At 73.3% G+C, this 115343-nt stretch carries 93 protein-coding genes, 1 other RNA gene, 1 pseudogene and 1 riboswitch (1 of these 96 cut by a window edge); of the genes and pseudogenes, 51 read left to right on the forward strand and 44 right to left on the reverse strand.

The features are described from left to right. Positions 1-257 precede the first annotated feature (257 nt). The gene (locus ACIPLC_RS03455; protein ID WP_400470669.1) at positions 258-1904 is read left to right on the forward strand and encodes a hypothetical protein; all 1647 of its coding nucleotides are present in this window, start codon (positions 258-260) and stop codon (positions 1902-1904) included. Here the strand turns inward: ACIPLC_RS03455 and ACIPLC_RS03460 are convergent. Continuing rightward, a complete protein-coding gene (locus ACIPLC_RS03460; protein WP_400470671.1) occupies positions 1844-3997 on the reverse strand; it encodes an NB-ARC domain-containing protein in 2154 nt (717 codons plus the stop codon). The genes ACIPLC_RS03455 and ACIPLC_RS03460 overlap by 61 nt on opposite strands. 350 nt (positions 3998-4347) lie before the next feature. On the opposite strand from ACIPLC_RS03460, the gene ACIPLC_RS03465 reads away from it, so the two are divergent. Next, positions 4348-5955, forward strand: a complete 1608-nt coding sequence (locus tag ACIPLC_RS03465) for a translation initiation factor 2 (RefSeq protein WP_400470673.1) — start codon at positions 4348-4350, stop codon at positions 5953-5955. A gap of 17 nt (positions 5956-5972) precedes the next feature. Here ACIPLC_RS03465 and ACIPLC_RS03470 read toward each other — a convergent pair whose 3' ends face one another. Next, a complete protein-coding gene (locus tag ACIPLC_RS03470; RefSeq protein ID WP_400470675.1) occupies positions 5973-8048 on the reverse strand; it encodes an NB-ARC domain-containing protein in 2076 nt (691 codons plus the stop codon). 153 nt (positions 8049-8201) lie between these two features. Here ACIPLC_RS03470 and ACIPLC_RS03475 point away from each other — a divergent pair, with 153 nt between their 5' ends. Then, the gene (locus ACIPLC_RS03475) at positions 8202-8627 is read left to right on the forward strand and encodes a hypothetical protein (protein WP_400470677.1); all 426 of its coding nucleotides are present in this window, start codon (positions 8202-8204) and stop codon (positions 8625-8627) included. Between the two features lie 663 nt (positions 8628-9290). After that, positions 9291-12539: an SdrD B-like domain-containing protein gene (locus ACIPLC_RS03480; RefSeq protein ID WP_400470678.1), complete on the forward strand. Its 3249-nt coding sequence runs from the start codon at positions 9291-9293 to the stop codon at positions 12537-12539. 116 nt (positions 12540-12655) lie between these two features. Here the strand turns inward: ACIPLC_RS03480 and ACIPLC_RS03485 are convergent, their stop codons facing one another. Beyond that, entirely contained in the window at positions 12656-13753 is a 1098-nt protein-coding gene (locus ACIPLC_RS03485) for a PP2C family protein-serine/threonine phosphatase (RefSeq protein WP_400470679.1), read from the reverse strand. Positions 13754-13967: 214 nt separating this feature from the next. Continuing rightward, the gene (locus tag ACIPLC_RS03490; protein ID WP_400470681.1) at positions 13968-15185 is read right to left on the reverse strand and encodes a cytochrome P450; all 1218 of its coding nucleotides are present in this window, start codon (positions 15183-15185) and stop codon (positions 13968-13970) included. Positions 15186-15377: 192 nt separating this feature from the next. Between ACIPLC_RS03490 and ACIPLC_RS03495 the strand changes: the two genes are divergently transcribed. Beyond that, positions 15378-15734, forward strand: a complete 357-nt coding sequence (locus tag ACIPLC_RS03495; protein ID WP_400470683.1) for an arsenate reductase family protein — start codon at positions 15378-15380, stop codon at positions 15732-15734. A 67-nt stretch (positions 15735-15801) separates the two neighbouring features. Here the strand turns inward: ACIPLC_RS03495 and ACIPLC_RS03500 are convergent, their stop codons facing one another. Continuing rightward, positions 15802-16272 carry a pyridoxamine 5'-phosphate oxidase family protein gene (locus ACIPLC_RS03500; RefSeq protein ID WP_400470685.1) on the reverse strand — a complete coding sequence of 157 codons (471 nt, stop codon included), beginning with the start codon at positions 16270-16272 and terminating at the stop codon, positions 15802-15804. Between the two features lie 72 nt (positions 16273-16344). Between ACIPLC_RS03500 and ACIPLC_RS03505 the strand changes: the two genes are divergently transcribed. The 3 genes from ACIPLC_RS03505 to ACIPLC_RS03515 all read left to right on the forward strand — a co-directional run bounded on the left by ACIPLC_RS03505 (position 16345) and on the right by ACIPLC_RS03515 (position 18484). Continuing rightward, positions 16345-16893 (forward strand): DUF1697 domain-containing protein, encoded by a 549-nt coding sequence (locus ACIPLC_RS03505; protein WP_400470687.1) that lies wholly within the window; start codon positions 16345-16347, stop codon positions 16891-16893. Between the two features lie 182 nt (positions 16894-17075). After that, positions 17076-17639, forward strand: coding sequence for an FHA domain-containing protein (locus ACIPLC_RS03510; RefSeq protein WP_400470689.1), 564 nt, complete (start codon positions 17076-17078; stop codon positions 17637-17639). A 251-nt stretch (positions 17640-17890) separates the two neighbouring features. Next, positions 17891-18484, forward strand: coding sequence for a DUF6891 domain-containing protein (locus ACIPLC_RS03515; protein WP_400470691.1), 594 nt, complete (start codon positions 17891-17893; stop codon positions 18482-18484). A gap of 75 nt (positions 18485-18559) precedes the next feature. Here the strand turns inward: ACIPLC_RS03515 and ACIPLC_RS03520 are convergent, their stop codons facing one another. From ACIPLC_RS03520 to ACIPLC_RS03530, 3 genes are all read right to left on the reverse strand, one after another. Next, entirely contained in the window at positions 18560-18967 is a 408-nt protein-coding gene (locus tag ACIPLC_RS03520) for a hypothetical protein (protein WP_400470693.1), read from the reverse strand. 228 nt (positions 18968-19195) lie between these two features. Continuing rightward, the gene (locus tag ACIPLC_RS03525) at positions 19196-19999 is read right to left on the reverse strand and encodes a hemerythrin domain-containing protein (RefSeq protein WP_400470694.1); all 804 of its coding nucleotides are present in this window, start codon (positions 19997-19999) and stop codon (positions 19196-19198) included. 394 nt (positions 20000-20393) lie between these two features. After that, a complete protein-coding gene (locus ACIPLC_RS03530) occupies positions 20394-21446 on the reverse strand; it encodes an alpha/beta hydrolase (protein WP_400470696.1) in 1053 nt (350 codons plus the stop codon). Positions 21447-22019: 573 nt separating this feature from the next. Between ACIPLC_RS03530 and ACIPLC_RS03535 the strand changes: the two genes are divergently transcribed. Next, a complete protein-coding gene (locus ACIPLC_RS03535) occupies positions 22020-22763 on the forward strand; it encodes an SDR family oxidoreductase (protein ID WP_400470698.1) in 744 nt (247 codons plus the stop codon). 72 nt (positions 22764-22835) lie between these two features. Here the strand turns inward: ACIPLC_RS03535 and ACIPLC_RS03540 are convergent, their stop codons facing one another. The 5 genes from ACIPLC_RS03540 to pulA form a co-directional block, all read right to left on the reverse strand. Beyond that, entirely contained in the window at positions 22836-24452 is a 1617-nt protein-coding gene (locus ACIPLC_RS03540; RefSeq protein ID WP_400470699.1) for an AMP-binding protein, read from the reverse strand. Between the two features lie 57 nt (positions 24453-24509). After that, positions 24510-24731, reverse strand: a complete 222-nt coding sequence (locus ACIPLC_RS03545; RefSeq protein WP_400470701.1) for a hypothetical protein — start codon at positions 24729-24731, stop codon at positions 24510-24512. Between the two features lie 180 nt (positions 24732-24911). After that, positions 24912-26651 carry a carbohydrate-binding module family 20 domain-containing protein gene (locus tag ACIPLC_RS03550; protein ID WP_400470703.1) on the reverse strand — a complete coding sequence of 580 codons (1740 nt, stop codon included), beginning with the start codon at positions 26649-26651 and terminating at the stop codon, positions 24912-24914. A gap of 239 nt (positions 26652-26890) precedes the next feature. After that, positions 26891-29227, reverse strand: a complete 2337-nt coding sequence (locus tag ACIPLC_RS03555; protein WP_400470705.1) for a M4 family metallopeptidase — start codon at positions 29225-29227, stop codon at positions 26891-26893. A gap of 550 nt (positions 29228-29777) precedes the next feature. Continuing rightward, positions 29778-35282 carry a pullulanase-type alpha-1,6-glucosidase gene (pulA, locus tag ACIPLC_RS03560; protein ID WP_400470707.1) on the reverse strand — a complete coding sequence of 1835 codons (5505 nt, stop codon included), beginning with the start codon at positions 35280-35282 and terminating at the stop codon, positions 29778-29780. A gap of 317 nt (positions 35283-35599) precedes the next feature. Between pulA and ACIPLC_RS03565 the strand changes: the two genes are divergently transcribed. After that, positions 35600-36565 carry a phosphatase PAP2 family protein gene (locus ACIPLC_RS03565; RefSeq protein ID WP_400470709.1) on the forward strand — a complete coding sequence of 322 codons (966 nt, stop codon included), beginning with the start codon at positions 35600-35602 and terminating at the stop codon, positions 36563-36565. A 105-nt stretch (positions 36566-36670) separates the two neighbouring features. On the opposite strand, the gene ACIPLC_RS03570 is transcribed toward ACIPLC_RS03565, so the two are convergent. Next, positions 36671-39703, reverse strand: coding sequence for a bifunctional [glutamine synthetase] adenylyltransferase/[glutamine synthetase]-adenylyl-L-tyrosine phosphorylase (locus ACIPLC_RS03570; RefSeq protein WP_400470711.1), 3033 nt, complete (start codon positions 39701-39703; stop codon positions 36671-36673). 178 nt (positions 39704-39881) lie between these two features. Between ACIPLC_RS03570 and ACIPLC_RS03575 the strand changes: the two genes are divergently transcribed. Then, positions 39882-41063 (forward strand): acyltransferase family protein, encoded by a 1182-nt coding sequence (locus tag ACIPLC_RS03575; RefSeq protein WP_400470713.1) that lies wholly within the window; start codon positions 39882-39884, stop codon positions 41061-41063. On the opposite strand, the gene ACIPLC_RS03580 is transcribed toward ACIPLC_RS03575, so the two are convergent. Both ACIPLC_RS03580 and glnA read right to left on the reverse strand, forming a co-directional pair. Next, positions 41030-42247 carry a hypothetical protein gene (locus ACIPLC_RS03580; protein WP_400470715.1) on the reverse strand — a complete coding sequence of 406 codons (1218 nt, stop codon included), beginning with the start codon at positions 42245-42247 and terminating at the stop codon, positions 41030-41032. The genes ACIPLC_RS03575 and ACIPLC_RS03580 overlap by 34 nt on opposite strands. A 166-nt stretch (positions 42248-42413) precedes the next feature. Further along, a complete protein-coding gene (gene glnA, locus ACIPLC_RS03585; RefSeq protein WP_363580876.1) occupies positions 42414-43775 on the reverse strand; it encodes a type I glutamate--ammonia ligase in 1362 nt (453 codons plus the stop codon). A 162-nt stretch (positions 43776-43937) separates the two neighbouring features. On the opposite strand from glnA, the gene ACIPLC_RS03590 reads away from it, so the two are divergent. Next, a complete protein-coding gene (locus ACIPLC_RS03590) occupies positions 43938-45692 on the forward strand; it encodes an NAD+ synthase (RefSeq protein ID WP_400470717.1) in 1755 nt (584 codons plus the stop codon). Positions 45693-45698: 6 nt separating this feature from the next. Here the strand turns inward: ACIPLC_RS03590 and ACIPLC_RS03595 are convergent, their stop codons facing one another. The 3 genes from ACIPLC_RS03595 to ACIPLC_RS03605 form a co-directional block, all read right to left on the reverse strand. Beyond that, positions 45699-46571, reverse strand: a complete 873-nt coding sequence (locus ACIPLC_RS03595; protein WP_400471229.1) for an endonuclease/exonuclease/phosphatase family protein — start codon at positions 46569-46571, stop codon at positions 45699-45701. 437 nt (positions 46572-47008) lie between these two features. After that, positions 47009-47659, reverse strand: coding sequence for a TetR/AcrR family transcriptional regulator (locus ACIPLC_RS03600; protein ID WP_400470719.1), 651 nt, complete (start codon positions 47657-47659; stop codon positions 47009-47011). A gap of 188 nt (positions 47660-47847) precedes the next feature. Further along, the gene (locus tag ACIPLC_RS03605) at positions 47848-49467 is read right to left on the reverse strand and encodes an MFS transporter (RefSeq protein WP_400470721.1); all 1620 of its coding nucleotides are present in this window, start codon (positions 49465-49467) and stop codon (positions 47848-47850) included. A 280-nt stretch (positions 49468-49747) separates the two neighbouring features. Between ACIPLC_RS03605 and panB the strand changes: the two genes are divergently transcribed. The 3 genes from panB to ACIPLC_RS03620 all read left to right on the forward strand — a co-directional run bounded on the left by panB (position 49748) and on the right by ACIPLC_RS03620 (position 52664). Then, positions 49748-50617, forward strand: coding sequence for a 3-methyl-2-oxobutanoate hydroxymethyltransferase (gene panB / locus ACIPLC_RS03610; protein ID WP_400470723.1), 870 nt, complete (start codon positions 49748-49750; stop codon positions 50615-50617). A gap of 215 nt (positions 50618-50832) precedes the next feature. Further along, positions 50833-51855: an ATP-binding cassette domain-containing protein gene (locus ACIPLC_RS03615; RefSeq protein ID WP_400470725.1), complete on the forward strand. Its 1023-nt coding sequence runs from the start codon at positions 50833-50835 to the stop codon at positions 51853-51855. Beyond that, positions 51852-52664 carry an ABC transporter permease gene (locus ACIPLC_RS03620; RefSeq protein WP_400470727.1) on the forward strand — a complete coding sequence of 271 codons (813 nt, stop codon included), beginning with the start codon at positions 51852-51854 and terminating at the stop codon, positions 52662-52664. The genes ACIPLC_RS03615 and ACIPLC_RS03620 overlap by 4 nt, the downstream gene beginning before the upstream one ends. Positions 52665-52772: 108 nt before the next feature. Here the strand turns inward: ACIPLC_RS03620 and ACIPLC_RS03625 are convergent, their stop codons facing one another. After that, complete coding sequence (locus ACIPLC_RS03625) at positions 52773-56213, reverse strand: AfsR/SARP family transcriptional regulator (protein ID WP_400470729.1); 3441 nt, start codon at positions 56211-56213, stop codon at positions 52773-52775. 181 nt (positions 56214-56394) lie between these two features. Between ACIPLC_RS03625 and ACIPLC_RS03630 the strand changes: the two genes are divergently transcribed. Continuing rightward, positions 56395-57210 carry a site-2 protease family protein gene (locus ACIPLC_RS03630; RefSeq protein ID WP_400470730.1) on the forward strand — a complete coding sequence of 272 codons (816 nt, stop codon included), beginning with the start codon at positions 56395-56397 and terminating at the stop codon, positions 57208-57210. Between the two features lie 25 nt (positions 57211-57235). Here the strand turns inward: ACIPLC_RS03630 and ACIPLC_RS03635 are convergent, their stop codons facing one another. Both ACIPLC_RS03635 and npdG read right to left on the reverse strand, forming a co-directional pair. Continuing rightward, positions 57236-57433: a hypothetical protein gene (locus ACIPLC_RS03635; RefSeq protein ID WP_063347357.1), complete on the reverse strand. Its 198-nt coding sequence runs from the start codon at positions 57431-57433 to the stop codon at positions 57236-57238. Positions 57434-57635: 202 nt separating this feature from the next. After that, on the reverse strand, positions 57636-58328 hold the full coding sequence (gene npdG / locus ACIPLC_RS03640; RefSeq protein WP_400470732.1) for an NADPH-dependent F420 reductase: 693 nt from the start codon (positions 58326-58328) through the stop codon (positions 57636-57638). A 47-nt stretch (positions 58329-58375) separates the two neighbouring features. Here npdG and ACIPLC_RS03645 point away from each other — a divergent pair, with 47 nt between their 5' ends. Together ACIPLC_RS03645 and ACIPLC_RS03650 are read left to right on the forward strand one after the other, a co-directional pair. Continuing rightward, the gene (locus ACIPLC_RS03645) at positions 58376-58981 is read left to right on the forward strand and encodes a hypothetical protein (RefSeq protein WP_400470734.1); all 606 of its coding nucleotides are present in this window, start codon (positions 58376-58378) and stop codon (positions 58979-58981) included. Positions 58982-59092: 111 nt separating this feature from the next. Continuing rightward, positions 59093-60448 (forward strand): MFS transporter, encoded by a 1356-nt coding sequence (locus ACIPLC_RS03650; protein WP_400470736.1) that lies wholly within the window; start codon positions 59093-59095, stop codon positions 60446-60448. A 78-nt stretch (positions 60449-60526) separates the two neighbouring features. Here the strand turns inward: ACIPLC_RS03650 and ACIPLC_RS03655 are convergent, their stop codons facing one another. Beyond that, on the reverse strand, positions 60527-60760 hold the full coding sequence (locus tag ACIPLC_RS03655; RefSeq protein ID WP_400470738.1) for a hypothetical protein: 234 nt from the start codon (positions 60758-60760) through the stop codon (positions 60527-60529). Between the two features lie 104 nt (positions 60761-60864). Here ACIPLC_RS03655 and map point away from each other — a divergent pair, with 104 nt between their 5' ends. Beyond that, positions 60865-61710, forward strand: coding sequence for a type I methionyl aminopeptidase (gene map, locus ACIPLC_RS03660; RefSeq protein WP_400470740.1), 846 nt, complete (start codon positions 60865-60867; stop codon positions 61708-61710). 27 nt (positions 61711-61737) lie between these two features. Here the strand turns inward: map and ACIPLC_RS03665 are convergent, their stop codons facing one another. Beyond that, positions 61738-62433: a bifunctional DNA primase/polymerase gene (locus ACIPLC_RS03665; RefSeq protein WP_400470742.1), complete on the reverse strand. Its 696-nt coding sequence runs from the start codon at positions 62431-62433 to the stop codon at positions 61738-61740. Positions 62434-62854: 421 nt separating this feature from the next. Between ACIPLC_RS03665 and ACIPLC_RS03670 the strand changes: the two genes are divergently transcribed. Beyond that, positions 62855-63085: a hypothetical protein gene (locus ACIPLC_RS03670; RefSeq protein ID WP_063347363.1), complete on the forward strand. Its 231-nt coding sequence runs from the start codon at positions 62855-62857 to the stop codon at positions 63083-63085. Positions 63086-63133: 48 nt separating this feature from the next. Further along, positions 63134-63331, forward strand: a complete 198-nt coding sequence (locus ACIPLC_RS03675) for a hypothetical protein (protein ID WP_400470744.1) — start codon at positions 63134-63136, stop codon at positions 63329-63331. 72 nt (positions 63332-63403) lie between these two features. On the opposite strand, the gene ACIPLC_RS03680 is transcribed toward ACIPLC_RS03675, so the two are convergent. After that, entirely contained in the window at positions 63404-64060 is a 657-nt protein-coding gene (locus tag ACIPLC_RS03680) for a PadR family transcriptional regulator (RefSeq protein WP_400470746.1), read from the reverse strand. A 410-nt stretch (positions 64061-64470) separates the two neighbouring features. Between ACIPLC_RS03680 and ACIPLC_RS03685 the strand changes: the two genes are divergently transcribed. Further along, entirely contained in the window at positions 64471-65106 is a 636-nt protein-coding gene (locus ACIPLC_RS03685; RefSeq protein WP_400470748.1) for a hypothetical protein, read from the forward strand. A 34-nt stretch (positions 65107-65140) separates the two neighbouring features. After that, positions 65141-65638 carry a hypothetical protein gene (locus ACIPLC_RS03690; RefSeq protein ID WP_400470750.1) on the forward strand — a complete coding sequence of 166 codons (498 nt, stop codon included), beginning with the start codon at positions 65141-65143 and terminating at the stop codon, positions 65636-65638. A gap of 1059 nt (positions 65639-66697) precedes the next feature. On the opposite strand, the gene ACIPLC_RS03695 is transcribed toward ACIPLC_RS03690, so the two are convergent. After that, entirely contained in the window at positions 66698-68773 is a 2076-nt protein-coding gene (locus tag ACIPLC_RS03695) for a Mu transposase C-terminal domain-containing protein (RefSeq protein ID WP_400470752.1), read from the reverse strand. Next, the gene (locus tag ACIPLC_RS03700; protein ID WP_400470754.1) at positions 68770-69264 is read right to left on the reverse strand and encodes a hypothetical protein; all 495 of its coding nucleotides are present in this window, start codon (positions 69262-69264) and stop codon (positions 68770-68772) included. Before ACIPLC_RS03700 ends, ACIPLC_RS03695 begins: the two co-directional genes overlap by 4 nt. A 161-nt stretch (positions 69265-69425) precedes the next feature. On the opposite strand from ACIPLC_RS03700, the gene ACIPLC_RS03705 reads away from it, so the two are divergent. Next, positions 69426-69824, forward strand: coding sequence for an ACT domain-containing protein (locus ACIPLC_RS03705; protein WP_400470756.1), 399 nt, complete (start codon positions 69426-69428; stop codon positions 69822-69824). 188 nt (positions 69825-70012) lie between these two features. On the opposite strand, the gene rnpB is transcribed toward ACIPLC_RS03705, so the two are convergent. The 5 genes from rnpB to ACIPLC_RS03730 form a co-directional block, all read right to left on the reverse strand. After that, positions 70013-70409, reverse strand: an RNA gene (gene rnpB / locus ACIPLC_RS03710) — RNase P RNA component class A. 13 nt (positions 70410-70422) lie between these two features. After that, positions 70423-71910 carry an MFS transporter gene (locus tag ACIPLC_RS03715; RefSeq protein ID WP_400470758.1) on the reverse strand — a complete coding sequence of 496 codons (1488 nt, stop codon included), beginning with the start codon at positions 71908-71910 and terminating at the stop codon, positions 70423-70425. Between the two features lie 101 nt (positions 71911-72011). Further along, on the reverse strand, positions 72012-73469 hold the full coding sequence (locus ACIPLC_RS03720; protein ID WP_400470760.1) for an RNB domain-containing ribonuclease: 1458 nt from the start codon (positions 73467-73469) through the stop codon (positions 72012-72014). A gap of 95 nt (positions 73470-73564) precedes the next feature. Then, the gene (locus tag ACIPLC_RS03725; RefSeq protein WP_400470762.1) at positions 73565-73936 is read right to left on the reverse strand and encodes a type II toxin-antitoxin system death-on-curing family toxin; all 372 of its coding nucleotides are present in this window, start codon (positions 73934-73936) and stop codon (positions 73565-73567) included. Beyond that, positions 73933-74313 carry a hypothetical protein gene (locus tag ACIPLC_RS03730; protein ID WP_363580841.1) on the reverse strand — a complete coding sequence of 127 codons (381 nt, stop codon included), beginning with the start codon at positions 74311-74313 and terminating at the stop codon, positions 73933-73935. The genes ACIPLC_RS03725 and ACIPLC_RS03730 overlap by 4 nt, the downstream gene beginning before the upstream one ends. A 153-nt stretch (positions 74314-74466) precedes the next feature. Here ACIPLC_RS03730 and ACIPLC_RS03735 point away from each other — a divergent pair, with 153 nt between their 5' ends. Both ACIPLC_RS03735 and yaaA read left to right on the forward strand, forming a co-directional pair. Continuing rightward, on the forward strand, positions 74467-74907 hold the full coding sequence (locus ACIPLC_RS03735; protein ID WP_363580839.1) for a DUF3995 domain-containing protein: 441 nt from the start codon (positions 74467-74469) through the stop codon (positions 74905-74907). Positions 74908-74992: 85 nt separating this feature from the next. Continuing rightward, positions 74993-75778 (forward strand): peroxide stress protein YaaA, encoded by a 786-nt coding sequence (yaaA, locus tag ACIPLC_RS03740; RefSeq protein WP_400470764.1) that lies wholly within the window; start codon positions 74993-74995, stop codon positions 75776-75778. A gap of 39 nt (positions 75779-75817) precedes the next feature. Here the strand turns inward: yaaA and ACIPLC_RS03745 are convergent, their stop codons facing one another. The 3 genes from ACIPLC_RS03745 to ACIPLC_RS03755 are packed head-to-tail and all read right to left on the reverse strand — an operon-like array spanning position 75818 to position 78562. Beyond that, the gene (locus ACIPLC_RS03745) at positions 75818-76954 is read right to left on the reverse strand and encodes a bifunctional RNase H/acid phosphatase (protein WP_400470766.1); all 1137 of its coding nucleotides are present in this window, start codon (positions 76952-76954) and stop codon (positions 75818-75820) included. Between the two features lie 4 nt (positions 76955-76958). Beyond that, positions 76959-77702 carry a zinc ribbon domain-containing protein gene (locus ACIPLC_RS03750; RefSeq protein ID WP_400470768.1) on the reverse strand — a complete coding sequence of 248 codons (744 nt, stop codon included), beginning with the start codon at positions 77700-77702 and terminating at the stop codon, positions 76959-76961. 23 nt (positions 77703-77725) lie between these two features. Further along, entirely contained in the window at positions 77726-78562 is an 837-nt protein-coding gene (locus tag ACIPLC_RS03755; protein ID WP_400470770.1) for a Nif3-like dinuclear metal center hexameric protein, read from the reverse strand. 619 nt (positions 78563-79181) lie between these two features. Between ACIPLC_RS03755 and ACIPLC_RS03760 the strand changes: the two genes are divergently transcribed. From ACIPLC_RS03760 to ACIPLC_RS03790, 7 genes are all read left to right on the forward strand, one after another. Further along, positions 79182-82394 (forward strand): lanthionine synthetase LanC family protein, encoded by a 3213-nt coding sequence (locus tag ACIPLC_RS03760; RefSeq protein WP_400470772.1) that lies wholly within the window; start codon positions 79182-79184, stop codon positions 82392-82394. Between the two features lie 2 nt (positions 82395-82396). Further along, positions 82397-83677: a hypothetical protein gene (locus ACIPLC_RS03765; protein ID WP_400470774.1), complete on the forward strand. Its 1281-nt coding sequence runs from the start codon at positions 82397-82399 to the stop codon at positions 83675-83677. Then, complete coding sequence (locus ACIPLC_RS03770) at positions 83560-84381, forward strand: alpha/beta hydrolase family protein (protein ID WP_400470776.1); 822 nt, start codon at positions 83560-83562, stop codon at positions 84379-84381. The genes ACIPLC_RS03765 and ACIPLC_RS03770 overlap by 118 nt, the downstream gene beginning before the upstream one ends. A 253-nt stretch (positions 84382-84634) precedes the next feature. Continuing rightward, positions 84635-84778 (forward strand): VenA family class IV lanthipeptide, encoded by a 144-nt coding sequence (locus ACIPLC_RS03775; protein WP_400470778.1) that lies wholly within the window; start codon positions 84635-84637, stop codon positions 84776-84778. Positions 84779-84923: 145 nt separating this feature from the next. After that, positions 84924-86606, forward strand: coding sequence for an ATP-binding cassette domain-containing protein (locus ACIPLC_RS03780; protein WP_400470780.1), 1683 nt, complete (start codon positions 84924-84926; stop codon positions 86604-86606). 485 nt (positions 86607-87091) lie between these two features. Next, complete coding sequence (locus tag ACIPLC_RS03785) at positions 87092-88423, forward strand: hypothetical protein (RefSeq protein ID WP_400470782.1); 1332 nt, start codon at positions 87092-87094, stop codon at positions 88421-88423. A 167-nt stretch (positions 88424-88590) separates the two neighbouring features. Beyond that, the gene (locus tag ACIPLC_RS03790; RefSeq protein WP_400470784.1) at positions 88591-88764 is read left to right on the forward strand and encodes a hypothetical protein; all 174 of its coding nucleotides are present in this window, start codon (positions 88591-88593) and stop codon (positions 88762-88764) included. Positions 88765-88869: 105 nt separating this feature from the next. On the opposite strand, the gene ACIPLC_RS03795 is transcribed toward ACIPLC_RS03790, so the two are convergent. Beyond that, a complete protein-coding gene (locus ACIPLC_RS03795; protein WP_400470786.1) occupies positions 88870-89961 on the reverse strand; it encodes an alcohol dehydrogenase catalytic domain-containing protein in 1092 nt (363 codons plus the stop codon). 258 nt (positions 89962-90219) lie between these two features. Between ACIPLC_RS03795 and ACIPLC_RS03800 the strand changes: the two genes are divergently transcribed. From ACIPLC_RS03800 to ACIPLC_RS03820, 5 genes are all read left to right on the forward strand, one after another. Then, the gene (locus ACIPLC_RS03800) at positions 90220-90342 is read left to right on the forward strand and encodes a hypothetical protein (RefSeq protein ID WP_400470788.1); all 123 of its coding nucleotides are present in this window, start codon (positions 90220-90222) and stop codon (positions 90340-90342) included. 118 nt (positions 90343-90460) lie between these two features. Beyond that, positions 90461-91117: a class I SAM-dependent methyltransferase gene (locus ACIPLC_RS03805; RefSeq protein ID WP_400470790.1), complete on the forward strand. Its 657-nt coding sequence runs from the start codon at positions 90461-90463 to the stop codon at positions 91115-91117. A gap of 199 nt (positions 91118-91316) precedes the next feature. Next, positions 91317-92540, forward strand: a complete 1224-nt coding sequence (locus tag ACIPLC_RS03810) for a hypothetical protein (RefSeq protein ID WP_400470792.1) — start codon at positions 91317-91319, stop codon at positions 92538-92540. 7 nt (positions 92541-92547) lie between these two features. Then, the gene (locus ACIPLC_RS03815) at positions 92548-93552 is read left to right on the forward strand and encodes an N-acetylmuramoyl-L-alanine amidase (RefSeq protein WP_400470794.1); all 1005 of its coding nucleotides are present in this window, start codon (positions 92548-92550) and stop codon (positions 93550-93552) included. 195 nt (positions 93553-93747) lie between these two features. Then, on the forward strand, positions 93748-94674 hold the full coding sequence (locus ACIPLC_RS03820; protein ID WP_400470796.1) for a hypothetical protein: 927 nt from the start codon (positions 93748-93750) through the stop codon (positions 94672-94674). A 159-nt stretch (positions 94675-94833) separates the two neighbouring features. Here the strand turns inward: ACIPLC_RS03820 and ACIPLC_RS03825 are convergent, their stop codons facing one another. The 3 genes from ACIPLC_RS03825 to ACIPLC_RS03835 form a co-directional block, all read right to left on the reverse strand. Beyond that, positions 94834-95895: a prenyltransferase gene (locus tag ACIPLC_RS03825; protein WP_400470798.1), complete on the reverse strand. Its 1062-nt coding sequence runs from the start codon at positions 95893-95895 to the stop codon at positions 94834-94836. Then, entirely contained in the window at positions 95892-96695 is an 804-nt protein-coding gene (locus ACIPLC_RS03830; RefSeq protein ID WP_400470800.1) for a class I SAM-dependent methyltransferase, read from the reverse strand. Before ACIPLC_RS03830 ends, ACIPLC_RS03825 begins: the two co-directional genes overlap by 4 nt. A gap of 136 nt (positions 96696-96831) precedes the next feature. Beyond that, entirely contained in the window at positions 96832-98142 is a 1311-nt protein-coding gene (locus tag ACIPLC_RS03835) for a glycosyltransferase family 4 protein (protein ID WP_400470802.1), read from the reverse strand. Positions 98143-98457: 315 nt separating this feature from the next. On the opposite strand from ACIPLC_RS03835, the gene ACIPLC_RS03840 reads away from it, so the two are divergent. From ACIPLC_RS03840 to ACIPLC_RS03865, 6 genes are all read left to right on the forward strand, one after another. After that, entirely contained in the window at positions 98458-99087 is a 630-nt protein-coding gene (locus ACIPLC_RS03840; protein WP_400471231.1) for a TetR family transcriptional regulator, read from the forward strand. Positions 99088-99179: 92 nt separating this feature from the next. Further along, positions 99180-99255, forward strand: a riboswitch (cobalamin riboswitch). A 117-nt stretch (positions 99256-99372) separates the two neighbouring features. Beyond that, positions 99373-100611, forward strand: a complete 1239-nt coding sequence (locus ACIPLC_RS03845) for a prenyltransferase/squalene oxidase repeat-containing protein (protein ID WP_400470804.1) — start codon at positions 99373-99375, stop codon at positions 100609-100611. A gap of 95 nt (positions 100612-100706) precedes the next feature. After that, positions 100707-101351 carry an SCO2322 family protein gene (locus ACIPLC_RS03850; RefSeq protein WP_400470806.1) on the forward strand — a complete coding sequence of 215 codons (645 nt, stop codon included), beginning with the start codon at positions 100707-100709 and terminating at the stop codon, positions 101349-101351. An 83-nt stretch (positions 101352-101434) separates the two neighbouring features. Further along, positions 101435-102538 carry a CbiQ family ECF transporter T component gene (locus tag ACIPLC_RS03855; protein WP_400470808.1) on the forward strand — a complete coding sequence of 368 codons (1104 nt, stop codon included), beginning with the start codon at positions 101435-101437 and terminating at the stop codon, positions 102536-102538. Continuing rightward, positions 102535-104145, forward strand: coding sequence for an ABC transporter ATP-binding protein (locus ACIPLC_RS03860; RefSeq protein WP_400470810.1), 1611 nt, complete (start codon positions 102535-102537; stop codon positions 104143-104145). Before ACIPLC_RS03855 ends, ACIPLC_RS03860 begins: the two co-directional genes overlap by 4 nt. Then, positions 104142-105020: an ECF transporter S component gene (locus ACIPLC_RS03865; RefSeq protein WP_400470812.1), complete on the forward strand. Its 879-nt coding sequence runs from the start codon at positions 104142-104144 to the stop codon at positions 105018-105020. Before ACIPLC_RS03860 ends, ACIPLC_RS03865 begins: the two co-directional genes overlap by 4 nt. A gap of 26 nt (positions 105021-105046) precedes the next feature. On the opposite strand, the gene ACIPLC_RS03870 is transcribed toward ACIPLC_RS03865, so the two are convergent. Then, the gene (locus ACIPLC_RS03870) at positions 105047-105874 is read right to left on the reverse strand and encodes a helix-turn-helix domain-containing protein (RefSeq protein ID WP_400470813.1); all 828 of its coding nucleotides are present in this window, start codon (positions 105872-105874) and stop codon (positions 105047-105049) included. A gap of 251 nt (positions 105875-106125) precedes the next feature. On the opposite strand from ACIPLC_RS03870, the gene ACIPLC_RS03875 reads away from it, so the two are divergent. Then, complete coding sequence (locus ACIPLC_RS03875) at positions 106126-106938, forward strand: alpha/beta hydrolase (RefSeq protein WP_400470815.1); 813 nt, start codon at positions 106126-106128, stop codon at positions 106936-106938. A gap of 366 nt (positions 106939-107304) precedes the next feature. On the opposite strand, the gene ACIPLC_RS03880 is transcribed toward ACIPLC_RS03875, so the two are convergent. Together ACIPLC_RS03880 and ACIPLC_RS03885 are read right to left on the reverse strand one after the other, a co-directional pair. Then, positions 107305-107589, reverse strand: a complete 285-nt coding sequence (locus ACIPLC_RS03880) for a hypothetical protein (protein ID WP_400470817.1) — start codon at positions 107587-107589, stop codon at positions 107305-107307. A gap of 101 nt (positions 107590-107690) precedes the next feature. Then, entirely contained in the window at positions 107691-108905 is a 1215-nt protein-coding gene (locus tag ACIPLC_RS03885; RefSeq protein ID WP_400470819.1) for a helix-turn-helix domain-containing protein, read from the reverse strand. Positions 108906-109193: 288 nt separating this feature from the next. On the opposite strand from ACIPLC_RS03885, the gene ACIPLC_RS03890 reads away from it, so the two are divergent. The 4 genes and pseudogenes from ACIPLC_RS03890 to ACIPLC_RS03905 form a co-directional block, all read left to right on the forward strand. Continuing rightward, complete coding sequence (locus tag ACIPLC_RS03890; protein ID WP_400470820.1) at positions 109194-109745, forward strand: flavoprotein; 552 nt, start codon at positions 109194-109196, stop codon at positions 109743-109745. 235 nt (positions 109746-109980) lie between these two features. After that, positions 109981-110451, forward strand: coding sequence for an NUDIX domain-containing protein (locus ACIPLC_RS03895; RefSeq protein ID WP_400470822.1), 471 nt, complete (start codon positions 109981-109983; stop codon positions 110449-110451). Between the two features lie 882 nt (positions 110452-111333). Beyond that, a complete protein-coding gene (locus ACIPLC_RS03900) occupies positions 111334-112509 on the forward strand; it encodes a macrolide family glycosyltransferase (RefSeq protein WP_400470824.1) in 1176 nt (391 codons plus the stop codon). Positions 112510-112607: 98 nt separating this feature from the next. Beyond that, positions 112608-113000, forward strand: a pseudogene (locus ACIPLC_RS03905) (dipeptidase); the annotation flags it as partial. Positions 113001-113144: 144 nt separating this feature from the next. Here the strand turns inward: ACIPLC_RS03905 and ACIPLC_RS03910 are convergent. Both ACIPLC_RS03910 and ACIPLC_RS03915 read right to left on the reverse strand, forming a co-directional pair. Continuing rightward, complete coding sequence (locus tag ACIPLC_RS03910) at positions 113145-113618, reverse strand: ATP-binding protein (protein WP_363628596.1); 474 nt, start codon at positions 113616-113618, stop codon at positions 113145-113147. A gap of 195 nt (positions 113619-113813) precedes the next feature. Further along, positions 113814-114035: a hypothetical protein gene (locus ACIPLC_RS03915; protein ID WP_400470826.1), complete on the reverse strand. Its 222-nt coding sequence runs from the start codon at positions 114033-114035 to the stop codon at positions 113814-113816. A gap of 63 nt (positions 114036-114098) precedes the next feature. Between ACIPLC_RS03915 and ACIPLC_RS03920 the strand changes: the two genes are divergently transcribed. Then, positions 114099-115061: a hypothetical protein gene (locus ACIPLC_RS03920; RefSeq protein WP_400470828.1), complete on the forward strand. Its 963-nt coding sequence runs from the start codon at positions 114099-114101 to the stop codon at positions 115059-115061. A gap of 17 nt (positions 115062-115078) precedes the next feature. Further along, a protein-coding gene (locus tag ACIPLC_RS03925; RefSeq protein WP_400470829.1) for a creatininase family protein crosses the window boundary here: on the forward strand, positions 115079-115343 show its 5' end (the start). Its footprint extends 449 nt past the window's final position; the window shows 265 of its 714 coding nt (coding positions 1-265); its start codon is at positions 115079-115081; its stop codon lies off the right edge, out of view.

Raw genomic sequence — 115343 nt, forward strand, 5'->3', positions numbered from 1 at the left:
GCCGCGAGCCGCGAGCCGCGAGCCGCGAGCCGCGAGCCGCGAGCCGCGAGCCGCGAGCCGCGAGCCGCGAGCCGCGAGCCGCGAGCCGCGAGCCGCGAGCCGCCTGAGCGGCTCTGTGGGATCCTGCGGTCAAGCGGAGGTACACGATGGATCCCGATGAGCGCATTCACGTCCCCGTAGGGCCGAGTGCCGACCGCTGGCGAACCTTCGATGGCGAACGGACCGTGGTCGTGGCCGCGCGGACAGTCACCTCTCTCGTGCGTGTCCTGGACGTGGTCCCCGAGATACTTCACGACGACGCCCGGATCACCGTGGTCTTCGCGTACGACCCGACGTCAGCCTTCAACGACGGCGTCCTCGACCTGCTCCGCTCACTGGGCTGCCGCACCATGCCCTGGCCGCAGCTCGCCGAATGCGCTCCCGACCTGGTGATCTCCGCTTCCGAGAACCTCACCGTCCCACCGGGCGAATACCCTGTCCTGGTCCTGCCCCATGGCATCGGCTTCCAGAAGCAAGTCCCCGACTCGGCCAGCGCAGGCACTCGGCTGTCCGGTCTGGTGCCGGACACGCTGCTGGAGGCCCGCCGGGCCTGGCTCGCGGTGTCACACCCCGCCCAGGCGGCCCAGCTGGCGTCCTTCCACCCCGGCACGGCGGGCAGAACCGTCCTGGTGGGCGACCCTTGCTACGACCGGCTGCTCGCCAGCGGCCGATGGCGCGAACGGTACCGGTCCGCCCTGGGCGTCCTGCCCGGCCAACGCTTGCTTCTGGTGACCTCGACCTGGGGCACGGAGTCACTGGCCGGACGCCACCCGGGCCTGCCCGCCGAGCTGTTGGCCCAGCTCCCGGTTGACGAGTACCGAGTCGCACTCGTCCTGCACCCCAATGTGTGGTCCGGGCACGGCGCTTGGCAAGTCGGAGTCCTCCAACGAACCGCGGTGGAGGCCGGGCTGACCACCATCGACCCGACGAACGGCTGGCAGCAAGCCCTCGTCGCCTCGGATCTGGTGATCGGGGACCACGGTTCGGTGACCATGTACGGGGCAGCGATCGGACGCCCCGTGCTGCTCGCTGCCTTCGGCTCTGAGGCCGTCCCCGGCACAGCAGGCTGGTCCCTGCGTACGGCGGCACCGCGGCTGGACACCGCGCGGCCCCTGCCCGGGCAACTTGAGGCGGCACTCGCCGATCACCACCCGGACCGCTACGAACAGGTCGCCGCTGAGGCGTTCGCCACTCCTGGTGAGGCACTCCCCCGGCTCCGTGAGACGGTCTACCACCTGCTCGGTCTGGCCCGACCCAAACAGTCCGCCCGTACCGCCCGTGCTTTTCCGCTGCCGGCGCCGGGCGCCGCACCGCCCCGCTCCCTGCTGGTCCGTACCACGGTCATCGGGCGCCGGGCCGACATGATCGAGGTGGACCTGCGTCGCTTCCCCGCCACACTGGCCAACGGGATGGCGGAGGCAGCGGACTCGTTCCGGCACCTGGCCTGCGACGTGGACGAGCCGGACACCCGGCTCACCGAGAGCGCGACCACCATCCTGGTCCGCTCGTCCGTCTTCGCCACCGTCGACGGAAGGCGGCGGATCGCAGAGCTGCTGACCGACTTTCCCGGTGCAAGGCTGGCAGCGGTGTCCGTGGAGAACGGTTGCCTGGTCGGCCTGCGCGACGGCAGGACGGTCGAGGTCAACACCACCGCCGGATCGTGCCCGGACCCGGGAACGGCCGCTGCGGCAACGTACACTTGTCTGCGCCTTGGGGTACCACCGAACGGCATCACGATGACACTGCGTTACGGAGTGCTCGGCCAGGAGTTGCGGCTCCGGACGCACTGCCCAGCAGCAGTCGATCAGCTCCCCGCGAGTCGAGACAGGACTTCCACCGCCCGGGGACTGCCGCCTTCCTCGTAGACCGCGAGCGCCCTGCGCAGGCAGTCCCGAACCTCGGCGGGGTCGTCCAGCAGGTTCGCGAGGTCCTCCAACGCCCGCGCTTCGTAATGGGATGCTTCCTCCCCGTGCAAGCGGGTGACCGCCTGTCGCAGGTCGGCCACCGCCCCGGCGCGGTCCCCGAGCCGCGCCCTCGTCCGGCCCAGGTCCGCCAGCACCCGCGCCGCCATCCGCGTGTCGCCCCGGGCGAGCAGGTCCTCCATCGCCACGGCAAGACCGGCCAGAGCGGCGGCGTGATCGCCGCCGGCGCTCTGGGCACAGCCGAGGAAGTAGCGGGCAAGGGCGGCACCGCGACCTTCCTCGGCCTGGAGGTTGAGCGCGAGCGAGGCACGGTACGCGTCGATCGCGCGAGCCGGATCGTGCCGGTCCCAGTATCGGCCCAGGAACTCCTGCACCGAGGCCTGGAGAACGAGGTGGCCCGACTCCACGGCCAGCTGGTCCGCGGCCTCCAGCTGCGTCCATGCCTCGTCGTCCCGGCCCAGGTCGAGCAGCGGCCGGGAGAGCAGGCTTCGCAGCCTGGCCTCGGCTGCCGGCTGTCCGTCGCGCGCCGCGGCGTCGGCCCCCAGTTCCAGGGACTCCCGCCAGTCGGCCAGATGTCGGTGGTGCAGGAAGAGCACGGTGAACGCCTCCGCCAGCTGCCACACCTGGCGGTCGAAGCCGAACGTCCTGGCAGCCCTGAGCACGGCGAGGATGTCACCGCGTTCGGCTTCCAGCCAGTCCAGGGCGTCTTGTCGGGGACTGCCCGACGTCCCGAACGGCCCGGCATCGTCGGCATGCGCTCCGGATCCACCGGTTCCGAACACCTCGGCGGGCTCGGTGATCCTCAACCGATCGGCCCGTACGGCGAGATCGGCCAGGAGAGTCAGGGCGCGGTAATGACCGCTGACCCGGCGGACCACCTCTCGCTCCGTGTCAGGCGGGTCGAGCCGACGGGCCATGTCCCGCGCGTGGAGACGGACCAGACCGTGCATCACGTACCGGCCGTCTTCGGTCTCCGTCAGCAGGCTCGCCGCTTCGAGGATGTCCAGTGCCTCCTGCGCAGCCTCCCGGGGGTACCCGGAGACCAGCGCCACCAGCGCGGTGTCGAAAGCCCGGTTGGGGAGGCAGCCCACAATCCGGTAGACCCCTGCCCCGGTGGCGGGGAGGTCCCGGTAGACCAGTTCGAGTGCTGCCGCCATGGTGCGCTCCTCGTGGCCGGACGACTCGGCGATCCGACTGAAGCGGCTCCGCTCGTCGGCCAGTTCACCGACCAACGAACCGATCGTCAATCGCCGGTGGGTCATCAAACGAGCGGCACACAGCCGCACCGCCATCGGCAAGCCGTCGCACAGCCCGACCAGTTCGGCCGCGGCCTCCGGCTCGGTCTCGACCCGTCGTTCCCCACAGAGCGCGGCCAGCAGTTCCAGCGAGCTGTCCTGGTCAAGCACGTCGAGCTGGAGCAGCGCCGCCCCATCGAGGGCCAGCTCCCCCAGCCGCCAGGTACTGGTGGCGAGCACCGCGCTGCCGGCTCCCTGTGGTAGCAGGGCTGTGACCTGGGCCGGGTGGCTGACATCGTCGAGCACCACCAGCATCCGCCGGTCCGCCGACAGGGTGCGGTAGAGCGCGGCACGGTCGGCGAGCTTGGCCGGCAGATAGGGGTCGTACACGCCGAGGCCGCGCAGGCACATTGCCAGCGCCTCCGAGACGTCCCCGCCGGCGCCTTCACCCAGGGCCCCGAAGTCCACGTAGAACTGGCCGCCGGGGAAGCGATCCTGATGACGGTGGGCCCACTGACAGGCAGCAGCGGTCTTCCCGATACCGGGAAGACCGTTGAACACTCCTACGGGACAGCCCGGGGCACCCTCACCGGCGGCTAACACCCCATCCAGCTCTGCGAGAGCCCACTCGCGGTTGACGAAGCGGCGCGGTGGCCGGGGCACTTGGTCAGGACGCCGGGGCTCCGCGCCAGGGGACCGCGCCGAGTGGTAGTTGAAGGTGATGCCGCCATGGACGCTGCCCACCTGGGCGAGTTGACCGTGCACGGTCCCCGGCAGGCTGTTGATCACGTGCGGCGGCACGGGGTGCTCCGCGCTCTCCCGCCCGTTCACGCAGCCCACCGCCTCTCCGGATCGCCTACGAGATCACGTTACTGGAAGGACCGCCCGGAAGACGACGGTTCGATCTATACGATCGGGACATGCCACACGAGGCCCACGAAGTTGAGTCCGCCGCACCTCGGCCCCCTTGCGTCGGGTCCATCCAGCCCGATAGTGTGGACAGTTTGCGGCAGCGGGCAGCGGGCAGCGGGCAGCGGGCAGCGGGCAGCGGGCAGCGGGCAGCGGGCAGCGGGCAGCGGGCAGCGGGCAGCGGGCAGCGGGCAGTCCTGGTCCCGGTGCGCTCGGCAGGGGCACTCCACCGGCTTCTGGAGGTGCTGCCGGTATTCCTCGGAGATCCACGCATCACCACCCGCTTCACCCTCGCCCCGGGCTCCGACTTCGACGCCGAGGCTCTCGCCGCACTCGACCGGTCCGGTGCCCGGACCGTGCCGTGGGAGGAAGCCCTCCGCGCCGACCACGACCTGGTCCTGGCCGCGAGTCCCAAGGGCGACCTACGTAAGCTCTCCGGCCCTCGGGTCCTGCTCCCGCACGGGGCGGGCTTCAACAAGGCCGTCGACGACGACGGTTCACCAGACGTGCCGTCCGGTCTGGACCCCGCCTACCTGCTCCCCGGTGGCACCCCCTGGGCCGATCTGCACGCCCTCGCCCATGACGACCAGGTCGCCCTCCTGACCCACTACTGCCCCTCCTTGGCCAGCCGGGCCAGGGTGGTCGGGGATCCCACGCTCGACCGATTCCTGGCCTCCGCCGATCACCGTACGGACTACCGCGACGCCCTGAGGACCGGACGGCGACGACTGCTCGTGCTCACCTCCACATGGGGACCGGAATCCCTCCTCTCCCGACGCCCCGAGCTGCCCGGCGAGCTCATGGCCCTGCTGCCCCAGGACGCCTATCAGGTCGCCCTGGTCCTGCACCCGAACGAGCACAGCCGGACCGGCACGTTCGACCTGTCCCGCCAACTGGCCCCGGCCCTGGACGCAGGGCTGGTGCTGTCCCGGCCGTACGAGGAGTGGGCCGCGCTCCTGGTCGCGGCGGACGCCGTGATCACCGATCACGGATCCACCGCCCTGTACGCGGCCGCGATCGGCCGCTCGATCGTGGGCGCGTACGACGGCAGCAGCGAGTTGCTCCCGGGGAGCCCGATGGCGCGGCTGCTCGCCCTGGCGCCCCGGCTCGTCCAGGCGCAGCAGGTGGAGGAGGTCCTGCGGAAGGCCGCCGCGCTGGACACCCGCCCGGTGGCCGAGGCCGCCTTCGCTCGACGAGGCGAGGCTCTGCCGCGACTGCAACGGCTGCTCTACCGGCTGCTCGGTCTACGCCCGATCGCTGCGGCTCCAGAGGCCCTGGCGTTTGCTGCCCCCGTCAACGTGGGCCGCCGGCCGGTGGCGCACGCCGTCCGGGTGGAGACGGACGGCCATCGGATCAGCGTCGCGCGCTTCCCGCCGCACACCCAGGAGGTGGTGCACCACCTCGCGGCCGAGCATCCAGGGTCCGGACCGCGAGCGGTGCAGAGCGCGGCCGTGTTGTGGCGGTGCGCCCGACCGGCCGACCCGGCGGGCACGGCTGATCCGCGGCGGGCCCCAGCCACCTGGACGGCTGTCGGATGGACGGCTCGCATGCTGGAGGAGGCACCGCTCTGCCGTACCGTCGCCGCAGTCCTGACCTCTGAGCGGTGCCTCATCAGGCACCGTGTCCACGGCCTGTTCAGCGTCCAGGTGGAGCCCCACCGGGCCGGGGGTCGGGTGTCGCGCGTCGACCCGGTGACCGTGGTCTCGGCGGTGCACGCCTGGCTCGGTGCCGCGACGACCGCCACCGCGGTAACTGCCGTCCCGGTCGTCCTTGAGTGCGAGACGGGGCCGCTCACAGTGCGTGTCCGTCTGTGCCCTCCCACCGTGGAGGACCTCGACCACGAGCTCTGACCGCCCTCGGCCCCTCCTCAGTGTCCATCCCGGACCTGCCGGGCGGCGGCCCGGTGCTGCTCGGCCTCGGTGGTGTCGCCCCGCCCCTCCGCCAGGACCGCAAGTTCCTCCAGCACCCGGACCTCGTCGGTGCCCGAGCGCCGCGCGCGGGCACCGTCCAAGGCAGCGCGGACCAGTACCTCCGCTTCCTGCGCGCGCCCCAACAGCCGCAGCGCCCGCCCGAGTTCGAAGCCTGACCGTGAGGTCATCCGGCCGCGCCCCTGGTCCCGCGCCATGCGATGGCTCTGCTCCAACAGCCGAACCGCACTCTCGACATCTCCGCTTGTAAGGGCGGTTCGACCGAGCAGGTAGGTCTGGAGGAGCACGCCGTAGTCGTTCCCGATCTCCGCATGCACCGTCCTGGACGCCTCGAAGTCGGCGGAGGCCCCGCTCAGGTCGCCGGTAGCGGACTTCAGCAGGCCGCTGAACTCCACGACCGACGCCTGCAGCTTGCGCTCCTGCGCCCGGTCGGGGAGTGTCCCACCCAACATCCGCGAGGCTTGCAGCGCCTGACCGATGTGCCGGGCCGCCTCCTCGTGAAGTCCCTGTTCCCACAGCGGGCGGGCCAGCTGGCACCGCATACGGACCATCGCCGGGAGGAACTCGCCCCGATCGGCGGCGGCGGCCCCGAGCCGAAAGGCGTCGATCACGTCCACGTAGTGCGGATGGTCGAGGAAGTGGGTCCACAGTGGCTCGCAGAGCGCCCAGGCGTCCTCGTGGTGTCCGTCCTCGGCGGCGGTCCGCACACACCCGAACAGAGCGAGCCGCGCCGACTCCAGCCACCGGTAGGCCTCCGCCTCATCCGGGAAGTCCACGTCGGCCACCTCCGGGCCGATCGGGTCCACGAGTGGTGCGAAGGTCATCCGTCGGCCGGCCGCCGCGATGTCCGCACGGGCGGCCTGCCTTCGGTACCACCTGGCGACGGACAGCCGGGCGGCCATCCTGGCCCTGCCGTCCGGGTCGGTCTGCCGGGCTCGGCGTTCGGCGTGGCCACGCAGGAGGTCGTGCATGCGGTACCCGTCCGGCCGGTACTCCAGCAGGCCGGCGGCCTCCAGTTCCTCCAGTGCGTCCGCGGCCCGGTCGGGGGCACTGTCGAGCAAGGCGGCGGCCGGCAGCGCTCCGAGGGCGGGCGCGGGGTGCTGCGGCAGCAGCCGGTAGAGCCGGGCGGCATCCGGTGCCAACCCTTCGTACGCGGCGTCCCAGACGGCCTCGACCATGGGAATCCCCTTCCCGTGCAGCTCGGCGGTCAGCTCCTCTACCAGCCGGGACAGGCTCCGTCGACGGTACTTGCGCACCCACTGCCCGGCCACCTGCAACGCGGCGGGAAGGCCCCCGCAACCTCGGGCCAGCTCTGCGGCGGCATCCGGCTCGGCCTGCAGCCGCGGGTCCTCCACGATATTCCCGAGCAGGCGCACCGCGTCGTCCAGGGACAGCGGGCCCACGGCCACCTCCACCGCGGCCGTTCCGTCGAGGTCGTGCAGCGGCGACTGGCTCGCGAGGATCACCAGACTCCTGCCCGAGGCCGGCAGGAATGCCCGGACCTCGCTGCCGAACCGCGCGTTGTCGACAAGGACGATGAGCCGCTTGTCCCGGGTCTGCGACCAGTACTGCTTCGACCGCCCGGCGGCACTGTGCTCCAGCCACTCGGGCGGAATCCCCAGGGCCGTCAGCATGCCGCCGACGGCATCCGCGACATCCACCACGCCCTCCCGGCGCAGGTCGTCGAGATCGACGTGCAGCACCCCGTCCGGGAACCGGTCGGCGAACCGGCGCGCCAACTGGTACCCGAGGGCCGTCTTGCCAATCCCACCGATCCCGGTGAGCGCCACGATCAACGGACCGGCGTCCTCGGTGTGCTCCGCCACGGCCCGAACGACGCGCTCCTGCTCAACCTTGCGGTTCTCGAACCGCACGGTGACCGGCGGCAGTTGAAATGGCGTAGCCGACCTCTCCGGGCCGCCACCGTGCTGGTGGAAGTGCACCTCCCCGATGCTCCGGGCCTGGACGACCGTCTCCGCCCGCCCGTCCATGCTGTTGCGCGTCTCCTCAGACATAGGGCCAACACTAGGACCCATAAAGGAGGATGACGGCACGCTCGAGGCCGAGTCTCACCGATCCGCAGACCCGGTCCGGAGAAACCCATGCCTCCCCGGCAGGTTCTCCCTATGGTGTGAACGACCGACATCAATGAACGAAGGAGCACTGCTGTGGATCCGATCACCGCCGCTGCCCTCACGGCACTCGCCGGCAGCGTCGCCGGCGAGGCCGGCCGCCAGGCGTGGCAGGGGCTCTCCACATTGGTAAGGCGCCCCTTCCGCCGTGGCGGAGAGCAGGAGGAGGTGCCCGGGATCAGCTCTGGCGAGGTGGAACTCGCGGCCCTGGAGTCGGTGCCCGCCGACCCCGGGCGGGCCCAGGCGTTGGCGACCGCTCTCGGCGTACGAGCCGCCCTGGACCCGGACTTCCGCATGCTTCTCGATGAATGGTGGGCCCGGACAACGACCGATTCCGCTACCTCCGTCCACAACACCATCAGCGGCGGGACGCAGAGCGGCCCGATCGTCCAGGGACGAGACTTCTCCAACCTCACCTTCAACATGCCAGGCACCCCGCGAGGCGATGACCGCAGCCACTAACTTCGGCGCCTCAAGGTGATGGTGGGAAGTCATGCACAGGGGCATGAGCGTTCAACCAACCCCACACCAGTACGGTCGGGGCCTTGACCGGCTGATGGATTCCGTCGACCGGCCCAGCGTAATCGTGCTGCTCGGACAGGCGACGAGGTTCACCTTTGCACCCGCTGTGCCGTCGAAGCCGATGGCACAGCTGGGTCTGCGAGCCCAGGCACATCGCGATCAGCCCGGCGACCGAGAGCCATCCGTCGCAAACCTCCCGGGCCCTTCACCTCCACTCAGGTCGCCTCCTTCCATGCGGCGACGGCCTGTTCGCCGCGCTCGGCGGCGGGCAGAGTGGGGCGTCCGCAGTCGCCCCTGTGGCGAACCTGGAGCACGCCGTCCTCATTGCGCCGGAGGACCTCCCAGGCGTCGCCGTTCGCTCGACAAGGCGCGCGAAGCGGGCCCCTTCCAGAGGCGCATACATGCAGGTCATGGCCGTGTTCGAGCTGTACTACGACCTCTAAATCGCGGGCGTCGGCCTGGACATGACGTTGCCGAGGGCCCCGTCGTGCTCTTCTCGAGCGCGGCAGGGCCCTCTTGGTGGGGGCGGCCGTTCGGGTGGAAGTTCGTCGTTGTGCGTTGCGTCGCGGGAAGGACGGTCAGACGGTCGGATGAACTTCCGAAATGCGCATTCACTTCCGGACCGGGCGGATCGCCTCGGTGCTGGCCCTGCTGGCCGGATCGCTGCTCAGTAGCAGTGTGCTGGCACCGCCGGCCCACGCCGCGATCTCTTTCACCAAATCCGTCGACAAGGCGACCGCCTCCCCGGGGGAGAACGTCACCTACACCCTCCGGTACACCTGCTCCATCACCGAGTGCACCAACGGGCAGATCACCGACACCCTGCCGTCGAACATGCAGTTCGTCGGCTGGACGCCCGACCCCTCCTCGGTGGACCAGGCCGCCTCCACCGTGCCCGACGCGGGGGCGATGGGCGGCACCATGGACATCAGGCTCAAGGACCTCAGTCCGGGCACCACCGCCACCATCACGGTGACGATGAAGTACCCGAACTTCACCACCCCCGACGGGGCGGCCTCCACCAACTCGGCCACCATGACGGCCACCGGCGAGCCCAGCCAGAGCGCCACCGCCGACACCAGGGCCCAGGTGCAGCCGCAGTACACGGTGACCAAGGGCATCCAGACCTCCAGCAGCGACGGGCGCACCGTCACCTACCAGTTCAGTGCCTGCGCCACCGACAACGTGCCCAACGTCGACCTGGACACCAGCCGGCTGCTGGACACCCTGCCGCCCGGCGCCGTGGTGGACACCGGCCGCTCGCCCGGCTGGAGCCAGGTCGCGCCCGGCCCCAACACCTGGGGCTACGACATCGGGGAGTTCCGCTCCGGCAACGGCCGCGGCGGTTGCCGGCTGCCGGGCGTGCTGGTCGTCAACTACCCGGAGGCCGACTTCCCGGACGGGACGACCTCCGACAACACCGTGGACCTGTACGGCGACCCGATCGGCCCGGACGCCGAGCGCCAGCTCGACACCGCCGGCACCACCACCGGTCAGTTCCGGCCCCCGGCCACCGGTGTGATGGTGACCGCCAGCAAGGTGTGGCGCGACAGCGTCACCTCCGGCGACCTCAACTCCTTCAGCCTGTCGGCCACCAACACCTCCGGCCCGGCCACCAGCCTGACCATGACCGACCCCGGCGCCGGCACCACCGGCGGCCTGTACAACTGGCTCTTCCCGCAGTCGCTCCAGTTCGAGCCGTGGAACCCGACCGGCATCGCGCTCACCCTGCAGTACCGGCTCGACGGTGACCCGACCTGGCAGACCTTCAGCCCGTCCAGCCCGCTGGACGGATCCAGCGCCCGCCGGATCACCTTCGTCCAGGGCGCCGGCAACCCCGCCAACGACGAGCTGGGCATCCCGGCCGGCCGCTGGCTCGACGGCCTCAGGTTCACCTGGAACGGCCCCATCCCGACCGGCTGGAGCCCGGGCAACTCGGTGCAGGTGGTCACCCAGGTCGTCACCCCCGGCCACGACGGGCGCCCGGCCCCCAGCCCGCTGACCAACTGTCTGGACACCACGGCCAGCGACGGCACCAGCACCTCCGCCGCCAACGCCTGCGCCTCGACCACCGTCACCGCCGCGACCAACCTGGGCGCGGCCAAGACCACCGTCGCCGGCGAGCTGTCCGCGCCCGGCGGCACGGCGACCTTCCAGGTCATCCCGTACAACCGCAGCGGCCGCGACCTGACCCGCCCGCTCGTCCTGTACGACGTGCTCCCGGCCGGCGTCGTCTACGTCGACGGCTCCGCCCGCCCGGACCCGAACTACCCGGACGCCAAGGCCCCCGCGTCGGTCACCGTCACCCCCGGCCCCGACGGCCGCCAGATCGTCAGGATGGAATGGCCGGCCGGCGCGCCCGACATGACGTACCTGCACGACGCGATGGCCTACCGGATGCTCTTCGACGTCCAGGTGGCCAGCAGCATCCGCTCCGGCGAGCTGACCAACGACATCTACGTCACCGTCGACCAGCCGACCGCGCCGGTCTCCTGCATGTTCTCCGGCTCCGACAGCGGCAGCACGCCGGACGTGCTGGACCTCAACGGCAACGGCGACACCTCCGAGCTCATGTGCCACGCCTCCTCCCGGATCCAGGTGGACGTGCCGAGCGTGCTTCGCTCGTACAAGGAGGTCATGGGCGACCTGGACGCCGACTACGTCAGCATCGGCACCGCCACCCCCGGCGGCCGGATCTCCTACCGGATGACCGTCCGCAACGACTCGCCCGACCCGGTCACCGACTTCATCGCCTACGACAAGCTGCCCACCCCGGGCGACAACTACGTCCTCACCCAGGACGCTCCGCGCGGCAGCGCCTGGACCCCGTCGCTGAGCCAGCCGATCACCAGCAGCGACCCGACCGTGGTGATCGAGTACACCACCGACCCCAACCCGTGCGTCGACGCCGCCCTGGTCAACCGGACCGGCTGCAACAGCAGCGCCACCTGGAGCAGCACCTTCCCCGGCCCGGGAACGGCCACCTGGTTCCGGGTCCGCCGCCCCGGCAGTCTGCCCTCCGGCGAGTCCTTCACCCTGACCTGGCCCATGGTCGCCTCGGTCGACGCCCCCGACGGGGAGTACGCCTGGAACAGCTTCGCCTTCACCGCCACCGACGCCAGCGGCCGCCAGCTGCTGCCCGCCGAGCCGGCCAAGGTCGGCGTCGCCGTCAAGCAGACCAAGCCGTCCGACAACGCGCTCGGCGACTTCGTCTGGCAGGACGTGGACGGCTCCGGCATCCAGAAGCCCGGTGACCCCGGCATCGCCGGCGTCACGGTGAAGCTGCTCGACGGCAACGGCCAGCCCGTCCGCGACAAGAACGGCAAGCCGGTCGCCACGGTGACCGACCAGAGCGGCCACTACCTCTTCGACCACCTGCCCGACGGCAGCTACGCGGTCCAGTTCGACCTGTCCACCCTGCCCGACGGCGCCATCGTCACCAAGCGGGGCGCGGGCACCGATCCGGCCAGGGACTCGGACGCCGACCCGACCACCGGCATCACCCAGACCGTCACGCTCAGCGGGGGCCAACGCGACCTCGACCTCGACATGGGCGTGATCCTGCACAGCCCTCCCACCGGGTCGCCGTCCCCGTCCCCGTCTCCGTCCCCGACGTCGTCTCCCTCGCCGACTACCTCGCCGACTTCCTCGCCGTCGGCGTCCGCGTCACCGACCGCGACGCAGAGCACCGGTCCGACCCACAGCGCGAGTCCGTCGGCCAGCGGGGGAACGCTGCCCAACACCGGCGGCTCGGCGCCCGACGCGCTGATCGCGGCCCTCGGCTCCCTCGCCGTCCTGGGCGGTGTGGCGCTGTGCGCGGTGGCCTACCGGCGGCCCGGACGACACAGCTGACCCGACGGTGGACAACTGAACACCCTGCCGACACCAGTGGCGCCGCCCCCCAGCGGCGCCACTGGCGCGTTGCTGGAGGCGGGCGGCGCCACGGCGGCGGGAGTACCGGGGAAGGCCTACGGGCGCTCCGGAGTGAGCGCCAGGACGGCGAGGTCGTCGGCGAGCAGGCCGGCGTACTCGTGGACGTCCTGGGCCAGGAAGGAGACCAGCCGGTCGGGCGCGGTGGTGCCGAGGGCGGCCAGGCGGGGGGCCAGCGGGTAGAAGGCGCCGGTGACGTCGCGGGCCTCGCTCACGCCGTCGGTGTAGAGCAGGACGGTGTGGCCCGGGGGCAGGGCGATGACGGTCGGCTTGCCGCGCTCGTCAGGGGGCCCGAGGTGGCCGAGGCCGAGCGGGAGTTCGTCCGCGCAGGACACCGGGGTGATGGTGTGGTCGGTGACCAGCAGCGGGGTGGTGTGGCCCCGGTTGACGATCTCCACGCAGTCGGAGCCCGGCCGGTACTGCAACAGGACGGCGGTGACGAACAGTTCGTCGTCGCCCCGGTCGGCGGCGTCGCGCAGGACGGCGCGGTCCAGCTGGTCGGCGAGGTCGACCAGGTCGGGGGTGTCGTGCGCGGTCGCCCGGAAGGCGCCGAGCACGTCGGCCACCGTACGGACCGCGCCGAGACCCTTGCCGCGCACGTCGCCGAGCAGCACCCGGACGCCGAAACGGGTGTCGCACACCTCGTACAGGTCGCCGCCGACCAGGACCTCGGCCTGGGCCGGGCGGTAGAGGCCGGCCACCCGCAGGCCGCCCGCCCGGTCGGGCACCGGGCGCAGCACGGTGCGCTGCAGGGTCTCGGCGACGGTACGGGCGTGCAGCAGGGTGCGGTTCTGCCGGGTCCGCTGCCAGGACAGGGCGGTGCCCATCACCCCGGAGAGCAGCGTGGCGATGTAGACCCAGACGTGGTGCTGCTCGTTGATGTGGCCCGCCCGCATGGCCAGCACCAGTTGCAGCGCCAGGGCGCCGACCGTGGTGGCGGCGGTCAGCGCCGGGCCGTAGCTGAACGCCGCCACCACGGGCAGCGCGGTCAGCAGGAAGCCGGCCGCGACCGCGTCCGGGACGATCGCCTCGGCGGCCAGGTCGAGCAGCAGCAGGAGCACCGGGAGCCAGGGCACCCAGCGCGGTGCCCGGGGTTCCACGGCCGCCGGATGCGGCGGGCGGGGTGCTACGGGCACGGTGGAGACCTCCTGGCCGACCGGTCCGGTATGACCGGTTCGTCCCTCCATGCTCTCCTACGGAGGACTCGCCCACGAACGGCCGAACGTCCCGGTTTCCGGGGGCGCCCGGGCCCGGAAGCGCGGTGTCAGGACCGGCCGGCGGACGGTGACGAAGGCCCCGGTCGGCGGACGGACCGGCGGGCAGGTCGGCGGCCGGGCCAGCGGGCGGTGATCAGCGGACGGTCACCGGCAGGGTCTCGAAGCCGCGCAGGACCAGGCGGTCCCGCCGGGTGGGCACGCCGCCCGGGGCGAGCCGGGGGAAGCGGGCGAGCAGGGCCGGCACCGCGACCTCGGCCTCCAGCCGGGCCAGCTGGGCGCCCAGGCAGTAGTGCGGGCCGCCGCCGAAGCTCAGCGGCTGGCTGTCGCGGCGGGCCGGGTCGAACACCTCCGGGCGGTCGTAGCGGGCCGGGTCGTGGTTGGCCGCGCCGAGCAGCAGGAGCGCCACGTTGCCGACCGGCACGGGCAGGCCGTCGACGGCCAGGCCCTCGGCCAGCGCCACCCGGGAGGTGAGCTGGACCGGGGAGTCGAAGCGCAGCACCTCGTCGGTGAAACCGGCCGGGGTGATCGCACCGCTGCGCAGCCCGGCGGCCGCCTCCGGGTGGCGGAACAGCAGGGCCAGGCCGTTGCCGAGCAGGTTGGTGGTGGTCTCGAAACCGGCCACCAGCAGCAGCACCAGGTTGGCCAGCAGCTCCCTGGCGGGGAGCCGCTCCGGGTCGTCGGCGGCGATCCTGGCCAGGTCGGTGACCAGGTCGTCCTGCGGGCGGACGAGGCGTTCGGCGGCCAGCGCGGTGAAGTAGCCGGCCAGCTCGTCGGCGGCCTCGTCGGCCTCGGTGAGCTCGGAGCGGTCGTTGATGAACTCCAGGGCGACGGTGAGGTCGGAGGCGAGGTCGCGGAAGCGGTAGCGGTCCCGCTCGGGGACGCCGAGCAGTTCGCAGATCACCCCGACCGGCAGCCGGAAGGCGAAGGCGTCCATGAAGTCCACCGGAGAGCCATCGGCGCCCTGCTCGGCCATCTCGTCCAGCAGCCGGTCGACCGCCGCCTCCACCGCCGGGCGCAGCGCGGCCACCCGGCGGGCGGTGAACACCGAGGCGATCAGCGAGCGGACCCGGGGGTGGTCGGGCGCGTTGCGCTGCAGGATCGAGCGGCCGAACAGCGCCAGCGACGGGTGCTCGGCGAAGTCCGGGGTCAGCTCCGCCATCATGTCGGCCGTCGCGACGGCGAAGGCGGGGGTGCGCAGCACCTTGTCGGCCGCGGCGTGGCCGGCCACCAGGAAGGTGTCCGGCCCGGCGGGCGCCGCCGTGCCCAGCGCGTGTGCCCGCGCGTACAGCGGGTACGGGTCGGCCCGGCCCTCGCTGGTCAGCAGTTGCTCGATGATCGCCGCGCCGTCCATCCGGTGTTCCCCTCCCAGAGGCCACGTTCCTGGTTCGTGAACCACTGGCGGGTGCAGCGGAGTTCCCACCCGTTCGGGGTACCGGGCCGGGCCGGGTGCCGGGCCGGCGGCGACCCGGGTGCGCGTGCGGCCGGGGTGCCGGGCCGGGCGGGTTGGCGCCCGGCCGGCGGGCGGCTCGGTAGGGTTGCCGGTATGGAGATCTGGATCAACCCGCGCTGCGGCAAGTGTCGGTCGGCGCTCGGCCAGCTGACCGCCGCCGGGGCCAAGTACACCGTACGGCGTTACCTGGAGGATCCACCGACCGCGGCCGAGCTGGAGCAGGTGCTGGAGCGGCTGGGCCTGGAGCCGTGGGACATCACCCGCATCGACGAGCAGGTGGCCAAGGACCTGGGGATGCGGAAGTGGTCCCGGGAGCCGGCGGACCGGGCGCGCTGGATCGCGGCGATGGCCGAGCACCCGATCCTGATCCAGCGCCCGATCATCACCGCGGACGACGGCCACGCCCTCGTGGCCCGGACCCCCGAGGCCGTCAAATCCGTCCTGCCGTAGGACTGCCGTCAGGACTGCCGTAGGGACTGCTGTCAGGGCGGCCGTAGGGACGTCGTGCCGGGGCCGGTCAGTGCACTTGGATCCGCTGCACCGGCCGGCCCGGGTGCCAGTTGAGGACCCACAGGTGGCCGCCCTCCACGGTGGTGTGCACCACCTGCTCCAAGTCCAGCCGGAAGGCGTGGAAGGCGGTCGGCGGCGGCTCGGGCAGATCGGCCGCGTAGGCGGACAGTTCGGCCTCGTCGGTGATCTCGACCGCGCGGCCGGAGACCTTGGAGTCCCCGCCGGCCATGGTCTCGTCCCCCGGGTGGGCGTGCAGCGCGAAGCGGCCGTCCCGCTGGAGGTCGCGTGCCTTGGCCGAGCCGTACATCGACCCGAGCATCAGGTCGGCTCCGACGAAGTCGACCTCCGTACCGCTCACCCGGGGCGAACCGTCCTTGCGCAGCGTCGCCAGGACGTGGTGCTTCGCGGCCTCGAACCGGGCCCGCACGAGGGGCGCCAGGTCGGGTGCCTGCTGCTCGAAATCCTGCCAGGTGACCATGGCGCCAGTCTGGCACCGGGCACCGACAACCGCCGGGCGTCGGTGGCCGGCGCCCGGTGCCAGACTGGCGGGGTGACCACCACGACCACGTACATCGCGTTCCTGCGGGCCGTCAACGTCGGCGGCCGGACCGTGAAGATGGAGCGGCTGCGGGCGCTCTTCGCCGAGTTGGGGCTCGGGGGCGTGCGCTCCTACATCCAGAGCGGCAACGTCTTCTTCACCACCGACGAGCCGGACCGCGCCGCCCTCACCCGGCGCATCGAGGAGCACCTGGAGCGGTCCCTCGGCTACCCGGTGCCGACGCTGCTGCGGACGGTCGACGAGGTGGCCGCGCTGCTCGCCGCCGAGCCGTTCAAGGGGATCGAGGTGACGCCCGACGTCCGGCTGGTCGTCGCCTTCCTCTCCGAGCCGCTGCCCGCCGGCCTCGCCGTCCCCCACACCTCGCCGAAGGGCGACCACGAGGTGGTCGGCGCCGATCCGGGTGCCGCGTACGTGGTGGTCCACCTGCGGGACGGCAAGTGGGTCAGCGGGGAACTGTTCGGCAAGGCCTACCGGGGTGCGGTCACCTCCCGGTTCCTGCACACCACCGAGAAGATCCTGGCGGCCGCCCGGAAGGGCTGACCCCGCGCACCGGCCCCCTGGCCACCGACCACCCGACCACCCGACCACCCGGACGCCCGGCCACCTGGACGCCCGGAACCGCGGTGGGACACCGGGCGTCTGGAGTGCAGTGACGTACTCACCGCACGCCGGCACCCGGCGTGATCTGGACAGTCCGAGCCGGCCGAACCGACAATCGGGCCATGACGTCTCCTGAGTTCCGCACCGGCGCCGTCCGGCCCTCCGGCGCGGTCCGCCCGTCCGACGCCGAACGGGACCAGGCGCTCGGGGTGCTCAGGGACGGTGCGGGCAGCGGACGGCTGTCGCACGACACCTTCCTCGGCCGGATGGAGATCGTCCTGCACGCCACCAGCCGGGGCGAGTTGGACGAGGCGATGACCGGGCTGCCGACCGGGAACCCGGTCGAGCGCTTCCTGCTGCGGACGGTCGGCCGGGTCTCGGCGTTCGGGGACCGGCTGCGCCGGGCCTGGCGCACCGAACGGCTGCCCGGGCTGAGCCTGCCGGAGACCGGGGCCGGGCAGTTGACGATCGGTCGGATCCCCGGCTCTGGGCTGCGGCTGCACGACGCCTCGGTGTCCCGGCAGCACGCCGAACTGCGGCGCGAGGGCGGCGGCTGGGTGCTGTACGACCTCGGCTCGACCAACGGCACGCATGTGAACGGGCGCCGGATCGCGGGCGGGGTGCGGGTCCGGCCGGGCGACCAGGTCCGGTTCGGGAACCTGGAGTTCCGGCTCGCCTCGGACTGAGCCGCACCCCCGGCCGGTCAGTGCGGGAACTGCCGTGGCGGCCGCTGCCGTGGCGGCCCGTCCCGGAACTCCTCGATGGCGGAGCCGATCTGCCGGGGCACGACGGTGTGTTCGAGCCGGTCCGGGTAGCGGTGTTCGGCGGTCGGCAGCCGGGTGATCGGCGGGGTTGGAGGAGGGAGGCCACCGGCGGACGGTACCGCTGGCGACCGGCGGAGGGGGGCGCTGTCAGAGGTGGGTGCAAGGATGCGGGCATGACCCAGGAGACGGCCCCCACCCCCGAGGTACTGCGCGAAGCCCGCGAGCGGGCCCGCGAGTTGATCCGGTGCGGCTTCCAGGAGCCAGCCGAGATAGCCGAGTCCCTGGTCGAGGTCCTCGACGACCAGGGACTGACGCAGGAGGAGGCGGAGCGGATCGTCGCTCCGCTGTGGGACGAACGGCTGGCCGAACAGGCCTCCTGGCCCGCGACCACGGACGTGGACCGGCTGGCGGCGGCCTTCGACGCACTGGAGGAGGAGGGCGTCGTCGCGGCGATGGACTTCACCTGCTGCGCCGGCTGCGGCTACGCGGAGATCGGCGGCGAGGCCGACGAGGGTTCGCGCGGCTTCGTCTTCTTCCACCAGCAGGACACCGAGACGGCGGCCGACGGGCAGGGCCTGATGCTGCGCTACGGCGGGTTCCACGCGGAGGGGGAGGCCACCGAGGTGTCGGAGCGGCGGACGGGCGAGGTCGGGCGGGCGGTGGTGGCCGCGTTGGAGGCGGTCGGGCTCCCGGTGGAGTGGGACGGCTCGCCGCACACGGCGATCCGGGTCGCTCCGTTGGAGTGGCTCAACCGCTTGCCGGAGTAGGCGCCGGGGAGTCCCAGGTGGGACGCGGGCAGGGCGCGGGTGAGCGTCGGGGAGGCGTCGGGCGGGCGGGCGGTGTCAGCCGCGGGTGACGCGCAGTTCGGCGTAGCGGTCGTCCTTGTTCGCCTTGCGCAGGGTGACCTTCGCCTGGCCGACGGCGGTCTCGGCGTCCTTGCCGACGGTCTGCCGGTCGTCGCCGACCGCCACCTCGACCGTGCTGTCGGTGATGTGGCCGACCGTCATCTTCACGGTGCGGTCGCCGCCGAAGACCTGGAGGGTCTTGGAGGCGTCGGCGTCGTCGGTGCGGACGACGACGTCGCAGCTGTCGTCGTCGAGGCAGAGCGCGACGCCGCCCTCGCAGGCGGTCAGTCCGGCGCCGAGTGCCAGGACGGCGCCGGCGGCGAGGAGCGCCGGACGGCGGACGGCGGGCCTGAAGCGGCGCCGGGCCGGGGTTCGGCGGGAGTGCGGTGTGCTCGCTGTGGTCATGGCGTCGACGGTAGGCGGCCGGACGCGCCCCGCCATCGGCCGTCGGCGGTACGCGCCCCCTGGCCGGCCCCGGAGCGCCCGAACGACCGCGACCCCGAGGGCGATGGGTCGAATCCCCTAGGGGGCGACGTGAGTTGGAGCTGCGCGATCCGTTTCCGGGGAGGCTCGGCATATGCCTCAGGGGTATGCCACGCGCGTAGATCGACGGGCCGCGAAAAGGACCGGCGGTCAGTCGGCGACACTGCCCAGTCCGCTGCCCGACCCGCTGCCCAACCCGGCGGCCGGGCCCCACAGCGGCGCCGTGCAGCGCTGGTAGGTGGCCTGCCAGTGCGGCCAGTTGCGGGCCACGTCGTCGTCGCACTCGGCCAACAGCTGCTCGACCAACGCCGGTTCCACGCCCTCCAGCAGCCAGGCCAGCGCGTCCGCCGCACCCGGGCCGTCCGCCGAGCGCAGCAGGTCCATCAACTCGCCCAGGCCGCCGAGCCGGGAGCCCTCCGGGACCACCCGCTCCATCCGGGGCAGCAACTGGCGCTCCTCGATCCGCAGGTGCGTCTCCAGCCGGGCCGCCAGGTCCTCCATCGCGTACGCCACCGGCCAGGCGCTGCCGGTGTCCCGGCTGGCGATCCGGACCAGCGTGGTGACCCGGGTGAACGAGTGGTCGAGGTTGTGGTGGTCCGCCTCCAGCCAGTTGAGCAGCAGCCGCAGCTCGGGGGCGAAGCGGCGCACGATCGGCCAGATCCGGGTGTCCTGCTGCTCGTGGTGGCAGGTCAGCATCGCGGTCACGAAGCTCCAGTGCCGCAGCAGCGCCTCGCCCGCGTCGTCCTCGCCGGGCTGGAGCAGGCGCAGGGCGTTGGGCAGCCGGGCGAGGTCCCGGCGCAGCGCGGCGTGCACCAGCCGCAGTCCGGCGAAGCGGGCCGTCGCGGGCTCCTCGCCGACGGCCCGCACGGACGCGGCCGCGCCCCGGGTGTCGGCCCCGGACTCCGCCTGCTCGGGCACGGAAGGGGACGGCTGGGGCAGGAGATGGATCGGCATGGCACTCTCTTCACGACGTCGTGGGGCGGGCGGGGCCAGCCGGTGGAGCGGCCCCATCCAAGGTGCTCACAGTCGATCAAAAGTGAATCAATGTCCGATTGACGCGCAGGTCACAGGCATGTCCGCGGGGGAAACGGCGCTGCGCGAGCGCCGTCCGCGATCACCCGCCCCGGTCCCCGGACGCTGCCGAGACGCCGTGGGCCCGAAACGCCGTGGGGCCCGGGGCGCGGGGGGGCCCCGGCCCCCCGCGGGGGGGGGGGGGGGGGGGCGGCGGGGCGGGGGGCCCCCCCCCCGGGGGGCGGGGGGCGGGGGGGGCCCCGGGCCCCACGGCGTGCGGGTCGTCGTACGGGCGGCCGTGCGGGTCGTCGCACGGGTGGTGGCCGTGCGGCTGGGATCAGTCGGCCGCCGGGCCCGCCAGGTTCTTGGTGAACCACTGCAGCGTGTCCGGGATCATCTTCTTGAAGTCCGAGGTCAGGTGCTTGCCCCCGGGCTGCTCGTAGTACTCGAGCGACACCGGCGGGACGGCCTTGGCGACCCAGCCCTTGACCAGCTTGGTCTCGTACGGGTTGGCGCCGCCCGCGGTGACCAGCATCTTCACGTCGGCCTTGCCCTCGGCGACCAGCACGTCGGGGTTGTTGGCCTGCCGCTCGGCGTCGTGGCCCTTCCACAGCCCCGAGTCGGGAACGTAGTAGCCGTCGATCGGGACGGCGGCCTTGTAGACGTCCGGGTGCTGGAGGGCGAGCTTGGCGCTGCAGAAGCCGCCGGTGGAGGCGCCCATCACGCCCCAGCCGTCGCGGCCCTTCACGGTGCGGAAGTTGGCGCGGACGAAGTCCGGGAGGTCCTGGGACATCCAGGTGCCCATCTTGGGCTGGCCCGGGATGTCGGAGCAGTCCAGCGCGTTGTGCTCGTCGCTGTTGAAGTTCTGCACCGGCATGATCATGATGAACGGGTGGGACTTGCCTGCCTTGACCAGTTGCTCGTTCTCCTCCTGGATCGGCAGCTGGTTGTCGGTCCAGGTGTTGTAGCCGTTGCTCTGGCCGCCCGCGAAGAGGGTGAGCACCGGGAAGCCGGTCTTGGCGTACTTGGGGTCGTTGTACTCGGGCGGCAGCCAGACCCAGACCTTGCCGGAGACGCCGGACTTCGCGCCGGTCACCGTGGTCACCATGATCGGACCGGCGGAGGTGTCCCGGGCCTTGCTCAGGGTGGCGGCCGGACCGGTGGGCATCAGCACCTTCCCGGTGGCGGCCGCGGGCGCTGCGGTGGCGGGCGCGGGCGTGCCGCCGCCACCGGCGCTGGGCGACCCGCCCGCGGCGGTGGTACCGGTCGCACCCGGGGCGCCGCCCCCCTTCGCGCCGCCGGAACTCCCGCAGGCCGCCAGCGAGGCGGCCAGGGCGAGCACGGCGGCGCCGGTCAGGACGGTGCGGGAACGGGACGACTGCCTAAGCACGGTGAGGACTCTCCGACCGATGTCACGCCCGATCCGTCTGACCGGGCTGTGGCCCCCCGGTGGGGCCGGACAGACCGGGGGCGCGGCACTGGCGCGGTCCCCGGGGTGGCGGCGCGCCCTCCCTCGCGGTGGTGCGCCTTCCTGCGATCTTATGACGTGGGCCGGGGTGGCCCGGTTGCGCGGCGGCCACCGGGAATCCAATGTTTGTTCGCGATCAGGTAAAGGTCTTCACCACTCCCCCCGGTCGGCGGGGGCCGGACGGCGGGGAACACAGTCTCCGGCCTGCCCGGGGGCGCGGATTTTGGGGCCTTCGACCAGTGACGGCGGCCCCCGCATCCGGAACGATCGGCTCACACCCGGAGCGACCGGCCCCCGGTGGACCACCGGCCAGGCGGAACCGGCCCGACCCCAGCGGCCCCGACCCCAGCGGCCCCGACCCCAGCGGCCCCGACCGCGACGGACCCGACCCGAGCAGACCCGACCCGACGGACCCGACCGACGGACCCGACCCGACGGGCCCGACCGACGGGCCCGACCCGACGGGCCCGACCCGAGCAGACCCAGGAGAACGCCATGCCCCAGCAGATCGCCGTCGTCACCGGAGCCGGGAGCGGCGTCGGCCGGGCCGTGGCGGTCGAACTGGCCGCGGCCGGCTGGCGCCTGGTGCTGGCCGGCCGGCGGGCCGAGCCGCTGCGGGAGACCGCCCGGCTGGGCGGCACGCCGGCCGCGGTGGTGCCGACCGACGTCACCGACCCGGCGGCGGTGGACGCGCTGTTCGCCGGGGCCGCCGAGCGCTTCGGCCGGGTGGACCTGCTGTTCAACAACGCCGGCACCTTCGGCGCGGCCGTGCCGGTGGAGGACCTGGAGGTCGAGGCCTGGCGGGCGGTGGTCGACCTCAACCTGACCGGGGCGTTCCTCTGCGCCCGGGCCGCGTTCCGGCAGATGAAGGCGCAGGAGCCGCAGGGCGGCCGGATCATCAACAACGGCTCGATCTCGGCGCACGTCCCGCGCCCGCACTCGATCGCGTACACCGCGACCAAGCACGCGGTCACCGGGCTGACCAGGTCGCTGTCGCTGGACGGCCGCCCGTACCGGATCGCCTGCGGGCAGATCGACATCGGCAACGCGGCGACCGACATGACGGCCGCGATGAGCGCCGGGGTGCGGCAGGCGGACGGGCGGATCGCGGTCGAGCCGACCATGGACGTGGCCGACGTGGCGCGCACCGTCCGGCACATGGCCGAGCTGCCGCTGGAGGCCAACGTGCAGTTCGCCACCGTGATGGCGACCGCCATGCCGTACGTCGGGCGGGGCTAGGGCGGCGGATCTTGCTCCGGGCCGCGCCGGCGCCGGACACCCCCTGGTGCGCGCCCTTCGCAGCTCCCGCCGTCAGCCCGCCACGGCCTCGCGCAGCCGCTTCTTGTCCGGCTTGCCGACCGACGTCAGCGGGATCCCGTCCACGAGGTGCAGGGCTTCCGGCGCGTAGATCCGCCCCTTGTGGGTCGTGACGAACGCGCGGACCTCGTCCAGTTCCGGCCGCTGCCCCGGCGCGGCGACGACGGCGACGTGGACGTGCTCCGCCTCCTGTGCGTCGCGCACGCCGAAGACCGCGCACTGCGCGATCGCCGGGTGGGTGAGGAGGAGGTCCTCCACCTCGGACGGGTAGACGTGCCCGCCGACCACGATGATCTTGTCCTTGAGCCGGTCGGCCAGGTAGAGGTAGCCGTCCGCGTCGAGGTAGCCGATGTCGCCGGTGTGCAGCCAGCCGTCGTGCAGCACCTCGGCGGTCAGATCGGGCCGCTTCCAGTACCCGGCCATGACGGTGGCCGAGCGGACGTGGATCTCGCCCTGCTCCCCCGTCGGCAGCTCGGTGCCGTCGGCGGACCGGATCACCACCTCGACGCCCGGGATGGGCCGCCCGACCGAGATCTGGCCGCCGCTCCCGACCCGGTCGTGCTCGTGCGGGGCGAGCATGCAGATGTTCTGCGCCTCCGACTGCCCGTAGCCGCTCACCAGGACCGGCCCGAACACCTTGAGCGCCTCGCGCACCCGGGTGGGCGAGGCCGCGCAGCCGCCGTACGAGACCCGGCGCAGGCTGGACAGGTCGGTGCGGCCGATCGCCGGGTGGTCGAGCAGTTGGTAGAGCAGCGGCGGCAGCACCCAGAGGTCGGTGATGCGCTCGCGCTCGATCGCGGCCAGCACGTCGCCGGGGTCGAAGGACCGCTGGAGGACGACCGAACCACCGTGGTGGAGCGTCAGGTCGGAGAGGAGCCCGGCGAGGTGGGCGAGCGAGGTGGCGGCGAGGAAGCGGGGCGCGTCGCCGGCCGTACGGCCGGACTCGTCGCCGCCCGTGCGGCCGGGGGCGTCGAAGACCATCCGGTAGGCGCCGTGCAGGCTCCGGATGCCCTTCGGGATTCCGGTGGTCCCGCCGGTGTGCCGGATGCCCCAGTCGTCGTCCGGGCCGACCCGGACGGCCGGCGGCTCGGCGGGCCGGTGGGCGGAGGCGGCGATCGCGTCCGGACCGATCACGTCCGGACCGATCACGTCCGGACCGATCGCGGCCGGGCCCGGGCCCAGGGTGAGGACGGTCGGCACGTCGACCAGGGGGAGCAATTCGGCGGCCACCGGGTACCGTTCGGCGTCCACCAGCAGGACGGCGGTGTCGACGCTCGTCGCGATCTCGGCCAGTGTCGAGGCGCTCATGCCGTCGTAGAGGTTCACCACCCGTGCCCCCGCGAGGCCTGCCGCGTAGCGGCCGCTCAGCGCCTCGGCGGTGTTGCCCGTGAGCAGGGTCACGGTGTCACCGCGCACCACCCCGCGGGCGATGAGCTCGTGGGCGAGGCGGTAGGTGGCGGCGGCGAAGTCGCCGGCGGTGAGCTCGATGCCGTCGGCGGTGGTGATGGCCCGTCGGTCGGGGTCGGCGGCGAGGGACTGAAGAATCAGGGCGGGAGCGCTGACGAACTCCGGTTCGTTCACGGCCACTTCTTCCTTGCAGTTTGCAACCATATCCTCACCCTAACCCAACCTCGCTTCCCGGGCAGGGAGTTCGGCGCCCTGCGGCGGTCACTCGTCGTGCGAGTAGCGGTAGCGGAGCGGGCCGCCGTCCTCGTGCAGCCGGTAGACGCTGGTGGTCGGCCAGTACTCGCCGCTCTCGGCGGCGGGCAGGCGGGCCCGGAGCAGCATCCGCAGCGCGGGCGGCGGGGCATCGGCGTTGACGCGCTTGCGGTGGCCGTCCCAGCGGCCGCCGCACAGTTCGAGGTCGAGGACGAGGGGGGTGGCTCTCATCCCGCGATGGTGTCAGCGTCACCGCGCCAGCCGAGGTTTAACCCGGCGCGGCCACCCGCACGAGGGACCCCCGTCAGGCCAGGCTGACGAGGGTCCCAGGGCGGCGCGGAGGCGCCACGGGCACCGAGGACGCTACGACCGCGCCGAGGAACGCCGGCGAAGCCACCTCCGCCACGGCCGCTACGGCCGCCAGGTGTCGTTCAGGGTGACCAGTCCCGAGGCCGGCGCGGTCGCCGTCCGGTTGGCCCCGGATTCCCAGGTCACCGCGCCGCTCGCGTCCTTGCGGACGTACTTGTACTGGAAGGCCGTGCCGACCGGCAGCGCGAGCGACAGCGACCAGACCGGGTAGCCGGCCGAGGAGAGCGGCAGCGCCTTGGCCGGGTCCCAGCCGCCGAGCGCGGCGATGTCGCCGACCACGGAGACGTTCTGGCCGTTGACGGTGGTCGCGTTGACGTTGAACGAGGCGCCGGAGGTGCTGGCCGCCCCGCCCGGGACGTACAGCGCGATCGCGTCGCCCGCGCCGACCGTCGCGGTGAACTGCCCGTTGGCGCCCACCTGGTAGGTCGGGCCGGTGCAGCCGCCGCCCGGCTGCGGGTCGCCGTGCTGGACGTCGCAGTAGGTGCCGGCCGCGAGCCCGGTCTGGAACGTCCGGGTGATCGGGCCGCTCTCGTGGTTGAGCGCGACGTAGCCCTTGTTGCCGCGGCCGAAGGCGATCGCGTTGCTGCCGTCGGACCACCAGTTGGTCACGCCGGTGCCCGCGACGGCGTTGCGGAAGCCGACCATGTTGGCGATCTGCCGCCAGGCGTGGGTGCAGTTCCAGCCGTCCTGGTAGCAGGCGTTGACGGTGCCGCCGTTGGGCGGGCCGGCGTCGTTGTTGGTGAAGGCGTAGCCGGAGTAGACGTTGGGCGCGCCGTACGGCGAGGCGAGCAGGAAGACGTTGGCCAGCGTGTAGGTGTTGCCGTAGGTGTAGTTGAGGGTGGAGCCGTTACGCTCGGTGTCCCAGTTGTCGACGAAGGAGCGTGCCTGGCCGCTCGGCAGGTAGCCCCAGGAGGCGCCCCAGCCGGCCAGGTTGGCGAGCTTGTCGCTGGTGAACATCCGCTTGAGGTCGGTGCCGACGCGGAACTCGTCGACATCGCCGGTGCCGGTGTACTCGGTGGGCTGGATCGGTTCGCCGGCGCCGTAGATGACCTCCTGCACCCAGTAGGCCTTGGGGTTGGCCGTCTTCGCCTTGATCGCGGCGAGGTCGCCGGCGGCGATGTGCTTGGCGGCGTCGATCCGGTAGCCGTCGACGCCGAGGGAGCCCAGGTCGTCCAGGTAGCGGGCGATGGTCTGCTGGACGTACGCGCTGCCGGTGTCGAGGTCCGCGAGGTTGACCAGCTCGCAGTTCTGCACGTTGGAGCGGTCCTGGTAGTTGGTGATCGGCTGGCGGCAGGAGTGGAAGTCCTGGTCCTGGTAGGTGCCGGGGTAGGTGTACTTGGTGTACGCGGTGCCGCCGGTGCCGGTGCCGGAGCCGGCCGACATGTGGTTGACGACCGCGTCGGCGATGACCTTGACCCCGGCGGCGTGGCAGGTGTCGACCATGGCCTTGAAGGACGCCCGGTCGCCGAGGCGCCCGGCGATCCGGTAGCTGACCGGCTGGTAGGAGGTCCACCACTGCGGGCCCTGGATGTGTTCCTGGGGCGGCGAGACCTCGACGAAGCCGTAGCCCTTCGGGCCGAGCGTCGAGGTGCAGGCCTGGGCGACCGAGTCGAAGCGCCACTCGAAGAGGGTGGCGGTGACGTCCTTGCCGTTGTCGGCGGGTGGGGCGGCCTGGGCGGCGGGGGCGCCGAGGGAGGTGGCGAGCGAGAGCGCCAGGGCCGCCGAGGCGGCGAGCGCGCCGGCCGCGCGGGCGGTCCGGCGGGTGGGGGCGGTGGTGACCACGTCGTCTCCTGGGGGGTGGCTGGGGTGGGGCAGCCGGAGGTTGAGCTATGCAGGAAGTTTCTGTAACTTGCCGGAAACTTGCAGCGCTGAACCTAGGGCCGCCAGGAGAGAGCGTCAAGGGCCTGGGAGGAACGTTTCTGCACGGCTGGGCTCACCCGCACGACAAGGGCCCGGCAGCCGTAGCCGCCGGGCCCCTCACCTGTCCTGGTTCACCGGGCCCGCGAGGACCCGGTCCGGCCTCAGCCGGTCTGGACGGAGGTGTCGTCGATCACGAAGCTCGTCTGCAGCGAGGCGTCCTCGGTGCCGGTGAACTTCAGGGTGACCGTCTGGCCCGCGTAGGACGAGAGGTCGAAGGTGCGCTGCTGGTACCCGGCCGCGGCGTCCGCGTTGGAGTACGTCTTCAGCGTGGTGCCGTTCACCGACACGGCCAGCTTGTCGTACGCGGTGCTGCCCGACTCCGCGGTGTCGATGTGCAGCCAGAAACTCAGCGTCGCCTTGCAGCCCGCCGGAATCGTCACCGTCTGCGACAGCGTGTCGGTGTGCGAGGAACCGTAGCCGTTCAGCCACGCCTTCCACGAACCACCGTGCGCCGCCTGCGAGGAGCTGTTGTCCACCACACCGGAGCTGGTCGTCCACGGCGCCGCCGAACCCGTCTCGAAGCCCTGGTTGCCCAGCAGCTGCGCCGGCGTGCAGGTGCCACCGCCACCACCCGTCACGGTCCACGTGAAGCTCGCCGTACCCGACTTGCCCGCCGAGTCCGTCACCGTCACCGTCACGCTCGACGAACCCGCCGTCGTCGCGGCACCCGTGATCGCACCCGTGGAAGCGTTGATCGCCAACCCCGCCGGCAGCCCGGAGGCACTGTAGGACAGCGGCGCCGTACCACCGGAGGCCTTGATCTGGAGGTTCACCGCACCGCCGACCGCGGTGGACTGGTTGCCCGGGCTGGTGACGGTGATGCCGCCCGGGTTGGGCAGCGAGCCGACGTTGACGGCGGCCCAGGCGGTGGCGACCGCGTTGTACTCGGCGCTGTTCGCGCCGTACAGGTCGGTGGCCGCGTTCAGGGTCGCGGTCCGGGCGGCCGCGTAGTTGGTGGTGGAGGTCATGTACGCGGTCAGCGCCTTGTACCAGACCTGCTGCGCCTTGTCCCGGCCGATGCCGGTGACGGTGATGTTGTTGGCCGTCGGGCTGTTGTAGCTGACGCCGTTGATCACCTTGGCGCCGCTGCCCTCGGCCAGCAGGTAGAAGAAGTGGTTGGCGACACCGGACGAGTAGTGCACGTCCAGGTTGCCGACGCCCGAGTACCAGGAGTCGGCGGAGGTGCCGTCCTTGGACGGCTTGTCCATGTAGCGCAGCGGCGTGCCGTTGCCGTTGATGTCGATCAGCTCGCCGATCAGGTAGTCCGGGTTGTCGGCGGGCAGGTTGGCGTAGAACTCGACCATCGAGCCGAAGATGTCCGAGGTGGCCTCGTTGAGGCCGCCGGACTCGCCCGAGTAGTTCAGGTTGGCGGTGGCCGAGGTGACGCCGTGGCTCATCTCGTGGCCGGAGACGTCGAGTTCGGTCAGCGGGTGGGTGTCGCCCGAGCCGTCGCCGTAGGTCATGCAGAAGCAGCTGTCGTCCCAGAACGCGTTGACGTAGCCGGTGTCGTAGTGGGCCCGGCTCATGGCGCCGACGCCGTCGTTGCGGATGCCGTTGCGGCCGAAGGTGTTCTTGTAGAAGTCCCAGGTGGCGGCCGCGCCGTACTGGGCGTCCACGGCGGCGGACTCGCGGTTGCTGGCCTGGCCGTTGCCCCAGGTGTCGCTCGACTTGCTGAACAGCGTGCCGTTGCCGGAGGTGCCGTTCTTCATGTCGGTGGTGTACTGGCCGCCGCGGGTGGCGTCCTTCAGCGAGTAGGTCGAGCCGCTCTGGGCGGTGGTCAGCTGCACGTTGCCGACGAACACGCCGTTGCCGGAGCCGCGCTTGATGCCGTCGGCCTTGCTGAGCACGTCGCCGGTCGTGGCGTCGGTGACCACGTGCAGCTTGCTCGGGGTGCCGTCGGACTCGCGGCCGGAGACGACGGTCTCCCAGGCGAGCTTCGGGGTGCCGTCGGCGGCCCAGACGACCAGGCGCGGCGCGGTGTCGACGGCGGCGCCCTGCTCGGCGGCGAGCGCGGCGGCCTGGGCCTTCGGCGCGGCCTGGGCCGGCGTGGTGTCGACGCCGCTGAGGTTGGCCTCGCTGGCCTTGGTCACGCTCTTGGTGGCGCCCGCGGCGTCCTGGTGGACGATCAGGTCGCCGCCGAGCACCGGGAGCCCGGCGTAGGTGCGCTCGTAGCGCAGGTGGCGGCCGCCGTTGGTGTCCTGGACGACGTCCTTGGTGACCAGCTTCTCCTGGCTGCTCAGGCCCAGGGCCTGGGCGAAGGACGCGGACTGCTGGTTCGCGGAGGCGATCAGCGCGGCCCGGGCCGACTGCGCGGTGGCGACGGCGGACGGGGCGTCGGGCGTCGCGGCCTGCGCGATGACCGGTATGCCGGTCACCAGCAGCGCGGTGGTGGCGGCCATGACAACCGCGGCCTTCCGGGCGTGAGCGTAACGGGACATGCGGACTCCTTTTCCGACCGGTGCGGGTTCGCACGCGGTGGAGAGAAACCTGGGCCGCAGGGTTGCGGCGCAGTGGGGGCCCCCGCCCTCGGTGTGCGACGGGGGTGCGGTTGCGGTGCTCACAAGTCGTTGCAGGTTTGGGACGCGCTTCGCCTGAACTGGTCAGCTGCACCGGGGGGTGGGGCCCCCTCGTCTGCAGCCGCAGGAATCGTGGCAGCAAACGACTCGTTAATGACAGATGCATGCCACGGAATGGCCGATTCATTACCGAAACCGTATGCATGACTGTTCATCAGTTGTGTTACCCCTTTGAGAACTCATGAACACGATTTTCATGATCCTGACAATGTTCGATCACTTCCGGATGTCACTGACCAGCACTCAGGGCCCCCGCCCGCACCACCCGGTGGCCGCCGGCGACGGGCGGGGGCGGCACCTCGCGCTTCCGGCCGTGCCATCGGCGCTTTCCGGCCACCGGGCGGCCAAAACGAAACGGGTCCCGCACCGCCACGGCGGCGGTGCGGGACCACGGGGTTCCGGCGTTCGTCGATCAGCCCTGGACGAACACCGCCACGGTGCGGCCCGGCACGGTGAAGGTGCCGGTCGCGGCGTCGAAGCCGGACTGCTTCACCACCGCGTCCGCGCCGCCCGCCTGCACCGGGTGCAGCGCCTGGCCCGTCCCCTTCAGGGCCGCCACGGTCTGCGCCTGCGCGGTCGGCGTGGCGTTGAACACCACGGTGACGCCCTTCTCGGCCCCCTTCAGCCCGGTGCCGTCCAGGTGCAGGGTGATCACCCCGGGCGTCTCACCGGGCGTGCCGGAGAGCGGGTAGGACAGCCGCTGCTGGACGGCGGCCAGGGTGGGCAGCGAGAACAGCGGCGAGGAGCGCTTGATCCGCAGGAACTCCTGGTACTGCGCGGAGGTCGCGCGGATCTCGGCCGCCCCCACGGTCAGCCGCGGGTTCGCCAGCAGGGACTGCGCGGTCGGCCACATCTCCTTGTTGTCGGCCGCCGGCGGCAGGCCGCGGCCCCAGCCGTTGCCCTGCGACGGGTCCCAGTGGATGGCGTTGAACCAGTCGCCCGAGTCGTAGGAGTTGGCGTCCAGCGACTTGGAGCGCAGCAGGTCGCTGCCGGCCTGGGCGAAGCCCGCGCCCTGGGTGAGCGCGGTGAGCGAGAGCCCGAGCGCCTGCATCCGGGCCCGGTCGGCGGGCGCGGTGCCGGTCGGCAGCTTGTACGCGAGCGCGTCGAACAGGTCGGTGTTGTCGTGGGCGTCCACGTACTCCACCGCCTCGCCCGGCTTGGCCGCGTACCCGGTCGGGGCTCCGTTGTAGTCGACCTGCGCGCCGGTGACGGCCCGGCCCGAGCTGTCGGTGAAGGAGTAGCCGGCCAGGTTGCCGGTCAGTCCGACCTTCAGCTGGTCCATCTGGTGCAGCAGCCGGTCCTTCTGCTCCTGCGGGGTGCCGTTGGCGGGCGAGCCGTTGGGGTCGGTGTACAGGCCCGAGGCGAAGCCCTGCTGCGGGGCGGAGTTCAGCATGAAGTTGCCGCCGCGGGCGGCGTCGCGGATCCGGTCGTCGAAGGTGGCGATGCCGGTGCCGGCCAGGTTGAGCTGGGTGGCCTGCTCGAACCGGGCGTCGTTCGCGACGACGCCGAAGTTCCAGCCCTCGCCGTAGAGGAAGACGTTCTTCCCGTCGACGCCGTCCGAGGCGGGCGTCATCTTCCGCAGCGCGGCCTGCACGTCCAGCATGGTGGACTTCGGGTCCAGGCCCATCAGGTCGAAGCGGAAGCCGTCGACCTTGTACTCGCGGGCCCAGGTGGTCACCGAGTCGACCACGAGCCGGTTCATCATGGCGTGCTCGGGCGCGGTGTCGGCGCAGCAACTGTCCGCAGTGACCTTGCCGTTGTCGTCCAGCCGCTGGTAGTAGCCGGGGACGACCTTGTCCAGCACCGAGTGCTCGGCCTGGCCGCTGGCGGCGGTGTGGTTGTAGACCACGTCCAGCACCACCCGCAGCCCGGCCTCGTGCATCGCCTGCACCATCCGCCGGAATTGGACGGTGCGCGCCGTGCCGTTCGGCTCGGTGGCGTACGAGCCCTCCGGCACGGTGTAGTGCAACGGGTCGTAGCCCCAGTTGTACGCGTCGTCGGCGGCGACGGCCGCCACGCACTCCTGCTGCTTCGGGCCGTCCGGGGGCAGGGACTTGAGGTCGCAGGCCGGCAGCTTCTGGTCGGCCCGGTTCTCCCGGATGGTGGCGATGTCGAAGGTCGGCAGCAGGTGGATGGTGGTCACCCCGGCCCGGGCGAGCTCCCGCAGGTGCCGCATGCCGGCCGACTGCGACTCGGTGAACGCCAGGTAGGTGCCGCGCTCGGCGGCCGGGACGCTGCCGTCCTCCACCGAGAAGTCCCGGACGTGCAGTTCCTGGATCTGCTGCTGCGCCGGCGGGACGGCCTTCGGGACGGTCTGCTCCTCCCAGCCCTCGGGCTTGAGCTCCTTGGCGGCGAGGTCGGCGACCAGGCTGCGCCCGGAGTCGGTGGACAGCGCGACCGAGTACGGGTCGGTGACGGTGTTGACCACCACCTGCTGCACCGAGGGCGCCCAGACCTTCACCTGGTACAGGTAGTACTTTCCGTCCAACTCGCCCTTGTCGCGGACGACTTCCCAGACGCCGGTCTCGTCGTCCAGCTTCAGCGGCAGCGTCCTCGGGGTGCCGCCGGTCGCGCCGTCGAAGACCTGGACGGACACCTCCTGCGCGGTCGGCGCCCACACCGACAGCGCCACCTTGCCCTGGTAGTAGGCCGGGCCGAAGTCCACCCGGCCGGTGCGGCGGGCGTACAGGTCGTCCAGCGCGCCGGGGGTCTGCACGCCGGTGGCGGCCAGCACGGCGCCGCTGGGCAGGTGTTCGGTGAACAGCAACTGGCTGCGCAGCGCGGCCGGGACGCGGGTGGTGTCCCGGGCGTCCACGGTGAAGGCCCGGTAGCCCGCCAGGTGCGGGAACGCGGCCTTCTGCGCGGCGGTCAGGCCGCTCTGGACGGCGTTGAGCCGGATCCACCGGCCGGGCTTGGTCAGCACGCCCTTGTCGGCGCGGATGCCGCCCTCGGGGTCGTACACCAGCTGGGCGCTGGTGCCGCCGGCCAGGGCCGCGTCGCCCGCGCCGTAGGCCGCCGGGACGACGACGGTCCTGGCGTCGATCCACTGGGCCTTGGCGGTGCCGAGGTCCACCTGCGCGGAGGCGGCGGCGTTCTGGGGCAGCAGGTGGCCCTCGCGGCCGCCGAGCAGCCACACCTCGCGGCCGTCGACGGCGAGGTCCAGGGACTGGTCGGTGGGCAGGTCCTTGTCGTTGCCCTTGTGCAGGATGTAGCTGAGGCTGGTCGCGCCGGGGGCCAGCGGCACCTCGAAGACGGCGCCGAAGGCGTCGCGGCGCACCGGCATCAGCGGCTTGCCCCAGTCGGTGGGGGTGGCGGCGCCGGTCCAGTCGTGCAGGCCCCAGCCGTCGTAGTCGCCGTCGGCCCGGTTGTAGTGGAGGACGGCGGTGTTGGCGGGCGGAGTGTTCACCGGGCCCGGGTCGGCGGTGCGCACGGTCGGGTCGCCCTGCCGGAGCCAGACCTCGCCGGTGGCGCCGACGTCGAGGTGGCGGTCGGCGTCGACGTCCTTGACACCGTTCTTCTCCACGACGAACCCGACGTCCGAGGCGCCGGGCTTGAGCTTCACGTAGGCGAAGGCGCCGTACGCGTCCCGACCGGTGAAGGCGTGCCCGGCGGGCCACTGGGTGGCCTCGCCGTCGGCGAGGTCGCCCCAGGCGTAGAGGTTCCAGCCGTCGTAGTCGCCGTCGGGCCGGTTGTAGTGCACGACGGCGTACGGGCGGGCGCCGGCCGTGGGCACCGGCTTGGGTGCGGGGGCACCGGTGGTGAAGCTCGCGGTGGCGGAGCGCAGCCGCCCGCTGGAGTCCTGGACGACGGCCTTGTAGCGGACGACCGTGCCGGGGGCGGTGGCGCTCAGGTCCTGGGTGACCAGGTTCTTCCCGGTGTCGGCGGTGCCCAGGGTCTGCCAGGGCCCGGTGCCGATCTGGGCCGCGAAGGTGACCCGGTTGAAACCGCCCCCGCCGGTCGTGGCGCCGACGGTGACGGTGCCGCTCGAACCGTCGGCCGGCGGCTGCACGGAGAGCTGCGGCGCCGCCGTGGTGGGCGCGAGCCCGGCACCCGCCTTGAACACCACCGAGGAGAGCGCCGGCACGGTCACGGTGACCTTGCGGTCGGCACCGGAGGTCGTCTTCTCCCCCGCCGACGGGTAGATCCGGTCGAAGCCCATCCCGGCGGAGAAGGTGTCCAGGGTGACGGTCTTCGCCTCGGCGGCGTTGTTGACCGCCACCAGGTACTCGGTCTGCTGCCCGGCGTCGATCCGGGAGAAGGCGTACACGCCCGCGCCGTCGGCGGCGTAGCGCTCGATCTGGGCGCCGTCGGCAAGCGCCGGGTTGTCGCGGCGCAGCTTGGCCAGCGCAGCGACGCCCTGGTAGAGCCCACCGCCCTGCCCGTACCGGTCGGCCGGGCCGGAGGGGCCGCCGAGCACCCGGTCGCCGTTGTAGGAGGGCGTCTTCGAGGCGAACATGTCCTGCCGGGCGTCCTGGTCGCCGCCCGCGCCGGTGAAGCCCTGCTCGTCGCCGTAGTAGACGACGGGCTGGCCGCGGGTGAGGAACTGGAGCTCGTTGCCGAGCCGGTCCTTCTTCAGCAGGGTGGCCTCGTCGGCGCCCGGGTCGTCGGCGAGCAGGAAGGAGCCGAACCGGCCCATGTCGTGGTTGCCGAGGAAGGTCGGCAGCTCGTACGCGTCGGTGTCGGCGGTGGTGTAGCGGTAGTCCTGGCCGTAGACGTCGGCGAGGTTCTTCGCCGAGCCGCCCTGGGAGACGTAGCTGCGGGCGGCGCCCTGGAACGGGAAGTCCAGGGTGGCCTGGAGCTTGCCCTTGGTGACGTACGGCGAGGTGATCGCCGGGTCGCCGGAGTAGACCTCGCCGAACATGAAGAACTTCTTGTTGCCCTGCTTGGCGGCGAAGTCCTTGAGCGCGGGCGCCCACTGCTGCCAGAACGCCATGTCGACGTGCTTGACGGTGTCGATCCGGAAGCCGTCCACGCCGGCGTCCTTGACCCACTGCTGGTAGACCTTCTCGAAGCCCTTCACCACCCGGGGGTTCTGGGTGTCGAGGTCGTCCAGGCCGCTGAAGTCGCCCTCGGTGGCGGACTCGCCGACGAAGGTCGAGTCGCCGCGGTTGTGGTAGAGCGCGGGGTCGTTGAGCCAGGACGGGGTCTTGGCCGTGGCGTCGGCGGGCTTGCGGAAGACCGGGGTGTAGGGGAAGGAGTCCTTGGTGAGCCGCGGCCAGGGGGCGCCCGCGTCGGCGATCGCGGTCTCGTCGACGGGGTTGCCGTCGGCGTCGAGGGTCGGGTAGGCGCCGACGGAGCGGTAGCCGTGCTGCTGCTCGGCGTCGTCGATGACGTCGGCGGTGTGATTGGTGATGACGTCGAAGAAGACCTTGATGCCGCGGGCGTGGGCCTTGGCTATCAGGTCCTTGAGCTGCTCGTTGGTGCCGAAGTGCGGGTCGACCTGGGTGAAGTCGGTGATCCAGTAGCCGTGGTAGCCGGCCGAGGTCTGGTCGCCGCTGCCCTGGACGGGCTTGTTCTTGAAGATCGGGGCCATCCAGATCGCGGTGGTGCCGAGGTTCTGGATGTAGTCGAGCCGCTGGACCAGGCCGGCCAGGTCGCCGCCGTGGTAGAAGCCCTTGTCGGCCGGGTCGAAGCCGTGGTCCAGCCGCCCGCCGACGATGCCACCGGTGTCGTTGGCGGGGTCGCCGTTGGCGAAGCGGTCGGGCAGCACGAAGTAGAACTGCTCGCGGGTGAGGTCGTGCCGCCCGGCGGTGGCCGCCAGGGCGGCGTCCGAGGGCGGGGCCGGCGGGGCGGCGGCGAGGGCCGCGGGTGCGCTGCCGAGGGTGGCGGCGGTCAGTGCGGCGGCCAGCAGGACGGCCGTGCGGCCGGGTCTGCGTCGGGGGGTGCTCCGCCGGGGGCGGAGCCGGACATCGGCCACTGAGGGTCTCCCTTAGGGGGAAGGGGTGAGCGAGTTCCCTGGAAGCTAGCGGCCTGCAATATGTTTCAGCAAGATGCAGAAACCGTTTCGTACCGGGAAACTCCAGGCCAGGACCGTTCCTGCCACCCCGATTACTCCCTCGGAGCGGTCGGCGTAACAATGGGACGTATGCCTGTCCCACCGGTAAGCACCAGACTCGACCGCACCCCCTACCCCGGTGGGAGCCGCCCCCTACCCCTCAAGGGGGACAGCCGGTGAAGAATCCACTGCCAGAGGATGATCGGACGGCAACGGGACGTCTGGCAGACTTCTCGTCCATGGGGGAACCGACCAAGATCCAGCACGGCCGCGCACAGCGCGCCGAAGCGGCGCGCGGTGACGGTTCCGGAGCACGGTCGGCCTCCTCCGGACGCCGGCCCGACGGAGCCACCCGCACCGCCCAGTCCCGTATCGCCGCACTGCGCGGCCGCATCCGGGACCAACGGCGCTCACCGGCCCGACCGAAGATCTGGTTCGAACTGGCCCTGATCGGGATCAGCTACTGGATCTACTCGATCATCCGCAACGCCGTCCCGGAACAGGCCTCGATAGCCCAGAAGCACGCGCGCTGGATCTGGGACCTGGAGCAGTCGCTGGGCATCGCCGTCGAGCGCTCGATCAACCACGCCGTGGACAGCGTCGGGTGGCTCATCACCGGGATGAACTACTACTACGCGACCCTGCACTTCGTCGTGACGATCGGCGTGCTGGTCTGGCTCTACCGCCGCCACCCCGGCCGCTACGTCGCCGCCCGCACCGTGCTGTTCGCCACCACCGCGATCGCCCTGGTCGGCTTCTTCTTCTTCCCGCTCGCACCGCCCCGGCTGATGACCGACGGCGGCTTCATCGACACCGTGAAGGTCCACGGCACCTGGGGCTCGATGGCCTCCGGGCCCGCCGCGCACGTGTCCAACCAGTACGCGGCGATGCCCTCGATGCACATCGGCTGGTCGATGTGGTGCGGGCTGGCCATCTTCTTCCTGGCCCGCCGGACGTGGGTCCGGGTGCTCGGCCTGCTCTACCCGCTGGCCACCCTGACGGTGATCGTCTCGACCGCCAACCACTTCTGGATGGACGCCGTCGGCGGCGAGCTCTGCCTGGCCGTGGGCTTCCTCACCGCCCGCTGGCTGTACCACTCCTGGGTCTTCCAACTGCCCCAGGTGCCCGCCCGGGAGACGGCGGAGGAGCCGATCACCGTCCCCGAGCAGTGGAGCGAACCCGCGGCGACCAGCGCCCGCCGGTAGACCCGAACCACCGGTAGGCCTGGACGACCGCCAGGCCTGGACGACCGGTGGACCTGAACGAGCCGAAGGGGCCCCCGACCGGGGCCCCTTTCACGTGCCCGGGCCTCAGCCCCCGTAGAACAGCCGCTCCACCACCGCCCGGGCCCGCCGGGTGGTCCGCCGGTAGTCGTCCACCAGCTCGCCGCTGTGTCCGGCGCCGTACCCGAGGTAGCGGGCCACCCCGGACAGCTCCCGGGCCTCCCCGGGGAAGCTGTCGCCGGGGCGGCCGCGCACCAGCATCACCGCCGCGCGCACCCGGGAGGCCAGCACCCAGGCCGCGTCCAGCACCTCCGCGTCAGCCCGTCCGACCAGCCCGGCCTCGGCGGCGGCCGCCAGCGCGGCCCTGGTCCGGGTGGTGCGCAGGGCCGGCAGCTCGTGCCCGTGCTGGAGCTGGAGCAGTTGCACCGTCCACTCCACGTCGGCCAGCCCGCCGCGGCCGATCTTGGTGTGCGTGGTCGGGTCGGCGCCGCGCGGCAGCCGCTCGGCCTCGATCCGCGCCTTGATCCGGCGGATCTCCATCAGGTCCCGCTCCGGCACCCCGTCGCCCGGGTAGCGCAGCGGGTCGATCAGCAGCCGGAACCGCGCGCCCAGCTCCTCGTCCCCGGCCACCGGCTCGGCGCGCAGCAGCGCCTGGCTCTCCCAGGCGTGCGACCAGCGCCGGTAGTACGCCGCGTACGAGGCGAGGGTGCGCACCAGCGGGCCGCTGCGCCCCTCCGGCCGCAGGTCGGCGTCGACCAGTAGCGGCGGCTCGGTGGACGGCGCGCCGAGCAGGGCGCGCAGCTCGTGGCAGACCGCCTGGGCGGCCCGGGCGGCGTCCTGCTCCAGCGAGCCGAGCAGCGGCTCGTGGACGAGGAGCACGTCGGCGTCCGAGCCGTAGCCCAGTTCGCGGCCGCCGAACCGGCCCATCGCGATCACCGCGATCCGGGTCGGCAGGTCGCCGTGCTCGGCCTCCCAACCGGCCGTGCAGGCCCGCAGCGCGCCCTGGAGGGTGGCGGCGTTGAGCGCGGTCAGCGCCTCCCCCGCCGTGTCCAGCGCCTCGGCCGGGTCCTCGTCGAGCCGGCCGAGGACGTCCGCGGCGGCGGTCCGGAACAGCTCCCGGCGGCGCACCGAGCGGGCGGCGGCGACGGCCGCGGCAGTGGATCCGGCCCGGCCGACGGCGGCCAGTATCTCCTGCTCCAGGGCGGCCCGGCCGCGCGGCGCCAGGCCCTGCGGGTCGCCCAGCATGGCGACCGCCTCGGGGGCGCGCAGCAGCAGGTCGGGGGCGAGCCGGCCGGCCGACAGCACCCGGGCCAGCTGCTCGGCGGCGGCGCTCTCGTCGCGCAGCAGCCGCAGGTACCAGGGGGTGCGGCCGAGCGCGTCGGAGACCTGGCGGAAGTTGAGCAGCCCGGCGTCCGGGTCGGCCGAGTCGGCGAACCAGCCGAGCAGCACCGGCAGCAGGGTGCGCTGGATCGCGGCCTTGCGGCTCACCCCGGAGGCGAGCGCGCTGAGGTGGCGCAGCGCGGCGGCCGGGTCCGCGTAGCCCAGCGCCTCCAGCCGGGCCCGGGCCGCGTCCGGGGTCAACCCGGCCGCGGCCGGCGGCAGTTCGGCGACGGCGTCGAGCAACGGCCGGTAGAACAGCTTCTCGTGCAGCCGCCGGACCTCCACCGCGTGCCGCTTCCACTCGCGCTGCAGCGCGGCCACCGGGTCGGAGCGGGTGTCGTCGTTGATCAGCGCGGTCAGCGAGCGGGCCAGCCGGCGCAGGTCCTCCGCGCCGGTGGGCATCAGGTGGGTGCGGCGCAGCCGGTAGAGCTGGATCCGGTGCTCCAGGGAGCGCAGGAAGCGGTACGCGGTGTCCAGCGAGACGGCGTCCGCCCGGCCGACGTACCCGCCGCGGGAGAGCGCGGCCAGCGCCTCCAAGGTGTTGCCGCTGCGCAGCGCCGGGTCGGTGCGGCCGTGCACCAGCTGGAGCAGCTGGACGGAGAACTCGACGTCGCGCAGCCCGCCGGGGCCGAGCTTGAGCTGGCGGTCCAGTTCGGTGGCGGGGATCGAGTCGATCACCCGGCGGCGCATCTGCTGCACGTCGGTGACGAAGTTCTCCCGGGCGGCGGCCTGCCAGACCATCGGGGCCAGCGACTCGACGTAGGCGGCGCCGAGTTCGGCGTCCCCGGCGACCGGACGGGCCTTGAGCAGCGCCTGGAACTCCCAGGTCTTGGCCCAGCGCTGGTAGTAGGCGAGGTGGCTGGCCAGGGTGCGCACCAGCGGGCCGTTGCGGCCCTCGGGGCGCAGGTTGGCGTCCACCGGCCAGATGGTGCCCTCGCCGGTGGTGTCCGCGCAGAGCCGGGTGAGGGCGGCGGCGAGCCGGGTGGCGGCCTTGACGGCCTCGTACTCGTCCACGCCCTCGCTCGGCTCGGCGACGAAGATGACGTCCACGTCGGAGACGTAGTTGAGTTCGCGGCCGCCGCACTTGCCCATCCCGATCACGGCGAGCCGGCAGGCCCGGGCGGCGTCCGGGTCCTGCTCGGCGGCGAGGTCCAGGGCGGTCTGCAGGGTGGCGCCGGCCAGGTCGGCGAGTTCGGCGGCGGTCTGCGCGAGGTCGGTGGTGCCGGTGAGGTCGCGGGCCGCGATGGCGAGCAGGCAGCGGCGGTAGGCGACGCGCAGCGCGTCCGCCGGGCTGCGGCCGCCCTCCCGGCCGCGCCGGACGCCCTCGGCGAGCGCGCGGCGGAAGTCCTCCGGGCCGGGGTGCATGTCGCGCAGTTCGAAGGTGACCAGCATGTGCCAGTCGTGCGGGTGCCGGGCCAGGTGGTCGGCGAGCGCGGTGGAGACGCCGAGCACGCCGAGCAGCCGGTCGCGCAGCGGCTTGGAGGTGGTGAGGGTGTCGCGCAGGGTGTGCCGTTCGGCCTGGTCGGCGGCTTCCAGCAGCCGGGCCAGGCCGAGCAGGGCGAGGTCGGGGTCGGCGGTGGCGCCGAGCGCGTCGAGTAGCACGGGGTCGTCGGCCAGGCCTTCCAGACCGGGGCCCGCCAGCAGCCGCACCGCCTGCGCCGGGTCGGTGAACCCGCGCCTGACCAGCCTGATCTCCGGCCGGCTGACCCGGCTCCCGGCCCGCTGCTCCTCCATCGCCATGGCCCCTCCATCCGTCCGCCCCAGCAGGTTACGCGCCCTGACGGCCCGGCGCCGGACACGACCGGTGAACACGACCGGTGAACGGTCCGCCGCCACGCGCCGCGCCGCCCGTCCGTGACCCCGGGCCCGCCGCGCTCGTTCTCCCGGCGCCGACCGTCCCACCCACTCCGGAGCGCCGATGCCCAGCCGCCTGCCCTCGCTCACCGGGCTGCGCTTCTGGGCGGCCCTGCTGGTGGTGCTCTACCACCTCTCCCGCAAGGTCGGCGGGCTGCCGGTGCTCGACCCGCTCGCCTGGTACGGGCGTTCGGGGGTGACGTTCTTCTTCGTCCTGTCCGGTTTCGTCCTCGCCTGGACGTACGACGGCTCGCCCGTCCCCGCCGGGGCGTTCGCCCGCCGCCGGTTCGCCCGGATCTGGCCGCTGCACGTGCTGAGCACCGTGCTGTCGCTGGGCGCGGACGCCGCGATCGGCACGGCGCTGCCGGTGGCGGCCGCGCTCTGGTCGCTGCTGCTGGTGCACCCGTGGGCGCCGGCGACGGTGTACGGCGGCAATCCGGCGTCCTGGTCGCTGGGCGCCGAGGCCTGGTTCTACCTGCTGTTCCCGCTGCTGCTGCGCGTGCTGGCGCCGCGCCGCCGCGCCTGGCTGCCGGTGGCTGCGGTGTGCACGGCGCTCGGGCCGGCGCTGTGGGCGGCGGGCGCGCTGCTGCCGGCCGATCCGACGGTGCGCGGCTGGCTGCTGGACTACCTGCCGCTGGCCCGCACCCCGCAGTTCGTCCTGGGGGTGGCCGTCGGGCTGGCGGTGCGGCACGGGTTGTTCCCCCGGGTGCGGTTCGGCGTCGCGGCCGCGGCGGTGGCGGGCTGGCACCTGCTGCTGGTGCCCTGGCACGCGGCCGTCCCGGACGGGCTGTGGTGGGGCCCGTACAGCGCCTCCCAGCTGGTGCCGGCGGCGCTGTTCGCGGCGCTGCTGGTGGCGGCGGCCCAGCGGGACGCGGCCGGTTCGGCGCCCCGGCTGCCGGGCCAGGGCCTAGCCGGGCGGACGGCGGTGCGGCTCGGCGAGTGGTCGTACGCCTGGTACCTGGTGCACGAGATCGGCATCCGCTGCTGGCTCGCCGAGCTGGGCCGCCCGGCGCCCGGGGCGGCGGCGCTCGGGGTCTGGCTGCTGCTGGCCGGGGGGTCGCTGGTGGTGGCGGCGGGCCTGTTCCGCTGGGTGGAGCGGCCGTGCGAGCGGCTGCTGCGCGGTTCGGGGCGCCGGCCCGGCGGGAACGCGGCGGCGCCGCTGCCGGCCCGCGCGGTGCGGGTGGTGCGGCAGCGGCGCCGGGCGGCGGCGGATCAGGCGTCCGTGGAGCCGTCCAGGTTGACGTAGGCGTAGAAGACGCCGATGTCGTAGCCGTCCTTCTGGGTGTTGAAGGTGGCGGTGAGGTCGGTGTCCCCGTTGCGCAGGAACGGCGAGATGTCCCAGCGGTTGGAGTCGTAGCCGAAGTTGTTGCGGTTGTACGGGTTGCGGGCGAACTGGTCGGCCGGGGTCAGCTCCTCGATGGTGGAGTTGAAGGCGTCGTCCGGCGCGTGGTTGACGTCGGAGAACAGCGACTCGGGCCCGTTGGTGGACTTCACCGACAGGGTGTCGCCGGTCCACTTGAGGTCGCCGTCGTAGACCACCCAGCCGAGCTTGCCGTGGAGCTGGCCTTCCTTCGGCGTCTGCAGCCCTTCGAGCTTGATCTGCCGCGTCGGGCTGTCCGGCAGCTCGACCTGGAAGCCGTCCCACAGGTGGATGTGGCGCATCGGCTTGCAGTCGTTCTCGTACGCGACGACGATCGTCCAGCCGCCCCAGCTGTGCGGCTTCACCACCGAGTCCATGTTGGCGACGGTGTAGGTGCCGTTGCCGGCGTTCTTCACCAGGTCGGTGATGTCGGCGGAGGCCTGGTAGCTGCTCTCCACGTCGGTGGTGATGTAGCCGATGGACGGCTGGTCGTTGGCGATGTCCCGGTACTGGTTCTCGCCCGGGACCTTGAGGTACACCTCGTCGATCTGGTTCTCCGGCAGCACGGTGCCGTCGATGCCGCGGGTGCCGCCCCAGTACAGCCGGGCGTACTTGACGTTGGAGCCGTCGAGCAGGCCGAGGTCGGCGGAGCTGGCGGAGTAGATCGGGTCACCGAGCGGGCCGATGGAGCCCGGGTCGATGTTGATGTACTTCATCTCGTACTTGTTGTTGATCGGCATGCTGCCGAGGCCCTTGCGGGCGTCCTCGCAGGGCGGCTGCGCCGGGTCGACCGGCGCCTTGGTCTCGTCACAGGTCATCAGCGAGTTGCTGATCCGGGTGACGGAGCCGTGGAAGTCGCCCTGGAAACGGGTGGTGAACGGCAGCGGGTTCTCGGCGATGGTCTCGGCGCGCGGCTGCGGGTTCGACGAGCCGGAGCCGGAGCCGCGGGCGTCGGCGACGGGCGTGGTCAGCAACTGGCTCGCGACGGCGACGAGGGCGGCGCCCGCGACGGCGGCCCTGCGGGCGAGCAGGCGGGCCGCGGCGGCGCGGCCGACAGTGGAGGAGGGCATGGGATCCTCTCGGGACGGAACGGACGAGCACGCCCATCGGACCACAACCGTCCGTCACCGGATCTTCACATTCCGCCATTGGAGAAACGATCCACCCAAGCGGGCGGGCCCGCTGTCATCCGATCGGACGACAGCGGGCCCGGGGGTGTTTGAGAGGCCTCGGGGCTCAGAGCACCTGGAGGTTCTTGCGCAGCTCGAAGGGGGTGACCTCGGAGCGGTACTCCTCCCACTCCTGCCGCTTGTTGCGCAGGAAGAAGTCGAAGACGTGCTCGCCGAGGGTCTCGGCCACCAGCTCGCTGCGCTGCATCAGGTCGATCGCCTCGCCGAGGTTCTGCGGCATCGGCTGGATGCCGAGGGCGCGGCGCTCGGAGTCGGACAGGGCCCAGACGTCGTCGTCGGCGCCCGGCGGGAGCTCGTAGCCCTCCTCGATGCCCTTGAGGCCGGCCGCCAGGGTGACGGCGTAGGCGAGGTACGGGTTGCAGCCGGTGTCCAGGGAGCGGACCTCGATCCGGGTGGAGCCCTGCTTGCCGGGCTTGTACATCGGCACCCGGATCAGCGCCGAGCGGTTGTTGTGGCCCCAGCAGATGTAGGACGGGGCCTCGCCGCCGGCGCCGGCGGTGCGCTGGGAGCCGCCCCAGATCCGCTTGTAGGAGTTCACCCACTGGTTGGTGACGGCTGCGGTCTCGGCGGCGTGCTTGAGCAGGCCGGCGATGAAGGAGCGGCCGACCTTGGAGAGCTGGTACTCGGCGCCGGTCTCGTGGAAGGCGTTACGGTCGCCCTCGAACAGCGACAGGTGGGTGTGCATGCCCGAGCCGGGGTGGTCGGAGAACGGCTTGGGCATGAAGCTGGCGTGCACGCCCTGCTCCAGCGCGACCTCCTTCATGACCAGGCGGAAGGTCATGATGTTGTCGGCGGTGGACAGCGCGTCGGCGTAGCGCAGGTCGATCTCCTGCTGGCCGGGGGCGCCCTCGTGGTGGGAGAACTCCACCGAGATGCCCATCGACTCCAGCATGGTGATGGCCTGGCGGCGGAAGTCGTGGCCGACCCCGCGCGGGGTGTGGTCGAAGTAGCCGGACTGGTCGGCGGGGATCGGCGGGGTGCCGTCGCCGGGCAGGTTCTTCAGCAGGAAGAACTCGATCTCGGGGTGGGTGTAGAAGGTGAAGCCCTGCGCGGAGGCCTTCTCCAGGGTGCGCTTGAGCACGAACCGGGGGTCGGCGTAGGACGGCGAGCCGTCGGGCATCAGGATGTCGCAGAACATCCGGGCGGTGCCGGGGGTCTCCGAACGCCACGGCAGGATCTGGAAGGTGGTCGGGTCCGGCTTGGCGATCATGTCGGACTCGTAGACCCGGGCGAAGCCCTCGATCGCCGAGCCGTCGAAGCCGATGCCCTCCTCGAAGGCCTGCTCCAGTTCGGCCGGAGCCACCGCGACCGACTTCAGGAACCCGAGCACGTCGGTGAACCACAGCCGGACGAACCGGATGTCACGCTCCTCAAGCGTCCGAAGCACGAACTGCTGCTGCTTGCCCATGGGGACAGTCTCACCTCTGCTCTTTACGCTTGCGTTACGCCCGGAAGACCCCCGGAAGCGACTGCCCCCATCATGGCCGATCGCCGGGCGGGACGGCAGTGCGGACCCCGGTCCGACCCCCCGGGCAGCACATTGCGTCAGATCGACGATTACACTCGGGGCATGCCCAATCTCCGTCTCGCCCTGAGCCAGATCGACCCCTGGGTCGGTGACATCGCCCGCAACAGCGATGAGGTGGTGCGCTGGACCAAGCAGGCCGTGGAGGCCGGCGCCCAGCTGGTCGCCTTCCCCGAGATGGCCCTGACCGGCTACCCCGTCGAGGACCTCGCCCTGCGCAGTTCCTTCGTCGAGGCGTCCCGGGGCGCGCTGGTCGAGCTGGCCGGGCGGTTGGCCGCCGACGGCCTGGGCGAGGTCCCGGTGGTGGTCGGCTACCTCGGGCGCTCCGAGCACGCCTCGCCGAGGTTCGGCCGCCCGGCTGGCTCCCCGCAGAACTGCGCCGCCGTGCTGCACCGGGGCGAGGTGGTGACCCGCTTCGCCAAGCACCACCTGCCCAACTACGGCGTGTTCGACGAGTACCGCTGGTTCGTCCCGGGCGACCAGCTGCCGGTGCTGCGGCTGCACGGGGTGGACGTCGCGCTGGCCATCTGCGAGGACATCTGGCAGGACGGCGGCCGGGTCACCGCGGCCCGCGAGGCCGGGGCCGGGCTGCTGCTGGTGGTCAACGGCTCGCCGTACGAGCGGAACAAGGACGACCAGCGGCTGGAGCTGGTCAGGCGCCGGGCCGCCGAGGCGGGCTGCCCGCTGGCCTACGTCAACATGGTCGGCGGCCAGGACGAGCTGGTCTTCGACGGCGACTCGATCGTGGTCGGCGCGGACGGCGAAGTGCTGGCCCGCTCCCCGCAGTTCGAGGAGCACCTGCTGGTGCTGGACCTCGACCTGCCGGCCGCCGGCGACGACCACACCGACGGCCTGCTGCTGAGCGACGGGCTGCACCTGGTCCGCACCGAGCTGGGCGGCGAGCCGCAGTCCGCACCCGCGGACCCGCCGGCCCCCGAGGTGGCGCCGCGACTGTCCGACGAGGCGGAGATCTGGGCCGCGCTGGTCTCCGGCACTCGGGCGTACGTCACCAAGAACGGCTTCCGGTCGGTGCTGATCGGCCTCTCCGGCGGCATCGACTCGGCGCTGGTGGCCGCCATCGCGGTGGACGCGATCGGCGCCGAGAACGTCCACTGCGTCTCGATGCCCAGCCGCTACTCCTCGCAGCACTCCCGGGACGACGCGGCCGAGCTGGCCCGCCGGACCGGGCTGCACTACCGCACCGTCTCCATCGCCCCGATGTTCGACGCGTACCTGGGCGCGACCGAGCTGACCGGCCTGGCCGAGGAGAACCTGCAGTCCCGGCTGCGCGGCACCCTGCTGATGGCGATCTCCAACCAGGAGGGGCACATCGTGCTCGCGCCCGGCAACAAGAGCGAGCTGGCGGTCGGCTACTCGACCCTGTACGGCGACTCGGTGGGCGCGTTCGGGCCGATCAAGGACGTCTACAAGTCGCTGATCTTCCGGCTGGCCCGCTGGCGCAACGAGGAGGCCGAGCGGCGCGGCGAGGTGCCGCCGATCCCGGAGAACACCATCTCCAAGCCGCCGTCCGCCGAGCTGCGGCCGGACCAGAAGGACAGCGACTCGCTGCCCGACTACGACCTGCTGGACAGCGTGCTGGCCCGCTACATCGAGGGCGACGAGGGGCGGGACGCGATCGTGGCGGCCGGCTTCGACCCGGCCGTGGTGGACCGGGTGGTCCGGCTGGTCGACACCGCCGAGTACAAGCGGCGGCAGTACCCGCCGGGCCCCAAGATCTCGGTCAAGAACTTCGGCCGGGACCGCCGCCTGCCGATCACCAACCGCTGGCGGCGGGGCTGAGGAGCGTCATTCCTGGTACCGGTAGGTGGCGGCCACCGCGAGGTGGTCGCTGCCGTCCCGGGGCAGGGTGCGGGAGTCGACCGGCGTGAGGCCGCCCTTGCTCATGATCTGGTCGATCCGGGCCATCGGGAAGGACGCCGGCCAGCTGAAGCCGAAGCCGTCCCCGGCGGCGCCCTGGGCCGAGCGCATCTGCGAGGTGATCGGCGCCAGGCTGCGGTCGTTCATGGTGCCGTTGAGGTCGCCGAGCAGCAGGACCTTCTTCACCGGCTCGGCCTGGATCGCGTCGCCGAGCGCCTGCGCGCTGACGTCCCGCTGGTCGACGGTGAAGCCGCCCTCGGCCTTCAGCCGCACCGACGGCAGGTGCGCGACGTACACCGCGACCGGGCCCTGCGGGGTGGCGACCTGGGCCCGGAACGCCCTGGTCCAGCCCATCTTGAGGTCCACCGGCGTGACTCCGCTGATCGGGTACTTCGACCAGAGGCCGACCGTCCCCTCCACCTCGTGGTACGGGTACGCCTCGGCGAGCCCGCTCTCGTAGCCGCGCAGCGGCTTGCCGGCCAGTTCCTGGAGGGCGACGATCTGGGCGCCGGAGGCCACCAGGCCGCGGACGGTGCCCGGCACGTCGGTGTTGGCGGCGGCGACGTTGTGGCTGACCACCGTCCAGTCGCCGGAGCCGCCGCTCTTGTCGCTGAGCAGGCCGCCGAACAGGTTGAGCCAGAACGCGACGGGCAGCAGCAGCGCGATCAGCGCGGTGGCGGAGCGGCGCAGCAGCGCGGGGACCAGCAGCACCGGGACGGCCAGGCCCAGCCAGGGCAGGAAGGTCTCCAGCAGGCTGCCGAGGTTGCCTGCGCTGTTGGGAACGTCGGCGTGGAAGGCCATCAGCAGGGCGGTGAGCACGGCCAGCACGGCGACGACCAGGCCGCGCCGCCAGGTGGTGGCTCCGCGGCCGTCCCGGCCCCAGTGCCGCAGGCCCAGGAATCCTCCGGGACGGCCCGCGGGGGCCGGGGCGTCCTCCTCGCCCCAGGGCCCGGCCGTGCTCCGGTCGGTCCTGTCCGCCTGCGTCATCCGTGGCTCCCGTCGTTCGTGCCGTCGCCGGTCCGGTGTCCGGCCCGTGCGGTACGGGCGGTGCCGGACTGGTGCCGGTTTGGTCGGATACCCGGCTCAGCCTATGCCGGGACAGACGCGGGGCCGTCGGAGCGGGTTCCGGCGTGGCCCGGTTTGGTGAGCCAGACCACGCCGGGCGCAGATCGGTACAGGTCGGTGCAGGTCGGCGCAGGTCGGTGCGAGTCGTGCGGGTGCGGAGTGCGGGGGCGCGTTCAGCTGCGGGAGCCGGCGGCCGCGTGCGGCGCCAGGCCTTCGAGCAGCGAGTCGACCATCCGGCGGGCCAGGTCCGGATCCTCCAGGTCGGAGTCGTCCCACAGGATGCTGCGGTACAGGATCGGGCCCATCAGCATGTCGCCGAGCAGCTCGACGTCGAGGTCGGACCGGAGCACGCCCTCGTCCATGGCGCGGCGGATCAGGGCGAGCCCGGCCTCCCGGCGCGGCTTGATCACCCGCTCGCGGTACGCGCTGTACAGGTCGGGCAGGCCCTGCATCTGACCGAGGGCGGCCTTGAGCACCCAGCGGGAGCGCTTGGCGAGGCCGCGCCGGCGCATGTAGTCGATCATCTCGATCAGGTGGTCCCGGGCGGTGCCGTCGGTCGGCGCGGGCATCGGGACTTCCAGTCGGCTGACCACGTCGACCAGCAGGGCCTCCTTGTTGGGCCAGCGCCGGTAGATGGTGGCCTTGCCGACGCCGGCCGCGGCGGCGATGCCCTCGATGGTGAGCTCGGACAGCGCGGTGCCGGCGGCCATCAGGTCCTCGACGGCGGCGAGGATGGCCTGTTCGGCGGCCTCGCTGCGCGGTCGGCCGCGGCGTACGGCGGCGCAGGGCTGTTCGGCCCCTGCGGCCGGGGTGTCCGTCTTCATCCCCGCTGCTCTCCCTCGCTGTCCACGTGGCGCGCGGACGCCGTTCCGTTTCCGATGGTGGTCCGTGGACCGTTCCGATGGTGGTCCGTGGACCGGGCCGGGTGGCTGCCGCCGTCCTGGACCGCGGCCCTGCCGCCCGGGGGGTTCACCCGGGCGACAGGGCCATTGTCGCTCAGTGCGATCGCAGGTCAGGCGTCCGCGACCACGGCCTCGCGGCTCTGGTCGGGCCGCTCGGCGGCCTTCCCGGCCTTCCCGGCCGGGCCGCCGGGGGCGGCCGACCGGCGCGGCAGCAGGAACCAGGCGATCAGCGCGCCGACCACCGTGATGCCGGCCGAGAGCGAGGCCACCACGTGCATGGCGCTGACGAAGGCGTCGTCGGCCGGGCCGATCAGCGCGGCGCCCTTGGGGCCCATCCGCTCGGCGATGGCCAGGGTGGCCTCCAGCGACTCGCCGGCCTTGCCGCGCAGGTCGTCGGGCAGCTGGTTCAGCGTGTCGGCCATGCCGTCGCGGTAGACGGTGGAGAGCACCGCGCCGAGCACGGCGACGCCGAGCGAGCCGCCGACCTGGCGGAAGGTGTTGTTGACGGCCGAGCCCGCGCCGGCCTTCTCGCGGGGCAGCGAGCCCATGATCGCGACGGTGACCGGCGGCATGACGTGCGCCATGCCGGTACCCATCAGCAGGCCGAGCACGATCAGCACCCAGATCGGCGTGTCGACGCCCAGCAGGGTGTAGCCGACGAAGCCGACCGCGATCAGCAGCATGCCGACGGCGGCGGTGGCGGCGACGCCGAAGCGGTCGACCACCAGCCGGGCCCGCGGCGCGAACACCAGCTGGGCGACGGCCAGCGGCAGCATCAGCAGGCCGGCCTGGAGCGCGCTGTAGCCGCGCACGCTCTGGATGTAGAAGACGCCGAAGAACGAGACGCCCATCAGCGCGAAGAAGACCACGCCGACGACCACGACGGAGGCGCTGAACACCTTGTTGCGGAACCAGGTGACGTCCAGCGCGGGGAAGCGGGTGCGGCGCTCGAACCAGACGAAGGCGGCCAGCGCCAGCACGCCGATCAGCGTCGGCACCCAGGCCTCGGCGGCGGTGAAATCGGCCAGCTCGCCGCCCTTGATGATGCCGTAGATCAGCGCGACCAGGCCGATGATCGACAGCAGCACGCCTATCGGGTCGAGCTTGCCGGGGCTCGGGTCCTTGGATTCGGGCACCAGGACGACCATCGCGATCACCGCGACGATCACGATCGGGACGTTGATCAGGAAGACCGAGCCCCACCAGAAGTGCTCGATCAGCAGGCCGCCGGTGATCGGGCCGATGGCGATGGCCAGGCCGACCGCGCCGGCCCAGATGCCGATCGCCTTGGGCTGCTCGGAGCGCTCGAACACGTTCATGATGATGGCCAGCGTGGCGGGCATCGCGAGCGCGGCGCCGACGCCCATCAGGGCGCGGTAGCCGATGAGTTCACCGGGCGAGGCGGCCAGCGCGGAGAGCAGCGAGGCGATGCCGAAGACCACCATGCCGCCGAGCAGCGCGCGCTTGCGGCCGAAGCGGTCGCCGAGCAGGCCGGAGGTGAAGAGCAGCCCGGCGAACACCAGGGTGTAGGAGTTGATCGACCACTCCAGGTCGCTCTGGCTGGCGCCGAGGCCGACCGGCGCCGGGGTCGCGATGGTCTTCATCGCGACGTTGAGGATCGAGTTGTCGAGGACGACGACGAGCAGGGCGAGCACCAGGGTGCACAGGATCGCCCAGCGCCGACGGTGGATGGCTTCCGGCACACGGGGTGGCGCGGCTGCGGTGGTCATTGGTCTTCCCGTCCGTGGTGGTGTGGCACTGGCGGGCAATTCCGAGCCGTGGTCGTCTCGTAACCCCCCGGCACCAGCGTAGCGGCCATTACGATACGAGACGACTCCGTTTCGTAAAAACGCGGCAAAGCCCGGGGCCGCCCGCGCTCGCCGGTGTGCCGCAGATCGCACCCGGCCGCCCGCACGCCCCTTTGCGCGCACGCCGGGGCGTGCAAGCATGGAGGTGATCCGGGGACGCCGCACGGCGCCACGAGACGACAACCCTTCAGGAGTACGTTCGATGAACGCTTCTTCGCCTTCGCCTGCCCAGAACCAGGCGGCGACCGCCACCCTCTACGGCGGGGTCACCAGCCGCCGCGTCACCGTCCGCGACCTCGCCACCGCCAAGCAGCGCGGCGAGAAGTGGTCGATGCTCACCGCCTACGACGCCCTCACCGCCGGGGTGTTCGACGAGGCCGGCATCCCCGTCCTGCTGGTCGGCGACTCCGCCGGCAACTGCCACCTCGGCTACGAGACCACCGTGCCGGTGACCATGGATCAGATGGTGATGCTCTCCGCCGCCGTCGTCCGCGGCACCAAGCGCGCGATGATCGTCGCCGACCTGCCGTTCGGCTCCTACCAGGAGTCGCCCGCGCAGGCCATGCGCAACGCGGCCCGGCTGATGAAGGAGGCCGGGGTCGGCGCGGTCAAGCTGGAGGGCGGGGAGCGCAGCGCCCGCTCGATCGAGCTGCTGGTCGAGGCCGGCGTCCCGGTGATGGCGCACATCGGCCTCACCCCGCAGTCCGTGCACGCCTTCGGCGGCTACCCGGTCCAGGGCCGCGGCGACGAGGCGGCCCACCAACTGCTGCGCGACGCCAAGGCCGTCCAGCAGTCGGGCGCCTTCTCGGTCGTGCTGGAGGCCGTGCCGGCCGAGCTGGCCGCCCAGGTCACCGAGCAGCTGACGATCCCGACCGTCGGCATCGGCGGCGGGCCCGACACCGACGCCCAGGTCCTGGTCTGGACCGACATGGCCGGCATGACGGCGGGCCGGGTGCCCAAGTTCGTCAAGCAGTACGCCGACCTGCGGACCGTCCTCGGCGACGCCGCCCGCGCGTTCGCCGAGGACGTCCGCGGCGGCGCCTTCCCGGCGGCGGAGCACAGCTTCCGCTGACACCCCCGGACGGCCCCGCTCCCCCACCCGGGGAGCGGGGCCGCTGTCGTACCCGGGCCGTCGTACCCGCCCTGTCGTGCCCGCTCCGTCGTACCCGCCCTGTCGTACCCGCCCTGTCGTGCCCGCTCCCCCGGTGACAGCGGTCTGACAGCGCGGCGCCGGGCCCGCCCCCGCCGTGACAGCCCGCTGACAGCCGGGCCGGACAACCTGGGGGCATGACACGAATCGCCACCGCCCCGAACGACCGGGGGACCGCCGCGGGCAACGCCGTCGAAGTCCGCGGCCTCGTCAAGCACTACGGCACCACCAAGGCCCTCGACGGGGTCGACCTCACCGTCCGCGAAGGCACCGTGCTCGGCGTGCTCGGCCCCAACGGCGCCGGGAAGACCACCCTGGTCCGGGTCCTCTCCACCCTGATCAAGCCCGACGCCGGCACCGCGTACGTCGGCGGCTACGACGTCCTGCGCCAGCCCAAGCAGCTGCGCCGCACCATCGGCCTCACCGGGCAGTACGCCTCCGTCGACGAACTCCTCTCCGGGTACGAGAACCTCTACCTGATCGGCCGGCTGCTCGACCTCCCCAGCCGCGAGGCCAAGGCCCGGGCGGCCGAACTGCTGGAGCGCTTCTCGCTCACCGAGGCCGCCAAGCGGCCCGCCAAGACCTACTCCGGCGGCATGCGCCGCCGCCTCGACCTGGCCGCCAGCATGATCGGCCGCCCCCGGGTGCTCTACCTGGACGAGCCCACCACCGGCCTGGACCCGCGCACCCGCAACGAGGTCTGGGACGAGGTCCAGCGGATGGTCGCCGAGGGCAGCACCGTGCTGCTCACCACCCAGTACATGGAGGAGGCGGAGCAGCTCGCCGACGAGCTGACCGTCATCGACCGCGGCCGGGTGATCGCCAACGGCGGCGTGGCCGAGCTCAAGGCCAAGGTCGGCGGCCAGACCTTGCAGGTCCGCGCCGTCCACCCGGCCGAACTGCCCGAGATGGCCCGCTGCCTGCACGACCGCGGCATCACCAGCGCCACCGTCTCCACCGACACCGGACTGCTCGCGGTGCCGATCACCAACGACGACCAGCTGACCGCCGTCATCGGGGTGCTCGGCGGCCGCGGCTTCGCGATAGCCGGCATCGACACCAAGGTGCCCAGCCTCGACGAGGTCTTCCTCGCCATCACCGGCAAGCCCGCCGACACCGCGGACGCCGCCCCCAGCCTCGCCAAGGAGCCCGTCGCATGACCACCGCCACCGTCGCCCCCGCCCGGGTGGAGGACTCCCGGATCGGCCTGGCCGGCACCTTCCGCCACGTCGGCGCACTGACCCGGCGCAACCTGATGCGGATCAAGGCCGACCCGGAGTCGATGTTCGACGCCGTGCTGATGCCGGTCATCTTCACCGTGCTGTTCGTCTACGTCTTCGGCGGCGCCGTCTCCGGCGACCAGGACTCCTACAAGCAGTACATGATCCCCGGCCTGCTCGGGCAGACCGGCCTCACCCTCGCGATGGCCGTCGGCACCGGTCTGAACAGCGACTTCCAGACCGGCGTGATGGACCGCTTCCGGACCCTGCCGATCGGCCGGGCCTCCGTCCTGCTCTCCAAGATGGCCGCCGAGACCTGCCGGGCGCTGCTCTCCTTCGTGATCCTGATCGGCTTCGCGATGTGCATCGGCTTCGAGGTGAAGACCGGTCCGCTGGAGGTCGTGGCCGCCGTCGGCCTGTCGCTGGTGTTCGGCATGTCGATCGTCTGGGTCTCGATGCTGCTGGGCATGGCGCTGCGCAGCAGCCAGGCCGTCCAGGGCGTGTCCATGCTGGTCCTGATGCCGATGCAGTTCGGCAGCTCGATCTTCGCGCCGACCGACACCATGCCGGGCTGGCTGCAGACCTTCACCAAGGTCAACCCGCTGTCGGCGCTCGCCGACGCCTCCCGCTCCCTGCTCAACGGCGAGGGGCCGCTGGCCCACCCGGTGATGGTCGTGCTGATCTGGTCGGCGGCCTGCACCGCGATCTTCGCCCCGCTCGCCGTCGCCCGCTTCCGCAAGCGGACCTGAGAACGGCCGCCGACCCTCCGCGGGGGAGGGCCGGGGACGATCGGTCGGCCACCAGGGGACGGGGGCCGGCCGACGGATCGGCTGACCGACGACCAGGGACGGCGTCGGTCAGCCGATCCACTCGTGTATCAGGTCCCGGACCTGTTCCGGGGTCATGCCCTCGCCGACGGTGTGGGCGGCCTCGAACGCGGCGTCGCCCAGCAGGGCCCGCAGCGAGGTCGCCGCCCGGCCGCGCTCGACGCGGTCCAGGTAGCCGCCCTTCGGGCCGTTCAGCACGTGGTGCGCACCGTGCAGGACGGTGGCCTGCCGGGCCCGCTCCAGGTCGCCGTCGCGCTCGGCGAAGGCGCGCAGCACCCCCACCACCGCCGGCACCACCATGACCGTCATCTGCTCCCCGAAGCCGGTCGTACGGTCCTTCCCGCGGAGCAGCCGCCACCCCTCGCGCAGCATCGCGAGCCCCTCGGCCGGGCGGCCCGCCCGGGCGGTGACCCAGCCCCGGCTGGTGCCCAGCATCCCGCTCACGAGCCCCGGGGCGAAGCTGCCGATGCTGGCCGCCTCCATCCGGTCCAGCTCCGCCAGCGCCTGCTCGCTCTCTCCGCGCAGCATGTGGATGCCGCAGAGCGTGAGGCCGCCGAACAGCAGCGCGCCGGTGGAGGCGTGGTCCGCGCCCGAGGAGTCCAGCTCGGCCAGCGTCTCCCGGATGATCCGCTCGCCCTGCTCCATGTCCTGCTCCAGCAGGGCGGAGCCGAGGTTCACCCGCAGCATCGGCACCTCCTGCGGTGCCCCCACCTCCTCGGCCAGCTCGATCGCCCGCCCGTACGCGGCGGCGGCCGCCTCCGGATCGCCCCGGTTGGCCAGCGACTCGCCCTGGGCCGACAGGGCCTGGGAGATCCCCCAGAGGTTGCCGGCCTGCTCGTACAGCTCCAGGGAGCGCACGCCGTCCAGGATCCCCTGGTCGGCCCCGCCCGGCCAGTCGTTCAGCATCTTGGCCCGGAGCTGCAGGATGAATGCGAGGTCGTTCGGCCCGCCGTGCTCCTCGCACCCGCGGACGGAGTCGTCCAGCAGGCTCTTCATCAGGTCCAGACGGCCGGCCAGGAACGCCCCGAACACCCGCATCAGGGCCGGGAACCGGTAGGCCTGCGGCAGCTCCGGGGTGTAGGCGTTCAGCAGCTGCTCCGCGACGCCGATCGCCACCGGGTTGCCGAGCACGTCCAGGTTCCCCTCGAACATGCCCATCAGCCGGTACATCGCGAGCAGCCGGCGGGCCTCCTCGACGACCCCTTCGGGCATCGGCAGGCCGTACGCGAGCACGTCCCGCTCCAGCGGTACGGGCGGCTCCGGACCGAACGGATCCGGCCCGAGCGCCGCCACGGCGTCGTACCAGCCGCGGGCCTCCATGCTGTAGCCGCGCACCGACCAGTACCAGCTCATGCCGAGGGTGAGGACCAGCGACTGCTCCTCGTCCCCGAGGTCGATGGCGCGCCGCAGCGCGGCCCGGATGTTGTCCAGACCGCGCTCCAGCACCGTCAGCCAGTGCAGCTGCCGGGGGCCGTGGATGTTCAGGAAGGCGGCGGCGACGACGGCACGGAAGTGCGCCAGGTGCCGGGCCCCGGTCGCGTCGCGCTCCTCCTCGGACTCGGCGAGGCGCTCGGTCGCGTACTCGTGGATGGTCTCCAGCATCCGGTAGCGCGGCAGGCTGCCGTCGTCCAGGTCGGCCACCAGCAGGGACTTGTCGACCAGCGACAGCAGCAGGTCGGCGACCTCCCCGTCGACCACCTCGACGCCGTCGGCGCAGATCACCTCGGCGTCCTCCAGCTGCCAGCCGCCGGCGAACACCGAGAGCCGGCGCAGCACCGCCCGTTCGCGCTTGCCCAGCAGGTCCCAGCTCCAGTCGACCACCGCGCGCAGGGTCTGCTGGCGCGGCAGCAGGGTGCGGCTGCCCGCGGTGAGCAGCGCGAACCGGCCGTCCAGGCGGTCGGCGATCTGGCGCGCCGTCATCACCCGCAGCCGGGCGGCGGCGAGTTCGATGGCCAGCGGCAGGCCGTCCAGGCGGCGGCAGATCTCGGCGCAGGCCTCCGGGTCGCTGTCCGGGTCGAAACCGGGACGGGCGGCGGTGGCGCGCTCGGTGAGCAGGCGCAGCGCCACCGGGTCGGGCAGGGGCTCGACCGGCAGCACGGTCTCGCCGGGCACGCCGAGCGGCTCCCGGCTGGTGGCGAGCACGGTCAGCTCGGGGCACTCGGCGAGCAGGACGTCGGCGAGGTCGGCGGCGGCCTGGATCAGGTGCTCGCAGTTGTCCAGGACGAGCAGCATCCGGCGGTGGCCGCAGTGCTCGACCAGTCGGCGCACCGGGTCCTCGGCGCGCTTCTCGATCACCTCGGCGACCATGCCGCCGCTGTGCAGCACGATCTCGCGCAGGCCGAGTGCGGAGACCACGGCGGCGGGCACCGCGTCCGGGCTCTCCAGCGGGGCGAGTTCGGCCACCCAGACGCCGTCCGGCCAGTGCCCGGCGGACTGCTCGGCGCGGCCGGCCTCGATCGAGAGCCTGGTCTTGCCGGAGCCGCCGGGGCCGATCAGGGTGACCAGCCGGCGTTCCGTCAACATCCCGCGCAGCGCGGCGAGATCGGCCTCGCGGCCGACGAAGCTGGTCAGCCGGCCGCGCAGGTTTCCGCCGCCGCGCGGGGGTTGGGGCGCCCCGGCCCGGCCGACGGCCGACGGGGCCGGTATGGACTCCGGCGCAGGCGCAGGCGCGGGCGAGGGCGCAGGCGAGGGCGAGGGCGAGGACCCAAGCGAGGGCGAGGGCGCAGGCGGCGCCGCGACGGGGGCCGGTTCGACCTCGGCCGGGGCCAGCAGCTCGGCGTACAGGGACTGGAGTTGGCGCCCCGGGTCGACGCCGAGTTCCTCGGCGAGGGCACGCCTGGTCCGCTCGTAGTGGCGCAGCGCCTCGGCGGTGCGGCCGCTCTCGTGCAGCGCCCGGATCATCAGCTGCTGCAACGGCTCGTCCAGCGGCTGCCGTTCGCAGAGCTCGGTGAGTTCGGCGACCAGTTCGGCGGCCCGGCCGAGCCCGAGTTCGGCGGTGATCCGGTGGCGGCGGTCCTCCTCGCGCCGGGTCTCCAGCCGGGCGGCCGGGCCGCTGCGGTCCGGCAGGTCGGCCAGGGCGGGGCCGCGCCACAGCGCCAGGGCGGCGCGCAGCCGCTCGGCGGCGAGCGCGTGGTCCCCGGCGTCGAGGGCCCGGCGGCCTTCGGCGCCGAGCCGCTGGAACTCGGCGAGGTCGGTGGCCGGGTCGGTCAGCCAGTACCCGGCCGGGCCGGAGCCGACCTCGTCCCGGCCGATGGTGCGGCGCAGCCGGCCGACCAGGGTCTGGAGCGCGGCGGAGGAGTCCTGGGGCGGCTCGGCCTCCCACACCTCGTCCACCAGCAGGTCGGCGGGCACCGGGCGGCCCTGCCGCAGGGCCAGCGCGGTGAGCAGCGCCCGTAGCCGGGCGCCGCCTAGCGGCACCGGGGTGCCGTCGTCGTGGTGGGCCGTCGTGGTCCCGAGGATGCCGTAGTACACCGGACCATTCTGGTCGATGGGCGGCGATCGGGGCGCACAATTGTGGGCGGGCCCCTCACCGGCGGCGGAACCCGGACGGGGCCCTCGGACGTTCACCCGGGACGGCTTGTCCGGTCACCGGCCCACCCGGCATGATCGAGCCCCTGCCCGCCCTTCCTCGGACACCCGGAGCACCCACACCATGACCTTCGCCGCCACGCAGCGCTCACGCAGCGAGGACCGCCGGATCAGCCCGGTGTTCTGGGTGCTCCTCGCCGTCCTCGCCACCTCCGGCTGGGCGGTGTACGCCGGCTACGGGAACGCTTCGTTCGGGGTGTTCCTGTTCGTGGTGGCGGGCTGGATGGTCTCGCTGTGCCTGCACGAGTACGCCCACGCGCGCACCGCGCTGCACGGCGGCGACATCAGCGTCGGCGCCAAGGGCTACCTCACGCTCAACCCGCTGAAGTACACCAACGTGCTGCTCAGCTTCGTGCTGCCGATCATCTTCGTGATCATGGGCGGCATCGGCCTGCCCGGCGGCTCGGTCTGGATCGAGCGGGACCGGATCCGGGGCCGGCTCAAGCACAGCCTGATCTCGGCGGCCGGCCCGCTGGTGAACGTGGTGTGCGCGGCCCTGCTGCTGGTCCCGATCGGCGCCGGCTGGCTGGACGACCCGAAGGTGCACGCGGTCTGGAACGGCTACGAGCTGAACGTCTCGCCGTTCGCGGCCGCGCTCGGCTTCCTCGGCCTGCTCCAGCTCAGCGCGGCCCTGCTGAACCTGCTGCCGGTGCCCGGGCTGGACGGCTACGGGATCGTCGAGCCCTGGCTGTCGTACAAGACCCGGCGCGCGGTCGAGCCGTTCGCGCCGTACGGGCTGCTGGCCGTGTTCGCGCTGCTGTGGCAGCCCTCGGTGAACTCGTTCTTCTTCGGGATCATCCACGACCTGATGAACCTGTTCGGCGTGGACCAGGACTACGCGACGCTCGGCCGGTACCTGTTCAGCTTCTGGAAGAACTAGCCGGTCCGGAAGGACCGGCCCGGGACTAACCCTGCTCGGCCGCAGCCGCGGCCGTGGCCTCGGCGATCTTCGCGCGGCGGCGGTTCATCCAGAGCACGTTGCTCGCCACACCGGCCATCGGGAGCCAGATCAGGCCCAGCCAGAAGCCCTGGGTCAGCGAGACCACGGCGGCCGCCAGCGCGAGGACGACGACGATCAGGGCGAAGAGGGACGTGCGGGGCATGGCGGGAGGCTCCTAAGGCCGGGTGCGGTCGGCCGGGTTGCGGCCGCACCCATTGTCGCCGACCTCACCCCCGGAGCTGGTCCAGGGGTGAGGCCGACACGGCTCGATCGGCCTCAGCGAGACCGGTCTCGAACGGTCCGGTCCCGACGGTCCGGTCTCGAACGGTCCGGTCCCGAACGGTCCGGTCTCAGAAGGGCCGATCTCAGACGTCCGTCACCCGCAGGCCCGCGTGGGCCTTGTAGCGGCGGTTGACCGAGATCAGGTTGGCCACCAGCGACTCCACCTGGTGCGCGTTGCGCAGCCGGCCAGCGAAGATCCCCCGCATGCCGGGGATCCGGCCGGCCAGCGCCTGCACGATGTCGGTGGCGGCCCGCTCCTCGCCGAGCACCATGACGTCGGTGTCGATCTGCTCCACCGACTCGTCCTGCAGCAGCACCGCCGAGAGGTGGTGGAAGGCGGCGGTGACCCGGGAGTCCGGCAGCAGCGCGGCGGCCTGCTGGGCGGCGCTGCCCTCCTCCGGCTTCAGCGCGTAGGCGCCCTGCTTGTCGAAGCCGAGCGGGTTGACGCAGTCGACCACGATCTTGCCGGCGAGTTCCTCGCGCAGCGCGGTCAGGGTCGCGGCATGCCCGTCCCAGGGCACCGCGACGATCACCACGTCACTCTCCCGGGCGGCGGTGGCGTTGTCGGCGCCACGCACGCCGCGGCCCAGCTCGGCGGCGGAGGCCTCGGCCCGGGCCGCGTCGCGCGAGCCGATGATCACCTGCTGGCCGGCCTTGGCCAGTCGCAGGGCCAGGCCGCGCCCCTGGTCGCCGGTGCCGCCGAGGACACCGATCACCAGCTGTGAGACGTCCGGCAGTTCGTGGGCCGGGTTTGTCGCTGAATCGAGGGAAGTCATGGGCCGATCCTGTCAAACCCCCGGCCGGGCGCGACATTCTGGGCCGCATGGACGCGGTGAGAGTTTCGGCACTCCGGCAGCACCTGGCGGGCACCGGCTGGCTGGAGGCGGTCGGCGGCTTCGCCGGGTCGCTGCGGCGCTCGGTGTCGCGGCGCGGGGCCGGCGAACTGCTGCTGGTCGGCACCGAGGCGTACGAGCCCTGGCACCTGGCCGCCCATCTGGAGGACGAGGCCGCCTGGTCGGCCGTCCCCCGGCTGGCGCCGACCCTGCTGCGGCACGCTCCGCCGGCCGGCGCCCCGGCGCACCTGGCGCACGGCCTGCGCCGGCTTTCCGGGGCCGGGCGCGGCGCCACCGTCCTGGTGGTGGCGCCGGTGGCGGCCGGCGCGCCGCTGCTGGAACGGGTGCAGGACGCCCGTCGGCACGGCGCGACCGTGCTCGCGCTGGACGGCGCCGCCCCCGCCGAGCCGGGCGACCTCGGCGGGCTCGCGCACGAGCGGCTCCTCGTCGGCACCGCCGACGAGGAGCCCTTCGACCTCGCCCAGCACCTGGTCAGCACCGCCGCCGGGCAGCCCCCGGCCCGCCGCACCGCGCTGGACCGGCTCGCCGAACTCGCCGGCCGGCTGACCGCACCGCCCGCGATCAGCCGCTGGTAGCCCCGGCCCGGCCCGACCCGGCCCTGACGGTGAGGTGTCGGGCCGACGACCGTGTGTCGGTCGGAAAAACCCTTTGCGAACCCGGGCGCCCACGTCGGAGGATGCTGGCTCGTGAAGGACGACGAACCCCCGCATCCCCCCGGCACCTCCCGACGGTTGCGCCCGCTGCTGCGCTCGCTGGCACCCGACCTCTCGCCCTGGCACGCCTCCCGCGACTTCCGCTTCCTCTGGCTCTCCGGCTGCGTCACCAGCTTCGGCAGCTTCCTGACCTACGTCGCCGTGCCGATGCAGATCAAGGAACTGACCGGCTCCTCCTTCGCGGTCGGCCTGATCGGCGCCTTCGAGCTCGTCCCACTGATCGTCTTCGGCCTGTGGGGCGGCGCCCTCGCCGACGCCCTGGACCGCCGGAAGCTGGTGCTGCGCGCCGAGACCGGGCTGGGCCTGCTCGCCGGGCTGCTGCTGCTGAACGCGCTGCTGCCGTCCCCGCTGCTCTGGCCGATCTACCTGGTCGCCGCGCTGGTCGCGGCCTGCGACGGGTTGCAGCGCCCGGCGCTGGACTCGCTCACCCCGCGGATCGTCCCGCACCAGCACCTGACCGCCGCGTTCGCCCTCAACTCCCTGTACCACAACGCGGCTTCGGTGGCCGGGCCGGCGCTGGCCGGCGTCGTGGTGGCATTCTCCGGGGTGGAGACCGCGTACGCGCTGGACGTGCTCACCTTCGCCGTCTCGCTGCTGCTGCTCGTCCGGATCCGGGCGGTGCCGCCGGCCACCGGCGCCGAGCGGCCGTCGGTGCGGGCGGTGCTCACCGGCGTCCGGTACGCGTGGAGCCGCAAGGACCTGCTCGGCACCTACGCGATCGACGTCTGCGCGATGCTGTTCGCCTTCCCGGTGGCCGTCTTCCCCTTCCTGGCCTCCGAGTTGGGCGCGGACTGGGCGCTGGGCCCGATGTACGCGGCCTCCGCGGTCGGCGCCCTGCTGGTCGGGGCGACCAGCGGCTGGACGTCCCGGATCCACCGGCACGGCCGGCTGCTGGTGGTCGCCGCCGTCGGCTGGGGCGCGGCCATGGCCCTGGCGGGCCTGTCCGGGAGCATCTGGCTGGTGCTGCTCGGCCTGGCGCTGGCCGGCGGCGCCGACGAGATCAGCGGGCTGGCCCGTTCGACCATGTGGAACCAGTCCATCCCGGACGAGGTGCGCGGCCGGATGGCCGGCGTCGAACTGCTCAGCTACTCCGTCGGCCCCCAGCTCGGCCAGGTCAGGGCCGGCACCATGGCCGGGCTGGTCGGCGTCCGCGCCGCCGTCTGGAGCGGCGGCCTGATCTGCGTCGCCGCCGTCCTCGCGGTGGCCGCCGCGCTGCCCAAGCTGCTCGCCTACGACGACCGCACCGACCCGCACACCGCCGCCGTCCGCGCCGGGCACGAACGCGCGGAACGCGAGCGCGAGCAGGAGGCCGCCGCGGCGACGGACTGACGGCGGTCGGCGGTCGGCTGACGGCTGACGGGCTTAGCGGCGGCCGGGCTTAGCGGCGGCCGGGCGCCGTAGAGGCCGCTACTCGCCGTCGCCGCCCTTCGGCCCGTCGTTCCAGCGCTCGTCGCCCTGCCGCCACTCCCGGTTGCGCTCGTCGGCGAGTTGCAGGGCGTGCGCGGCCTCCTCCGGGCTGTCGTACGGGCCGAGGCGGTCCTTGGCGGGGCACTCCGGCCCCTCCTCGACCTTGCCGTGCTTGATGCAGTAGAACCACTCGCCGGGCTTGCCGGTCGGCTTGCGGTGGAATCCCAGGGGCATGGTGCCCTCCCGTCAACGCGATGGGGTCGTACCGATCATTCCCCGGCCCGGGCCGCCGCGCACACCGCCCGGTCGGACGGGGACCGGCCGATAGACTCGCGGCCATGGCTCTCGTACCCGGCATCCAGTCCCCCACCCGCAAGGTCCCGGCGCACATCGCGCGCCCCGAGTACGTCGGGCGCCCCGCCCCGACGCCGTACACCGGGCCCGAGGTGCAGACCGCCGAGACGATCGACAAGATGCGGATCGCGAGCCGGATCGCCGCCCAGGCGATGGCGGAGGCCGCCAAGCTGATCGCCCCCGGCGTCACCACCGACGCGCTGGACGCCGTCGCCCACACCTACATGTGCGACCACGGCGCCTACCCGTCCGACCTCGGCTACCGCGGCTTCCCCAAGTCGGTCTGCACCTCGATCAACGAGGTGATCTGCCACGGCATCCCGGACTCGACCGTGCTGCAGGACGGCGACATCGTCAACATCGACGCCACCGCGTACATCCACGGGGTGCACGGCGACCTCAACGCCACCTACCTGGTGGGCGACGTGGACGAGGAGTCCCGGCTGCTGGTCGAGCGGACCCGCGAATCCCTCAACCGGGCGATCAAGGCGGTCAAGCCCGGCCGTCAGATCAACGTGATCGGGCGGGTCATCGAGTCCTACGCCAAGCGCTTCGGCTACGGCGTGGTGCGGGACTTCACCGGGCACGGCATCAACACGTCGTTCCACTCCGGCCTGATCATCCCGCACTACGACAGCGAGCGGGCCACCGAGGTGATCAAGCCGGGGATGACCTTCACCATCGAGCCGATGCTCACCCTGGGCACCTACGACTACGAGATCTGGGCGGACGGCTGGACGGTCGTCACCAAGGACCGCAAGCGGACCGCCCAGTTCGAGCACACCCTGGTCGTCACGGCGGACGGCGCGGAGATCCTCACCCTGCCGTGACCGTCCGCAGCCGGAGGGGGCGCCGGTTCAGCCGATGAGCCACTGCTCCTCGGCGACCGCGCCCACCTCGGTGCAGGCGTCGGTGAGCACGTCCAGGACGCGCAGCGGGTCCGGCAGCGGCTGCTCGGGCCCGCGCAGCCACCGCACCTGCGAGCCGTCCGGCAGCGCGGCCGGCGGCAGCAGGGTGTACGAGCCGCGGCAGTGCCAGCGCAGGCCGGGGTGCTCGGACATGGTGTCCGGGGTGGAGTCGAGGGCGCTCGGCCACCACTCGTCCTCGTCCTGCGGGGTGCCCCGGGTGGCGGTGAAGAACAGGTAGCGGTCCTCGCCGACGGCGGCGACCGGGCCCTCGACGCCCCGCTCGGTCAGCCGTTCCAGGGCCAGCCGGCCGGCCTCGGCCGGGACGTCCAGCACGTCGTGGGCGCGCCCGGTGGCGGTGATGAAGTTGGTCTGCGGGTCGCGGGCGAGCCAGCGGGCGAGCTGCTCGGGATCGGTGGTGGCCTGGGTCTGCCAGGCGAAGGAGACCGGGTGCTGGGCGGGGGCCGGACAGGCCACCCGGTCGCAGGAACAGCGGTAGCCGGCCGGATGCGCGGCCGGCGCGAGCGGGAATCCGGCGCGCACCGCGCCGAGCAGCTGATCCAGTCTGGCGGCGGGGCTGTCCACGTCACCCGCCCGCTGACGATCACGCTTCTGCCACCAGGTCGTCCACCTGCCGCCGGCTTCCATCGGGCCCCTTCCGCGCGCTGCCGTGCCTGGTGCGGCACAGCGTTCGACGTACCACTCCGACGCAACGCACAGCGCCCCCCGCTGCTTCCCGGGGTGGTGCTCGGCCCTGCTGTCCACGCCCTGCCGACCGGGAACCGGGGTCACCGGAGAGCCGACGCCCGGGTCACGGTACGCAGTCGCGGCAGCACGCTGTCCGCGCCAAGTCGGCCGGAGGGCGCGCGGATCCGCGCCCCGCCCGGCCCGTACGGGGCCCGCTGACCCGGGTGAACCCCGAGGGCGTAACAGGAAGGATAAGGGTGCGCGGGGCCTCCGGATGACCGGGGGCGGTGCCTCTCCGGTCACACTCCCCGCACCCGCCCGACACACCGCCCGCAAGGGGGAGCCCGCTCGGTCACCCGTGCGGAGGTGAGACCCTGGTGGGGTGAAGAGCGCGGACACCGAATTCGTCGGCGGCCCCCTGGACGGCCGCATCCTCCCCATCCCACTGGGGCCGATGTTCGGCGTGCCGAAGACCTACAAGGTGCCGGTCCCCGCGCACGGCGACTCCCCCGCGCGCACACTGGTGTACGTCCGGTCCAAGCAGGTGCGGGGCATCAGCTGGCACTGGCGCTACGAGTTCGACGAGGCGGCCACCGCCCGCGCGTCCGGCTGACGGCCGCGCCGCACCGGCCGCCGCCCCCAGCCTCCCCGGGAGGACGGCATGGCGAGAACGGTACGGCACCCCCGGAGCCGCTCCCAGACGGTCGCGCACCACAACCGGCAGATCGCCGGCGTCACCGGGGCACTGCTGGTGGCGGTGTGCGTCTACACCGTGGTGATCGGCCCGAACGGCTGGCTCTGGTTCGGCTGGGCGGTGCTGCTGCTCGCCTGCGTGGCCCTGTTCACGGTCCACCCCTGAGCAGCCGCACCGCCCGCCGTACCGCCCGCCGTACCGCCCGCCGTACCGGTGTCGCACGACCCCCCGCGCCGGTCAGTCATCCTCGGCGAGGATCAGGTACAGCTTCTTGCGCGCTTCGGTGAGCACCGCCAGGCCCTTCGCGCGCTGCGCCTCGGTGCCCGTCGCCATCACCTGACGGATCGCCTGGTCGACCGCGGCCAGCGCCTGGCCGACCTCCTGGACGGCCTCCCAGTCGACCTCCCGACCGGCCTCCGCCCACGGCTCGGCGGGCCCCGCCTCGGCCTCGGCCCGGCCCGCCTCGGTGAGCGAGACAAGCCGCTTGCCGCCGACCTCCTCCGCGGTGATCAGGCCCTCCTCCTCCAGCAGTTGGAGGTTGGGGTAGATCGAGCCCGGGCTGGGCCGCCAGGCCCCACCCGTCCGCTCGGAGATCTCCGCGATCATCTCGTAGCCGTGCATCGGCCGCTCCTTGAGCAGCGCCAGCAGCGAGGCCCTGACGTCCCCGCGCCGCGCCCGGCCGCCGCGCCGCCCGTGCGGACCGCCGCGGCGCCCGCCGTGCCCACCGAAGCCGTGCCCGAACGGACCGCCCATCGGCCGCCCGGGCCCACCGCCGCCGAACGGCGGCGGGCCGAAGCCGCCGAAGGCCTCCCGGCCCTCGAACTCCCGCCCTTCGAAGTCCGGCCCCGGCCCGCGGCGCGGACCGCCGCGCGGACCCTCACCACGGAATCGCATTCCCGGATTTCCTCGGTTTCCTGAGCGCATGGCGCTCACCTCCTCGTTCACCGAGCCAGTCGAGTTACTGTCTCGATAGTTCGACGATATATCGGCGACTGTCGCTCGTCAACGGATCCCGACACGATCCGACTGACCTGTGACAGCGAAGGTGGACGACATGCCACTGAAGTTGGACCGATGGCTGTTCGTGCCACCCAAGACGGATCACTATGCGGTTTGGGACAGCGAAGTTGGACCGATCTTGTGACGGGAGTGCGGTTGGCATGGTCACTTGACCCAGTCGACCTTGATGGCAGTCCCTGAACTTGTCTCTGACCGGGTTCGCGTGAACGATCTTGAGATCGCTGCTAGGGCAAGCGATGCTGAGCCTCTCAACTTGGGGAAGCGCGTACGAGCAGAGGTGTGAGATGGCGGCAGCAGAGCTTCGGCAAGCTGTGGATGGACCAACGCGGCCGGTCTGGGCGCTGGTACCACTAGAAAGCATCGGGCCGCTGCACTTCGGGACAGGCATCAACGACGTCGCTGCGCTGCTGCCGGGCATGGTCGAGCTGCGTCGATTCCAGGCCGACCCTCACTATCCGCATATTCTGGGCGCGCAGTTCGGCATTGGCCCTGAAGCCCCCTGCGTGTACACCTACTTTGACGACGCCGGCAGGCTGTTCTGCGTGGCGGTCGATGCGGCCTGGGGGCCGCAGGTGACGCTCGACGGACTGGAGTTGACTGCCTGCATCCCGGCTGAACTTGAGCAGGTCCTCGTGGACGCCTCTCGGTCTGGAACGCTCGATGTGTCCTATGGGCCGCGCGGAAATCCTGGAGTCAATGAGCTGGGTCTGGTTGTGCGAGTACAGGAGACCGCCGACGGCGTTGTTACCCGTCCGGTGCTGGTTGGTCGGGACTGGGCCGACCGCTGTGTAGACGACTGGGAAGGGCAGATACCGGAATGCGAATGGGTGGGCCGCCAGTGGAGCTACCCAGGCCATTCCGAGCACTGGCCCGCGCCTGGCTACGCGCCGAACTGGCATGACTGGCAGCCGCCCTTCTAGCCCAATCCGCGCCATCGACGAAGGAAGAGAAGGGGTGACCGTGGCTGACGAACGGCTTGATGCCGAGTGGCTTCGCGGTTGGTGTGCGCAGGCGAGTACGGCACTCGCGAAGCTGATGGAGTCATTCCAGGCGCGGTTTGGCTTCGACCCGGGAAGCAACGTGGTCTTGCATGCTTCGGACGCGAGCCATCGGGCCACCGACATACTCGTGGAGCTGACGCCGATTCCCTCGGACCTGACCACGATGTACTGGGTGATCGACGAAGTCTCCTTGCCCGATGTGGAGAACGGCTACTTCGTCCACCCGGCCTCGCTGGTCGCAGACCACTTCCGCGAGTACGGGACCATCCAAATCGACGGAGAAGAACCCGCCCTGGTATTCGCCAGCGACGGGGGCGGGCATCTGTTCGCGCTGGCGGGCTCCGGGCGGGTCTGGAGGTCGACCACCGCCTCCTGGTTCGATCAGTTCGACCTCGCTGCGGCCAGTCTTCAAGAGTTCTTCGAGGGACAGGGGCCGAGGTGGGAGTTGTGATCGTTCGCGGAGCTCTGCTCTCCAGCGGAAGCCTTGGTGGCAGCATGTGGACGAGCACCATTTGCGGGCCGGCCCCATGTTGCTGCGAGGTGGAAGACTCGCCATCAACACCCCGCAGGCTGGACATTTCTTCGGGTCGTTGCGGCATTGGTCGATGTGCTTGGTGAGGCACGCTTCCGAGCACAGGGTCCGAGGGCGGCCGTCCGGGAGGGCGAACGCCAGGCCGCCGCAATGGATGCAGGAGGTCGGCGGGGGCATCGGGGTTCGAATCCAGCGGCGGGTTCTGCGGGTGCAGCGCCTTGAGCAGGCTCGCCGCTTTCTGGGCTGCGGCAGATATTCGCCGCAGCCGGGGCAGGTCTCCGCCAGTGGGTCTTCTCCGTCCGCCTCATTCTCGTGTCGACGCGGCAGCGGCTGACCGCGGCGACGGCACTCGAACGCGAAGCGTCGGCAATCGCTGGAGCACAGGTATCGTCGCTGCCCGACCCGATAGTCCATGGGCTTGCCGCAGACGCGGCAGGGAGCCGTCCGCCGGTAATGCGAGTTGGTGACGCGGCTGCGCTGTCGGCAGTTCGTCGAGCAGGTCCTGGCCCTGACACCGAAGCTGGAAGTTGGGGTCATCGGTGCCCCGCACTCTTGGCATTGTGTCGTCTCCAGGATCTGCCGGAGCTGAACCGGGTCGCGCCCGGTGGCAGCAGCGATGCGCTCCCAGGACGGCATCCCTCTGTAATGCGGGGGCTCTGCCAAGAATTTGCGCAGGTAGCCGGGCTTCAGATGGTTCGCCTCGGCCAGTCTGGTGATGAAGGAGCGGCCGCCCTCGCCGCTTCGCGGGCGGACTTGGAAGGGCAGCTGACGGATAGGCGACCACCTGGAGCCGGGCATGGTGGTCGAGCCGGTCGTCGTCGTAAGTGTCCCGGTCTGCCGTGCCCAGCGCGTCGTACTCGGCCTTCGTCAGCGCGACCATGGGTTCGTTAAGAGACGCTTCGACGAATGCGCGCCAGCCCGGCAGGGTGGTCAGCTGCCGTCCGAAGTCCTCGTCTGGATCGTCGATGGGCAGCGCGGTCACGAGCGTCTCCAGGGGTCTTCGAGCGGGTTGAACAGTCCCAGCGGGATCACCTCGGCGAGATCGCCGTCGTCCTCGGGCGCTTCGGTTTCGGGCTGCCGCGGCACTTCCGGTACTGGGGACGGGATGGTGAGCGGGGCGGCCTTCGTCCGGGCAGCAACTCGCCACTCGGCCTTGGCCGACCCCGGCCTCCGGTCCTTCTTGCTCGCGGCGAGCCGGTCGGGGCCGGCGTGGGCGCGGGTCAGCAGGTCGGCGACGGCCTGGGCGAGTTCCTCCTCGGTGGCCTTGGGCAGTTGGTGGCTGACGTGGTCCCAGGCCAGGTCACCGAAGGGGACCGGTGCCCGGTTCAAGTACTTCCAGTTTGCCTGGACCCAGCCGCTGTCCCCGCGGTGGTCGCGGACCCAGACCCGGGAGGCGTCGTAGGGGTCGCGGTGGGCTTCCCAGAGCCCGCGCTTGGCGGTGACGCCGGAGTCGCGCAGGCGCATCGGGCCCAGCTCGGGGCTGTCGTAGGTGCGGTTGTTGATTCGGACGCCGTAGGAGTTGACGGCCCGCCAGGCCGCAGGTAGCAGCTCGACGTAGTCCTGCCCGCTGAGCGCGACCGGAACGTAACCGCAGGACTCGACCAGGGCGGCGTACTTCTGGTTCGGCGTGAACAGCCGCCCCGGGTGGTCGGGATCGCGCAGGCCCTCGTGCGGTCGGTTCTGCCAGTGCGCGACGATCCACTCGTCCAGCAGTTCCTGAAGTTCGGGCAGCGACCACAGGTTCTCCTGCTCGGGGTGCCGGCCGCGCTGATCGGTGTTGCGGCCGGTGTGGCCCGGCAGGAACTGGGCGAACATCGTGGCGACCGAGCCCAGCATCTTCTCGATGTGGCCCTTCTGGAAGGGCGATCCCTTGTGGGTGGGCTGGAAGTCGATCTCCAGGAACCGGCAGGAGGCCCGGAAGTTGCGGGAGACGAAAACCTTGCCGTGGTCGCAGACGATCATCTCCGGGACGATGACCGGCTTCGCGGCCGCGTGCTCCAGCCGCTCGTCCAAGGACAGCAGGCGGCGGTGCGGCAGCACCGACCGGGACATCTTCAGCGCGTCGACCCAGCCAGGCCGCATCAGCTCGGGGGTGACGGTGCGGGCCAGCAGCACGCTCGCGTCCACCGACTTCGTCGTCGGCCGCAGCACCGCCGCCGACAGCGTCCGCGACGCGACGTCGATCATGCCCGTCAGCTCGACCTTGCCCACCACCCCGTTGTCGAGGCGGACCATCACGTCCAGCGGCGTGGAGTCGATCTGCATGACCTCTCCCGGAGCCGACACCGTCCACTGGCCGAACGGCGCGCTTGCTCCATGAGCCTTCGATCGGCGTGTGACCGCCGAGCTCATCGCGTGGGTGCCCTTCGTCAGCTTCGCCAGCAGCCGGTAGAGCGTCCGGCGGGCCGGCAGCTCGACCGCCCCGCCTTCCGACTCCCGCAGGATCTCCCCGGTCCGCCAGATCAGGTAGGCCCCGTTGCGGGTCGAGGTGTCGACGCCCTCCTTGATCGCCTTGCGCATCGCCTCGACGACCGGCTCGGCCACCGAGCCGAACTCCGCCCGCTTGCGGACCGGACGGCGGTCGGCCAGGCCGACCAGACCCTCGGCCTGGTAACGGCGGCGCCGGTTCGCGATCGTCTGGGGCGCGACGTCGTGGCCCGCGGCGGCCAGCTCGGCCGCCTTCACGCGCTGTCGCGAGGTCACCGAGGAACCCGGCCCGTAGCCTGGCCGCGGCTGGGCGCCCGGCCCCGCGTCCGGCGCGATCCCGTGCAGGACCTCCAGGATGTGCGCCTCCCACCACAGTGCCTGCTTCACCGTCTCGGGCGGGAACGCCTCCAGCAGCCCGACCGCGGGCAGCGGCATCCGCTCGGGCTGGAACAGGACCTCGAAGTCTGCCGCCTCGAACAGGTTGATCAACGCGACCACCCTGTGCCCGGTCTCCGCGTCCTCCACCACGACGGCCTGGGCCGTGACCTCCAGAACCCCCCTGACCTGGCCCTCGAACCGAACCCTGTGGCCGACCGCCAACGCCGGTGGTCGCTTCAACGCGCTCATCCGCTTCCCTCCGTCCAGACCAGGCTGTCGGCCGCCATCAGGACGCCGGCCAGGTCGGTTCCCAAGGCCCCGGACCACAACAGGTGGAACAGCACCGGCAGCACCTGCAACCGGTCTCCGACCAGCCCGGCGCCTTCCCACAGACCCTTCGGCTCACGGAAGACCTCCAGCAGCCGGTCGGCCACGTCCGCCGGCCTGCCGCAGCGGGCCCGCCGGTATCGGTTCAGCCAGCGGACGTTCGCCATGAACACCGGATCGGGCCGTCCGACCCAGGCGTAGCCGACGTGATCTCCCACCGTCGCCGAGTAGTACCAGCCCGCGAAACCCCGGGCGAACTTGTGCCAACTGAACTCACGGACCGGCTCCACCGTCTCGAACCGCACGTCCCAATTCGTCCGCAGCGGCCCACGCTGACGGACCCCGTCAACGCAGAAGTCCAGCTCAAAGCCCGTTAGCGCATCCTGATCCAGCGCATGGGCTGGCTCTCCCACCGCGTCCCCGCCTGACGACAGCCCTATTGGTCCAACTTCGCTGTCGCAAACTAGCGTCGGTCCAACTTCGCTGGCAAGTGATCCATCTTCGGTGTCACAGGACACCGACACGGACGGCGCACCGGCCCCCCACCCGCCGCCCAGCCGCTACGGTGACGGGCATGGCCGGTGAACGAGACCTCGCGAAGCTGCTGCACGGGATGCGCCCGCTGCTCAACCCGGGGCGGTACGTCTACTGCACGCTGCCCGCCAAGGTGCCCGCCGGCATGCGGCCGGTGGTGACCGTCGCCGAACCCGAAGGCGTCACGGTCGTCGTCGCCCAGGAGGAGGCCGACGCGCTCGGGCTGCGCTACGAGTACGTGGCGGCCTGGATCACCCTGCAGATCCACTCCGCGCTGGAGGCCGTCGGTCTCACCGCCGCCGTCGCCGGGCGCCTCGCCGAGGAGGGGATCAGCTGCAACGTGGTGGCCGGCTTCCACCACGACCACCTGTTCGTCACCGCCGACGACGCCGACCGCGCCGTCCGGGCCCTGGAGGAACTGGCCGGCCGATCCACCTGACGCCGCCACCGCGCAGCGGCGGGCAGCGGCGGGCAGCGGCGGACAGCGGCGGACAGCGGCGGCGCAAGAGCCGGCCTGTACGCCGGGCTCTGTCTCCCGGAGTGCTCGCGCGGCCCGGGGGGCCCCGACGACGAAGGCCCCCTGACCTGCTGTTGCGCAGGTCAGGGGGCCTCGGCCAAGCTGGGCGGCGGAAGAGTCGGCCTGTACGCCGGGTTCTGTCTCCCGGGGTGCTCGCGCGGCCCGGGGAGGCGGCCATCCATCTAGGGCTGCCGTTGCCGACAGCCTCGTGCGGTCTACCCGCGGACTCGGGCGAGCAGCCCTCAGGCATCCGCGCACGGTGCCCGAGGGCACCGATCTTGACCTTGCTCCAGGTGGGGTTTACCGAGCCGGCCGGGTCACCCCGGTCGCTGGTGGTCTCTTACACCACCGTTTCACCCTTACCCGCCGCCGAAGCGGTGGGCGGTCTGTTTTCTGTGGCACTGTCCCGCGGGTCACCCCGGGTGGGCGTTACCCACCACCCTGCTCTGTGGAGCCCGGACGTTCCTCGGCGGGTCAGGGACCCGTCGCGACCGCCCGGCCGGCTCTTCCGCCGTAGTGGTCATCGTAGCCGCTCGGGTGGGGCCTCCCGTACACCGGAGCGGACCGCGGGCGGCTCGCCGCCGAGGCGGGCGGCCACCCGGACGGCGGTCGCGGTCGCCCACGGGGTGGTGGTGGCCAGGCCGAGGAGGAGGATCGCGCCGCCCAGTCCCACCAGGATCCACCAGCCGGCGTGGCTGGCCGGGGCGAAGCCCGTCGCCACCGGGCCGACCACGGCCGAGGTGACGACCGTGCCGATCACCGCCACCCCCAGCGACTGGCCGACCTGGCGGCTCGTCGAGGCGACCGCCGCGGCCACCCCCGCCTGGGCGCGCGGCATGCCGGAGACGGCCGCGTTGGTGATCGGCGCGTTGACCATGCCGAAGCCGAAGCCGAACAGCGCGTACGCGGCCAGCAGCAGCGCCGCCGGGGAGTCGGCCGCCAGCCTGGTCAACAGCAGCCCGCTCGCGGCCAGGCCCAGCCCGGCCGCGACCAGCGGGCCGCGCGGGCCCCGGCTGCCGACGATCCGGCCGGACAGCGGCGCGCAGACCAGCATCAGCGCGGCCATCGGCAGCGTCCACAGGCCCGCCTCGAACGGGTCGTAGTGCCGGACGTTCTGCAGGTAGAGCGTGTTGAGGAAGAGGAAGCCGCCCAGCGCCGAGAAGGCGCAGACCGCGGTGACGGTGGCGCCGGTGAACGGCGCGCTGGCGAAGAACCGCGGGTCCACCAGCGGCTCGGCCACCCGCCGCTCCCAGAGCGGGAAGGCGATCAGCGCGGCCACGGCGGCGGCCGCCAGGGCGAGGATCAGCGGGGACGTCCAGCCGTTGCCCGGGCCCTCGATGATGGCGGCGGTGCCGCAGCCCAGCAGGACGATCATCAGCAGTTGCCCGACCGGGTCCAGCCGGCGCGGCCGGGGCGAGCGGGACTCCGGAACGTAACGGGCGGTCAGGAGTATGGCGACCACGGCGACCGGAACGTTGATCAGGAAGATCGACGGCCAGCCCGCCCCTTCCACCAGGAAGCCGCCCAGCAGCGGGCCGAGCGCCATCGAGATGCCGACCACACCGCCCCAGACGCCGATCGCCCGGGCCCGCTCCTTCGGGTCGGTGAAGGTGTTGGTGATGATCGACATCGCCACCGGGTTCAGCATCGACCCGCCGACCGCCTGAAGCGCCCGGAACGCCACCAGCCACTCCAGGCTCGGCGCCAGACTGCACAGCAGCGAGCCGAGCGCGAAGCACAGCAGCCCGGTCTGGAAGACCCGGCGGCGGCCGAAGCGGTCGGCCACCGAGCCGAACAGCATCAACAGCGAGGCCAGGACCAGGGTGTAGGCGTCGATGATCCACTGCAGTCCGGACGCCGGGGCGTCCAGGTCCCGCTGGATCGCCGGCAGGGCGATGTTCACCACGGTGTTGTCCAGGCCGACGATGAACAGGCTCAGGCAGCAGATCGCCAGGACGAGCTGCCGGCGGCGGCGCCCCGGGGCGGTGGAGGACTGGGCTTCGGGCACGGGACCGATCCTCCCACCTGGGCGGCCCCCGGGGGCCGTGTGACGGACCGTCCGGGTGGCGGTGTCGGGCGGGCGCCGGGGGGCGGGTAGGAGCGTGGAGGTCAGACGGCGGCGAAGCGGACGGTGCGGGTGACCGGGTCGGCCTGCGTCAGCCGGACCCGGATCAGCCCGCCGAGCGGCAGCGCCGCCCCGGCCGGGGCGGCGTCGCAGCGGGCCCGGACGGCGGGCCGGCGCAGCTGCACGGTGCCGGCCGCGGGCCGCCGCTCGTCCACGTCGATCACCACGGCGGTGAAGTCCTCGCCCTCCCGGCCGGCCAGCAGCTCCGCCTCCACCAGGTCCACGCAGGCCCGTTCGACCTCGCCCGCACGGCGGTCCCCGCTCGCCATCAGGCCCGGCACGGCGGGCAGCGCCTCGCGCGCCCAGTCCGGCACCTCCTCCCCCGCCGCCACCGCCGCGCACACCTCCTGCGCGAAGCGGTCGCCGAGCCGGCGCAGCGGCGCGGTGCAGTGCGCGTACGGCGCGGCGAGCGCGGCGTGGCCCGGATCGGCCGGGGCGGGCAGGCCCCGGGACTCGTCGAAGGCGTGGTAGCCAGCGCCGCGCAGCAGGCCGGTGCACGCGTTGAGGAAGGCGGCGTCCAGTGGCGCGTCCGGGTCCAGCGAGCGGATCAGCTCCGGGTACCGGAGCGCCTGCGGCCAGTCCACGTCCAGTGCGGCGGCGATCCGGCGCAGCCGCTCGTACGCGGCGGCGGGCGCGGCGGGCAGGGTGCGCAGCAGGCCGACGCCCGCGTCGAGCATCAACTCGGCCGCGGCCAGGCCGGTGAGCAGCGAGATCTGGGCGTTCCAACCGTCGGCGGGGCCGGGCGCGCGGTAGCCGAGGACGTAGCCGTGCAGGGTCTCCTCGACTTCCTGCTCGGGCACCGGCAGGCTGATCCCGCCCCGCGCGCGCTCCTGCTCCTCGCGCAGTCGGCCGACGGTGGCGAGCAGGGCGAGCTGCTCGTCGGCGCCGCCGAGGTCCACCGCGCGCTGGACGGCCGCGTAGTCGAGGCGGCGGTGCGAGCGGACCAGGGCGCGGCGCAGGTCGGCGAGCACCACGGCGCCGTCGGCGTCCAGGTCCAGCTGCCAGAGCAGGGCGGGCCGGGGCTCGCCGGGCAGCAGGCTGGCGGCGTCCTCGGAGATCCGGGCGGGGTGCAGCGGGACGCGGTGGTCCGGGAAGTACAGGGTCTCGACCCGGCGGCGGGCCTCGGCGTCGATGGCGCCGCCCGGGCGGACGAAGGCGGCGACGTCCGCGATGGCGTAGTACACCCGGTAGCCGCCGCCGGGGCGGTGGAGCAGGTGCATGGCCTGGTCGAGGTCGCGCGAGCCGGGCGGGTCGACGGTGAACAGCGGCAGGTCGGTGGCGTCGTGTTCGGGCAGCCGGGGGCGCTCGGCCGCCTCCTCCGCCTCGGCCAACACCGGCTCCGGCCACTCGGTGTGGATCTCCAGACGGGCGCGGAGTTCGGTCAGTTCGGTGTTGATCCGGGCGGATTCGGCGGCCTTGACGCGCAGTTTTCGGCGAGGCATGCAGGCAGCGTAGGGCGAATCGGGTGATTCCGGACGGATCACCCCGCCGGACGCGCCGGGCCGCCGGTGGCACTGGACTGCCGGTGCTGTTGGGCTCAGCGCCCCAGCAGCGACTTCAGGTCCTTGCCCGCGAGCACGACGGCGTCGTCGTAGCCGCCGGTGGCCAGCCGGAGCACGAAGGCCACCGCGTCGTCCGGGTGCGGGTCGGTGTACGGCTCGCCGTTGTAGTCCAGGAACAGCAGCATCGCCTCGAAGGCGGTGCGCTTGTTCCGGTCGATCAGCGGGTGGTTGCGGGACAGGCTCTGGCCGAGGGCGGCGGCCTTGGTCCACGGGTCCGGGTAGGCGTCCCCGCCGAACAGGCTCGCCTGCGGGCGGGCGATCGCCGAGAGCAGGCCGCCGAGGTCCCGGATGTTCTCCGGGCCGCCGGCCAGGTAGGTGACGTCCTCCAGGTCCAGGTACTCGGTCACAGGTCCTTGAGCCTCTCCAGCGTCTCCGCGTTGGCGGCGCGGATCCGGGCCACCATGGCGGCCCGGCGCTCGGACCGGCTCTGCTGGCCGGGCCCCTGCTGATCGGACCTCTGTTGGCCGGGCTCCTGCGACTGCTCCGTGAGCGCGTCCGGCACCTCGGACTGGCGGACCTCGAAGGCCAGCTCGGCGGTGTCCGACCCGGCCGGGGCCTCGGTCACCCGCACCCGCCCGGCCATCACGGCCTCGGCGGCGGCCCGCACCGCGAACTCCAGGGCCTGCCGGGTCTCCGCCGGCAGGCCGGCGGGCAGGCGCACGGACAGGGACTCCTCCACGGCGTCGTCGTCGCCGGGCACCAGGTCCAGGGGTCGCAGGGTCATCTCGCTCACTCTCCTCGCTGCTCACCGTAGTGGCGAACGCCGGGCGGCCCCAGCGGATTTCCGTTCCCGGGCGGGGGCCCGGGCGGGGTGGGGCACGGGTGTGAGCGCTCGTAGGGTGGGGTCGAGTGGTCGTTCACGAAGGGGGTTCGGGCGATGGGTGTGGTGAAGGCGACCGGGGCGGCGGTGTCCGGGGTGTTGGCGGCGACGGGGGCGCTGCACGCGGTGTGGGCGGTGACGCCGTGGCCGCTGCGGACGCCGGAGGAGTTCGCGGACACCGTGGTCGGCGCGGGCGACGGAGCGCCGTCCCCGGCGGCCTGCGTCGCGGTGGCGGGGCTGCTCGGAACGGCCGCGTACCTGGTGGGGGCGGAGGCCGGGGTGCTGCCGGCGGTGGGGCCGCGGCGGCTGCGGCGGGCCGGGGTGCGGGCGGTGGCCGGGGTGATGCTGGCGCGCGGCGCCGGCGGCCTGGTGCTGTTCGGGAGGGTCGTCGAGCGGTCGGAGCGGTTCAAGCGGCTGGACACCCGGTACTACTCGCCGCTCTGCCTGGCGCTCGCGGCCGGGGCGGCCGTGGTCGCGGGGGCCGGTGGCGCCGAGTAGCCGCGGCCGGACGGGCCGCCCGGGGCGGGCCGGTTTTGCGTAGGGTGGCGGGGTTCATCCGCCACAGAGTGTTGAGGAGTCCGCTGTGCTGGTGCTGTTGCCGCCTTCGGAGGGCAAGGCCGCGTCCGGGGACGGGGTGCCGGTGGCGCTCGACCGGCTGTCGCTGCCCGGGCTGACGGCCGCGCGCGGCGTGGTGCTGGACGCGCTGGTCGGTCTCTGCCGGGGTGACGAGGACACCGCCGCGGAGGTGCTGGGGCTCAGCCCCGGGCTGCGCGGCGAGATCGCCCGCAACGCCGGGCTGCCGGTGGCGGGTGCCCGTCCGGCGGGTGAGGTGTACACCGGGGTGCTGTTCGACAACCTGGGTCTGGCCACGCTGGACGCGGCCGCGTACGAGCGGGCCGAGCGGTCGCTGCTGGTCTTCTCCGGCCTGTGGGGCGCCGTGCGGATCTCCGACCGGATCCCGCCCTACCGCTGCTCGATGGGTGTGAAACTGCCCGGCCCGGGGGCGCTCGGCTCGTACTGGCGGGGCGCGATGGCGTCCGTGCTGCCGGAGGTGGCGGACGGGCTGGTGCTGGACCTGCGCAGTTCGGCGTACGCGGCGGCGTGGAAGCCGGCCGGCGAGGTGGCGTCCCGGACGGCGACCGTCCGGGTGCTGCAGGAGCGCGACGGCAAGCGCACGGTCGTCAGCCACTTCAACAAGGCGACGAAGGGGCGCCTGGTGCGGGACCTGCTGGTCACGGGGGTCGAGCCGAAGACGCCGGCCGAGCTGCTGGACGCGCTGCGGGCGCTGGGGCACCGGGTGGAGCTCGCGGCCGAGGGGACGGCGCGCAAGCCGTGGCAACTGGACGTGGTGGTCACCGAGGTGCACTGAGCCCGCTCCGGGGGGGCGGTTCCCCGCCCCCCCGGGCGGTCAGCGCAGGTGCGAGGTGTCGTTGAGCAGCCGCAGCGAGGCGTTGCCGTCCGCGTAGTACTGGACGGCGCAGAACGAGGCGGCGGACAGCTCCATCCGGTACAGCGCGTCCGGCGGGGCGCCGAGCGCCAGCCGGACCAGCGTCTTGATCGGGCTGACGTGGGAGACCACCAGCACGGTCTTGCCGGGGTGCCGGGCGATGATCTTGTCCCGGGCGACGCCGGCCCGGTGGGTGAGCGTGGTGAAGCTCTCCGTGCTGCCGGTGGGCTTGGCCTTCGCCGAGCCGAGCCAGGCCGCCAGGTCCTCCGGGTGGCGCTCCTGCACCTCGGCGAAGGTCAGGCCCTCCCAGGCGCCGAAGTCGACCTCGCGCAGCCCGTCCTCGTACCGGACCTCCAGGCCGAGCCGGGCGGCGACGATCTCGGCGCTCTCCCGGGTGCGGCGCATCGGCGAGGCCACCACGGCCTGGATGCTGCCGCGGGCGGCCAGTTCCTCAGCGGCACGGGTGGCCTGCCAGCGGCCCTTGTCGGACAGTTCCGGATCGCTGCCGCCGCTGCCGGAGAAGCGCTTCTGCGGGGTCAGCGCGGTCTCGCCGTGGCGGAGCAGGACGAAGGTGGTCGGGGTGCCGAGGTCGGCCTCGGCGGCCCAGCCGGCCTTGGGGGCGGCGGTCTCCAGCGGCGGCTCGTCCACCACCGCGGCGGCCCGCGGCCGGGGCTCCCACTGGCGGCCGGCCTTGCCCGCGTCCATCGCCTCGTTGGCGAGCCGGTCGGCGTCCTTGTTCCGCTCGCGCGGGATCCAGGTGTACGTCACCCGGGCGCGCGGGAGGATCGTGCGGGCCTCGGCGGCGAGCGGCTGCATGTCGGGGTGCTTGATCTTCCAGCGCCCCGACATCTGCTCGACGACCAGCTTGGAGTCCATCCGGACGTCCACCGAGGCGTCCGGGTCGAGCTCCCGGGCCGCCCTGAGGCCGGCGATCAGGCCCTTGTACTCGGCCACGTTGTTGGTGGCGTGGCCGATGAACTCGGCGGCCTCGGCGATGATCTGCCCGGTGTCGCCGTCCCGGACCACCGCGCCGTAGCCGGCCGGCCCCGGGTTGCCCCGGGACCCGCCGTCCGCCTCGACGATGAAGCGAGCCGCCACCGGGTCAGGCGCCCGAATCGGCGGTGCGGACCAGGATCCGCGAGCAGTTCTCGCAGCGGACCACCTTGTCGGCCGGCTCGGCCTTGATGGCGTTGAACTCGGTGATGGAGAACTCGGTGCGGCAGCCCTCGCAGCGGCGCTGGTAGAGGCGGGCCGCGCCGACGCCGCCCTGCGTCTGGCGCAGCTTGGTGTAGAGCTTCAGCAGGTCGGCGGGGACGACGGTGGCGACGGTCTCGCGGTCCCGCCTGACCTTGTCGGCCTCGGTGTCGATCTCGGCGAAGGCGGCGTCCCGGCGGGTCTCGGCCTCGGTGAGGACGACGGTGGAGTGCTCCAGGCGCGCGGTCAGCTCGGTGACCCTGGTCTGGGCGCTCTCCAGCTTCTCCATGACCTCCAGCACGATCTCCTCCAGGTCGCCCTGGCGCTTGGCCAGCGAGCCGATCTCGTGCTGGAGGTTCTCCAGGTCCTTCGGCGAGGTGATCGCGCCGGAGTCCAGGCGCTGCTGGTTGCGGGCGGACCGGGCGCGGACCTGCTCCACGTCCTGCTCGGCCTTGGTCAGCTCACGCGTGGTGTCGCCCTGCTGGGCCTCGGCGGCGACCACCAGGTCCTTGAGCGCGGTGTGGTCGGCGGAGGCCTTCTCGATCTCGGCGTGCTCGGGCAGGCTCCGGCGCCGGTGGGCCAGCTGGTCGAGCTTCGAGTCGAAGGCCTGGAGGTCGAGCAGGCGGATCTGGTCGGCGGGCGCGGCGTTCAAGGGGAAGGCTCCTGTGAATCGGGTCAGGCGGTGAAGGACATGGGGGCGTGCGCGGTCCACGGGTCGGTGACCCGGTGGGAGACCTTGGTCTCCACGGCCCAGCCGCGCTGGTCGGCGGCGGCGTGCAGGGCCCGCTCGGCCAGGGTGAGCCAGGGCCACTCGGTGGCCCAGTGCGCGGCGTCGACCAGGGCGACCGGCGCCGCCTCGGCGGCCTCGGACGCCGGGTGGTGGCGCAGGTCGGCGGTGAGGTAGGCGTCCACCCCGGCCGCCCGCACCTCGGCGAAGAAGCCGTCGCCCGAACCGCCGCACACCGCGACCCGGCTCACCAGCCGGTCCGGGTCGCCGGAGACCCGGACGCCCGTGGCGGTGGCCGGCAGGCCCTCGGCCACCTGCGCGGCGAAGGCCGACAGGGGCAGCGGGGGCTCCAGCAGGCCGATCCGGCCGGTGCCGCGGCGGCCCAGCGGGTCGGTCGGGTCCGGCACCAGCGGGCCGGTCACCCGCAGGCCCACCGCCTCGGCGAGCGCGTCCGAGACGCCGGGGTCGGCGTGGTCGGCGTTGGTGTGCGCGACGTGCAGGGCGATGCCGTTGCTGATCAGCGTGTGCACCACCCGGCCCTTGAAGGTGGTCGCGGCGACGCTCGTGGTGCCGCGCAGATAGAGGGGGTGGTGGGTGACCACCAGGTCGGCGCCCCACTCGACGGCCTCGTCGACGACCGCCTGCACGGGGTCGACGGCGAACAGCACGCGGCCGACCTCGGCCTGGGGGTCTCCGCAGACCAGGCCGACGGCGTCCCAGGCCTCCGCCCACTGCGGCGGGTAGACCTCTTCGAGCGCGGTGATGACGTCGGACAGTTTCGGCACCTGTCGAGACTACCGTGCGCGCGGGGGCGGTCGGGCCTCGGCCGTTCGGCGACCTGGCGGCGGTGAGGTGGCGGTGCGGTTCGGACGCGGGTGCCGATGGCGTACGGACGCACGTCAACCTGCGGCGGGGGCGCCCGGGCGGGCCGGCGCGGGTCTCACGCGCCCCGCGTGCCCGGCGCCCACTGCTCACACGGGGGCCCTCGCACGAATTCGAAACCGCCTCCTGATCACCCTTACGAGTGAAGTGACTGGCTCCACGTTGAGCCACCCCCGTCTCGAAAGTAACTTCAGTCCTGCGAACGGGAGTTGCCCCGACAGTTGCCCCGACCGGGGGTCGGGAAGGCGCTCCGCCGGACACGGGCCCTGGCGAGACCGGGCCCGGGGCGGGCGCGGCCGGGGCTCCTGCCCCAGGCGCGGCACCGCCGTACCAGGGCGGCGCGCCGTACCGAGGCGGTACGCCACACCGAGGCGGCACTCCCGCTCGGGGGCGGCACTCCCGCTCCGGGGCGACACTCCCGCTCCTTCCGAGGAAACCGATCAGGCCGGGCCGCACGCCCGGGTGCCGGAGCAGATGGGCACCGCGCGGGGCGGCGGACGAGACGAAGGGATGTGGTGGCGAATGGAGGCGGGCACATCGCTGCGTACGGCCGGGGGCGGGGAATCGGCGGGCCACGGGCCGGATGCGGCCGGACCGTGGCCGGAGACGACGCGGGCGGCGCTGGCGGAAGCCGGCGGCCGGGGAGGCGGCGGCGACTGGGAGGTCACCGCCGAGGGCTTCTGGTGCACGGCCAGGCCGCCCGCGTCGGATCCACTACCGGGGCAGGGCTGGAAGCTCCACGTCAGCGCGGCCTCGGCGGTGGGCGAAGCGGTGCTCGCGGCCGTCGCACGGGTCCTCGCCGACGACCCGTGCCCGTTCAAGTTCGCCACCGGGGAGGAGCGGCTGAGCGAACTCAACTCCCGCAACAGTGACCGTGGTTCGGCTGGCAAGTTCATCACCGTCTACCCGGCCGACGACGCCCAGTTCCGGCGGCTGGCCGCCGGACTCGACCGGGCCACCGCCGGGCTGCCCGGGCCCGTCGTGCTCTCCGACCGCCCCTACCGGCCCGGCAGCCGGGTCCACTACCGGTTCGGCGCCTTCGCGGCCCGCGCCGAACTCGGCCACGACGGCGAGTACCGGTCCGTCCTGCACGGACCGGACGGCGAACGGGCCGAAGACGTGCGCGGCGCCTCCTACCGGGCGCCGTCCTGGGCCCGGGACCCGCTGGAGGCCGGTGCGGCCCGGCGGGGGGCGAAGCGCGGCGCAGGCGTGCTGCTCGCCGAGCGGTACGCGATCACCGCCGCCCTACGGCACAGCACCAAGGGCGGAGTCTTCCTCGGCCGGGAGGCCGCGAGCGGCGCCGAGGTCGTGGTCAAGCAGGCCCGCGCACACATCGAGGTCGACCGGGCCGGCACCGACGCCCGCGACGCCCTGCGGCACGAGGCCGCCCTGCTGGCCCGGCTGGACGGGCAGGGCCTCGCGCCCCACCCGATCGAACTGATCGAACGGGACGACTCCGTCTTCCTCGTGCAGGAACGAATCGCCGGACAGCCCCTCGGCGCCTGGGTCGCCGCCCGACTGCGGCGCGACGGCAGCCCCGACGTCGACTGGGCCGAAGCCGGACCGGTCGCGCACGCCCTCCTCGACCTCGTCGAGCAGGTGCACGCCCAAGGACTCGTCCTGCGCGACCTCTCCCCCGGCAACGTGATGGTCCGCCCCGACGGCCGCCTCCGGCTCGTCGACCTCGAACTCGCCGCCGAAACCGGCCGCCCCGCCGGATCCGCCGGCACCCCCGGCTACCGCGCCCCCGAACAGGGGCCCGGCCGGCTCACCCTCGTCCACGACGGCACCTGCGTCGCCGACCCGGCCGTCGACCTGTACGCCCTCGGCGGCCTGCTCTTCCTCCTCGCCACCGGCCACGACCCGCTGCTCCCGGACGACCTCCCGCAGGCCCGCCCGGTCACCGAACGCCTCGGCCGCTGGCTCACCCTCGCCGCCCGCACCGGCAGCACCGCCCGCCGCCTCACCCCCGCCGTCCTCGGCCTCCGGGCCGAACAGCCGGGGCAACGCTGGAGCCTGGCCCAGGTCCGGGCGGAACTCGCGGGCGGAGCCGCTGCGGGCGCCCGGCGCAGCGGAGACACGCACCCGGACCCGGCCGACGGCGGCGGAACCCCTGGTGCCGTGCACGGCCACGACACCATCGCCGCCGTCACTCCCCTGTGGCAGGCACCGAACCGGCGGAACACGCACACCGGGCGCCCCGACGGCCCGCATGCCGCCGGCCCGACCGGCGCCGCCGCACCCCCGCAGCGAGCCGCCGACAGCAGCGCCGCGCCCGCCGGGGCCGGTGCCATCCGGGCCGCCGCCGCTCCGCCGTGGCGCGCCGCGGCCCACCGGGCCACGCCCGCCGAGCACTCCGGCGACGCCCACGGCGGCCGTTCCGCGACCGCCGCGACCACCACGGCCGGCGGTCTGCGGGCCGCCGTCCGGCCCGACGGCGCCGCCCCGGACGCCGCCACCCACGGCGCGTCGGCCGACCTCCTCGACCGGGTGCTGTGCGACGGGCTGCGGCAGTTGGCCGTCACGGCCACGCCGCGACGGCGGGACCGGCTGTGGCCGGTCGTGCCCGCCGGGGAGCGGACGGATCCGTGCAATGTGCAGCACGGCGCCGCCGGGGTGCTGGCGGTGCTGGCGCGGGCGGTGGCGGCGGAGGGCCTGCCGGGCGGGGTGCGCGCGGAGGCCGCGCGGACGGCCCGGACGGCCGCCGGGTGGATCGAACGGCGCCTGGCCGCCGAGCCGGTGGTGCTGCCCGGGCTGCACTTCGGGCGGTCGGGGACGGCCTGGGCGCTGTTGGACGCCGCCCGGGCGCTGGGCGACGAGGGGCTGGCCGTTCGGGCCGCCGCGCTCGCCCGGCGGATCCCCGTCGAGTGGCCCAACCCCGATGTCTGCCACGGCGCGGCCGGCTCCGGGTTCACCCAACTCCGCTTTGCCGCCGAAGGCTTCACCGCCGAAGCCGCCGGTGACCCGGCCTTCCTCGACCGCGCCGCCCGCTGCGGCCGCGCCCTGCTCGCCGCCGCCCGCCGCGAGCCGTACGGGCGGGTGTGGCCGGTACCGGCGGACTTCGACTCGGCGCTCGCCGGGATCACCCATCTCGGCTTCGCGCACGGTGTGGCCGGCGTGGGCGCCTTCCTGCTGGCCGCCGCCGAGGCGACCGGTGACCGCGAGCTGCTCGCCGGCGCCGTCGAGGCCGGGCACACGCTCGCCGCGACCGTCCGCTGGGACGCGCCGCGCGAGAGCGCCTGGTGGCCCCAGAGCGCGGGCGATCCGGACCGCGTCCGGCTGTCGCACTGGTGCAGCGGCTCGTCCGGCGCGGGCGGTTTCCTGCTGCGCCTCTGGCTGGCCACCGGCGACGCCACCGCGTACGGACTGGCGCTGGCCGCCGGGCGGGCCGCGCTGGCCGGGCGCTGGCACGGCGGGGTGAGCGCCTGTCACGGGCTGGCCGGTGACGGCGAGTACCTGCTCGACCTCGCCGAGTTCACCGCCGAGCCGGAATTCCGCTCCGGTGCCGAGGAGTTGGCGCAGCTGATCGCCGCCCGGTCGGCGCTGCGGGACGGCCTGCTGGTGCTGCCGGACGAGACCGGAGCGGGGTGCGCGGCCGGCTACGGCACCGGCACGGCGGGCGCGTTGGCCTTCCTGCTGCGGTTGCGGCACGGCGGCCCCCGGCTCTGGATGGACCCGGCGCCGCCCGCCGTGCGCCGGCTCCAAGGCGCGGCAAGCGGGGTGAGCGGAGCATGAATGTGGCCACCCGGACCGTCGCGCAGGCGCTGCGCCGACTGAGCTTCACCTTCGCCGCCGACGGCAGTCACGCCGCCTGCCTCGCCTCGGCCGCCGACGGCGGCTGGTACGTGGAGAGTTGGCGGCTGCCGCCGAACGGCGGGCCGGCCACCCCGCTGGCGCTGCCGCTGCCCGGCAACCGGTCGGAGAGCCTGCGTTCGCAGCTGGTCGCTCTGCCGGACGGCTCGGTGCTGGTCTGCCGGCACGACGGCGAACGGCACGACCTTGTCCGCCTCTCGTACGGCGAAAACGCCGCCGTGGAGCAGCAGTTGGCCACGATCCGGATGCCCGGGCTGCGGCTACTGCCGGTCCCGGCGCCTCCCGGGGCCGGCCCGCGGACGCCGGTGGCGCTCGCCCTCGGGACGGACACCCGCCCGGCGACCACCGCCTGGCTGGTGCGGACGGACGGCAGCGAACCCGAACAGGTCGCCGAGATCCCGGGGCTGCACGGCGGCGGCGCGTGGCTGGACCACCCCGGGGCGCTGCTGGCGCTGGACCGGGTGAACGCGGGGCTCGTCCGCACCGTGGTGCTGGACCTGCGCAGCGGCGCGACCACCCCGCTGCTGGAGATCGGCGAGCGCAGCAACGACCGGCTGGTGCTGTTCGACCCGGACAGCCGGTTCGCGATGGTGCGCAGCGACGCGCCGGGCACCGACCGGCTCGGCTGGGGCGTGCTGGGCGGCGGCGAACCGCTGCGGTTCCCGGAGTGCCTGCACGTCGCGGGCATGTTCCTGCGGCCGGTCGCGCTGCGGCGGACGGCGGACGGACCGCAGGTGGCGGTGCAGGTCGACCACGGCGCCGGCTCCGCGCTCGCCCTGTGGCGGGCCGCCGTCGGCACGCTGGACCCACTGCCGGTGCCGCCCGGTCGGCTCGGCGCGGTCGGGCACTGGGGCGAGGCGGCGCTGCGGCTTCCGTACTCCGCGCCCGACCACCCGGCGGCGCTGGCCGCCCTGGACGTCGACGCGCTGCTGGCGCACGGCCCTGCGACGGCCGGGTCCGGCCCGATGCCGCTGCCGCTGCAACTGGCGCCGCTGGGCTCCGGCCTGCCCGGTCCGTGGCGGGACACCGTGCCGCCCTGGCAGCCGGGCGGCCGCGCGTCCCCCGCACCCAGCCTCCAGGTTGGCGGGTGGACGGCAGCACCGCGCCCGGGGACGGCGGCCGCTGGCAGCCCGCGCAGAGCCTCGAACTCGCCGGCCCGGCCGGGCCGCTGGAGGCCGTGGTGTACGGCGGGGACGCCTGGCTGAGCAGCCCGCACCTGGTGCTGGCGCTGCACGGGGGCCCGGCGGACGCCTGGCGGCTGGAGTTCGACCCGGCCCTTCAGCGGATGGCCGCCGAGGGCCTGGCCGTGATCGCGCCGAACCAACGCGGCTCCACCGGCTACGGGGTGGCGCACGCGATGGCCATCCGGGGCGCCTGGGGCGGGCCCGACCTGGACGACGTCCTGTACCTGCTGGACGGCATCGCCGGCCAGCGCGCGGCACTCGGGCTGGAGCCGCCGGCCCTGTTCGGGGTCAGCTACGGCGCGTTCCTGGCGCTGCTGGCGGCCGCGCACGCGCCGGCCGAGCAGGTGTCCCGCTGCGCGGTGGTCGCGCCGTTCCTGTCCGGCGCCCGACTGCTGGCCGAAGCAGCCGCCCCCGTACGGGCGTTGACCACCCGACTGGCCGGCGACGAGCTGATCGTCGACGCCCGCGGCCCGCGCGACGTCCTGCAACTGGCGCACCGGCTGAGCGCTCCGCTGCTGGTGGTGCACGGCAACCGGGACGAGGTCGTACCGGTGAGCCAGTCTCGTTCACTGCGGCACGAGTTGCTGCGGATCGGCCGGGTCGAGGGCGCGGACTTCCGGTACGTCGAGGCGGCCGGTTCCGGCCACGAGGTGCTCGCCGAGGAGGGCGCGGCCGTGCTGCACGAACTGCTGGCCGCGTTCCTGCGGACCGGCCGACCGGGCTGATCCGAGCCCCGGCACGTCGACACCTCGGCGCGTCGGCACATCGACACCTCGGCACCTCGATGCCTCGGCGCGTCGGCACATCGACACCTCGATGCCTCGACACCTCGATGCCTCGATGCCTCAACACACAGACTCCCGGGCCCGACGCGGCCCGGGGCACCACCCCGGTGCGGCGGACCGAGCCGCCCGGGGGCGACACCCGATGCCCGCAGGCAGATCGCGGCGGGCGTAGTTCCAGGGGAGGAACCCGATCATGGAGAACATGGTGGACTTCGAGACCGACCTCGCGGCGCTGCAGGACCTGCCGGAGACCGAGTCCGTCGAGCTGACCGGCCACGGCGCCGGCTGTCAGTACACCTGTCTCGTCCTCACCTGTCTGATCTTCACCAACAGCTGATCCAGGCGGTGAGCCGTGGGTGCCGCCCCGCCTGTCCGGACAGGCGGGGCGGCACCGTCCGTTTCCCCTTTCCCGCTTCCCCTGCCCTGCCCTGCCCTGCCTTGCCCTGCCCCGACCGACTCAACGTTCCGACGGGAGCACCGACTTGCCCCGCCGTCCCACCGGCTGGACCCTCGCGCTCGGCCTCGCCCTGCCGGTCGAGGCCGCCACCACGCTCGCCCTGCCCGCCGTGCTCGCCGCAGCCGTCGACGCCTCCCTCGGCCACCGGCCCGGGCCCGGCGCCTTCGTGCGGCTCGCCCTCGTCCTGGGCGTGGCCGCCGCCGCCGACGCCACCGCCGCCGCGGCCGGTCCGGCCTGCTCCGCCGAAGCCACCGCCGCCCTGCGCGGACGCCTCGTTCGCCACCTGCTCGCCCTCGGGCCCGGCGGCCGGCTCCGCCACGGACCACCGCCCGGCGACCTCGCCGCCCGCCTCCTGGGCTCCGCCGGCGACGCGGGCGGCCGGCTGCCCGCCGTCCTCGGCGCGGCCACCGCGCTGCTCACCTCGGCCGGCGCGATTCTCGGGCTCGGGCTGCTGTCGCCGTGGCTGGCGCTCGCCTTCTTCGCGGGCGTCATCCCCGGCGTGGTGCTGATCCGGCTCTTCCTGCGCGAGGCCGGGCCGGTGTTCGCCCGCTACCAGGAAGTCCAGGCCGACCTCGCCGCCCGGCTCAGCGGCGCCCTCACCGGACTGCGCAGCATCCACGCCGCCGGTGCCGAACAGCGCGAGGCGGCACGGGTGTTGGCGCCACTGCCGAAACTGTCGGCCGCCGGGCACGCGCTCTGGGCGGCGCAGCGGCGCACCGCCTGGCAGGCCACCCTGCTGATCGCGGCGGTCGAGGTCGCGGTGCTCGCCACCGCCGGGACGCTCCTCGCCGACGGCACCCTGGCCCCCGGGGCGCTCGCCGCCGCGGCCGGCTGGGCGGCACTCGGCGCGGGACTCTTCGAGCAGGTCGAGGCGCTGGTCGCAGTGGCGCACGCCCGCGCCGGGCAGGCCCGGGCCGACGAACTGCTGGCCGTCCGACCGGCCGCACCCGGCCGGGCGGCCCTCCCCGCAGGCGGCTACGGGGAGGTCGTCCTGCGCGGCGTGGTGGTGCGCGACGGCGACCGGGTGCTGCTCGGCCCGCTCGACCTGACCGTCCCCGGCGGCCGCACGGTCGCGCTGGTGGGGCGCTCCGGCTCCGGCAAGTCCCTGCTGGCCGCGCTGCCCGGGCGGCTGCGCGACCCGGACGAGGGCACCGTACTGATCGACGGCGTCCCGGTGGACGCGCTGGCCCCGTCCGAACTGCGCCACGCGGTCGGCTACGCCTTCACCCGACCCGCCCTGATCGGCCGTACGGTCCGCGACGCGCTGGCCGGCGCCGGCCCCGCCGAGGCAGCGGCCGCCCGCGCGGACGGCTTCCTGCAACGGCTCCCCCGAGGCTGGGACACCCCGCTCGACGAACTCCGGCTCTCCGGCGGCGAACTGCAACGCCTCGGCCTGACCAGGCTCCTGGCCCAGCCCGCCCGGGTCGTCGTCCTCGACGACGCCGCCTCGGGCCTGGACCTCGCCACCTCGGGCCTGGACCTCGCCACCGAGTACCTGGTCACCGAGGCCCTCGACCGCGCCACCCTCGGCCGCACCCGCCTGGTGGTCGCCCACCGCGCCGGCGTCGCCGCCCGCGCCGACCTCGTCGCCTGGCTCGACGCCGGCCGCCTCCGCGCCCTCGCCCTCGCCCCGCACGCCACCCTCCTCGCCGACCCCGACTACCGCGCCGCCCTGTCCGACACCACCCTCCGAACGGCCACCGCCTGATGGCCCGCCACCGCACCCCACCCGACGGCGGCACAGGAAGTCGGCCCGATCGACTTCCCACGCAACCACCCACCCCGGCCACACCCCCACCCCCACCCCCGGCCCCACCCCCGGCCGCCGTTCCTCCGGCATCGCCCGGCACGGGAAGTCGACGACGCCGACTTCCCGTACCACGGCGCGCGTCAGCAGACGCCCCGCACCGACAGGACAGCCGCCCCGAAGACCCGCCCCTCCAGCACCACGTCGGCGGAGGCGAGTCCTCCTCCCCAGGAAGTCGACGACGCCGACTTCCCCCACCTCAGCCGACCGCCCCGGTCACCCGCCAGGCCGACGCGAACCCATCCCGCAACCCGGAAAGTCGACGGCATCGACGCCTCACGCCACAGCCCCCGGCGGCCGGGGCCCCGCGCCGGGCCGGCGCGGGCCGACTGCTCGGTACGGGAAGTCGACGACGCCGACTTCCCGCGTTCGCCTCCCCCGGGTGGGTGCTGCTGCTCCGGCAGCTTGCCGTCACGCGCGGGCCGCTGCTTCGGCTGCTCGGGTGGTCCGGGGTGGAGGCGTTGCCGCCGTTGCTGTCCGGGCTGCTCGTCTCGGCCGCCGTCGACCAGGGGTTCCTGGCCGGGCGGCCGGGGGCCGGGGTGGCCTGGCTGGCCGGGTTCGGCGCGGCGATGGCCTTCCGGGCGTATGCGGCGCGGGCCGGGTTCCCGTACCTGGCGGCGGTGGTGGAGCCGTTGCGGGACGCCCTGGTCGAGCGGGTGGTCCACAGTGCGCTCGCCCGGCCGTCGGCGGATCCGGCCGAGGTCGCCCGGCTCACCGAACAGGTGGAGTCCGCGCGGCAGTTGACCGCCACCCTGCTGCGCACCCTGCGCGGCGTCGGGGTCACCCTGGCCGCCGCCCTGGTCGGCCTGGCGCTGCTGGCGCCCGCCGTCCTGCCGCTGGTCCTGCTGCCGCTGCTCGCCGCCGGGTTCCTCTTCGCCCGCCTGCTGCGCCCGCTGGTGGCGCGGCGGAGGACGGTCGTGCTCGCCGAGGAGCGACTGGCCGCCGAGGCGGGGCGGGCGCTGCGCGGGTTGCGCGACGTGCAGGCCACCGGCACCCGGGAGCAGGTCGCCGAGGCGCTGACCAGGGCCGCCCGGGCGAGCGCCGCCGCCTCCCGCGCCCTGGGCCGGGCCTCGGCCCTGCGCGCGCTGGTCGTGGCTCTCGGCGGCCGGCTGCCCGTCCTGGCCGTCCTCGCCGCCGCGCCGCGGCTGCTCGCCCGCGAGGCCCTGACCCCCGGCGAACTGCTCGGCGTCGCGACCTATCTGCTTCAGCAACTCGACCCGTCGGTGCGGACGTTGGCGGGCACGGTCGGAGGCTGGCTGCTCAACCTCGCCGTCGTCCTGGACCGCCTGGCGGCCACCACGATCAACCCTCCGGCGGACACCGCCCCCAGCGCGCTGCCGGGGAGAGCCCCGGGGCAGGAGCCGGAGGTCCGGGTCAGCGAGTTGAGGTACCGGCACAGCAGGGCCGGGGCGGCGGTGCTGGAGGGGCTGGAAGTCGGGTTCGGGGCCGGGGAGCATGTGGCCGTGGTGCTGGACGAGGCGACCTGTCACCTGGACGCGCGCGCGGAGGACCGGATCGAGCGGGCGTTCGCGGCCCGGCCCGGGACTCTCGTCGTGGTCGCGCACCGGATCAGTTCGGCCCTGCGCGCGGACCGGGTGCTGCTGCTGGACGGCGGGCGGGGGGTGCTCGCCCGGCACGGCGATCTACAGGTGCTGTCCCCGCTGTACCGCGAGTTGGTGGGTCACTGGCTGGGTTCGACGGCGGGGCGCGCGTCATGATCTCGATAGGATCTCGTCCGTTCCGGCCGTTATGGTGGCCGGGGCACGGGCCGCGATCACCGGCTGTGGCGCGTACCGAGCGCCCGATCGGGGACCCGACCGCGCGCCGCCAAGCGCCGGCCGGGCGCCGATGACCTGCACCCTCCGCACGGAAAAGACGATTTCTGATGTCCGACACCCTCACCGACACCACCGGACCCACGGCCAACGGGACCGGCGCCGACGAGAGCACCGCCGGGGACACCTCGTCGCACGGCCGGCACCGGGGCCGGTCCGCCGCCGACGACAAGCCCGAGGCCGACCCGCACGGGCGGCACCGCGCCGCGGCGGACCAGGGCTGAGCACACCCGCACCGCGAGGGCCCGTCGGGGGGGGGCACCCCGGCGGGCCTTCGCCGCGTTCAGGGGGAACCCCGGACCCAGCGCCCCGGCGTCAGAGCCCCGGCCTCAGAGCCCCGGCGTCACGACCGTCCGCAGCGCCTCGCCACTGCGCATCTGGGCGATCGCCTCGTTGACGTCCGACAGGGCGACGCGGTGGCTGATCATGCCGTCGAGGTCGATCCGCCCCGCCCGCCACAGGTCGACGACCAGGGCGATGGTGCGGTCCACCGGCGCCCCGCCGTAGAGCGAGGGCAGCAGGCGCTTCTCGTTGAAGAACAGTTCGCCCATGGTGAACTGCGCGAGGTCGTCCTGCGCGCCGGCGCCGATCACCACGACCGCGCCGCCGCGCCGGGCCGCGTCGTAGCCGGCCCGGACGGTGGCGGCCCGGCCGACGGCTTCGAAGACGTAGTCGAAGCCGCCGCCGGACACGCTCTTCGCCGTCGCCTTGAGCTCCTCGGGGGCGATCGCCTCGGTCGCGCCGAAGGCCAGTGCCCGCTCGCGGCGTGAGACGACCGGGTCGACGACGGTGATCCGGGCGGCGCCGCAGACCCGGGCGCCCTGCACGGCGGCGACCCCGACCCCGCCGGCGCCGATCACCGCGACGGAGGCGCCGGGTTCGACCCGGGCGGTGTTGACGGCGGCGCCGACGCCCGTGGTCACCCCGCAGCCGATCAGCGCGGCGGCCTCGTACGGCAGGTCGGCGGGCACCTTGATGACGGCGTCCGCGGCGACCACGACTTCCTCGGCGAACGCCCCGGTGCCGTAGAACCCGGAGGCCTCGACCACCGCGCCGCCGTCCTCGAAGCGGAAGCCGGGCGCGCCGAGCCGCCGCAGGCTGGCGATGCACAGGTGGCCCCGGCCCCGCTCGCAGTGTGCGCAGCGGCCGCAGGGTGCCATCCAGCAGAGCACCACGCGGTCGCCGGGGGCGAGGCCGGCCACGCCTTCGCCGACCTCGACGACCTCCCCGGCGCCCTCGTGCCCGGGGACGAACGGCGCGGGCTGCGGCAGGACGCCGCTCATCGCGGAGAGGTCGGAGTGGCAGAGGCTGGCGGCGCGCATCCGGACCCGTACGGTGCCCGGCCCGAAGCCGACGGCCGTCACGTCCTCCCGGACGTCGAGGGTGTCCTGGCCGGTCTCGTGCAGGACGGCTGCGCGCATGGGGCTGCTCCCGGTGTGCCTCGTGTGCTCGGTTTCCGCGGTCCGGCCCGATTCTGGCACGGGCGGCACGACCCGACTGGAACACGTTCCAGAACGGCCGGGAACGATCGGCGGAAAGCCGCTGTCCCGCCACGACCCCCTCTGCCATGATCACCGGCGTGCCAACCCCAACCCCCGCGCCCACGTCCATACCCGACGCCACCGCGCCCGCACCCGCCGCCGACGCCACCGCACCCGCCGACCCATCTGCGGATCGCCTTGGTCGACCGAGCCCCGGCCGCACCCGGTGCCGTCACCACCACCGCCGCCGAGGCCGCCGCCGTGGCCGCCGAGCTCGGGCCGCACCGCGCCCGGGTCGCCCGCGCCCTGCTCAAGGACTGATCCCCGCCCGGGCTCCGGGGGCTGACCGCCGCCGCCCTGGCGACGCCAGCGGCCCTACCGTCGAGTAGGGTCCGGGGCGAACGCGTTCGCGCACGTCCCGAGCCCGAGGAGCACCGTCATGTCCGACCTGCTGGAGAGCGTCCACCCGGCGGCCGAGGTGCTGGCGGCGTTCGAGGCGGCCACCGGGTTCATGCCGGTGGACGAGGGGCTGGCGCTGTACGCGGCGGCGGTGACGGCGGCGCGGCGCACCGGGCTGCCGGTGCTGGAGATCGGCACCTACTGCGGCCGTTCGGCGGTGCTGCTGGCGGCGGCGGCCCGGGAGGCCGGGACGACCGCGCTGACGGTGGACCACCACCGCGGCTCGGAGGAGCAGCAGCCCGGCTGGGAGTACCACGACCCGACGCTGGTGGACCCGGAGGTGGGGCTGATGGACACCCTGCCGCGGTTCCGCCGGACGCTGCACGCCGCCGGGCTGGAGGAGCACGTGGTGGCGCTGGTGGGCCGCTCGCCGCGGATCGCGGCGCTGTGGGGGCGGCCGCTGGGCCTGGTGTTCATCGACGGCGGGCACACCGACGAGCACGCGACCGGTGACTACGAGGGCTGGGCCCCGCACCTGGCGCCGGAGGGGCTGCTGGTGGTGCACGACGTGTTCCCGGACCCGGCGGACGGCGGCCAGGCCCCGTACCGGGTGTACCTGCGGGCGCTGGCCGAGGGCTTCGAGGAGGTCTCGGTGACGGGCTCGCTGCGCGTCCTGCGCCGGGCCGTCGCGCGCTAGCCGGGCGCCGGGCGGGCGCTGACCGAACACCGGCCGGGCCCCTGGGACGAGCCGACCCGCCGCCCGATCCGTCGAGCGCCCCCACAGTCCTGCACGGATGCTCTAACGTCGTGCCGGAGCTGTCGGGCGGGGGTTCGAACGGTACGGTGTCCGCGCAGCACCAGGCAGAGCATCGGCGGACGGTGGGGGCTAGCGGCACATGACGGACCAGCACAACACCGCTCCGGCGGTCTGGGACCCCACCGCGCGCGGCGGCGCGGGCGGCTGGGTGCGCGGCCCGCAGCAACCTGTCGAGCCCACCCCGGCGCAGCCCGGAAGCACACCTCAGGACGGGGCCGCACCGCCCGCCGCGGGCGCGGCCGGGGACCAGGGCCCGCCGCTGGGCGCCCGCCCGTACCTGGCCGCCGCCCCGCAACCGCCGTCCGTGCCGCCGCCCGCGCCGTTCCCCTCCCACGCGTCCGCGCAGACCCCGGGCCCCGGCTACGTGTCCGGCCAGGCCCCCGGCCCCGGCTACGTGTACCCGCCGCCGCAACCGCCCGCCGGCCCGCCGCAGCCCCCGTACGGCCCGGCCGCCGCCCCGTACCCGGGCCAGCCCGGCTACCCCTCCGACTACCCCTCCGACTACCCCTCCGACTACCCCTCCGACTACCCCTCCGACTACCCCTCCGACTACGAGGACCCGGACGACGAGGACCGCCCGGGCAACCGGAAGGCGCCGCTGCTGATCGGCTTCGCGCTGCTCCTGGTGGTGGCGGTCGGCGGCGGCCTGCTGGTGGCCGCCAGGAACAGCGGCGACAAGAAGGACCAGGCCGCGCCCGCCCCGTCCGCCGCCTCCGCGACGTCCACCGGGAACCCGCCGCCCGCCCCGGCGCCCACCGGCACGGACGCCGCGCCGAGCGGTGCCGCCACCGACCCGGCCTCGCCCGCGGGGACGCCCTCCCCGGCCGCGAGCGGTGCCGGGGCCAACGCCAGGACGCAGGCGCAGGCACTGGACGGCCTGCTCACCGAGGGCGAGAGCGCGAAGGCCCCGATCGGCAGCGCGGTCGCCAAGGTGAGCAGCTGCCCGGCGAAGGCCGACATCGAGAGCGCGGCGCAGGTGTTCGACAACGGCGCCAAGCAGCGCGACGAACTGCTCCGCAAGCTCGCCGGGCTGAGCGCCTCCGACGTGCCGGGCGGCGCGGACGCGGTGGCGTCGCTGAAGTCCGCCTGGCAGCTGTCGGCCGACATCGACCGGGCGTACGCGAGCTGGGCGCGGGCGGTCGCCGGCCAGGGCTGCTCGGGCTCGGCCCCGAGCACCGCCGACAAGAAGCGGGCCGACGAGCTCAACCCGCAGGCCACCCAGGCGAAGAAGGACTTCGCGGGCAAGTGGAAGCCGATCGCCGACACGTACGGCCTCACCCCGCGCACCCAGGACAGGATCTGACCCACCCGTGACCGGCCCGAGCTCCCGACCGCCCCGCCGTTCCACCCTGCTGCGCGCCACCACGGCGGTGGGCGCGGCCGTTCCGCTCTGCCTGGCGGGCTGGCTGGGCTGGCAGTCCCTCGGCGGCTCCGCCCCGGTGGGCGGCGCCGCCGCACCGGCCACCACACCGGCCGGAACCGCCGCACCGGGCGTCACCGCACCGGCCGGCACCGCACCGGAAACCACCGCCCCTGCCCCATCGGCAGCCGGCACCCCGGCCCCGACCCAGACCCAGACCCCGATCCAGACCCCGACGCCCCTGGCGACGCCCACCCCGTCGGACACCCCGGCCTCCCCCACCGCACTCACCGGCCGCACCATCGTGCTCGACCCCGGCCACAACCCCGGCAACTCCGCGCACGCCGCCGAGATCAACCGCCAGGTCGACATCGGCAACTCCCGCAAGGAGTGCGACACCACCGGTACCGAGACCAACTCCGGCTACACCGAGGCCGAGTACACCCTGGACGTCTCTCGCCGGGCCCGCGCCATCCTGGCCGCCCGCGGCGCGACGGTGGTGCTGGTCCAGGACGGCGACCGCCCGTGGGGCCCGTGCATCGACGAGCGCGCCCGGGCCGGCGCCGACGCACACGCCGACGTGGCGCTGTCGGTACACGGGGACGGCGGTCCGGCGGGCGGCAGCGGGTTCCACGTGATCCTGCCGGCGAAGGTGGCGGCCGGGAAGGCGGACAACTCGGCGATCGTCGAGCCCTCGCGCCGGCTCGGCCTGCTGCTGCGCGAGCACTTCCGCGCCGCGACCGACGAGCCGTACGCGGACTACATCGCACGCGACGGCCTGGACACCCGCTCCGACCTGGGGGGCCTGAACCTGTCCACGGTGCCGAAGGTGTTCATCGAGTGCGGTAACATGCGCAACCCGGCGGACGCGAAGCGGATGACGGACCCTCAGTGGCGGCAGCGGGCGGCGCAGGGGATCGCCGACGCGCTGACGGCGTATCTGACCACGCGGTAAGGGAGTTGGGCGGGAGCGGCGGGCGGCGTGCGCCCTGCCCGACCCGCGCCGTTCGCAACGACTTCGCCCCATTCCCGGTCCCGCCGTGCACCGGCGGTGCGGTTGGGCCTAGGCTTCTGGTCCGTTCGGGAGTTTCGGCCGGTCAGCCCGACCGCACGAACCGCCGTCCACGACACGTCAACGAGGGGAACGTTAGTGAATCTGCGCGCTCTCACCAGGGGAGACGCCGCCGTCGCCGGCGCGGCCGTCCTGCTCTTCATCGCCTCCTTCCTGCCTTACTGGACGGTGGACTGCACCGGCCGGTACTGCGGCGACACGTCGCAGAACGCGTGGAGCACCCAGCTGTTCCCCATCCTGCCGTCGATCTACCTGCTCGGCATCGCCGCCGCGGTGCTGATCCTGCTGCACCGCTTCCAGGGCGAGGCCGCGGCCGGGCGCCAGGTGCTCGGCCTGCGGCTGGACCAGTGGGGCATCGCCTTCGCCGTCGTCGCGCTGTGGACGGCGCTGTGGTCGCTGGGCGGCGGCCAGTCCGGCGGCAGCTTCGGGCACGGCTTCGGCGCCTGGCTCGGCCTCATCGCGCTGATCGTGCTGGCCGGTGCGGCCGCGGCCGCGCCGCTGGTGCCCGCGCTGAAGGCCCCGCTGGTCACCGAGCGGCCGGCGGCCGTCCCGTACCAGGGCGGCTACCCGGCTCCGGGCCAGCCCGGCCAGCCGGTTCAGCCCGGCCAGTACGGTTACCCGGCCCCGGGCCAGGACCCGAACCAGGCCCCGGCGTACGGCGCCCAGCCCGGTGGCTACGGCTACCCGGCGGCCGGCCAGCCGGTGCAGGCCGGCCAGCCGCAGGACGCGGCCGCTGCGGCCGCCGCTGCCCCGCAGCCGGCCCCGGCCGCGCAGGCGCAGCAGGCCCCGGCGGCCCCTGCGGCCGACTTCGCACCGTTCTGGTTCGCCGTCCCGGCCCCGCGCTCGCTGGCGTCGAAGGACAACCCGGCCGGCGCCCCCGTCGGCGAGCTGGTGCCCGGCACCTGGTACCTGGCGGTCGAGCAGCGCGGCAGCGCGCTGGTCGCCCAGCTCCAGGACGGCACCGTCGGCCTGCTGGCCGACACCTCGGGCATCCAGCGCGGCTGACGCCCCCGGTACGACGGAGGGGCGGGACCGGAGAGATCCGGTCCCGCCCCTTCGCGTTGCCCGTACGGGCTTCAGCAGTCCGGACGGGCTTCAGTCGTTCGTACGAGCCTCAGCAGTCCGGACGAGTCCAGCCGCCCGGACGGGCATCGGCCGCGAGCCTCAGCAGCAGTCCTGGACGACCAGCCCGGCGGGCAGTTGCTCCCCGCCGAAGATCGCGACCGTCGCCGGGTCGCCGCCGAGCGCGGCGACCGCGAGCAGCAGCGCGCCGGCCGTCCAGGTGGTGCGCTCCTCCGGCCAGACGGCGTCGTCCTCGAAGACGTACCCGGTCCAGTAGGAGCCGTCCTCGTGCCGCAGGTGCTTCTGGATCCAGCGCAGGATCTCCACCGCGCGGTCGGAGCGGCCGATCGCCCAGAGCGCGAGGGCGAGTTCGGCGCTCTCGCCGCCGGTCACCCACGGGCGGTCGCTGACGCAGCGCACGCCGAGGCCGGGGACGACGAAGCGGTCCCAGTCCCGGTCGATCCGCTCCAGTGCCGCGTCGCCGCGCAGTCCGGTGCCGAGCACCGGGTAGTACCAGTCCATCGAGTAGCGGCCCTTGTCGAGGAACCGCTCGGGGTGGTGGGTGATGGCGTGCCCCAGCCGACCGGCCGCGAGCTCCCAGTCGGGCTGCGGCTCCTCCAGGTACTCGGCGATGGCCAGGCCGCAGCGCAGCGCGTGCAGCATGCTGGACGAGCCGGTGAGCAGCGCCTCGTCGGTGGCGGTGCCGTCCTCGTCGAGGCGCCAGGCGATGGGGCCGCCGGGCAGCCGCTGGCCGACGATGAAGTCGAGGGCACGCCGGACGACGGGCCAGATCCACTCCAGGAAGGCGTCGTCGCCGGCGCTGAGGTGGTGGTGCCAGACGCCGACGGCCACGTAGGCGCAGAAGTTGGTCTCCTTGGCCCGGTCGGTGACCGCGCCGTCGGTGTAGGCGGCGTACCAGGAGCCGTCCGGGTTCTGGTTGGCGGCGAGCCAGCGGTAGGCGGCCTCGGCGGCGGCGTGCTCGCCGGCGGTGTCGAGGGCCATCGCGGCCTCGGTGTGGTCCCACGGGTCGAGGTGGTGGCCGGCGAACCAGGGTATGGCGCCGTCGGGGCGCTGTTCGGCCAGGATGCTGCGGACGGTGCCGGCGGCCTGTTCGGCGTCGAGCACCCCGTCGAGCAGCAGCGCCTCGGGGACGGCGGCGGTCATGCGTCCACGCGCCCGGGCTCGGTCCGCTCGGCCGGCTCGATCCGCTCGGTCCGCTCGGCCGGCTCGGTCCGATCGGTCCGCCGCGGCTTGGACGCGTACGCGACGAAGCTCTTGCCGATGACCGGGTTGAGCGCCCGTTCGGCGGCCTTGGTGAGGGTGCTGATCACGGGGGTGCCGACGATGTCCCAGACCAGCAGCTGGTGGTAGGCCTTGACCGGCAGCGCCTTGTCGTTGTTCACGCCGACCGCGCACTTGATCCACCAGTACGGCGAGTGCAGCGCGTGCGCGTGGTGGGTGCCGTAGGGCTCCAGGCCGGCGTCCTTGAGCTTGCCGAGCAGTTCGTCGCCCCGGTAGATCCGGATGTGGCCGCCCTCGACCTCGTGGTACTCGTCGGACAGCGTCCAGCAGATCTTCTCGGGCAGCCAGCGCGGCACGGTGACGGCGAGCAGCCCGCCCGGCTTGAGGACGCGGAACATCTCGTTGAGCACGCCCTTGTCGTCCGGTATGTGCTCCATCACCTCGGAGATGATGATCTTGTCGAAGTAGTCGTCCTCGAACGGCAGCGCCAGCGCGTTGCCCTCCATCGCGACCGCCGACGCGCCCTCCGGGGCCTCACCGGCCTGCTCCATCGCGGCGAACCACTTCTGGACCTCGGCGATCTCCTCGGCGTTCTGGTCGAGGGCGATCACGTTGGCGCCGCGGCGGTAGCACTCGAACGCGTGCCGGCCCCCGCCGCAGCCCAGGTCGAGCACCCGGTCGCCGGGGGCGAGCGGGAAGCGCGAGAAATCGACGGTCAGCACTGCAGGACTCCCATTCCTTTTGCTACCAAGCCTTTTGCTGCCAAGCCTTTTGCCACCGAGCGAACTTGACGCCACGTCGGCTCGATCCGCTACCGCGCCGAGCGGCCTGGTCCGGCGGGCGGCGCGGCCGGGCGACTCAGGGCACGTACCGCCAGCCCGGCCCGGAGCGGGCCCGGGCGCCGGCCCCGGTGGCGATCGCCGCCCGGTAGGCGTCGGCGGTCAGCTCGGCGGCCCGCGCCCAGGTGAACCGGGCCAGCACCCGCTCCCGGCCGGCCGCGCCGAGCCGGGCCCGCAGCCCCGGGTCGTCCAGCAGCCGGCCGAGCGCCGCCGCCAGCCGGTCCGGCTCCCCCGGCGGCACGGCCAGGCAGGTCTCCCCGTCCGGCCCGGCCACCTCGGGGATCGCGCCGCCGGTGGTGGCGACCAGCGGGGTGCCGGTGGCCATCGCCTCGGCGGCGGGCAGCGAGAAGCCCTCGTACAGCGACGGCACGCAGGCCACCTCGGCCGAGCGGTAGAGGTCGACCAGTTCCCGGTCGGTCAGGCCGCTGCGGAACTCGATGTGCTCCGCCAGCCCGAAGCGGCGCACCGCCTCCGCCACCGGACCGTCCTCCTTCTGCGGCTTGCCGACCACGACCAGGTGCGCGGGGCGCTCGGTGCGCACCTTCGCCAGCGCCTCGACCAGGAACACCAGGCCCTTGAGCGGGACGTCCGCGCTGGAGGTGGTGACGATCCGCCCCGGGACGCGGGCGATCTCCTCGGAGGGCGACCAGAGCCGGGTGTCGGCGCCGATCGGCACCACCGAGATCGCGCCCGGCGCGGCGCCCAGGTGCTCGGCGATCTCGCGCTGCGAGGTGCCGGAGACGGTGATCACGTGGTCCAGCCGGGCGGCGACCCGGCGCTGCATCCGGGTGAAGGCGTACCAGCGGCGCAGCGACAGCCGCTTGACCCGGGTGGTGGCCGCGTCCAGTTCCAGCCGCCGGTCCACGGTGATCGGGTGATGGATCGTGGTGACCAGCGGGAAGCCGTACCGGGCCAGGCCGAGCAGGCCGTAGCCGAGCGTCTGGTTGTCGTGCACCACGTCGTAGCGGCCCTTGTGCCGGGCCAGGTACTGGCGGGCGCGCAGCGAGAAGGTCAGTGGTTCGGGGAAGCCGCCGGTGCGCATGGTGGCGAACTCCAGCAGGTCCACCGGGCCGCGGAACTCGTCGCGGGCGGGCGTGCGGAACGGGTCCTCGGCGCGGTAGAGGTCCAGGCTGGGCAACTCGACCAGGCGCACCGAACCGGGGCCCTCGACCTCGTCCAGCACCGGGTACGGCTGGGCCCCGATCACGTCCACGTGGTGGCCGAGCCTGGCCAGCTCACGGGAGAGGTGGCGCACGTACACGCCCTGACCGCCGCAGAAGGGGTCCCCGCGGTACGACAGCAGGGCAATCCGCAGCGGCTGCGCGGTCATCCTCGGGCCCTCATCTCTAGCTGCTGGCGGTGCTGCCATCTCCGTGTTGCTGCCTCTGTGCTGCTGTCCCTGCACTGCTGTTCCTGTGCTGCTGTTCCTGTGCTGCCGACGGCCCTGCCGCCGGTCGCTAAAGTAGATCAGGTTTCAGTGGCTGTGGAACTCGTCATCGACCATGTGAACAATGAGAGACCTCGAAGATACCGGCCCGTAGCTTTCCCTCAGGAGGCAGGGCCGGTGATTCCCGACACGCCGACCCACGCCGACCCTGCCGACCTTGTGGAGCACGCCGCCACCCACGCGCCCCGGGAGCACTCCTTGCCGCCGCCGACCACCTCCACGAGCCCCACCACCCCGCCCCCCGCGCAGCCGGGCGAGCCGCCGCTGACCGCCCGCCAGGCCGAACGCCGGCGCCGGATCCTGCGGGCCGCCACCGCCCTGGCCGCCCGGGGCGGGTACGAGGCGGTGCAGATGCGGGAGGTCGCGGAGACCGCGCAGGTCGCCCTCGGCACGCTCTACCGGTACTTCCCGTCCAAGGTGCACCTGCTGGTCGCGGTCATGCTGGAGCAGTTGCAGGGCCTCCAGGAGCACATCCGGCGGCACCCTCCGACCGACCTCGAACCGGCCCTGCGGGTCGCCGACACGCTCACCCGGGCCTTCCACGCGCTCCAGCGCGAACCGCTGCTCGCCGAGGCGATGGTCCGGGCGCTGTCCTTCGCCGACCGCTCCGTCGGCGCCGAGGTGGACCAGGTCAGCACCGCCACCGGCCAGCTCATCCTGGACGCCATCGGCCAGTCCGGGCCACCCAGTGAGAGCCAGCGCGCGGCCGTCCGGGTGATCGAGCACACCTGGCACTCCGCCCTGGTCGCCTGGCTCTCCGGCCGCGCCTCGATCGCCGAGGTCCGGGCCGACCTGCACACCGCGGCCCGGCTGCTCACCCTGCCCTGACTGGAACCTGTTCCTGCCCGGGCGGAGGGGACCGGCCGCCCCCGGCGGTTAAAGTCGACGGACAGCACAACTTCATCCCGTCCCTCCCCCGGGGGAAGCCGGTGCGAATCCGGCGCTGACCCCGCAACCGTGAGCCCGGCCCCCGTGACGGCCCGGGCGAGTCGGACCGCCCGTGGAGGGGCGAGCGGCCAGCCCGGGCCCGCCACGCGCACCGCCCGGCACCGTCGAGGACTACGGAACGGCCCCGCCGGGCCACCACCGCTCACCGAAAGGCACACCTCCACCATGCTCACCGCCGCCCGCCTGGGCGCCGCCGCCCTGTCCGCCGCGATCCTCGCCGGCGCCACCGCCGGACCGGCCCTCGCCGACAGCCCCGCGCCCACCGCCGCCGCCGTCCCCGACGGCCTCTACGGCAAGGGCGACCCGACGTACGACGGCGTCTGGCGGCAGTCCCTCGCGCTCACCGCGCTCGCGGCGGCCAAGGCCACCCCCGCCGACTCCGCCGTCGGCTGGCTCACCGGACAGCAGTGCGAGGACGGCGGCTGGCCCTCCTTCCGGGCCGCCGGCGCCGCCTGCGACCCCAAGACCGAGGACAGCAACGCCACCGCCGTCGCCGTCCAGGCCCTCGTCGCCCTCGGTGGGCACCAGGAAGCCGTCGACAAGGGCGTCCAGTGGCTCAAGGCCACCCAGAACGCCGACGGCAGCTGGCCCTACAACCCCGGCAGCCCCGGCGACGCCAACTCCACCGGCCTCGCCGTGAACGCCCTCTTCGCCGCGAAGACCGACCCGACCGGCGTCGCCAAGGCGGGCAAGAACGCCTTCGACGGGCTCGCCCTCTTCCAGCTCGGCTGCGCCGCCCCCGCCGACCAGCGCGGCGCCTTCGCCTACCAGCCCGACCCGTCGTCCGGTGCGCTCGCCCCCAACGCCCTCGCCAGTGCGCAGGCCTCGCTCGCCGCCGCCGGCGGCCACCTCCCGGTCGCCACCACCGCCCGCACCGACGCCGCCCCCAAGGCCCTCGGCTGCGCCGACGCCGCGGCCGCTCCGGTCGCGCACGCCGACTCCGGCGAGGCCGCCGGGGCGTACCTCACCGCCCAGCTCGCCGGGGGCGACAACCACCTCGCCCTCACCACCCCCGGCGCCGCCCCCACCCCCGACTACAACGCCACCGCCTGGGCCGCCCTCGGCCTCATCCAGAGCGGCCACCCCCAGCAGGCCGCCGGCGCCGTCGACTGGCTCACCAAGGAAGGCGCCGCCTGGACCAAGGGCGGCACCGACGCCTCCGCCACCGCCAGCCTCCTGCTCGTCGCCCAGGCCGCCCAGCGCGACACCGCCCCGCTGACCGCCCAGCTCACCGCCCTCGGCCCGGCCCCCAAGGCCACCGCCAGCCCCTCCCCGACGGCGGCGGCGCCCAAGAAGAAGGACGACGGCATCGGCCAGTACTGGCCGATCATCGTCGGCCTCCTCATCGGCCTCGGCGGCGGCCTCCTGCTCAGCCTCCAGCGCAAGCGCGGCCAGAGCCTGTGACACCCCGCCCGGCCCGCCTGGCCCGCCTGGCCCGTCTGGCCCGTCGCCGGGACGCCTCCGCCAGGACCCGCGGCGCCGGCCGTCCCCTCGCCTCGGTGCTCGTTCCGCTGCTCGGTGCGGTGCTCCTGCTGGTCGCCGCCGTACCGGCGGAGGCGGCGACCGGGTACCGGTACTGGTCGTTCTGGCGCGGTGCCGGCGACGGGTGGCTGTACCAGCAGCAGGGGCCGGCCGTCGCCGTGCCGCCGGACGGGGCGGTGGACGGGTGGCGGTTCGCGGTGAGCCCGGACGGCGGGCAGCAGGCCGCGCAGCCCCGGGCGGCGGGCGACTTCGCCGCCCTCTGCGCGGACACGCCCGCGCAGGCGGGCCGCAAGCGGGTCGCCGTCGTGCTGGACTTCGGCACCACCGCCGACGCCGGCTCCGCCGAGGCGCCGCCCGAGCAGCGCAGCGCGTGCGCCAGCGTCGTCTCGAACGCCACCTCGGCCGAGGTGCTGGCCGCCGTCGCCCCGCCGCTGCGCTACGACGCCAACGGCCTGCTCTGCGCCATCGCAGGCTTCCCGAAGGCCGGCTGTGCCGACCAGCTCGGGTCGGCGGCCAAGCCGGCCGGCGCGTCGGGTGACGGCGGCGACTCGGACTCCGGCTCGGACTCCGGCCCGGACGTCGGCCTGATCGCCGGTGGCGCGCTGGTCGCCGTGCTGGCCGGCGGTGCCGTCTGGCAGGCGCGCCGCCGCCGTAGCTCCTGACGCTTCCTGGCACCTCCCGAATCCTCCCGAACCCTCCTGAACCCTCCTGAACCCTCCGGACACCCCCACTTGGACTGGCCCGCATGAGCACCGCCCGCACCACCCGACCGCCCACCGGCCCCCGTCAACTACACCCCGGGGCCTGGTGGTTGTGGGCGCTCGGGCTGGGCGCGGCGGCGACCCGCACCACCAATCCGGCGATCCTGCTGCTGCTCGCCGCCGTCGCCGGATACGTGGTCGCGGCCCGGCGCGGCGACGCGCCCTGGTCGCGTTCGTACGGCGCGTTCCTGCGGCTGGGCCTGCTGGTGCTGGGCATCCGGCTGGTGTTCGCGGTGCTGCTCGGCTCGCCGATCCCGGGCACGCACGTGCTGTTCACACTGCCCGAAGTGCCGCTCCCCACCTGGGCGCAGGGAGTGCGGATCGGCGGCCGGGTGACCGTGGAGGGCCTGCTCGCGGCGCTGTACGACGGGCTGCGCCTGGCCACCCTGCTGGTCTGCGTGGGCGCCGCGAACGCGCTGGCCAGCCCGGCCCGGCTGCTGCGCGCCCTGCCCGGCGCGCTGTACGAGGCGGGCGTGGCGGTCGTGGTGGCGATGACCTTCGCGCCGAACCTGGTCGCGGACGTCCGCCGACTGCGGGCCGCCCGCCGTCTGCGCGGCCGGACCGACCGGGGGATCGCCGCCTTGCTGAGCGTCGGACTCCCCGTCCTGGAGGGCGCGTTGGAGCGTTCGGTGGCGCTGGCCGCGGCGATGGACACCCGCGGCTTCGGCCGCACCGCGGACGTCCCGCGCCGGCTCGCCCGGGCGACGGCCGCGCTCACCCTGGCCGGCCTGCTCGGGGTCTGCCTGGCCGCGTACGGGCTGCTCACCGCCGGCGGCGCCGGCTGGGCGCCGCCGGTGCTGCTGCTGGGGCTGGCCGCCGCCTTCGCCGGGCTACTGCTGGGAAGCCGACGATCCGTCAGGACCCGTTACCGGCCCGACCCTTGGGCGCTGCCCGAGTGGCTGACCGCCGGTTCGGGCGCCGCCGTCGCCGGGTTGATCATCTACCTGTCCACGCGCGACCCGGCCGCCTTCGCGCCCACCGTCGTCCCGCCGACCGTCCCCGCGCTGCCGCTGGCCGCCGTACTGGCCGTCCTGCTCGGCCTGGTACCGGCGTTCGCCGCCCCGACCCCGCCCCGGAGGGCTTCGTGATCACCTTCGAGCAGGTCTCCGTCCGGTACGCGGACACCGCCGCCCCCGCCGTCGCGGACGTCGACCTGACCGTCCCCGAAGGCGAACTCTGCCTGCTGGTGGGCCCGTCGGGCTCCGGCAAGTCCACCCTGCTGGGCGCGGTGAGCGGACTCGTCCCGCACTTCACCGGCGGCACCCTGCACGGCCGGGTGACGGTCGGCGGCCGGGACACCCGCGAACACCGGCCGCGCGAACTCGCCGACCTGGTCGGCACGGTGGGCCAGGACCCGCTGGCGCACTTCGTCACCGACACCGTCGAGGACGAACTCGCCTACGGCATGGAGTCCCTGGGCCTGCCCGCCGACGTGATGCGGCGCCGGGTCGAGGAGACCCTCGACCTGCTCGGCCTCGCCGACCTGCGCGACCGCGCCCTCACCTCCCTCTCCGGCGGCCAGCAGCAGCGCGTCGCGATCGGCTCGGTGCTCACCGTGCACCCGCGCGTCCTGGTCCTCGACGAGCCCACCTCGGCACTGGACCCGGGCGCCGCCGAGGAGGTGCTGGCCGTCCTCCAACGGCTGGTGCACGACCTCGGCACCACCGTGCTGATGGCCGAACACCGGCTGGAGCGCGTCGTCCAGTACGCCGACCAGGTGCTGCTGCTGACCCCGGGCGCCCCGCCCGTCCTCGGCGAGCCCGCCGAGGTGATGGCGCACTCCCCGGTGCACCCGCCGGTGGTCGGCCTCGGACGGCTCGCCGGCTGGCGGCCGCTGCCGCTGTCCGTCCGCGACGCCCGCCGCAAGGCCGCCGGGCTGCGCTCCCGGCTGGACGGCCTGCACCCGGGCGCGGCCCCTGTTCCAACCGTTTCGACCGACGCCCCGATCGCCGCCGCCGAACGCCTCGCCGTCCGGCGCGGCCCCGTCCAGGCCCTGCGCAGCGTCGACCTGGCGCTGCGCCCCGGCGAGATCACCGCCCTGATGGGCCGCAACGGCGCCGGCAAGTCCACCCTGCTGGGCAGCCTGGTCGGCCTGCACGCCCCCGCCTCCGGCCGCGTGACCGTCGGCGGCCGCACCCCGCACCGCACCCGCCCGGCCGAACTGATCCGGCAGGTCGGCCTCGTCCCGCAGGACCCGCGCGACCTCCTCTACGGCGAGAGCGTCACCGCCGAATGCTCCGCCGCCGACACCGACGCGGGCGCCACCCCCGGCACCTGCCGCGCCCTGGTCGAACGGCTCCTGCCCGGCATCGCCGACACCGCCCACCCGCGCGACCTCTCCGAAGGCCAGCGGCTCACCCTCGCGCTCGCCGTCGTGCTCACCGCCCGGCCCCCGCTGCTGCTGCTCGACGAGCCGACCCGCGGCCTCGACTACGCCGCCAAGGCCCGGCTGGTGGAGATCCTGCGCGACCTCGCGGCGGAAGGCCACGCCGTCCTGCTCGCCACCCACGACGTCGAACTCGCCGCCGAACTCGCCCACCGCACGGTGATCCTGGCCGAGGGCGAGATCGTCGCCGACGGCCCGACGGCCGACGTCGTCGTCTCCTCCCCGGCGTTCGCCCCGCAGGTCGCCAAGGTGCTGGCGCCCGGCCCGTGGCTCACCGTCCGCCAGGTCGCGGAGGCGCTGAGCGCATGAGCCGCCCCGTTCCTCCCGGTGTTCCTGCTGGTCGCCCCGTTCCGCTCGGCCGCCGCTCGGTGACGGCCCTGCTCCTGACCTCCCTGGTCGGCGTGACGGCCTTCGGCTGGCCGCTGCTCGCCTCCACCAAGTCCGCCCTGGTCGGCCACGCCACCGACGCCCCCTGGCTGTTCGCCCTCCTCCTCCCCCTGCTGCTCGCCGTCGTGATCGCCCAGATCTCCGAGGGCCGCACGGCGGGCGGCGGCGCGCCCGGCCTGGACGCCAAATCCGTGGCCCTGCTCGGGGTGCTGGCGGCGGCGGGCGCGGCACTACGGCCGCTCGGCGCGGGCACGGCGGGGCTGGAGCCCATGTTCTTCCTCATGGTGCTGTCCGGCCGGGTGCTCGGGCCGGGCTTCGGCTTCGTCCTCGGTTCGCTGTCGATGTTCGCGTCCGCGCTGCTCACCGGCGGCGTCGGGCCCTGGCTGCCGTTCCAGATGCTCGCCATGGGCTGGGTCTGCCTCGGCGCCGGCCTCCTCCCGGGCTCCGCGAGCCTGCGCGGCCGGCGCGAGCTCTGGCTGCTCGCGGGCTACGGCGCCCTGGCCTCCGTCCTCTACGGCACGATCATGAACCTCCAGGGCTGGCCGTACATCGCCGGGCTCTCCGGCTCCATCTCCTTCGTCCCCGGCGACCCACTGCCCGCCAACCTGGTCCGCTTCGCCGCCTACTGCCTGACCACGTCGCTCGGCTGGGACCTCCCGCGCGCCGTGCTCACCGTCGTCCTCTGCCTCACCCTCGGCACCGCCGTCCTGCGCGCCCTGCGCCGCGCCACCCGCCGGGCCGCCTTCGCCGCACCGGTGGCGTTCCGTCCGCCGGACTCCCGGCCGCCGGGCGGGTGAACTCCGCCTCCCCGCCCCGGGGTCGACTACGGCAAGGCCCGCGACACCCTCGGAGCCCGACACTCCCCGCACACCTGCCCGACACCCGCGACGGGCCGCCCGCACAAGCCGTCCCGCCCGGGGCACTCATGCCGACGTGGCCCCGACCCGCCGCCGCCCTGCGGGGTCAACGGAACGGGCGGCACCTTCGCCAACCTCCCCGCCAGCACCGCCCCCACGCTGTGCGTGACCCTCTCCGGCAAGGGCGCGGCCAGGATCCCCGCCAGCGCCTCCCCGCTCCACCCGCCCGCGAGCAGCCCCTCCACCCGCACGGCCTGATCGCACAGCGGCTTGCCCGCCAACGCCATCCTGGGCTCCCTGCGCCCGAGTTCGAGCAGCAGCGCCATGCCCGTCGTCAACTTCTCGGACGGACGGACGGAGGGAACTTCCGCTTCCTTCACCCTCACCTTTCCGGAAGGGCTTCCCGCCTTCCCGGCGCACGTCACCCCAGCTCCGGGCCCACCGGCGGCCGGGGACACGGGAAGCGGCGGCACGGTGTGAACCGCCTTGCCCGTCACCGGCACTTCGTGCACCGAGACGATCGTCCGCACCTGCCCCGTCACCGGATCCCGCTGCGTCCGCCGCACGTAGTGCCCGGCCGCCTCCAGCTCACGGAGCGCCCGCGCCACCGTCGCCCGGCCCTCGACGCTCTTCGCCGCCAGCGTCCGGATGTCCTCCCGCGCACCGTCCGGCAGGCTGAGCAGGTAGCTGAGCAGCCCACGCGCCGCCCAACTCAGCGAGTGCTTCCGGACGACGTGGCCGTTGTCGAGGATTGTGTACCCGGGCGAGTGCTTCGGGATACGATGAATGTGCATTCGGGAGCCCTTCTACTCCTGGTGCCATTCCCCGGGGTGTTAGCGCACCGCCGGGGCTCACTTTTGCCGCGCACAGGCCGTCCCTCCGAACGCCCGCGCCGACCCAATGATCACCGTAATGCGCTAACCGAGCGTCAAACTCCCCACCACATCACCCAAACGGGCGGCGCAAGCGCACACCCCCCAGCGCGCCCCAGGCTCGCAAGCCCGGGACACTCCCCACATCATGGGCGAGTTGCTACGTTCGACTTATGGCTGACTACGAAACCGCATTCCGGTCACTGGACGGCACGGAACTGTTCGGCACGGTCACTCCCTCCCCAACTCCCCTGGCGGCACTCGCCGTTCTCACCCACGGCGCTGGCGTCACCCGCGAAGAGGGCGGGTTCTTCGGCCGCTTGGCGGCCGGCCTCGCGGCCGCCGGCATCACCTGCCTGCGCTTCGATCTGCGGGCCCACGGCGCGAGCGCCGGGCGCTTCTCCGACATCACGATCGCCGCCATCGCCAACGACATCCGGGCGGCATCCGAGCACCTGACAGAGATCGCGGGTCGCCCCGGGCCTGTGCACGTGATCGCAGCATCGTTCTCCGGCGGGGCTGCGGCCCTGCACGCGGGCCATCGGCCAGGCGACATCGACAAACTCGTCCTGCTCAACCCGCGCATGGACTACCAGAACCGCTTCATCACCGAGGCGGCCGGCTGGAGCGGCGACCACCTCTCCAAAGAACGCGCCGCGAAGTTGGACGACCGAGGTTTCTCCATCCGACAGCCGTTCGAGACCGGCCGCGGCCTCCTGAACGAGGTTTTCCACCTCGACCCCGAGAAGCTCTGCGCCAGCGTTCGATCCCCAGTGCTCATCGTCCACGGAACGAAGGACACCTTCGTCGACGTCGAACTGTCCCGTCGGTTCGCGCCGCTGTTCGGCGCCGGAGCCGAACTGTACGAACTCGACGGCGCACAGCACGGCTTCGCCGTGCACGACGACCCCACGTACGCACACCCGCAGTCACAGGCGTGGCAGCGCGAGGTCGTCGCCAAGGTGGCCGACTTCCTCTCCCTCTAGCCTCCGCCATGCGGCGGGCCCATGTGCTTCTCCTCTCAACGTCCTTGCCAAGATCAGATATTGCTCGGGTTGAGACAACAGGGCCGCCCTCACGGGCCGCCGAAACAGAGCGCCAGCAGCATCGCCGCGAGCACGGCCGCTCCCGCAATCGACACCGCGCAGGCGGCGGAGAATGCTTCGTGACGACCACCGGGTGAATCACACCTCACCGGTGTGCGCTCCGACGGTGGCGACGCATCAGCACGCGGGCGTCAACGGCACCGGAGTAGTCGAACCGGGCCGCGGACTCCGCCTCCCGAACGGCCAGTTCGGCGCATTGCTCACAGTCGCCGACCGGCCCCGAAGCGGTATCGCGCCCCGCCTCCATCAGTTCCACCGGGACGCCCAGTTCGCCTCACGTACGCGGGCTTCCAGGTGCTCACGCCGCAGCCGCAGCCACTCGCCGTTCGCGGCCTCGAACCGTACGAAGGCCCGAATGGTTCCGTCGCCGTCCCGCAACCACTCGCCACCCTGCTCGTCACGTACGCGGTAGCAACGCGCCGCCGGGTCCCAGCGGATGCCGTACCCGTGCGTGGCGGCCGGATCCAGCTCCCGCACCGCCTGCCGCGACAGCCTGGCCGCCCTCGCGACGGCGATTCCGTCCTGCGCCATTCGCACACTCCCTTACGCACCGAACCCGCAATGTCACTCAACGCTACGGGTTCGTCACTGTGCGAAGGGGCAGGGTTTCTGCCACCAACTCCGGCAGCCCGCTATGCGGCCATCCCGATCGACTCGGCGAGTCGACGCCCGGCCTCCTGGACCGGCGAACGGCCATCAATCAACCCTCGGACCATGGCCCGCGTCTCCTCGTTCCACCGGGCCGTCTCGGGCGCGACCGCAACGGCGTCCGTGAGCAGTTCCGCCACGGACGCCGATTCCCCACGAAGGGCGTGTGCCCGCGCGACCTCGATCAGATGGCGACCACGGCGCGGAATCGCCGTGACCTCGGCCACCGGCAACCGTCGGGCCCACCGAAGTGCGGTGCCGGTCTGGCGAAGCTCGACCGCCACAGTGACCGAGTGCAGCCCGACCGCCTGACGGGAGCCCGACGTCGGGGCGCTCCAGAAGCCTGCGGGAAGGCGCTCGGCAACGGCTGCCGCACGGTCGATCCAGCCCCAGGCCTCACCAGCCTCACCGGCGACCGCATGCGTGATGGCGGCGTGGAATGCCATGTCCGCCCACGCCGAGGCCAGTTCCGGCGAATCCCCGCGGACGGGGTCGAGCAGGCGAAGAGCTCCCTCGGTCAGTGACTGGGCGCTGTCCCACTGGCCGGACTTCCGGAACGCCTCCACCAGGAACCAGCACGCCTGCGCGATCGCCCGCCGGTCGTCCGATGCCCGTGCGGTGGCCAGCGCCCGTTCGGCGACCCGCCAGACCAGGTTGCCGTCCCCTTGGAAGGCCGCATACATCTGCGTCAGGTTCAGTGCGCCGGCGTACATCACCTCCGCCCGACGCCGATCGGCGCAGTCCTGATGCGCAGCTGCCAGGGAGGCCGCCGACACGAGGGCCGGCAGCAACTCCGCCAAGGCGGTCCGGTGGTCGCCTCTGGTCATCCTGGTCCGCCAGGCGTTCGCCAGCTGGACCTCGATGTGGTCGAGGTTGGGCACCGGCTCACCGGCCGACCCGAGCTGCGCACCGTCAACCGCCCGCCGGACGGAGTCCAGCGCCGCGTGTTCCACGCCTGAGTACAGCGCCCTGGGCATGCTGACGTCGCCCGTCAACAACGAGAGATCATCAACCCCCAAGTGCTGAGCGATGCGCACGAGCATCGGCAGGCGCGGCGGCAGCAACGCCCCGTTCTCCACCTGCTTCAGCCAACTCGGCGACCGCCCCAGCAGCGCGGCCAACACCGGACGAGACTTCCCTGCACGCTCCCGGTAGTACTGGATGCGCCGGCCAACGGGCAGAGCGGGATCCACAGCCATGCCACCAGCGTAGGGCCGCCGGGTCTCCTCGGGCAGCCAGAGAAAAGAATTGAGCACGCTCCGAATCCAGGCCTCCGGAGGGCAGGGTGGCCCCTCCTGCACCGACGTATCCCCGGTCCAGAGCGACGGGTCGCACTCTGGGTGGAGTCCGCACGGGCGTACAGCCGACACGGCAGACTGGCCGTGAGATGCGGGGCGCCCAGAATCGCGAAGAGCTGTGCGTCGGACGACATCCGTCGGCGCTGTCCCGGAACTTCGCCGCTTCTGCCAGGAATTGGGAGTCCAGACTTGACCGACCAACGCGATCCGTTCCTCTACGTCGTCGTCTGCGCCTCGGGCATCGCGGACGACGTCGGCACCTTGATCAGCGCCGCCCACGCCGAAGGCTGGAAGGTCGGCGTCATCGCCACCCCCCATGGGCTCGGGTTCATCGACCCGGAAGCCGTCGAGCGCCAGACCGGCTACCCGATCCGCTCGGCTTGGCGCACTCCCGCAATTCCCCAGCCCCTTCCCCCGGCGGACGCCATCGCCGTGGCGCCCGCCACGTTCAACACCATCAACAAATGGGCCGCCGGGATATCCGACACCCTTGCACTCGGCATTCTCTGCGAGGCGTACGGGCTCGGCATCCCCACTGCCGTTCAGCCCTACGTCAACTCGGCCCAAGCAGCCCACCCTGCGTACAGCGAGAGCCTGGAACGACTCCGCTCGATGGGCGTCCTGATCGGCGACTACATCCCCCACAAGCCGAAATCCGGCGGAGGTCGCGACAAGTACAACTGGACCCACGTCCTCGACCTGCTTCGCCCCGTACTGGCCCCGGTCACAGAGCAGAACTGACAACGTGCGCCCCGGGACCAAGCCCCGGGGCGCACAGGCCGGAGCTGAGACAGCTGAAGCGCGCGGCACCCGCCCGGCCGGGCCCGCGCAGCGCCGGCCAACGGGCAGAGCGGGATCCACAGCCATGCCACCAGCGTAGGGCCGCCGGGTCGATCAAGGCAGCCGGAGAAGGGAATTGGGCACGCCTCGCATCCAGCCGCCCAGGGGATTCCGTCGCGGCGACTACAGTCTCGCCGTGACCGACTCCCCGCACGAAGCCCTGGCCCAGCCGCGCACCGCCGCCGGTGTGCTGTTCTTCGACGAGGAGAACCGCATCCTCCTCGTGAAGCCGACCTACAAGCCCGGTTGGGAGATCCCAGGCGGCTACCTGCACGCGGGCGAGACCCCCAGCGAGGGAGCGGCCCGGGAGGTCAAGGAAGAACTCGGCATCACCCCGCCGATCGGCCGCCTGCTCGTCGCCGACTGGGCACCCCACCCCGCCGAGGGCGACAAGCTCCTCTTCGTCTTCGACGGAGGGGTTCTCCCGACCGCCGAACTCGACCGCATCACCGTCGACCAGGTCGAGATCGGCGAGCACTCCTTTCACCACGTCGACCAACTCGACGCGCTCCTCATCCCCCGGCTCGCCCGCCGAGTCCACGCCGCATACGCCGCCCGGACACAGGGCGAGACCGCCTACCTTGAGCACGGAGCGCCGCACGCGTAAACCAGGGGCCTCTGCGGCAACACCTTTCAAGAGGCACCGAGCCATCGCGACTCGACACGGCAAACCCGCCGTCCGCTACGAAGCGACCGCGCCGGTCACGGCCATCGACGAGTGGCCATGACCGGTTCGGTCATCGTTCGACGCCCGGCTCGTACAAAGGCAGGAAGTGGATGACCGGTTCCTCATACGGATGAGCCGCGCGCACTGCTCGCAGCACAGCCTCGGCCTGCTCGGCATCGCAGACGGATTCGACCCTGCTCTCCTCACCCTGCCGCACTTCGCCCACTTCACCGTCGTAGGGCCGAGAACCAGGCAAGGGCCTCCATGTCCCCGTGACCCGCCAGGTGCTGGCGCACCGGGCGTAGTCGCCCACCCGCCCCGCGCCAGCCGCCTGGAGAGCATCGCGATCACCTTCTCGACATGACTCTCCGGGACAGATATCTCGATCTTCAAACGCGCCATGCCCGGACCCTAACAACCAGCGCCGGCCCACACCTTCGCAACCGGCCCTGGATCCCGAGATCCAGCCGTCCTGCGAGGCGGCGGCTCCGCGCCACGCCGTCACACACCGTCCGCGAGGTCGCGCAGCGTCTGCCCGGCCTTCGCGGTCAGGACGAGCGGGCCCTTCCCGTTCGTCCACACGGCCCGCACGTCGAGGCTCCGCAGGCACCAGCTCTCCGCCCACCTCACCCCGACCGACCCGCCGCGCGACCTTCCATGCGAACCTCCATGCGATCCTCCGCACCGGCCGATCTTCGGCCGAACCCCACCCCTCGTCACCGCAACGACTGCCAACGTTACGTACTGTTCTGAAAGGTGAGTTGACGACAAGTCAGCCAGCCGAACGCAGACGCCTAGCGACATACGAGGAGAGGGCCCGACATGTCCCGACCAGCACACATCGCCATGGTGAACATCCCGGCGCACGGCCACGTCAACCCCAGCCTGGAGGTGATGCGGGAGCTGGTCGCCCGCGGCCACCGGGTCAGCTATGTCAACGACCCGTCGTTCGCCGGGCAGATCGAATCCACCGGCGCCCGACTCGTGCCCCACGACACGACCCTGCCGATCGCCAAGGGCGGAGTCGACCCCAACATCGGGGCCGGCGTGCACACCATGATCTTCGAGGAGGCGCAGGCGATGCTGCCGCGACTGCGCGAGGCCTTCCACGACGACCGGCCCGACCTCGTCCTGTACGACTTCATGGCGTACGCGGGCCGGGCGCTGGCCGACGGCTGGGGCGTGCCGTCCATGCTGATCTCGCCGTCCATGATCATCCGGGAGGACTCCCACCTGGCGCGCTTCGAGATGGCGCGGGAGGCCTTGGAGGCGGAGAACGTCCCGGAGCGGTTCGCGCAGTGGCTGACCGACAACGGGGTGCCGACGGGTGACCCGTTCGGATACATGCTGCACCCGGACCGCGGGATCGCGCTCATCCCGCGGGTGCTCCAGCCCGAGATCGAGCTGGTCGATCCCGAGGTCTTCTCCTTCGCCGGGCCCTGCCTCGGCGCCCGCGAGCACCAGGGCGGTTGGACCCGTCCGGAGGACGCGCAGAAGGTGCTGCTGGTCTCGCTCGGCTCAACCTTCACCCACCAGCCCGACTTCTACCGCGCGTGCCTGGAGGCCTTCGGCGACCTGCCCGGCTGGCACGTCGTGCTCCAGGTCGGCCAGGCAACCGACCCGGCCGAACTGGGTACGATCCCGGCCAACATCGAAGTGCACCAGTGGGTGCCACAGTTCGCCGTGCTCCAGCAGGCCGACGCGTTCGTGACCCACGCCGGGATGGGCGGGTGCAGCGAGGGCCTGTACTGCGGGCTGCCGATGGTCGCGGTGCCGCAGGCCGCCGACCAGTTCGACAACGCGGACCGGCTGGTCGAACTCGGCGTCGCCCGCCGGCTGGACACCCCCCAGGCCACCCCGGAGGCGCTGCGCTCCGCCGTGCTGGAGCTGACCGGCGATCCGGCGGTGACCGCCCGGCTGGCCGAGCTCAGCCGCGAGGTCCGCGCCGGCGGCAGCGCGGCCAGGGCCGCCGACCTGGTCGAGGCCGCCCTCATCTGAACCACCCGTCCGCCACCGCCCCGCCGCCCGGGGCGGTGGCGGACACCGCACCGGCCGCCGGGCCCGCACCGCCGTCCCCTCCGCCCCCAGGAGACCTGTTGACCGAGATCATCCTCATGTCCGACCCGCAGGTGGCCGCCGTCCCCGTCCAGGACTGCGGCGACCGCCTCCTGGACGTACGCGAGCACGAACTCCTGCTGGACGACCGCAAGCACGACGACGCCGGGGCGTTCGCCCACCTGCGGTCCGGCGTCCTCGACCGGCTCCTCGACGCCCAATCGCACCTCCCGGACGGCCTGCGACTGCTGTTCGTCGAGGGCTACCGCCCGCCGGCCCTCCAACGCCGCTACTTCGACCAGTACGCCGCCGAGTTGCGCGCCGCGCACCCCGACTGGCCTCCCGCACAGCTCCGATCGGCCGCGAGCCGCTACGTCTCCCCGCCCGAGATCGCACCGCACAGTGCCGGCACCGCCGTCGACACCTCCCCCGCACGGCGCGGGTGCCACATGTGGACGCCCACCGTCTGACGCCCACCGTCTGTCCGTTGACCACGATGTTCCGCGTCACGGCCTTCCGCAGGCCCGCACCGCAGTAGAAGCATCGCGTCGCCGCCGATCCGAACGCCCGACCGTTCCTCATCTGGCACCGCTTCCCGGGCCGACCAAGGCCCAGACGATCTTTCCGAAGCCTTCGGGGCGGGGCGCGCAACCCCACTCCACGGACAGGGCCTCCACCAGGAACAGTCCCCGCCCCGACAGCTCGTCGGACACGGTCGACCGCCGGATCGTCGGCTTCTCGCTGCTCGCGTCGTGCACCTCGATGCGAAGATGGCCGCAGGTCAGCTCGAACCGGACAGCAATCTCCCGCCCCGGCGAAACCCGCCCGTGGACCACGGCATTGGACACCAACTCGGTGAGCACGAGCTGCCCGTCCATCGCGAGGGCCGCGCCGTCGGGAACCTCCGCAAGGAACTTCCGGAGGTGGTCCCTGGCCATGCCGGCGGACTTACGGTGCCGGGTGAGCATCGCCCCGAACGTGGTTATCCCGGCGCCCGACTCATTGGACTCAGCGTCGTCCCGGGATTCTCCCGAGCTGATCACGTGCACCACCCTCCCGATGCTCGACAGCGGCCGGAACGGGTCTTCCGGCCCGTGGCTCCAGGTTGCCGGGAGGCGATGCGGTCGACGTACCCAGGCTGAATACCCAAGGTGGATAAACTCACTGTCAATCAACTTCGCTTCAGGGAAAACTGATCGACAGCGGGGGCAATGGTGACCGAAGCTCGCCTTCCGGACCGGCTTCCATCAGGTCTGCTCGCCAATCCTGAGATGATCGCCGCGTGCCGACAGCGGGACTTCGCCGCCGTATTCCGGCTGCTCAAACTGGCCGGCGTCTACCCATCGCTCATCGCGCGAGCCTGCGACCTGACCCCGAGCCGTGTCGGCGAGGTCATGGCTGGGAAGCGGCGGATCGAGAAGATCGATCTCGTCGAACGCATCGCGGACGGCCTCCACATCCCGGGTCACATGGTGGGCCTGGCCACCCGGGATTGGGAGCAAGCAACTGCGCCGCCCCAGGCGAGGCGCTGTGTGATCGAGCCCCATCTCGCCGCCGCAAGGCCCAGCCCGCCCGTCGACCCCGAGTTCTTCGCCTGCCACCTCCGCGAGGTGATGCCCGGCCACTACAGGACCGCCAACCTTCTGGGATCCCGCCACGCGCTCGACCCGGTCACCCGGCACGTCGAAGTACTCGACCGTCTCCAGCGATCCGCCGACGGGAGCGCCAGGGCCGAGATCCTCACCATCGGTGCCCGCACCGCCGAGTTCCTGGGCTGGCTGAACCAGGACCTGGGCGACTTCGACCAGGCCATGTACTGGTCGGACCGCGCCATGGAGTGGGCGCAGGAGTCCGGCGACGACGTCATGGCCGCCTACCTCCTGTTCAGGAAGAGCAACCAGGCGACGGCCCGCCGCAACGCGCAGCAGGCCGTCGGGCTGGCACGCGCCGCCCGGCGCTCACCCGGGGCGACCCCGCGCATCCGAGCCCTGGCCGCGCAGCAGGAGGCCCAGGGGCACGCGCTCATGGGCAACCAGCGCTTCGCCCAGGCCAAGTTCGACGAGGCCCACGAGCTGGCCGCGTCACCGGACGACGAGCACCGCGACGATGCCCTCGACATGGCCTACTGCACGCCGACGTACATCGAGATGCAGCGCGCGAACTGCCTGCTCGAACTGGGTGACCCGCTCACGGCGGTGGCCATGTTCGAGGCCGAGCTCCGGGCGCTCCCTCCGGTGTACCGCAACGACCAGGGTGTGTACCTCTCCCGGCTCGCCCGCGCCTACGCGGTGTCCGGCGAGCCGGAGCAGGCTGCCGCGGCGGCGGACCGCGCGCTGTCGATCGCCATCGACACCGAGTCCGCGCGAGCGATGGCGGAACTGTCCGCCGCAGACAAGGCCCTCCGGCGGTGGAACACCGTGGCCGAAGTCGCCACCTTCACCGGCCGGTTGAAGCTGATGAGCGGCACGGCGCCCTCTCGACCTGCGACAGGCTGATGAGAGAGGGTGGGGCCATGGACGCACTGATCACGGCCGCCACCTCTGCGGACGAACGCCGGCGCGGCGCCAAGATCGCCGTACTGCCGGTCGGCAGCTTCGAGCAGCACGGCGACCATCTGCCGCTCACCACCGACACCATCGTCGCCGGCCTGATCGCCCAACGGATCGCCGCCGACTACGGCCTGTTCCTCCTGCCGCCCATCACGGTGTCCTGCTCGCATGAGCACGCCCACATGCCCGGCACCGTCAGCATCAGCGCCGCCACGCTCTACGCCGTCG

Source organism: Kitasatospora sp. NPDC086801 (assembly GCF_044745805.1).
Classification (GTDB): domain Bacteria; phylum Actinomycetota; class Actinomycetes; order Streptomycetales; family Streptomycetaceae; genus Kitasatospora.

Coding starts and splice junctions, on each gene's coding strand:
- ACIPLC_RS03665 (WP_400470742.1), bottom strand. CDS start 62,433: ATGGAAGCCGGCGGCAGGTGGACGACCTGGTGGCAGAAGCGTGATCGT.
- ACIPLC_RS03565 (WP_400470709.1), top strand. CDS start 35,600: ATGGGGGAACCGACCAAGATCCAGCACGGCCGCGCACAGCGCGCCGAA.
- ACIPLC_RS03575 (WP_400470713.1), top strand. CDS start 39,882: ATGCCCAGCCGCCTGCCCTCGCTCACCGGGCTGCGCTTCTGGGCGGCC.
- ACIPLC_RS03885 (WP_400470819.1), bottom strand. CDS start 108,905: ATGGCTGTGGATCCCGCTCTGCCCGTTGGCCGGCGCATCCAGTACTAC.
- ACIPLC_RS03685 (WP_400470748.1), top strand. CDS start 64,471: ATGGCGGCAGCAGAGCTTCGGCAAGCTGTGGATGGACCAACGCGGCCG.
- ACIPLC_RS03615 (WP_400470725.1), top strand. CDS start 50,833: ATGACACGAATCGCCACCGCCCCGAACGACCGGGGGACCGCCGCGGGC.
- ACIPLC_RS03845 (WP_400470804.1), top strand. CDS start 99,373: ATGCTCACCGCCGCCCGCCTGGGCGCCGCCGCCCTGTCCGCCGCGATC.
- ACIPLC_RS03495 (WP_400470683.1), top strand. CDS start 15,378: ATGGAGATCTGGATCAACCCGCGCTGCGGCAAGTGTCGGTCGGCGCTC.
- ACIPLC_RS03760 (WP_400470772.1), top strand. CDS start 79,182: ATGGAGGCGGGCACATCGCTGCGTACGGCCGGGGGCGGGGAATCGGCG.
- ACIPLC_RS03600 (WP_400470719.1), bottom strand. CDS start 47,659: ATGAAGACGGACACCCCGGCCGCAGGGGCCGAACAGCCCTGCGCCGCC.
- ACIPLC_RS03555 (WP_400470705.1), bottom strand. CDS start 29,227: ATGTCCCGTTACGCTCACGCCCGGAAGGCCGCGGTTGTCATGGCCGCC.
- ACIPLC_RS03835 (WP_400470802.1), bottom strand. CDS start 98,142: ATGACCGCGCAGCCGCTGCGGATTGCCCTGCTGTCGTACCGCGGGGAC.
- ACIPLC_RS03875 (WP_400470815.1), top strand. CDS start 106,126: ATGGCTGACTACGAAACCGCATTCCGGTCACTGGACGGCACGGAACTG.
- ACIPLC_RS03865 (WP_400470812.1), top strand. CDS start 104,142: ATGAGCCGCCCCGTTCCTCCCGGTGTTCCTGCTGGTCGCCCCGTTCCG.
- ACIPLC_RS03520 (WP_400470693.1), bottom strand. CDS start 18,967: ATGACCACAGCGAGCACACCGCACTCCCGCCGAACCCCGGCCCGGCGC.
- ACIPLC_RS03730 (WP_363580841.1), bottom strand. CDS start 74,313: ATGACCCTGCGACCCCTGGACCTGGTGCCCGGCGACGACGACGCCGTG.
- ACIPLC_RS03655 (WP_400470738.1), bottom strand. CDS start 60,760: ATGCCCCTGGGATTCCACCGCAAGCCGACCGGCAAGCCCGGCGAGTGG.
- ACIPLC_RS03515 (WP_400470691.1), top strand. CDS start 17,891: ATGACCCAGGAGACGGCCCCCACCCCCGAGGTACTGCGCGAAGCCCGC.
- ACIPLC_RS03510 (WP_400470689.1), top strand. CDS start 17,076: ATGACGTCTCCTGAGTTCCGCACCGGCGCCGTCCGGCCCTCCGGCGCG.
- ACIPLC_RS03805 (WP_400470790.1), top strand. CDS start 90,461: ATGTCCGACCTGCTGGAGAGCGTCCACCCGGCGGCCGAGGTGCTGGCG.
- ACIPLC_RS03790 (WP_400470784.1), top strand. CDS start 88,591: ATGTCCGACACCCTCACCGACACCACCGGACCCACGGCCAACGGGACC.
- ACIPLC_RS03580 (WP_400470715.1), bottom strand. CDS start 42,247: ATGCCCTCCTCCACTGTCGGCCGCGCCGCCGCGGCCCGCCTGCTCGCC.
- ACIPLC_RS03695 (WP_400470752.1), bottom strand. CDS start 68,773: ATGAGCGCGTTGAAGCGACCACCGGCGTTGGCGGTCGGCCACAGGGTT.
- ACIPLC_RS03735 (WP_363580839.1), top strand. CDS start 74,467: ATGGGTGTGGTGAAGGCGACCGGGGCGGCGGTGTCCGGGGTGTTGGCG.
- ACIPLC_RS03635 (WP_063347357.1), bottom strand. CDS start 57,433: ATGCCCCGCACGTCCCTCTTCGCCCTGATCGTCGTCGTCCTCGCGCTG.
- ACIPLC_RS03855 (WP_400470808.1), top strand. CDS start 101,435: ATGAGCACCGCCCGCACCACCCGACCGCCCACCGGCCCCCGTCAACTA.
- ACIPLC_RS03500 (WP_400470685.1), bottom strand. CDS start 16,272: ATGGTCACCTGGCAGGATTTCGAGCAGCAGGCACCCGACCTGGCGCCC.
- ACIPLC_RS03570 (WP_400470711.1), bottom strand. CDS start 39,703: ATGGCGATGGAGGAGCAGCGGGCCGGGAGCCGGGTCAGCCGGCCGGAG.
- ACIPLC_RS03880 (WP_400470817.1), bottom strand. CDS start 107,589: ATGGCGCAGGACGGAATCGCCGTCGCGAGGGCGGCCAGGCTGTCGCGG.
- ACIPLC_RS03525 (WP_400470694.1), bottom strand. CDS start 19,999: ATGCCGATCCATCTCCTGCCCCAGCCGTCCCCTTCCGTGCCCGAGCAG.
- ACIPLC_RS03795 (WP_400470786.1), bottom strand. CDS start 89,961: ATGCGCGCAGCCGTCCTGCACGAGACCGGCCAGGACACCCTCGACGTC.
- ACIPLC_RS03645 (WP_400470734.1), top strand. CDS start 58,376: ATGGACGCGGTGAGAGTTTCGGCACTCCGGCAGCACCTGGCGGGCACC.
- ACIPLC_RS03470 (WP_400470675.1), bottom strand. CDS start 8,048: ATGTCTGAGGAGACGCGCAACAGCATGGACGGGCGGGCGGAGACGGTC.
- glnA (WP_363580876.1), bottom strand. CDS start 43,775: ATGGGCAAGCAGCAGCAGTTCGTGCTTCGGACGCTTGAGGAGCGTGAC.
- ACIPLC_RS03480 (WP_400470678.1), top strand. CDS start 9,291: ATGCGCATTCACTTCCGGACCGGGCGGATCGCCTCGGTGCTGGCCCTG.
- ACIPLC_RS03490 (WP_400470681.1), bottom strand. CDS start 15,185: ATGGACGGCGCGGCGATCATCGAGCAACTGCTGACCAGCGAGGGCCGG.
- ACIPLC_RS03630 (WP_400470730.1), top strand. CDS start 56,395: ATGACCTTCGCCGCCACGCAGCGCTCACGCAGCGAGGACCGCCGGATC.
- ACIPLC_RS03900 (WP_400470824.1), top strand. CDS start 111,334: ATGTCCCGACCAGCACACATCGCCATGGTGAACATCCCGGCGCACGGC.
- ACIPLC_RS03595 (WP_400471229.1), bottom strand. CDS start 46,571: ATGGCCTTCCACGCCGACGTTCCCAACAGCGCAGGCAACCTCGGCAGC.
- ACIPLC_RS03675 (WP_400470744.1), top strand. CDS start 63,134: ATGGCGAGAACGGTACGGCACCCCCGGAGCCGCTCCCAGACGGTCGCG.
- panB (WP_400470723.1), top strand. CDS start 49,748: ATGAACGCTTCTTCGCCTTCGCCTGCCCAGAACCAGGCGGCGACCGCC.
- ACIPLC_RS03545 (WP_400470701.1), bottom strand. CDS start 24,731: ATGAGAGCCACCCCCCTCGTCCTCGACCTCGAACTGTGCGGCGGCCGC.
- map (WP_400470740.1), top strand. CDS start 60,865: ATGGCTCTCGTACCCGGCATCCAGTCCCCCACCCGCAAGGTCCCGGCG.
- ACIPLC_RS03810 (WP_400470792.1), top strand. CDS start 91,317: ATGACGGACCAGCACAACACCGCTCCGGCGGTCTGGGACCCCACCGCG.
- ACIPLC_RS03540 (WP_400470699.1), bottom strand. CDS start 24,452: ATGGTTGCAAACTGCAAGGAAGAAGTGGCCGTGAACGAACCGGAGTTC.
- ACIPLC_RS03775 (WP_400470778.1), top strand. CDS start 84,635: ATGGAGAACATGGTGGACTTCGAGACCGACCTCGCGGCGCTGCAGGAC.
- ACIPLC_RS03825 (WP_400470798.1), bottom strand. CDS start 95,895: ATGACCGCCGCCGTCCCCGAGGCGCTGCTGCTCGACGGGGTGCTCGAC.
- ACIPLC_RS03590 (WP_400470717.1), top strand. CDS start 43,938: ATGCCCAATCTCCGTCTCGCCCTGAGCCAGATCGACCCCTGGGTCGGT.
- ACIPLC_RS03535 (WP_400470698.1), top strand. CDS start 22,020: ATGCCCCAGCAGATCGCCGTCGTCACCGGAGCCGGGAGCGGCGTCGGC.
- ACIPLC_RS03870 (WP_400470813.1), bottom strand. CDS start 105,874: ATGCACATTCATCGTATCCCGAAGCACTCGCCCGGGTACACAATCCTC.
- ACIPLC_RS03720 (WP_400470760.1), bottom strand. CDS start 73,469: ATGCCTCGCCGAAAACTGCGCGTCAAGGCCGCCGAATCCGCCCGGATC.
- ACIPLC_RS03620 (WP_400470727.1), top strand. CDS start 51,852: ATGACCACCGCCACCGTCGCCCCCGCCCGGGTGGAGGACTCCCGGATC.
- ACIPLC_RS03680 (WP_400470746.1), bottom strand. CDS start 64,060: ATGCGATTCCGTGGTGAGGGTCCGCGCGGCGGTCCGCGCCGCGGGCCG.
- npdG (WP_400470732.1), bottom strand. CDS start 58,328: ATGACTTCCCTCGATTCAGCGACAAACCCGGCCCACGAACTGCCGGAC.
- ACIPLC_RS03705 (WP_400470756.1), top strand. CDS start 69,426: ATGGCCGGTGAACGAGACCTCGCGAAGCTGCTGCACGGGATGCGCCCG.
- ACIPLC_RS03605 (WP_400470721.1), bottom strand. CDS start 49,467: ATGACCACCGCAGCCGCGCCACCCCGTGTGCCGGAAGCCATCCACCGT.